At 62.7% G+C, this 112234-nt stretch carries 113 protein-coding genes, 1 pseudogene and 1 riboswitch (2 of these 115 cut by a window edge); of the genes and pseudogenes, 65 read left to right on the top strand and 49 right to left on the bottom strand.

Annotated elements, in window-relative coordinates; all coding sequences use genetic code 11:
- On the bottom strand, positions 1 to 270 hold the start of the coding sequence (locus tag C5J22_RS16785) for a GntR family transcriptional regulator (protein ID WP_105439128.1). 399 nt of this gene lie to the left of the window's left edge; only the first 270 of its 669 coding nucleotides appear in the window; the start codon lies at positions 268 to 270; its stop codon lies off the left edge, out of view.
- A gap of 147 nt (positions 271 to 417) precedes the next feature.
- On the opposite strand from C5J22_RS16785, the gene C5J22_RS16780 reads away from it, so the two are divergent.
- Positions 418 to 1107 (top strand): HAD family hydrolase, encoded by a 690-nt coding sequence (locus C5J22_RS16780; RefSeq protein ID WP_046664509.1) that lies wholly within the window; start codon positions 418 to 420, stop codon positions 1105 to 1107.
- 24 nt (positions 1108 to 1131) lie between these two features.
- Here C5J22_RS16780 and C5J22_RS16775 read toward each other — a convergent pair whose 3' ends face one another.
- Complete coding sequence (locus C5J22_RS16775; protein ID WP_105439207.1) at positions 1132 to 1701, bottom strand: PilZ domain-containing protein; 570 nt, start codon at positions 1699 to 1701, stop codon at positions 1132 to 1134.
- Between the two features lie 126 nt (positions 1702 to 1827).
- Between C5J22_RS16775 and thrC the strand changes: the two genes are divergently transcribed.
- From thrC to C5J22_RS16755, 4 genes are read left to right on the top strand one after another with little or no spacing between them, the layout of a single operon-like run.
- A complete protein-coding gene (thrC, locus tag C5J22_RS16770) occupies positions 1828 to 3231 on the top strand; it encodes a threonine synthase (RefSeq protein WP_205837192.1) in 1404 nt (467 codons plus the stop codon).
- A 33-nt stretch (positions 3232 to 3264) separates the two neighbouring features.
- Positions 3265 to 4563: a pitrilysin family protein gene (locus C5J22_RS16765; RefSeq protein WP_105439127.1), complete on the top strand. Its 1299-nt coding sequence runs from the start codon at positions 3265 to 3267 to the stop codon at positions 4561 to 4563.
- A gap of 30 nt (positions 4564 to 4593) precedes the next feature.
- Positions 4594 to 5205 carry a GNAT family N-acetyltransferase gene (locus C5J22_RS16760; RefSeq protein WP_046607106.1) on the top strand — a complete coding sequence of 204 codons (612 nt, stop codon included), beginning with the start codon at positions 4594 to 4596 and terminating at the stop codon, positions 5203 to 5205.
- Complete coding sequence (locus C5J22_RS16755; protein ID WP_105439126.1) at positions 5202 to 8114, top strand: EAL domain-containing protein; 2913 nt, start codon at positions 5202 to 5204, stop codon at positions 8112 to 8114. Before C5J22_RS16760 ends, C5J22_RS16755 begins: the two co-directional genes overlap by 4 nt.
- Positions 8115 to 8120: 6 nt before the next feature.
- Here C5J22_RS16755 and C5J22_RS16750 read toward each other — a convergent pair whose 3' ends face one another.
- Positions 8121 to 8825, bottom strand: coding sequence for a helix-turn-helix domain-containing protein (locus tag C5J22_RS16750; RefSeq protein ID WP_105439125.1), 705 nt, complete (start codon positions 8823 to 8825; stop codon positions 8121 to 8123).
- A 293-nt stretch (positions 8826 to 9118) separates the two neighbouring features.
- Between C5J22_RS16750 and C5J22_RS16745 the strand changes: the two genes are divergently transcribed.
- The 6 genes from C5J22_RS16745 (at position 9119) to C5J22_RS16720 (ending at position 12472) form a co-directional block, all read left to right on the top strand.
- The gene (locus tag C5J22_RS16745) at positions 9119 to 9442 is read left to right on the top strand and encodes a helix-turn-helix transcriptional regulator (protein WP_046631613.1); all 324 of its coding nucleotides are present in this window, start codon (positions 9119 to 9121) and stop codon (positions 9440 to 9442) included.
- Complete coding sequence (locus C5J22_RS16740; protein ID WP_105439124.1) at positions 9439 to 9870, top strand: SRPBCC domain-containing protein; 432 nt, start codon at positions 9439 to 9441, stop codon at positions 9868 to 9870. Before C5J22_RS16745 ends, C5J22_RS16740 begins: the two co-directional genes overlap by 4 nt.
- Positions 9871 to 9945: 75 nt before the next feature.
- Positions 9946 to 10161 (top strand): hypothetical protein, encoded by a 216-nt coding sequence (locus C5J22_RS16735; protein WP_105439123.1) that lies wholly within the window; start codon positions 9946 to 9948, stop codon positions 10159 to 10161.
- A gap of 11 nt (positions 10162 to 10172) precedes the next feature.
- Positions 10173 to 10640, top strand: coding sequence for a DUF1801 domain-containing protein (locus tag C5J22_RS16730; protein ID WP_105439122.1), 468 nt, complete (start codon positions 10173 to 10175; stop codon positions 10638 to 10640).
- 21 nt (positions 10641 to 10661) lie between these two features.
- Complete coding sequence (locus tag C5J22_RS16725) at positions 10662 to 11114, top strand: DUF1801 domain-containing protein (protein WP_105439121.1); 453 nt, start codon at positions 10662 to 10664, stop codon at positions 11112 to 11114.
- Positions 11115 to 11317: 203 nt separating this feature from the next.
- Positions 11318 to 12472, top strand: coding sequence for an acyl-CoA dehydrogenase family protein (locus C5J22_RS16720; protein ID WP_105439120.1), 1155 nt, complete (start codon positions 11318 to 11320; stop codon positions 12470 to 12472).
- 242 nt (positions 12473 to 12714) lie between these two features.
- Here C5J22_RS16720 and C5J22_RS16715 read toward each other — a convergent pair whose 3' ends face one another.
- The 3 genes from C5J22_RS16715 to C5J22_RS16705 all read right to left on the bottom strand — a co-directional run bounded on the left by C5J22_RS16715 (position 12715) and on the right by C5J22_RS16705 (position 14765).
- On the bottom strand, positions 12715 to 13782 hold the full coding sequence (locus C5J22_RS16715; protein ID WP_105439119.1) for a putative zinc-binding metallopeptidase: 1068 nt from the start codon (positions 13780 to 13782) through the stop codon (positions 12715 to 12717).
- 92 nt (positions 13783 to 13874) lie between these two features.
- The gene (locus C5J22_RS16710) at positions 13875 to 14066 is read right to left on the bottom strand and encodes a CsbD family protein (RefSeq protein ID WP_046631166.1); all 192 of its coding nucleotides are present in this window, start codon (positions 14064 to 14066) and stop codon (positions 13875 to 13877) included.
- 93 nt (positions 14067 to 14159) lie between these two features.
- Entirely contained in the window at positions 14160 to 14765 is a 606-nt protein-coding gene (locus C5J22_RS16705; RefSeq protein ID WP_105439118.1) for a YqgE/AlgH family protein, read from the bottom strand.
- A gap of 162 nt (positions 14766 to 14927) precedes the next feature.
- Between C5J22_RS16705 and C5J22_RS16700 the strand changes: the two genes are divergently transcribed.
- From C5J22_RS16700 to C5J22_RS16680, 6 genes are all read left to right on the top strand, one after another.
- Positions 14928 to 15785 (top strand): protein-disulfide reductase DsbD domain-containing protein, encoded by an 858-nt coding sequence (locus C5J22_RS16700; RefSeq protein WP_245440411.1) that lies wholly within the window; start codon positions 14928 to 14930, stop codon positions 15783 to 15785.
- Between the two features lie 138 nt (positions 15786 to 15923).
- Entirely contained in the window at positions 15924 to 16409 is a 486-nt protein-coding gene (locus tag C5J22_RS16695; protein ID WP_046631163.1) for a peroxiredoxin, read from the top strand.
- 208 nt (positions 16410 to 16617) lie between these two features.
- Positions 16618 to 16740 (top strand): hypothetical protein, encoded by a 123-nt coding sequence (locus tag C5J22_RS31925; protein WP_256386135.1) that lies wholly within the window; start codon positions 16618 to 16620, stop codon positions 16738 to 16740.
- Positions 16737 to 17504, top strand: coding sequence for a metal ABC transporter ATP-binding protein (locus tag C5J22_RS16690; protein ID WP_105439116.1), 768 nt, complete (start codon positions 16737 to 16739; stop codon positions 17502 to 17504). Before C5J22_RS31925 ends, C5J22_RS16690 begins: the two co-directional genes overlap by 4 nt.
- Positions 17501 to 18373: a metal ABC transporter permease gene (locus C5J22_RS16685; RefSeq protein WP_105439115.1), complete on the top strand. Its 873-nt coding sequence runs from the start codon at positions 17501 to 17503 to the stop codon at positions 18371 to 18373. Before C5J22_RS16690 ends, C5J22_RS16685 begins: the two co-directional genes overlap by 4 nt.
- A 29-nt stretch (positions 18374 to 18402) precedes the next feature.
- Positions 18403 to 19302 (top strand): metal ABC transporter substrate-binding protein, encoded by a 900-nt coding sequence (locus tag C5J22_RS16680; protein ID WP_105439114.1) that lies wholly within the window; start codon positions 18403 to 18405, stop codon positions 19300 to 19302.
- Between the two features lie 42 nt (positions 19303 to 19344).
- Here the strand turns inward: C5J22_RS16680 and C5J22_RS16675 are convergent, their stop codons facing one another.
- The 9 genes from C5J22_RS16675 to C5J22_RS16635 all read right to left on the bottom strand — a co-directional run bounded on the left by C5J22_RS16675 (position 19345) and on the right by C5J22_RS16635 (position 25190).
- Positions 19345 to 19653 (bottom strand): Dabb family protein, encoded by a 309-nt coding sequence (locus tag C5J22_RS16675; protein WP_046631154.1) that lies wholly within the window; start codon positions 19651 to 19653, stop codon positions 19345 to 19347.
- A gap of 63 nt (positions 19654 to 19716) precedes the next feature.
- A complete protein-coding gene (locus C5J22_RS16670) occupies positions 19717 to 20526 on the bottom strand; it encodes an endonuclease/exonuclease/phosphatase family protein (RefSeq protein WP_205837190.1) in 810 nt (269 codons plus the stop codon).
- 3 nt (positions 20527 to 20529) lie between these two features.
- The gene (locus C5J22_RS16665; protein WP_105439113.1) at positions 20530 to 21258 is read right to left on the bottom strand and encodes a bifunctional 2-polyprenyl-6-hydroxyphenol methylase/3-demethylubiquinol 3-O-methyltransferase UbiG; all 729 of its coding nucleotides are present in this window, start codon (positions 21256 to 21258) and stop codon (positions 20530 to 20532) included.
- Between the two features lie 24 nt (positions 21259 to 21282).
- Entirely contained in the window at positions 21283 to 21723 is a 441-nt protein-coding gene (gene rnhA, locus C5J22_RS16660) for a ribonuclease HI (RefSeq protein WP_046664522.1), read from the bottom strand.
- Positions 21720 to 22703: a homoserine kinase gene (locus tag C5J22_RS16655; protein WP_105439112.1), complete on the bottom strand. Its 984-nt coding sequence runs from the start codon at positions 22701 to 22703 to the stop codon at positions 21720 to 21722. Before C5J22_RS16655 ends, rnhA begins: the two co-directional genes overlap by 4 nt.
- Before the next feature lie 142 nt (positions 22704 to 22845).
- Positions 22846 to 23853 carry a 4-hydroxy-3-methylbut-2-enyl diphosphate reductase gene (ispH, locus tag C5J22_RS16650; protein ID WP_105439204.1) on the bottom strand — a complete coding sequence of 336 codons (1008 nt, stop codon included), beginning with the start codon at positions 23851 to 23853 and terminating at the stop codon, positions 22846 to 22848.
- Positions 23854 to 23857: 4 nt separating this feature from the next.
- Positions 23858 to 24049, bottom strand: a complete 192-nt coding sequence (locus tag C5J22_RS31920) for a DUF1304 family protein (RefSeq protein ID WP_256386134.1) — start codon at positions 24047 to 24049, stop codon at positions 23858 to 23860.
- Between the two features lie 44 nt (positions 24050 to 24093).
- Positions 24094 to 24744 (bottom strand): invasion associated locus B family protein, encoded by a 651-nt coding sequence (locus C5J22_RS16640; protein ID WP_105439111.1) that lies wholly within the window; start codon positions 24742 to 24744, stop codon positions 24094 to 24096.
- 134 nt (positions 24745 to 24878) lie between these two features.
- Positions 24879 to 25190, bottom strand: coding sequence for a hypothetical protein (locus C5J22_RS16635; protein ID WP_172746655.1), 312 nt, complete (start codon positions 25188 to 25190; stop codon positions 24879 to 24881).
- Here C5J22_RS16635 and coxB point away from each other — a divergent pair.
- The 9 genes from coxB to maiA all read left to right on the top strand — a co-directional run bounded on the left by coxB (position 25156) and on the right by maiA (position 33496).
- Positions 25156 to 26040: a cytochrome c oxidase subunit II gene (gene coxB / locus C5J22_RS16630; protein ID WP_105439109.1), complete on the top strand. Its 885-nt coding sequence runs from the start codon at positions 25156 to 25158 to the stop codon at positions 26038 to 26040. The two genes, C5J22_RS16635 and coxB, sit on opposite strands and share 35 nt — an antisense overlap.
- Before the next feature lie 18 nt (positions 26041 to 26058).
- Entirely contained in the window at positions 26059 to 27762 is a 1704-nt protein-coding gene (gene ctaD / locus C5J22_RS16625; RefSeq protein WP_105439108.1) for a cytochrome c oxidase subunit I, read from the top strand.
- A gap of 67 nt (positions 27763 to 27829) precedes the next feature.
- Positions 27830 to 28786 (top strand): heme o synthase, encoded by a 957-nt coding sequence (locus tag C5J22_RS16620; RefSeq protein WP_105439107.1) that lies wholly within the window; start codon positions 27830 to 27832, stop codon positions 28784 to 28786.
- Positions 28786 to 28923, top strand: coding sequence for a hypothetical protein (locus C5J22_RS16615; protein WP_105439106.1), 138 nt, complete (start codon positions 28786 to 28788; stop codon positions 28921 to 28923). The genes C5J22_RS16620 and C5J22_RS16615 overlap by 1 nt, the downstream gene beginning before the upstream one ends.
- A 9-nt stretch (positions 28924 to 28932) precedes the next feature.
- Positions 28933 to 29568, top strand: coding sequence for a cytochrome c oxidase assembly protein (locus C5J22_RS16610; protein ID WP_105439105.1), 636 nt, complete (start codon positions 28933 to 28935; stop codon positions 29566 to 29568).
- Positions 29569 to 29619: 51 nt separating this feature from the next.
- Entirely contained in the window at positions 29620 to 30495 is an 876-nt protein-coding gene (locus tag C5J22_RS16605) for a cytochrome c oxidase subunit 3 (protein ID WP_105439104.1), read from the top strand.
- Between the two features lie 67 nt (positions 30496 to 30562).
- Positions 30563 to 31333, top strand: coding sequence for an SURF1 family protein (locus tag C5J22_RS16600; protein WP_205837189.1), 771 nt, complete (start codon positions 30563 to 30565; stop codon positions 31331 to 31333).
- Between the two features lie 93 nt (positions 31334 to 31426).
- Positions 31427 to 32842, top strand: coding sequence for a metalloprotease TldD (gene tldD, locus C5J22_RS16595; RefSeq protein ID WP_046664532.1), 1416 nt, complete (start codon positions 31427 to 31429; stop codon positions 32840 to 32842).
- An 18-nt stretch (positions 32843 to 32860) separates the two neighbouring features.
- The gene (gene maiA, locus C5J22_RS16590; protein WP_105439102.1) at positions 32861 to 33496 is read left to right on the top strand and encodes a maleylacetoacetate isomerase; all 636 of its coding nucleotides are present in this window, start codon (positions 32861 to 32863) and stop codon (positions 33494 to 33496) included.
- A 2-nt stretch (positions 33497 to 33498) separates the two neighbouring features.
- On the opposite strand, the gene C5J22_RS16585 is transcribed toward maiA, so the two are convergent.
- Positions 33499 to 33807, bottom strand: coding sequence for a pyrophosphatase (locus tag C5J22_RS16585; protein WP_105439101.1), 309 nt, complete (start codon positions 33805 to 33807; stop codon positions 33499 to 33501).
- A gap of 128 nt (positions 33808 to 33935) precedes the next feature.
- On the opposite strand from C5J22_RS16585, the gene C5J22_RS16580 reads away from it, so the two are divergent.
- From C5J22_RS16580 to C5J22_RS16570, 3 genes are all read left to right on the top strand, one after another.
- A complete protein-coding gene (locus C5J22_RS16580) occupies positions 33936 to 34727 on the top strand; it encodes a sulfite exporter TauE/SafE family protein (RefSeq protein ID WP_105439100.1) in 792 nt (263 codons plus the stop codon).
- Positions 34728 to 34892: 165 nt separating this feature from the next.
- Positions 34893 to 35876: a polysaccharide deacetylase family protein gene (locus C5J22_RS16575; RefSeq protein WP_105439203.1), complete on the top strand. Its 984-nt coding sequence runs from the start codon at positions 34893 to 34895 to the stop codon at positions 35874 to 35876.
- A 3-nt stretch (positions 35877 to 35879) separates the two neighbouring features.
- Positions 35880 to 36221 carry a type II toxin-antitoxin system RelE/ParE family toxin gene (locus C5J22_RS16570; RefSeq protein ID WP_105439099.1) on the top strand — a complete coding sequence of 114 codons (342 nt, stop codon included), beginning with the start codon at positions 35880 to 35882 and terminating at the stop codon, positions 36219 to 36221.
- Position 36222: 1 nt separating this feature from the next.
- Here the strand turns inward: C5J22_RS16570 and C5J22_RS16565 are convergent, their stop codons facing one another.
- The gene (locus C5J22_RS16565; RefSeq protein WP_105439098.1) at positions 36223 to 36534 is read right to left on the bottom strand and encodes a helix-turn-helix domain-containing protein; all 312 of its coding nucleotides are present in this window, start codon (positions 36532 to 36534) and stop codon (positions 36223 to 36225) included.
- Positions 36535 to 36599: 65 nt separating this feature from the next.
- A complete protein-coding gene (gene pdxH, locus C5J22_RS16560; protein WP_105439097.1) occupies positions 36600 to 37220 on the bottom strand; it encodes a pyridoxamine 5'-phosphate oxidase in 621 nt (206 codons plus the stop codon).
- A 64-nt stretch (positions 37221 to 37284) separates the two neighbouring features.
- On the opposite strand from pdxH, the gene C5J22_RS16555 reads away from it, so the two are divergent.
- From C5J22_RS16555 to C5J22_RS16540, 4 genes are all read left to right on the top strand, one after another.
- Positions 37285 to 37743 carry an RT0821/Lpp0805 family surface protein gene (locus C5J22_RS16555; RefSeq protein WP_046664537.1) on the top strand — a complete coding sequence of 153 codons (459 nt, stop codon included), beginning with the start codon at positions 37285 to 37287 and terminating at the stop codon, positions 37741 to 37743.
- A 271-nt stretch (positions 37744 to 38014) separates the two neighbouring features.
- A complete protein-coding gene (locus C5J22_RS16550; RefSeq protein ID WP_105439096.1) occupies positions 38015 to 39163 on the top strand; it encodes a DnaJ C-terminal domain-containing protein in 1149 nt (382 codons plus the stop codon).
- A 150-nt stretch (positions 39164 to 39313) separates the two neighbouring features.
- Positions 39314 to 40132 carry an enoyl-ACP reductase FabI gene (fabI, locus tag C5J22_RS16545; RefSeq protein ID WP_046631120.1) on the top strand — a complete coding sequence of 273 codons (819 nt, stop codon included), beginning with the start codon at positions 39314 to 39316 and terminating at the stop codon, positions 40130 to 40132.
- A gap of 22 nt (positions 40133 to 40154) precedes the next feature.
- Positions 40155 to 40742: a histidine phosphatase family protein gene (locus C5J22_RS16540; RefSeq protein ID WP_105439095.1), complete on the top strand. Its 588-nt coding sequence runs from the start codon at positions 40155 to 40157 to the stop codon at positions 40740 to 40742.
- A 57-nt stretch (positions 40743 to 40799) separates the two neighbouring features.
- Here the strand turns inward: C5J22_RS16540 and C5J22_RS16535 are convergent, their stop codons facing one another.
- Positions 40800 to 41060 carry a DUF1344 domain-containing protein gene (locus C5J22_RS16535; protein ID WP_037084286.1) on the bottom strand — a complete coding sequence of 87 codons (261 nt, stop codon included), beginning with the start codon at positions 41058 to 41060 and terminating at the stop codon, positions 40800 to 40802.
- A 298-nt stretch (positions 41061 to 41358) separates the two neighbouring features.
- Here C5J22_RS16535 and C5J22_RS16530 point away from each other — a divergent pair, with 298 nt between their 5' ends.
- The 5 genes from C5J22_RS16530 to C5J22_RS16510 all read left to right on the top strand — a co-directional run bounded on the left by C5J22_RS16530 (position 41359) and on the right by C5J22_RS16510 (position 47517).
- Positions 41359 to 44520 (top strand): EAL domain-containing protein, encoded by a 3162-nt coding sequence (locus tag C5J22_RS16530; protein ID WP_245440410.1) that lies wholly within the window; start codon positions 41359 to 41361, stop codon positions 44518 to 44520.
- A gap of 134 nt (positions 44521 to 44654) precedes the next feature.
- Complete coding sequence (aroC, locus tag C5J22_RS16525) at positions 44655 to 45752, top strand: chorismate synthase (RefSeq protein WP_046664542.1); 1098 nt, start codon at positions 44655 to 44657, stop codon at positions 45750 to 45752.
- A 12-nt stretch (positions 45753 to 45764) separates the two neighbouring features.
- Positions 45765 to 46865, top strand: coding sequence for a 3,4-dihydroxy-2-butanone-4-phosphate synthase (ribB, locus tag C5J22_RS16520; RefSeq protein WP_105439093.1), 1101 nt, complete (start codon positions 45765 to 45767; stop codon positions 46863 to 46865).
- An 89-nt stretch (positions 46866 to 46954) separates the two neighbouring features.
- Positions 46955 to 47203, top strand: coding sequence for a BrnT family toxin (locus tag C5J22_RS16515; protein WP_105439092.1), 249 nt, complete (start codon positions 46955 to 46957; stop codon positions 47201 to 47203).
- Positions 47200 to 47517, top strand: a complete 318-nt coding sequence (locus C5J22_RS16510) for a BrnA antitoxin family protein (protein WP_105401988.1) — start codon at positions 47200 to 47202, stop codon at positions 47515 to 47517. The genes C5J22_RS16515 and C5J22_RS16510 overlap by 4 nt, the downstream gene beginning before the upstream one ends.
- A 6-nt stretch (positions 47518 to 47523) precedes the next feature.
- Here the strand turns inward: C5J22_RS16510 and C5J22_RS16505 are convergent, their stop codons facing one another.
- The 11 genes and pseudogenes from C5J22_RS16505 to C5J22_RS16455 form a co-directional block, all read right to left on the bottom strand.
- Positions 47524 to 48525, bottom strand: coding sequence for a Gfo/Idh/MocA family protein (locus C5J22_RS16505; protein ID WP_105439091.1), 1002 nt, complete (start codon positions 48523 to 48525; stop codon positions 47524 to 47526).
- A gap of 206 nt (positions 48526 to 48731) precedes the next feature.
- Positions 48732 to 49904 (bottom strand): annotated as a pseudogene (gene uxuA, locus C5J22_RS16500) (mannonate dehydratase); the annotation flags it as partial.
- Between the two features lie 24 nt (positions 49905 to 49928).
- On the bottom strand, positions 49929 to 50996 hold the full coding sequence (locus C5J22_RS16495; RefSeq protein WP_105439090.1) for an ABC transporter ATP-binding protein: 1068 nt from the start codon (positions 50994 to 50996) through the stop codon (positions 49929 to 49931).
- Positions 50997 to 51000: 4 nt separating this feature from the next.
- Positions 51001 to 52230 (bottom strand): hypothetical protein, encoded by a 1230-nt coding sequence (locus C5J22_RS16490; RefSeq protein WP_245440406.1) that lies wholly within the window; start codon positions 52228 to 52230, stop codon positions 51001 to 51003.
- A 2-nt stretch (positions 52231 to 52232) separates the two neighbouring features.
- Positions 52233 to 53126, bottom strand: a complete 894-nt coding sequence (locus tag C5J22_RS16485) for a carbohydrate ABC transporter permease (protein ID WP_205837032.1) — start codon at positions 53124 to 53126, stop codon at positions 52233 to 52235.
- Positions 53123 to 54010: a carbohydrate ABC transporter permease gene (locus C5J22_RS16480; RefSeq protein WP_105439089.1), complete on the bottom strand. Its 888-nt coding sequence runs from the start codon at positions 54008 to 54010 to the stop codon at positions 53123 to 53125. The genes C5J22_RS16485 and C5J22_RS16480 overlap by 4 nt, the downstream gene beginning before the upstream one ends.
- Positions 54011 to 54128: 118 nt before the next feature.
- The gene (locus C5J22_RS16475) at positions 54129 to 55436 is read right to left on the bottom strand and encodes an ABC transporter substrate-binding protein (RefSeq protein ID WP_105439088.1); all 1308 of its coding nucleotides are present in this window, start codon (positions 55434 to 55436) and stop codon (positions 54129 to 54131) included.
- Between the two features lie 88 nt (positions 55437 to 55524).
- Positions 55525 to 56796 carry a neutral/alkaline non-lysosomal ceramidase N-terminal domain-containing protein gene (locus C5J22_RS16470; protein ID WP_105439087.1) on the bottom strand — a complete coding sequence of 424 codons (1272 nt, stop codon included), beginning with the start codon at positions 56794 to 56796 and terminating at the stop codon, positions 55525 to 55527.
- Positions 56793 to 57932: an N-acetylglucosamine-6-phosphate deacetylase gene (locus tag C5J22_RS16465; protein ID WP_105439086.1), complete on the bottom strand. Its 1140-nt coding sequence runs from the start codon at positions 57930 to 57932 to the stop codon at positions 56793 to 56795. Before C5J22_RS16465 ends, C5J22_RS16470 begins: the two co-directional genes overlap by 4 nt.
- A 2-nt stretch (positions 57933 to 57934) precedes the next feature.
- The gene (locus tag C5J22_RS16460; protein WP_105401995.1) at positions 57935 to 58714 is read right to left on the bottom strand and encodes a sugar isomerase domain-containing protein; all 780 of its coding nucleotides are present in this window, start codon (positions 58712 to 58714) and stop codon (positions 57935 to 57937) included.
- Positions 58707 to 59495: a 6-phosphogluconolactonase gene (locus tag C5J22_RS16455; RefSeq protein ID WP_245440405.1), complete on the bottom strand. Its 789-nt coding sequence runs from the start codon at positions 59493 to 59495 to the stop codon at positions 58707 to 58709. The genes C5J22_RS16460 and C5J22_RS16455 overlap by 8 nt, the downstream gene beginning before the upstream one ends.
- 230 nt (positions 59496 to 59725) lie before the next feature.
- On the opposite strand from C5J22_RS16455, the gene C5J22_RS16450 reads away from it, so the two are divergent.
- From C5J22_RS16450 to glgB, 7 genes are all read left to right on the top strand, one after another.
- Positions 59726 to 60718, top strand: coding sequence for a LacI family DNA-binding transcriptional regulator (locus tag C5J22_RS16450; protein ID WP_105439084.1), 993 nt, complete (start codon positions 59726 to 59728; stop codon positions 60716 to 60718).
- A gap of 64 nt (positions 60719 to 60782) precedes the next feature.
- Positions 60783 to 61076, top strand: coding sequence for a DUF3175 domain-containing protein (locus C5J22_RS16445; protein WP_105439083.1), 294 nt, complete (start codon positions 60783 to 60785; stop codon positions 61074 to 61076).
- Positions 61077 to 61101: 25 nt separating this feature from the next.
- Positions 61102 to 61620, top strand: a complete 519-nt coding sequence (locus C5J22_RS16440) for a cupin (RefSeq protein WP_172746666.1) — start codon at positions 61102 to 61104, stop codon at positions 61618 to 61620.
- Between the two features lie 332 nt (positions 61621 to 61952).
- Positions 61953 to 62933: a tripartite tricarboxylate transporter substrate binding protein gene (locus C5J22_RS16435; protein ID WP_105439081.1), complete on the top strand. Its 981-nt coding sequence runs from the start codon at positions 61953 to 61955 to the stop codon at positions 62931 to 62933.
- 258 nt (positions 62934 to 63191) lie between these two features.
- Positions 63192 to 66446: a maltotransferase domain-containing protein gene (locus tag C5J22_RS16430; RefSeq protein WP_105439080.1), complete on the top strand. Its 3255-nt coding sequence runs from the start codon at positions 63192 to 63194 to the stop codon at positions 66444 to 66446.
- 20 nt (positions 66447 to 66466) lie between these two features.
- A complete protein-coding gene (gene treS / locus C5J22_RS16425) occupies positions 66467 to 69772 on the top strand; it encodes a maltose alpha-D-glucosyltransferase (RefSeq protein WP_371412628.1) in 3306 nt (1101 codons plus the stop codon).
- Positions 69769 to 71976 carry a 1,4-alpha-glucan branching protein GlgB gene (glgB, locus tag C5J22_RS16420; protein ID WP_105439079.1) on the top strand — a complete coding sequence of 736 codons (2208 nt, stop codon included), beginning with the start codon at positions 69769 to 69771 and terminating at the stop codon, positions 71974 to 71976. Before treS ends, glgB begins: the two co-directional genes overlap by 4 nt.
- Positions 71977 to 72227: 251 nt before the next feature.
- Here the strand turns inward: glgB and C5J22_RS16410 are convergent, their stop codons facing one another.
- Entirely contained in the window at positions 72228 to 73421 is a 1194-nt protein-coding gene (locus C5J22_RS16410; protein WP_105439078.1) for a winged helix-turn-helix domain-containing protein, read from the bottom strand.
- Between the two features lie 108 nt (positions 73422 to 73529).
- Between C5J22_RS16410 and C5J22_RS16405 the strand changes: the two genes are divergently transcribed.
- Genes C5J22_RS16405 through C5J22_RS16395 form a run of 3 tightly spaced genes read left to right on the top strand, consistent with a single transcriptional unit; the run spans position 73530 to position 75403 of the window.
- Positions 73530 to 74207 carry an energy-coupling factor ABC transporter ATP-binding protein gene (locus C5J22_RS16405; RefSeq protein ID WP_105439077.1) on the top strand — a complete coding sequence of 226 codons (678 nt, stop codon included), beginning with the start codon at positions 73530 to 73532 and terminating at the stop codon, positions 74205 to 74207.
- On the top strand, positions 74204 to 74809 hold the full coding sequence (locus tag C5J22_RS16400; RefSeq protein ID WP_105418733.1) for an energy-coupling factor transporter transmembrane protein EcfT: 606 nt from the start codon (positions 74204 to 74206) through the stop codon (positions 74807 to 74809). The genes C5J22_RS16405 and C5J22_RS16400 overlap by 4 nt, the downstream gene beginning before the upstream one ends.
- Positions 74810 to 74839: 30 nt before the next feature.
- On the top strand, positions 74840 to 75403 hold the full coding sequence (locus C5J22_RS16395) for a biotin transporter BioY (protein WP_105429403.1): 564 nt from the start codon (positions 74840 to 74842) through the stop codon (positions 75401 to 75403).
- Between the two features lie 15 nt (positions 75404 to 75418).
- Here the strand turns inward: C5J22_RS16395 and C5J22_RS31235 are convergent, their stop codons facing one another.
- Entirely contained in the window at positions 75419 to 75817 is a 399-nt protein-coding gene (locus tag C5J22_RS31235) for a thioesterase family protein (RefSeq protein ID WP_172724245.1), read from the bottom strand.
- A 147-nt stretch (positions 75818 to 75964) separates the two neighbouring features.
- Here C5J22_RS31235 and C5J22_RS16385 point away from each other — a divergent pair, with 147 nt between their 5' ends.
- The 9 genes from C5J22_RS16385 (at position 75965) to dxs (ending at position 84589) form a co-directional block, all read left to right on the top strand.
- Positions 75965 to 76897: a histone deacetylase family protein gene (locus tag C5J22_RS16385; RefSeq protein ID WP_105439075.1), complete on the top strand. Its 933-nt coding sequence runs from the start codon at positions 75965 to 75967 to the stop codon at positions 76895 to 76897.
- 3 nt (positions 76898 to 76900) lie between these two features.
- Positions 76901 to 77155, top strand: coding sequence for an exodeoxyribonuclease VII small subunit (locus C5J22_RS16380; RefSeq protein WP_105439074.1), 255 nt, complete (start codon positions 76901 to 76903; stop codon positions 77153 to 77155).
- 161 nt (positions 77156 to 77316) lie between these two features.
- Positions 77317 to 78252: a TAXI family TRAP transporter solute-binding subunit gene (locus tag C5J22_RS16375; protein WP_245440429.1), complete on the top strand. Its 936-nt coding sequence runs from the start codon at positions 77317 to 77319 to the stop codon at positions 78250 to 78252.
- 195 nt (positions 78253 to 78447) lie between these two features.
- Positions 78448 to 80556, top strand: a complete 2109-nt coding sequence (locus tag C5J22_RS16370) for a TRAP transporter permease (RefSeq protein WP_105439072.1) — start codon at positions 78448 to 78450, stop codon at positions 80554 to 80556.
- 10 nt (positions 80557 to 80566) lie between these two features.
- Positions 80567 to 80926 (top strand): DUF1850 domain-containing protein, encoded by a 360-nt coding sequence (locus C5J22_RS16365; RefSeq protein WP_105439071.1) that lies wholly within the window; start codon positions 80567 to 80569, stop codon positions 80924 to 80926.
- 40 nt (positions 80927 to 80966) lie between these two features.
- Positions 80967 to 81278, top strand: a complete 312-nt coding sequence (locus C5J22_RS16360) for a nucleotidyltransferase family protein (protein ID WP_105439070.1) — start codon at positions 80967 to 80969, stop codon at positions 81276 to 81278.
- A 16-nt stretch (positions 81279 to 81294) separates the two neighbouring features.
- The gene (locus C5J22_RS16355; protein WP_105439069.1) at positions 81295 to 81630 is read left to right on the top strand and encodes a DUF86 domain-containing protein; all 336 of its coding nucleotides are present in this window, start codon (positions 81295 to 81297) and stop codon (positions 81628 to 81630) included.
- A 14-nt stretch (positions 81631 to 81644) separates the two neighbouring features.
- Positions 81645 to 82568: a pirin family protein gene (locus tag C5J22_RS16350; protein WP_105439068.1), complete on the top strand. Its 924-nt coding sequence runs from the start codon at positions 81645 to 81647 to the stop codon at positions 82566 to 82568.
- A 101-nt stretch (positions 82569 to 82669) separates the two neighbouring features.
- Complete coding sequence (dxs, locus tag C5J22_RS16345; RefSeq protein WP_105439067.1) at positions 82670 to 84589, top strand: 1-deoxy-D-xylulose-5-phosphate synthase; 1920 nt, start codon at positions 82670 to 82672, stop codon at positions 84587 to 84589.
- Positions 84590 to 84613: 24 nt separating this feature from the next.
- Here the strand turns inward: dxs and C5J22_RS16340 are convergent, their stop codons facing one another.
- The 5 genes from C5J22_RS16340 to C5J22_RS16320 form a co-directional block, all read right to left on the bottom strand.
- The gene (locus tag C5J22_RS16340; protein WP_105439066.1) at positions 84614 to 85453 is read right to left on the bottom strand and encodes a 2OG-Fe(II) oxygenase; all 840 of its coding nucleotides are present in this window, start codon (positions 85451 to 85453) and stop codon (positions 84614 to 84616) included.
- 256 nt (positions 85454 to 85709) lie between these two features.
- Positions 85710 to 86297: a YceI family protein gene (locus C5J22_RS16335; protein WP_105439065.1), complete on the bottom strand. Its 588-nt coding sequence runs from the start codon at positions 86295 to 86297 to the stop codon at positions 85710 to 85712.
- Positions 86294 to 86887: a cytochrome b gene (locus C5J22_RS16330; RefSeq protein WP_105439064.1), complete on the bottom strand. Its 594-nt coding sequence runs from the start codon at positions 86885 to 86887 to the stop codon at positions 86294 to 86296. The genes C5J22_RS16335 and C5J22_RS16330 overlap by 4 nt, the downstream gene beginning before the upstream one ends.
- 125 nt (positions 86888 to 87012) lie before the next feature.
- Complete coding sequence (locus C5J22_RS16325) at positions 87013 to 88005, bottom strand: DUF4424 domain-containing protein (protein ID WP_371412623.1); 993 nt, start codon at positions 88003 to 88005, stop codon at positions 87013 to 87015.
- Between the two features lie 122 nt (positions 88006 to 88127).
- Positions 88128 to 90068, bottom strand: a complete 1941-nt coding sequence (locus tag C5J22_RS16320) for a methyl-accepting chemotaxis protein (RefSeq protein ID WP_105439062.1) — start codon at positions 90066 to 90068, stop codon at positions 88128 to 88130.
- Positions 90069 to 90221: 153 nt separating this feature from the next.
- Here C5J22_RS16320 and C5J22_RS16315 point away from each other — a divergent pair, with 153 nt between their 5' ends.
- A complete protein-coding gene (locus C5J22_RS16315) occupies positions 90222 to 90986 on the top strand; it encodes a TlyA family RNA methyltransferase (RefSeq protein WP_105439061.1) in 765 nt (254 codons plus the stop codon).
- Positions 90983 to 92227 (top strand): class I SAM-dependent RNA methyltransferase, encoded by a 1245-nt coding sequence (locus C5J22_RS16310; protein WP_105439060.1) that lies wholly within the window; start codon positions 90983 to 90985, stop codon positions 92225 to 92227. Before C5J22_RS16315 ends, C5J22_RS16310 begins: the two co-directional genes overlap by 4 nt.
- A gap of 26 nt (positions 92228 to 92253) precedes the next feature.
- On the opposite strand, the gene C5J22_RS16305 is transcribed toward C5J22_RS16310, so the two are convergent.
- The 4 genes from C5J22_RS16305 to C5J22_RS31230 all read right to left on the bottom strand — a co-directional run bounded on the left by C5J22_RS16305 (position 92254) and on the right by C5J22_RS31230 (position 95535).
- Positions 92254 to 92628: a hypothetical protein gene (locus C5J22_RS16305; protein WP_105426119.1), complete on the bottom strand. Its 375-nt coding sequence runs from the start codon at positions 92626 to 92628 to the stop codon at positions 92254 to 92256.
- An 83-nt stretch (positions 92629 to 92711) separates the two neighbouring features.
- Positions 92712 to 93470 (bottom strand): crotonase/enoyl-CoA hydratase family protein, encoded by a 759-nt coding sequence (locus C5J22_RS16300; protein ID WP_105439059.1) that lies wholly within the window; start codon positions 93468 to 93470, stop codon positions 92712 to 92714.
- 11 nt (positions 93471 to 93481) lie between these two features.
- Positions 93482 to 95275: an acyl-CoA dehydrogenase gene (locus C5J22_RS16295; protein WP_105439058.1), complete on the bottom strand. Its 1794-nt coding sequence runs from the start codon at positions 95273 to 95275 to the stop codon at positions 93482 to 93484.
- A gap of 101 nt (positions 95276 to 95376) precedes the next feature.
- A complete protein-coding gene (locus tag C5J22_RS31230; protein WP_172746653.1) occupies positions 95377 to 95535 on the bottom strand; it encodes a hypothetical protein in 159 nt (52 codons plus the stop codon).
- Between the two features lie 148 nt (positions 95536 to 95683).
- Between C5J22_RS31230 and C5J22_RS16290 the strand changes: the two genes are divergently transcribed.
- On the top strand, positions 95684 to 96679 hold the full coding sequence (locus tag C5J22_RS16290) for a transporter (protein ID WP_105439200.1): 996 nt from the start codon (positions 95684 to 95686) through the stop codon (positions 96677 to 96679).
- Positions 96680 to 96746: 67 nt separating this feature from the next.
- Here the strand turns inward: C5J22_RS16290 and C5J22_RS16285 are convergent, their stop codons facing one another.
- From C5J22_RS16285 to C5J22_RS16275, 3 genes are all read right to left on the bottom strand, one after another.
- On the bottom strand, positions 96747 to 97199 hold the full coding sequence (locus tag C5J22_RS16285) for a BA14K family protein (RefSeq protein WP_105439057.1): 453 nt from the start codon (positions 97197 to 97199) through the stop codon (positions 96747 to 96749).
- A 193-nt stretch (positions 97200 to 97392) separates the two neighbouring features.
- Positions 97393 to 97815 (bottom strand): BA14K family protein, encoded by a 423-nt coding sequence (locus tag C5J22_RS16280; protein WP_105402027.1) that lies wholly within the window; start codon positions 97813 to 97815, stop codon positions 97393 to 97395.
- A 108-nt stretch (positions 97816 to 97923) separates the two neighbouring features.
- Positions 97924 to 99168, bottom strand: a complete 1245-nt coding sequence (locus C5J22_RS16275) for an aromatic ring-hydroxylating dioxygenase subunit alpha (RefSeq protein WP_105439056.1) — start codon at positions 99166 to 99168, stop codon at positions 97924 to 97926.
- Between the two features lie 99 nt (positions 99169 to 99267).
- A riboswitch (cobalamin riboswitch) is annotated at positions 99268 to 99502 on the bottom strand.
- 165 nt (positions 99503 to 99667) lie between these two features.
- On the opposite strand from C5J22_RS16275, the gene C5J22_RS16270 reads away from it, so the two are divergent.
- The 4 genes from C5J22_RS16270 to C5J22_RS16255 are packed head-to-tail and all read left to right on the top strand — an operon-like array spanning position 99668 to position 103137.
- Entirely contained in the window at positions 99668 to 100276 is a 609-nt protein-coding gene (locus C5J22_RS16270) for a DUF6656 family protein (protein WP_105439199.1), read from the top strand.
- 33 nt (positions 100277 to 100309) lie between these two features.
- Positions 100310 to 101287 (top strand): L-threonylcarbamoyladenylate synthase, encoded by a 978-nt coding sequence (locus C5J22_RS16265; protein ID WP_105439055.1) that lies wholly within the window; start codon positions 100310 to 100312, stop codon positions 101285 to 101287.
- A 27-nt stretch (positions 101288 to 101314) separates the two neighbouring features.
- On the top strand, positions 101315 to 102760 hold the full coding sequence (locus C5J22_RS16260) for an FAD-binding oxidoreductase (protein WP_105439054.1): 1446 nt from the start codon (positions 101315 to 101317) through the stop codon (positions 102758 to 102760).
- Entirely contained in the window at positions 102757 to 103137 is a 381-nt protein-coding gene (locus C5J22_RS16255) for a winged helix-turn-helix domain-containing protein (RefSeq protein ID WP_105439053.1), read from the top strand. Before C5J22_RS16260 ends, C5J22_RS16255 begins: the two co-directional genes overlap by 4 nt.
- Before the next feature lie 16 nt (positions 103138 to 103153).
- Here C5J22_RS16255 and C5J22_RS16250 read toward each other — a convergent pair whose 3' ends face one another.
- Entirely contained in the window at positions 103154 to 105745 is a 2592-nt protein-coding gene (locus C5J22_RS16250; RefSeq protein WP_172746652.1) for a DUF1217 domain-containing protein, read from the bottom strand.
- Between the two features lie 304 nt (positions 105746 to 106049).
- Between C5J22_RS16250 and C5J22_RS16245 the strand changes: the two genes are divergently transcribed.
- Positions 106050 to 106616: a DUF6101 family protein gene (locus C5J22_RS16245; RefSeq protein WP_037084360.1), complete on the top strand. Its 567-nt coding sequence runs from the start codon at positions 106050 to 106052 to the stop codon at positions 106614 to 106616.
- 80 nt (positions 106617 to 106696) lie between these two features.
- On the opposite strand, the gene ubiA is transcribed toward C5J22_RS16245, so the two are convergent.
- From ubiA to C5J22_RS16225, 4 genes are all read right to left on the bottom strand, one after another.
- The gene (ubiA, locus tag C5J22_RS16240; protein WP_105439051.1) at positions 106697 to 107647 is read right to left on the bottom strand and encodes a 4-hydroxybenzoate octaprenyltransferase; all 951 of its coding nucleotides are present in this window, start codon (positions 107645 to 107647) and stop codon (positions 106697 to 106699) included.
- 121 nt (positions 107648 to 107768) lie between these two features.
- On the bottom strand, positions 107769 to 108578 hold the full coding sequence (locus C5J22_RS16235; protein WP_105439050.1) for a MipA/OmpV family protein: 810 nt from the start codon (positions 108576 to 108578) through the stop codon (positions 107769 to 107771).
- Between the two features lie 100 nt (positions 108579 to 108678).
- Complete coding sequence (locus C5J22_RS16230; protein WP_105439049.1) at positions 108679 to 109935, bottom strand: cyclopropane-fatty-acyl-phospholipid synthase family protein; 1257 nt, start codon at positions 109933 to 109935, stop codon at positions 108679 to 108681.
- A gap of 170 nt (positions 109936 to 110105) precedes the next feature.
- On the bottom strand, positions 110106 to 112234 hold the 3' portion of the coding sequence (locus C5J22_RS16225; protein WP_105439048.1) for a Tex family protein. The gene runs 169 nt beyond the window's last position; the window shows 2129 of its 2298 coding nt (coding positions 170-2298); its start codon lies beyond the right edge, outside the window; the stop codon is at positions 110106 to 110108.

The following is a 112234-nucleotide window of genomic DNA, read 5'->3' as shown; positions in this document are numbered from 1 at the left end:
TTCCAGCACGGCACGCATTTCCGCCACTTCGCGGACTTCGGCGAGATCGAAGGAGGCGACGCGCACGCCGCGCCGCGGCTCGCTGATCGCCAGTCCCTGCGCTTCCAGCCGGCGGAATGCCTCGCGCACCGGCACGTGGCTGGTCTCGAATTCCTCGGCGATGTGATCCTGGCGGAGACGGGCACCGGGGGCGAGCTCGCCACGCACAATGCGGTCGGCAAGCACGCGGCTGATGCGGCTGGCGATGGTGTCTTCCGGTTCCTTGCCCATCAGCGTTCCTTAGTGCGCCGTTTTCCGCTTGTCGAGAGCCGCCCGCTACGCTTGTCCCAGCCATGCGCGGCGGTTGGTTGAGGTTTGTCCTGCCATCGTATAAAAGGCCGCCTCACCTTATATCAGGCCCATGGAAGGCATTTCCTCATGAGCAGCTTCGACCTCATCATCTTCGATTGCGACGGCGTTCTCGTCGATTCAGAAATCATCGCGGCGCAGGTGGAATCCAGGCTGCTCACCGAAGCGGGTTATCCGATCAGCGTCGAGGAAATGGGCGAGCGCTTCGCCGGCATGACCTGGAAGAACATCCTGCTGACCGTGGAAAAGGAAGCCGATATTCCGCTGTCCGCCTCGCTGCTCGACAAGTCCGAGACAATCCTTGACGCACGGCTTGCCCGCGACGTGAAGATCATCGACGGCGTGAAGTTCGCGCTGGCAAGGCTGACGACGCAGCGCTGCATCTGCTCCAATTCGAGCACCCACCGGCTCGACGTGATGCTCGAAAAGGTCGGCCTGAAACCCTATTTCGCGCCGCATATCTATTCGGCCAAGGATCTTGGGCCGGATCGGGTCAAGCCGAAGCCGGATATCTTCCTGCATGCCGCCGAGCAGTTCAAAGTTTCGCCGGAGAAGTGCCTGGTGATCGAGGATTCCACCCATGGTGTCCACGGCGCCAAGGCGGCCGGCATGCGCGTCGTCGGTTTTACCGGCGCATCGCACACCTATCCGAGCCATGCCGACCGGCTGACGGACGCCGGTGCCGAAACCGTAATTTCGCGGATGATGGACTTGCCGGCCGTTATTGCTGCGCTCGGCGAATGGGCCGGGGCGCTCTGAGCGCCCCGATCGGTTGGTTCTCTATCAGCTCCGACGGGCCGGCTTCTTTGCCGGGCCGGTGTCGTAGCCGAGGCGGACGCGGGTGAAGCGCGAGGCGCCGCCTTGCGCGTTCGGGATCTGCACATCCGCCTTGTTGAAGATGAACTGGGTGCCGCCGGCCGGCATGTCGACCGGGAAAGCCACCTTCTGCGAATAGATGACGCTGTCGCCGTCGACCACTTCGATGAGGATCGGCAGGGTGACCTTGCCGGGGACGCCGACCGGGCCCTGGACGAGACGTCCTTGCGCGACGACGTTGATGGTCAGCGTCGTCTCATTGGCGGTGCACTGGCGTGTCGCGTCGGCGAGCGAGGCTTGGTAGAGCAGTTTTTCCGGTGTGTTCTCGCCACCGCGCGCATAGGCGCGGTGAATGGCGGTCTGTTCGAGCATGACGACCGGCGGGCAGAATGCCTGCACCACGGGAGTTGCTGCCTCAGCGGCGGGGGCGGCGGTTGCGGTCGGGGTCAGCCCCTCTGTCGGCGCCGAGGAATTGCAGCTTGCGAGAACCGCCACGAGCGACACCGCCAGAAGACCACGCGAAATCTTTGCAAACACCGTACTCAACCCTCTTCCATCCCAATATCTGGGCCATTTACCTGGCGAACCGGAGCGTCACTTTCCGGTCTTTCACCGCCCATTTTCCTGGTCTATATCAGCGGCGCGAATAAAAATCGATTGGGGTTGATGGTCGTGGACTATATTTCTACCCGGGGCGAAGCCGCTCCGCTCGGATTCCGGGATGCGCTGATGGCGGGCCTTGCCCGCGACGGCGGCCTTTACGTGCCACGCCAATGGCCTTCGCTCTCCAAAAAGGAGATCCGCGCCCTGCGCGGCAAGACCTATCAGGAGGTTGCCTTCGAGATTCTCAAGCACTTCGTCGGCGACGAAATTCCCGCCGACAAGCTGAAGGGCATGATTGACGAGGCCTATGCCACGTTCCGGCATCCGGCCGTCGTGCCGCTGGTGCAGACCGGGCCGAACGATTTCGTGCTCGAGCTCTTCCACGGCACGACGCTCGCTTTCAAGGACGTGGCGATGCAGCTGCTCGCCCGGCTGATGGACTATGTGCTGGCCGAGCGCGGCGAGCGCGCAACGATCGTCGGCGCGACGTCGGGGGATACCGGCGGGGCGGCCATCGACGCATTCGCGGGCCGCGAGCGCACCGACATCTTCATCCTTTTCCCGCATGGCAAGGTCTCGTCCGTGCAGCAGCGGCAGATGACGACCTCCAGTGCCGCCAACGTGCATGCGCTGGCGCTGAAGGGCAATTTCGACGACTGCCAGAACATCGTCAAGGAGATGTTCAACGACGTCGCCTTCCGCGACCGGGTGAGGCTCTCGGGCGTCAACTCGATCAACTGGGCGCGCATCATGGCGCAGGTGGTCTATTATTTTACGGCCGCCGTTTCGCTTGGGGGACCGGACCGGAAAATCTCCTTCACGGTGCCGACCGGCAATTTCGGCGATATCTTCGCGGGTTATGTGGCCAAGAAGATGGGCCTGCCGATCGACCGGCTGGTGATCGCCACCAACGACAACGACATCCTCGCCCGGACGCTGAAGACCGGCCGCTACGAGATGCGCGACGTCAAGGCGACCACCTCGCCGTCAATGGACATCCAGATCTCGTCCAATTTCGAGCGGCTACTGTTCGAAGCCTATGGCCGCGACGCCGCTTCGGTGCGCGCCGCGATGGCCGGGCTGAAGCAGTCCGGCAGCTTTGAGATCAAGCCGGAGGCGCTGAAAGCCGTCCGCCGCGAGTTCCGTGCCGGGCGGGCGACGGAGCGACAGGTTGCCGCAACCATCCGCGAAACGCTTTCCGAGACCGGGTACCTCCTCGATCCCCATACTGCGACCGGTGTTTTCGTCGCAGGCAAGAACGCAAAACCGGCAAGCCCGATGGTCACTCTGGCCACCGCGCACCCGGCCAAATTTCCGGCCTCGGTAAAATCCGCTTGCGGAATTGATCCGGCGCTTCCATCATGGCTTGCTGATCTTATGCAAAGGGAGGAGCGCTTCGATATCTTGGAGCCTGAGCTTAAGGCCGTCGAAACATTCATCGGCCAGCATGCCCGCGCTAAGTAACAGAGGTATCGGCGGCGCCGGAAAGACGTAAACATGAATGTAGAAATCACCCGGCTCGCCTCCGGGTTGACGGTCGTCACCGAAACCATGCCGCATCTGGAGAGCGTCGCGCTGGGTGTCTGGATCAAATCCGGATCGCGTAACGAGACCGAGGACGAACATGGGATCGCCCACCTCCTCGAGCACATGGCCTTCAAGGGCACCGCCCGCCGCAGCGCCCGTGACATCGCCGAAGAGATCGAGAATGTCGGCGGCGAACTCAATGCCGCAACATCCACCGAAACCACCTCCTATTACGCCCGCGTGCTCAGGGACCATGTCCCGCTGGCGGTCGATATCCTTGCCGACATCCTGACGGAATCAGCCTTCGACGAGGAAGAACTGCGTCGCGAAAAGCACGTCATCCTCCAGGAGATCGGTGCTGCCAACGACACGCCCGACGATGTCGTTTTCGACAAGTTTTCCGAGGTCGCCTATCGCGGCCAGACGATCGGCCGGCCGATCCTCGGCACGCCGGATACAGTCAAGGGGTTCACCCCGGGGCAGATCCGCAACTATCTTTCGCGCAATTACACGACGGACCGGATGTTCGTGGTCGCCGCTGGCGCCGTCGATCATGCGACGTTCACCAAGCAGGTGGAAGAGCGCTTCGCCAGCCTGCCGATGACCCCGAGTTCGCCGCCCGTGCTGGAAGTCGCCCGCTACATCGGCGGCGACGTGCGTGAAACCCGCGACCTGATGGACGCGCAGGTCCTGCTCGGATTCGAGGGCAAGGCCTATCACATGCGCGATTTCTACTGCTCGCAGATCCTCGCCAACATCCTCGGCGGCGGCATGTCCTCGCGCCTGTTCCAGGAAGTGCGCGAACGTCGCGGCCTGTGTTATTCGGTCTATGCCTTCCACTGGGGCTTTTCCGATACCGGCATCTTCGGCATCCATGCGGCAACCGGCGGCAGCGAGTTGCCGACGCTGGTGCCTGTGATCATCGACGAGCTGCGCAAGTCCTCGGAAACCATTCATCAACAGGAAATCGACCGTGCCCGCGCCCAGATCCGCGCCCAGCTTCTGATGGGCCAGGAAAGCCCGGCCGCCCGCGCCGGCCAGATCGCCCGCCAGATGATGCTTTATGGTCGCCCCATCCCCAACCCGGAAATGATGGAACGGCTGGAAGGCATCACCACGGAGCGGCTCACCGATCTTGCCGGACGGCTGTTTTTCGATACAGTTCCCACCTTGTCGGCGGTCGGCCCGATCGAACAGCTCGCGCCATTGACCGACATCTCCACGGCGCTTTCCACGCCGGGGATCCAGACGAAGAAGGCTGCCGGTTAAACCGGCCGCCCTGCCCGGAGCAGCGTTAGCATGACCAAATCGGTGTTTCGGTTCCTGTCGCGACAGCCGGACACACCAGAGCTTTATGGCGAAAACCACCTGCTCCGGCTTCCCCGTTATTCCGACTACAAACAGTGGCAGCGGCTGCGCTCGGAAAGCCGGCCGTTCCTGCAGCCCTGGGAGCCGATCTGGCGGCCGGACGAGCTGACCGAGGGGGCGTTCCGCCTGCGCGTCGTCAGAAGCGGCCAGGAATATGCCTCCGGCCTTGCCGTGCCGCTGCTGCTCTTCCGCCGCGACGACCAGGTGCTGCTCGGCGGCCTGACCATCGGCTATATCCGCCGCGGTGCGGCGCAGAGCTGCATGGTCGGCTACTGGATGGGCGAGAAACATTCCGGCCAAGGCCACATGTTGGCCGCATTGAAGGTGGCTATCCCGTACATCTACGGCGGACTTCAGTTGCACCGGATCGAGGCAGCCTGTATTCCGGAGAACTGGAAAAGTGTCCGGCTTTTGGAAAAGGCCGGTTTCGAGCAGGAAGGTCTTTTGCGCAAGTATCTCAAAATCAATGGCGAATGGCGCGACCACCTGATGTTTTCCCGCCTGCCGGAAGACGGCGAGTTCGGGAAGATGCTGAAGCCATGAACGCCTCAGCCTTGCGTCTTGCGTCATTGATCCGCTTTTTTCCGGCAATCATCGCCCTCCTCGCTGCCGCCGTGGTCCTGACGACGGCGCCAGGTGTGCGCGCCGCGGAGCCGGTCAAGATCTCGCGAGACGACACGGCGCTCGACCTCACCAGAACCACCGATATCTACGTCAACCAGGGCGAGGCCTTTCAGGTTTCGACCGCCGCCGCTGCGGATGGCATCCGCCGCCGCATCGAGGTGCGTGCAAGCTCTCCCGGCCACCAGGGTGACTGGGCGGTCTTTGCACTCTCCAACGTTTCGGAAGAACAGCTCGAACGGGTGATCGTCGCGCCGCATTTCCGGCTCGCCAACTCGAAAATGTTCTGGCCGGACCTCGGCTCGCAGCGCATCATCTCGATCACGCCTTCGGAAGGTTTTGCGCTCGACCGTATACCGAGCCCGGATGCCGACGTTTTCCGGATCACGCTGAACCCCGGTTCGACCATCACCTTCGTGGCCGAGCTCGCGACGCCGTCGCTGCCGCAGATCTATCTCTGGCAGCCGGACTCCTACAAGGACACGGTCAATTCGTTCACGCTCTATCGCGGCATCGTGCTCGGCATTGCCGGCCTGCTGGCGGTGTTCCTGACCATTCTCTTCGTCGTCAAGGGCACCTCGATGCTGCCGGCGGCGGCAGCGCTTGCCTGGGCGGTACTCGCCTATATCTGCGTCGACTTCGGTTTCCTCGACAAGCTGATCACCGTCACGTCGGGCGACCAGCGCATATGGCGCGCGGCGGCGGAGGTGGCGCTCGCGTCTTCGCTCGTCATCTTCCTGTTCACCTATCTCAACCTCAACCGCTGGCACGTGCATCTCGGTTACGCGACGCTTGCCTGGGTGGTCGGCCTGGTGCTGCTCGGCGGCGTGGCGATCTACGATCCCTCGGTCGCGGCGGGCATCGCCCGCCTTTCGTTCGCACTGACCGGTACCGTCGGCATCCTGCTGATCATCTATCTCGGCTTCAACCGCTACGATCGCGCGATCCTGCTGGTGCCGACCTGGGCGCTGATCCTGGTCTGGCTTTTCGCCGGCTGGCTGACGGTGACCGGCAAGCTCGACAACGACATCATCCAGCCGGCGCTTGGCGGCGGTCTGGTTCTGATCGTGCTGCTGATCGGCTTCACGGTCATGCAGCACGCCTTTGCCGGCGGCGCCTACCAGCAGGGCCTGTTCTCCGATCTCGAACGGCAATCGCTGGCGCTCACCGGCAGCGGCGACACCGTCTGGGATTGGGACGTGGCCCGCGACCGCGTCGTCACCACGCCGGACATCTCGACCCGCCTCGGGCTCGATGTCGGCGCCATGCACGGGCCGGTGCGCAACTGGGTGCCGCGGCTGCACCCCGACGACCGCGACCGCTTTCGAGCGACGCTGGACGTGCTGCTCGAACACCGCCGCGGCCGCCTGAACCACGAATTTCGCATCCGCGCCGAGGACGGGCATTTCCACTGGCTGCAGATTCGCGCCCGGCCGGTGCTCGGCTCGAACGGCGAAATCATCCGCTGCGTCGGCACGATCATCGATGTGACCGAGCAGAAAAATTCCGTCGAGCGGCTGCTGCAGGACGCATTGCACGACAACCTGACCGGCCTGCCGAACCGCCAGGTCTTCCTCGACCGGCTGCAATCGGTGCTGACGCTGGCGCCGGCCGGCGACACCGTGCGGCCGACCGTCATGGCGATCGACATCGACCGCTATAAACAGGTCAATGACTCACTCGGCATCGCGGCCGGCGACAATATCCTGATCGCGCTGACCCGCCGTCTGCGCCGGCTGCTGAAGCCGCAGGACACGCTGGCGCGGCTTGCCGGCGACCAGTTCGGACTGATCCTCGTCTCCGAGCGCGACCCGGCCAAGGTGGCGGATTTTGCCGATGCGGTCTCCAAGGCGATCATGGTGCCGATCAACTTCGCCAACCGCGAAATCATCCTGACTGCCTCGATCGGCCTCTCCTCGTGGGTCGACCAGCAGGAAAGCGCCTCCGGCATGCTGGCCGACGCCGAACTTGCCATGTACCGGGCGAAACGCTCCGGCGGCAACCGCGTCGAGCCTTTCCGCCCCGCCTTCCGGGCCGCGGGCGCCGACAAGCTGCAGATCGAGACCGATCTTCGCCGCGCGATCGAACGCAAGGAACTGTTCCTCGCCTACCAGCCGATCATCAGCCTGAAGGATGGCGAGATAGCCGGTTTCGAGGCGCTGATGCGCTGGGATCATCCCAAGCGCGGCAGTATCCCGCCATCGGAGTTCATTCCGATTGCCGAAATGTCGGACCTGATCGGCCCGCTCGGCCTGTTCGCCCTCGACCGGGCCGCCTCGGACCTGATGGTCTGGCAGGGCCAGACCGGCGACCTGCCGGTGTTCGTGTCGGTCAACCTGTCCAGCGCCCAGCTTCTCAACGCCGATCTCTACAACGACGTGCGCGCGCTATTGCAGAAGACCCAGGTCAATCCGGGCCAGCTGAAGCTCGAACTCACCGAGTCGCTGATGATGGAGAACCCGGAACAGGCGCGGCTGGTGCTTGGCAAACTCAAGGAGACGGGCCTCAGCCTCGCGCTCGACGATTTCGGCACCGGCTATTCGTCGCTCGCCTACCTTACGCAGTTCCCGTTCGACACGATCAAGCTCGACAAGGCGCTGGTTCGCAACGCAACGGAAAAGCGGGCAGTCCTTTTGCGTTCCGTGATTGCCATGGCCCGTGCGCTGGAAATGACCGTGGTGGCGGAGGGCGTCGAGACCGACGAGGATGCGGCGGAACTTGCTAAGATGGGCTGCCATTTCGGCCAGAGTTATCTGTTCGGCCCGCCTGCCCCGGCAGATGCCGTGCTCCGTCTTCTGAAAGAGCGCTTCCCGCTGACCAAGCGGGCGTAGGCTTTCTCAAGCGGCCTTGCCCGCTCTCGAACGCTCGCGGGCGAAGGGGCTGAGGCCCAGCCATTGCTGCATCGAGCTCGCCATTTCCGGATCGCCGTCCAGCTCCAGCCTTCCCTGCGCCATTTCGGCCCGCACCGTCGCAATGCCCATCCAGATGGCGGTCATCGTCCGGAGCGAACTGGTCACGTAGAGGTCGATCTCGAAGCCGGGATCGGTCGAGCAGACATCGACATCGCGGCCGTCGACGACCAGCCAGTATCGCTGCTGGCCCGCCGGCCGCTCGGGAAAGAGAAAGAGGACCGTGCAACGCCGCGGAGGCATCGGGGTCGGATCGAGGTGGCGGCGCATGTCCCACATCAGCAGCGACGGATCGAGTTTCTGAAGCGAATGCTGGGTCTCGACCCAATGCTGGCCCCAGAAGCCGAGGGTCATGACCACCTCGCGCAGATCCTCGCCGGCCGGCGTCAGGTGATATTCCATCACCCCGTCGGCCGCCTTGCGGTTTTCGACGATGCCCGCCTGGACCAGTTCCTTCAGCCGTTTCGAAAGCAGGGTCGGCGACATGCGTGGCACGCCGCGCCGGAGGTCGTTGAAACGGCAGCTGCCGCACAGAAGTTCGCGGAGTACGAGCGGCGTCCAGCGGGTGCAGAATATCTCCGCCGCCATCGCCACCGGACAGAACTGGCCGTAGCTCGCGGTCACTTCCAACATCGCCATCTCCTCGCATGCCCCGGGGCAGAGTAATCCCGTTCCGGAAACCGACCAAGTCCGCTTTATGTACTATTGGCCTGACAACGGGGCGGCTCCGGATGACGGATATCAAACACCTCGTCCATCCCGGCGCGTGCCGAACGCTCGGACACGATACATAGCTGCCAAGGCATGACGAATCTAAACGCTATCATTACAGAGCAATCGGCATAGCATTGCCGCCTCATCCCCACTTGACTCATTCATAGCTCTAGAGCTATACGTCAATCCATAGCCAACGAGGTATGAATTCAGTGTCGAACGCTCACGATGTGCTCTTTCGAACGCTTGCCGACCCGACGCGGCGAGCCATATTCGAGCGGCTGTGCCGCGAAGGCGAGAGGACGGTCGGGGTCCTGACGGCGCAGGCCGGGGTTTCTCAGCCGGTCGTCTCTAAACATCTCGGGGTGCTGAAGCGGGCGGGGCTGGTGCGCGACCGCCATGAGGGCCGCCAGACGCATTACAGTGCCCAGCTCGGCGCGCTCGCCCCGCTGGTCGACTGGACGAGCCAGATGGCCGGGTTCTGGCAAAACCGCTTCGACCGCCTCGAAGACCTGCTCAAAAGGATGGACCAATGAACGATACTTCGACCCAAACACGCACCGTCGTCGTCGAGCGGGAGATTGCCCACCCGGCGGAAAAGGTTTGGCGGGCGCTGACACAACAGCACCTGATCGAGGAATGGCTGATGAAGAACGATTTCCAGCCGGTCGTGGGTCACCGTTTCAAGCTTCGCGGCGAGTGGGGCGGCGTCCTGGACTGCGAAGTGCTGGCCGTGGAGCTTCACAGGAAGCTCTCCTACACCTGGGACCATGCGCATGAGGATGCGGCCTACGATCTGAGAAGCGTTGTGACCCTGACGCTTACCCCGACCAGCACAGGAACCCATCTGCGCATGGAGCAGTCGGGCTTCCGGCCGGATCAGACGCTCGCCTATAACGGCGCCCGCCACGGATGGCAGGGATTCGTCGGCGCGCTGGAGACCGTTCTGGCGAGGATCGACTGACGCCTTGCAAGAGGCCTGGGCCTGGACTTTTTTACAGGACGGCAGTGCCGTTCGTTTTTCGAGGAGGTATTATCGTTGAACTGGAACACGTCAATTCGGCAGGTCCACCGCTGGCTGTCGATCGTCTTTACGGCGACGGTCATTGCGAACTTCGTCGCCATGGGCATCGGAGAGCCGCCCTTGTGGGTCGTCTACTCTCCCCTCATCCCCCTGTTCCTGCTAATGTTGAGCGGTCTTTATCTGTTCGCGTTGCCCTACGCCCGTCGTAGCGGGCAACACACCAGCGGATAGGAGTGAACAGAATGGCTGAAAAGACGTCCAGGAAATCCGGGGCTGCCAAGCCGGCACCCGCCAGCCGCGTCGCTGCGGAGCCGGCTCTCCTTTCAGGCGGCAACCCGCAGATCGCCAAGGGTTACGGCGACGCACCCGTGCAGGCCTATATCGCGGCCATGCCGGGCTGGAAAAGCGATGTCGGGCGGCGCCTCGACGCACTCGTCACCAGAACCGTCCCCAACGTCTACAAGGCGGTCAAATGGAACTCGCCGCTCTACGGCATCGAGGGCGACGGCTGGTTCCTCAGCGTCCATTGCTTCACGAACTACATCAAGCTGGCATTCTTCCGCGGCACCTCGCTCAATCCCGTCCCCCCCGGCACGTCCAAAACCCCGCAGACGCGCTACTTCCATATCCATGAGGGAGAGGAACTCGACGAAACACAGCTCGCCGATTGGGTGAAGCAGGCCAGCCAATTGCCCGGCGAACGGATGTAGCGACGGGCGAACGGCGACAGCATGAAGAAAGCGACGGCAACCATGGAAACCATGAACAGCATTCCGGCGGACAAAGACCCCTCTCCGGCGCAGTTGATCGATGCGAGGATCCGCGAGCTTGGCGACTGGCGGGGCGAGACGCTCGCCCGGGTCCGGTTCCTGATCAAGCAGGCCGAGCCCGACGTGGTCGAGGAATGGAAGTGGCGAGGGGTCCCGGTCTGGGAGCGCGACGGGATCATCTGCACCGGCGAGACCTATAAGGCCGCCGTGAAACTGACCTTCGCCAAAGGGGCTTCGCTGGAGGATCCTTCAGGCCTCTTCAACTCCAGCCTCGACGGAAATACCAGGCGTGCGATCGATTTTCACGAGGGCGACAAGATCGATGAGGAGGCGCTGAAGGCACTCATTTGCGCCGCCGTGACGCTGAATTCCGCCCGCCCCGCCCGCTCCCCGAAGAAGCCGAAGAGCGCCTGAAAACCATCGCGAAACGGCACGGATCGATCCGCTTTCCGGATGCCCTGACAAGGGCTCCGAGTTACCGGATTTGCCCCGATCATCCTCGGCGCCGCGGTGTCGGCGATCTGTGTCCGGCAGGGTCTAGTCCATTTCCTGTACTTGCGGCGGCTCGCCGAGCGGCCAACACTCCGCCCATTCTCGACACATGGGAGGAGAAAAAAATGACAACGGCAACCGAACTCAAACCCGCCCACACGGTCCATTCGAATGCGGTCGGCATTGCCAGATCGCTCTGGCCGGTCTTTGCCGCACGCGCCGCGGAGGCCGATGACGGCGATGCCTTCGTCGCCGACAATTATCGCGACCTGCGCCATTCCGGCCTGGTCGAGGCCGGCGTCCCCGCCGATCTCGGCGGCGGCGGCGCTGAGGTTCGCGAACTCTGCGACATGATCCGGGAGCTCGCCCACCACTGCGGCTCGACGGCGCTCGCCTTTTCGATGCACACGCATCAGGTGGCGATCCCCGCCTGGCGCTGGACACGTCAGAAGGCGGCACCGGTGATGCCGCTTCTCAAACGCGTGGCGGCGGAGCGGGTCATCCTGCTCTCGAGCGGCGGCTCGGACTGGATCGAAGGATCGGGCAAGGCCCAGAAGGTCGATGGCGGCTACCGGATCACCGCGCGCAAGATCTTCACCTCCGGCTCGCCGATCGGCGATATCCTGATGACCGGCGCGGTGCTCGACGAACCGGATGGACCGAAGGTCCTGCATTTCGGCCTGCCGATGAAATCGCCGCATGTCAAAATTCTCGACACCTGGAAGGTGATGGGGATGCGCGGCACAGGCTCGAACGACGTGATGATCGAGGGCCATGTGGTGCCTGAAGAGGCGGTGGCGCTGAAGCGCAACCAGGGCGAATGGCACATGCTGTTCCACATCATCTCGATGGTCGCCTTCCCGCTGATCTACGCGGCCTATCTCGGCGTTGCGGAAAGCGCGCGCGATATCGCGGTCGAGATGGCGAAGCGGAAGGAGCCGGACGCCCATGTGATCGAGCTTGCCGGGCGGATGGAGACCGAGCTCAGGGCCGCGCAATACGCCCATGCCGCCATGATTGCCACGGCCGAGCGCGGCGAACCTTCGCCGGCCACGACCAACGAGATCATGATCGGCCGCTCGCTGGTCGCCCGCCACGCAATCGCCGCGACGGAACTCGCCATGGAGACGGCAGGCGGCGCAGCCTTCTACCGGGACAAGGGCCTCGAACGCCGGTTCCGCGACATTCAGGGCGCCCGTTATCACCCCATGAGGGCAGGACCGCAGCAGGAATTTTCCGGCCGCATCGCCCTCGGTCTCGATACGCTCAGGACCTTTTGAAAAACAAAAGCTTGAGGTGGCGACGTCCAAAAACCAGCATAGGCTGTATTCCTGCTTCGGAATGCATCATCAGGAGAGCAAGTTCAACGCAAAGTAGCGTCTCAAAAATATGATAATGCATGTTTTGGAGTTGACGAAATCGTGATCTTGCCCCCTAATTCCCAGGGGTCTCTGAATGCGCCCCATAAACTACTTCCCGCCTTTCGATCCACCGAAAGGCGGGTTTTCTTTTTGGGGCGGGGCTATCCCCTCTGCGCCTGGATAAGCCGGTGAATATATTCCAGCTTGACCATGACGGCCTGCGAGAGAACGAAGGGATAGAGATCCGGCTGGCCCATCGAGCGGTGGATGCTGTTGAGCGCCATGCTGAACGGCACCCAGGCTGAGACGAGCTGTTCCGCATCACGTGCCGCATAAGGATTGAAAGCCACTTCCGCCGCCATTTCCGCATGGCCACGCGGCTCGATCACCATGCCATAGGCACGGGCTGTCTCCAGCGTATCGACGATATGCAGGTAATGGGCGAAGCACTCGGCGAAATCTTCCCAAGGATGGGTGCTGGCATAGGTGCTGATGTAGAAATCCTGCCAGCCGGGCGGCGGGCCCAGCTCGTAATTTCTCTGCAGCGCCGCGCCGTAATCGATCGTCTCGTCGCCGAAGATGGCGCGGAACTCCTCCAGCCTGCCGCCGTCGCGCACCAGCTTGTCCCAGATGTAATGACCTGTTTCATGGCGAAAATGCCCGAGCATGGTGCGGTAAGGCTCGTTCATCGAGACGCGCACCTGCTCGCGGGTCGCATCGTCGGCCTCGGCGGCGCGGATCGCGATCAGGCCGTCCTCGTGGCCGGTCATGGCCGGTACGATGGTGCCGTCCGGCTGAACCTCGTCAATCAGGAAATCGAAAACGAGACCGCCCTGCGGATCCTCGTCGCGATTGGTGTGCGGCAGGTTCCAGCGCATCAGCGAGTAGAAGAGATGCCGCTGCGCCTGGCTGATGCGCCGCCACTGGCTGAGGCCGACTTCGGTCGAGGCATCCGGAACCAGGCGGTTATGCCGGCAGGCAGGGCAGAAGGGATGCGGATCGTCGGCGCTGACGGTCCAGTTGCAGATATCCATCGCGGCATTGGCGCAGTGGCGCACCTTGTAGTCCGGCCGGGCGACGAGATGCCATGCCCCCTCCTCTTCATCCTGCGCAAGCGCATGCATGGCCAGATGCTCCGGGACGAAGGCCAGCCGGTGGCCGCAGTTCACACAGGAGCGATTGTCGAAATGGATGGTCTGGCCGCAATGATCGCAGTCGTAGAGGCGCATGGAACGTCCGTCGGTTTCAAATGGGCGGATACAGAAAACCTGCTCCGGCCGGAGCCGGAACAGGTTCGCATTCTAAGCTTGTAGAGTAACCGTTACATGCGGTCGACAACACCCTTCGCCGCATCCTTGACCTTGCCCTTGGCCTGCTGCGCATGGCCCTTGGCTTCCTGGCCCGCACCCTTTGCCTTGAGCTTCGGATTGTCGGTCATGTCGCCGGCTGCCTGCTTGACCTTGCCGGTCATTTCGTTGGCCTTGCCGGCCATCTTGTCACTGGTGCTGCCCATCGTGCTTCTCCTCGGTGAGGACGCCCATCGTCCTGCTGGGAAAAGAACTCCGGGCTGCAGGCTTCGTTCCGGAAATCTTTCGAAATTGAGCGATCAGGCGTGGCCAGCTTCGCTGGAGAGCATTTCCGGACTGACGCCGAGGAGCGCCAGGGCGCGTTCGTACTTGCCTCCCAGCGCGCGGTCGAAGATCAGCGCGTCGCTGGCAGGACAGTTCAGCCAGCCGTTGTTGGCGATCTCGATTTCCAGCTGGCCGGCACCCCAGCCGGCATAACCGAGCAGCATCGTGGCACGCGCCGGTCCCCGCCCGTCGCAGATGGCGCGGATGATATCGAGCGTTGCGGTCAGCGAGATGTCGTCACTCACCGGAATTGAGGATTCGCTGACGAAATCGTCCGAATGCAGCACGAAACCGCGGCCGGTCTCGACCGGACCGCCCGAAAGGATCGGCAGATCCCGGGTCTGCACCGGCAGCATGATCGCATCGGCCTGATCCATAATCTTCAAGTGAAGGAGAACGTCCGTGAACGAAATCTGCTGTGCGCGGTTGATGATGAAGCCCATCGCGCCAGCCGGCGAATGGGCACAGACATAAACGACGGCGCGCGTGAAATTGCTGTCCTGCATGCCCGGCATGGCAATCAGGAACTGTCCATCCAGGAAGCCCCGTTCGCTCTTGTCCTCGAGGGTCGAGAAAGACATGATGCCTCCAGCCTGCCTTCCGGCCCGGCCAAACGGGCAGGAGAGCGTCAATTGCAATTCCATCAAGATGGGGCAGTCTCCCCGATCAATCAACCGAAAATGATCAGTTTGCATAGGCTCGTGACTGGTTCGGGCAAGGCCAATCGGTTAAACGCTTGGTCGATGAAGAGAATTTTGCCGAGCAGCATTCCGTCCCGGGCGCCCGCAGCGCTCGCCGCCTGCATCACTGCAGGCGCAGTCCTGGGCATTGCCACGATGAGCTGCGCCGAGACCACGCCTTGGGCGAGCAACGAGGGCGGCCGGATGCGGGTGGTGGCGATGCCGCCCGAGCCCGATGGCACGGTGCGCGGCGCGCTGCAGATCGAACCGAAGGCCGGCTGGATCACCTACTGGAAGGAGCCGGGCGATGCCGGCATTCCGCCGCAGATGATGTTTTCCAAGGCAAGCGGCGTGACGCTGAACAGCATGAGTTATCCCGTGCCGAAGCGGATCGACAACGGCAAGCTGCGCGATATCGGCTACGATCATGCGGTCACCCTGCCCTTCGAGCTGAAGATGGAGGATCCCGGCAAGCCGCTGAACCTCGGCGCTTCCGCCTTCGTCGGCCTATGCCGCAATATCTGCATTCCGTTCCAGGCGGAATTCTCGCTGCAGCTCGGAGCCACCAAGGGCACGCCCGTCGAGGAAGCAATGATCCTCAACGCCGCGGCCTCGAAACTCCCGGAACCGCCCTCGGACGATTTCGCGGTTACCTACTACGCGATGACGCAGGGGCGCGACAAGCTGGCCCTGAAGCTGAAACTGCCGCCCGAGGCCTCGGCACCGCCGCAGGTGATCGTCACCGGTCCGCAGGGCCACGTGCTCTTCGACGGCGTCAACGGCCGGCGCGACGGCGACGCCTACGCGCTCGACATGCCGGTCGGCAAATTGCCGAAGAATTACGACATCAAGGGCAAGCGCTGGGGCATTCTGGTGATCGCCGGCAACCGTGCCATGGAAACCTCGCTCGCCTTCGAGTGACGTCACGTCCTGTTGATCGGACCTGCCTCCGGCGGCCTGTTGCATTGCGGCCTTTCCCTTGTCTTGGCGAAAGTGCGCTCTATAGTGCGCCGCGAATGGCGGGCCTGAACAGGCGCTCGCCCAACCGAGGAGAGCCCCATGACGATTGCCATCGGCGACAAACTTCCCCCAGCCAAGTTCAAGGAAAAGACCGCGGACGGTCCGGTGGAGATCACCACCGAACAGCTGTTCGACGGCAAGAAGGTGGTTGTCTTCGCCGTGCCCGGCGCCTTTACGCCCACCTGCACGCTGAACCACCTACCCGGCTATCTCGAGAACCGCGACGCGATCCTCTCCAAGGGGGTCGACGACATTGCCGTCCTCGCCGTCAACGACTGGCACGTGATGGGCGCCTGGGCGACCCAGACCGGCGGCCTCGGCAAGATCCACTTCCTGGCCGACTGGGACGGCGCCTTCACCAAGGCGCTCGGCCTCGACGCCGACCTTTCGGCCGGCGGCCTCGGCGTGCGCTCGAAGCGTTATTCGATGCTGGTCGAAAACGGCGTCGTCAAGTCGCTCAACGTCGAGGAAAGCCCCGGCCAGGCCACCGTCTCCGGCGCCGCCGCGATGCTGGAACAGCTCTGAGCCATCGTTAATTTTGCTTCCAAAGGACGCCTGCGGGCGTCCTTTTTGTTTGCGAAAGGGAGAGGATGGGGCCAGCGTCATCCTCATTCTTGCGCTTGTCACAGGAACCCGGCAGCGCCATGTCCGCGGGACACACTTTCTCCCCGCCCTCTTTCCGCCATATTTGTTATAACATAACCGTAATGTTATTACATAAATGGCGACAGCGATGGCACGACTCTCTCAATCCTCCAGCCTGATCGGCAGTTCGGCCCTTGGCCGCCTCGTCTACGTCGCGCTGCTCCTTGGCCTTCTCTGGTTGGCGATCGCCTGGGCGGCGATGCTTCCGTGAACGCCCTCCTCACGCTCGATAACCTGACGGTCACCTACGACCGGCATCCTGCCGTCCATCATGTATCGGGTTTCTTCCGGGCCGGCAGCCTGACCGCGATTGCCGGGCCGAACGGTGCCGGCAAGTCGACGCTGATGAAGGCGATCATGGGCGAATTGCGGCCGGCGGAAGGGCGGCTGCAACATCAGCTCGTTCGCAGCGATTTCGGCTATCTGCCGCAGGCGGCGGACATCAACCGGCGTTTCCCGATCTCGGTCCTCGATACGGTGCTGCTCGGCGCGTGGCGGCATACGGGAGCCTTCAGGGCGAACGGACCGAAGGAACATGCCCAGGCGGCCGGCACGCTCGCCGCCGTCGGCCTCGGCGGGTTCGAACGGCGGCCGATCGGCTCGCTTTCGGCCGGCCAGTTCCAGCGGGTGCTGTTTGCACGCCTCCTGCTTCAGGATGCGAAGGTCATCCTGCTCGACGAGCCCTTTACTGCCATCGACGCGCGCACGACACAGGACCTGCTCGACATCGTCGCACACTGGCATGGCGAGGGCCGCACCGTGATCGCCGTGCTGCACGACCTCGAACAGGTGCGGACACATTTTCCGGAAACTTTGCTTCTGGCCCGCGAATGCATCGCCTGGGGGCCGACGGCGGAGGTGATGTCGGCCGGCAATCTGCTCAAGGCGCGGATGATGGCGGAGCGATGGGACGACGGCGCAGGGATTTGCGAGAGCCCAAGCGGAAAGGCCCCGAGCAACGGGGTCGTCGCATGAGCGCCTATGACCTGCTGATCGCGCCGTTTGCCGATTACGGCTTCATGCGCCGGGCGCTGGTTGCCTGCCTGTGCCTGGCGCTCGGCTCCGGACCGATCGGCGTCTTCCTGATGCTGCGGCGCATGAGCCTGATGGGTGATGCCATGAGCCATGCGGTGTTGCCGGGTGCGGCGATCGGCTATCTCGTCGCCGGCTCGCTGTCGCTGACGGCGATGGGGATCGGCGGGCTCGTGGCGGGTCTTTCAGTGGCGCTGCTCTCCGGCATCGTCAGCCGGGCCACCGTGCTGCAGGAAGATGCGAGCTTTGCGAGCTTCTACTTGACCTCGCTGGCCCTGGGCGTGCTGATCGTCTCGCTGCGCGGATCCAATATCGACCTGCTGCACGTGCTGTTCGGCACCATTCTCGCGATCGACGGCCCCGCACTCGCTCTCATCGGCTCGATCACATCGGTGACACTCGTTGCCCTTGCCCTGGTCTACCGGCCGCTGGTGGCGGAGTGTTTCGATCCGGGCTTCCTGCGCACCGTCGGCGGCCGCGGGCCGGTCTATCACGCGCTGTTCCTGCTGCTCGTGGTGCTGAACATGGTCGCGAGCTTCCAGGCTCTCGGCACGCTGATGGCGGTCGGGCTGATGATGCTGCCGGCCGCGGTAGCGCAGCTCTGGGGCCGCAGCCTGACCGCGATGATAGCTCTTGCCGCCGGCACGGCGGCCGTCTCCGGCTATGTCGGGCTGGTCGCCTCCTATCACCTCGAACTCGCCTCCGGCCCGACGATCATCATGACGGCTGCGGTGATCTACGGCCTTTCCATTCTCTTCTCACCGTCAGGTTTTGCCCGGCGGCTGTTTCCCAGCCCACATCTGAAGGGCTGATACCACCGGTCAATCTCAAGGAGACCTCGATGATATCCCGCAGACTGCTTCTCTCCGCCGCCATTCCCGCCCTCATGGCCTTTTCCGCCGTGCCGGCCTTTGCCGACACGCTCAAGGTGGTCGCCTCCTTCACGGTGCTCGGCGATGTCGTCTCCCAGGTGGGCGGCAAACACGTGAAGGTGACGAACCTTGTCGGCCCGAACGGCGATCCCCATGAATTCGAGCCGTCGCCGACGGACGCCCGGAACCTCAAGGCGGCGCAGGTGGCCTTCGTCAGCGGCGAAGGCCTGGAAGGCTGGATGGACCGGCTGATCACCGCCTCGGGCTACAAGGGCAAGCCGGTCGTGGTGTCTGAAGGGGTGAACACCCGCACCATGGACGAAGACGGCAAGACGGTGACCGATCCGCATGTCTGGAACAGCCCGGTCAACGTCAAGGTCTGGGTCGCCAATATCGAAAAGGCGCTTTCGGAGGCGGATCCGGCCGATGCGGGCGCCTTCAAGGCGAATGCCGAAGCCTATCTCCAGAGGCTCGACGCGATGAATGCCTATGCGCATTCCAAGTTCGACGCGGTGCCGGCCGATCGCCGCAAGGTTCTGACCAGCCACGATGCCTTCGGATATTTCGGCCGCGAATACAATGTCAGCTTCCTGGCGCCGCTCGGCCTCTCGACCGAGACCGAAGCCTCGGCCGCCGACGTCGCCAAGCTGATCCGGCAGATCAAGGCCGAGGGCGTAAAAACCTATTTCCTCGAAAATTCCAACGATCCGCGGCTTGTGAAGCAGATCGCCAAGGCGACCGCTGCCCAGCCGGGCGGCGAGCTTTATGTCGAATCGCTCTCGGATGCCAAGGGGCCGGCGCCGACCTATGAAAAGATGTTCCGCTATAATGTCGACCAGATCGCTGCGGCGATGGCGAAGTCGAGCTGATCACGCAAGAGTAGGCTGCGGGCAAACGCCCGCGGCCTTTCCTCAGACCGCCATATCGAAAACCAGAAGCCCCGACAGCCCGCCGTCCGCAGAGCCGATGATCCGGTCGCCGACAGCTATGTGGTCCGGATGGACGAGATAGGCGTCGCGCGCCTCGGGGTTCTCGAAGGTCACGATGAAACCGTCGAGAAAGCCGCCGTTCAGGCCTTCCGGTGAGACGTTCTGGCCGAATTTCACGTCGAGGATGCCGGGCGTGACATCCTTCAGCGCGGCGACCGCATCGTAGATCGACTGCTTGTCGGCCTGCTGGATGGCCGCCTTGAACCGAACGAATACGCAATGCAGGATCATGAGCGGACCTCCCCGGGTTGTTGGCGGCAGAATAGTGACTGATGCTTGGAGCGCAACAGCGGCTCAGGCGATTTCCAGAAGAAGGGCACGATGGTCGGAAACCTCCGGCTCGGCGACCACGTCGAAACTCTCGACCTTCACATCCGGCGTCACCAACAGGTAGTCCGCATAACGGCCGTCCTTCGGGTACCAGGACGTGCGGGTGTCGGTGAAGCCGCGGGTGGTGACAAGATCGGTGAGGCCAAGTTTTCCGAGAATGGCGAAGGTCTCGCTGCCGGGCAGCAGATTGAAATCACCGCAGACGACCAATGGCTCACCGGGCTGCCAGACCTTTTCGATCAGCGCGACGAGAGCATGGGCCTGGGCCAGCCGGGCCGGCGTATCGCCCTTGCCGGCAAGATCCCGCAGCCCGTGCATCTGCACGATGGTCACCGCCGAGCCTATCCCGTAGCGGTGGATGCGGACGGCGTGGGCGTTGCGCGAGCGCGGATGCTCGCCCCAGCCGCCGGCCGAAAACTCTCCATGCACGAAACCGAGCTGCTGGCCGATGATGGGCAAAGAACCGCGCACGAACGTGGCGAGGCCGAATTCGGAGCCGACCTCCCGCTCACCGTCGAACAGCGTGCCACGGGCGACCGGAGCGTACATCGCCTCATGGCCGGGCAGAACCGCCTTCACATCCGCATAGAGACTGGCGCGCTGCGGCAGTTCGAAGGCGCCGTCGCGGTAGGCCAGCCAGTCGGCGGCCGCATTCGGCGTGCGGGTGACTTCCTGCAGGCAGAGCACGTCCGGATCAGCCGCCTTGAGATACCGCATCAGCGGCGCATGGACTCGGCCGCCCCAGGCGTTGAGGGAGATCAGGCGCAAGGTCATCGCTCAGCGCTCCGCGGAAACCATGAGGATCATCGGACGGTCCATCTCCTCGGCAAATGCCGGATTGGCGGCAAGCTGATCCGGCGAGGGACGCCATTCGATGACACGGCGGATGGCAAAACCGCCATCGATCAGCGTGTTCAGCGTCGTGCCGATGGTGCGGTGATATTTGACGACGCCCTTGGCGAGCCAGTCGGTCGTGCGCGGGCCCTCGACCGAATAACCATCCACCGGCCAGAATCTCTGGCCTGCGTCATCCGTCCGCCAGCCGGGATTTTGGGAAGCCATGTAGATCGGGTGCTCGATGGTGAAAACGAACTTCCCGCCCGGCGCCAGGGCGGAATGAACCTCCTCCACCAGCCGGCCAAAATCCTCCAGGTAATGGAAGGCGAGCGAGCTGTAGGCGAGGTCGAAGGCTGCCGCGGGCAGTTCGACCCGCTCCAGATCGGCGATCTCGTAAACGATGGCCGGGTGGGCGTTTTCCGCCCGCGCCCTGGCGATCATGTTTTCCGAGAGATCGAGGCCGAGCACGGAGGCAGCGCCCTCCGCCGCCGCAAAACGGGAAAACCAGCCGAAACCGCAACCAAGATCGAGGATGCGCAATCCGTTCAGCGCGGGCAGCAATGTGCGGATCGTCGGCCATTCGGCGGCACCGGCCAGCCCATGGACCGAGCGGCCGAGCTGGCTATAGCCTTCGAAAAATTCCGGCGTGTCGTAGACGTTCTGGGCCATCGATCCTCTCCCAGGCTTGGCCGGTTATCTCTTCTTGAACGGCGCCATGCCGAGGCGTGCGAGCTCGTCGGCGCGCTCGTTTTCCGGATGGCCGGCATGGCCCTTCACCCAGTGGAGCGTCACCTTGTGCTTGTTGCGCGCTTCCTCAAGCTGCTGCCAGAGCTCGGCATTCTTCACCGGTTTCTTGTCGGCGGTCTTCCAGCCGTTCTTCTTCCAGCCAAAGATCCATTTGGAAATGCCGTCCATCACATATTTGCTGTCGGTGTGAAGGTTGACTTCGCACGGGGTTTTCAGCGCGTTCAGCGCGGAGATCGCCGCCATCAGCTCCATGCGGTTATTGGTCGTCTCGGCCTCGCCGCCGAACATTTCCTTTTCCGTGTCGCCATAACGCAGGATGGCGCCCCAGCCGCCCGGACCGGGATTGCCGGAACAGGCGCCGTCGGTGAAAATCTCTACCTGCTTCATGATGCGGACAGTCTTTCTTCAGTCAGCCCGTATTCGGTGGCCGATGCAATTTGGCGGTGGAAGCGCAGCTTGCGCAGATATTCGAGCGGGTCCTTCTTGACGACCAGCGCTCCGGCCGGCGTCGTCAGCCAGTCGTAAAGCCTTGTCAGGAAGAAACGCAGCGCCGAACCGCGGGCGAGGATCGGCAGGGCCTCGATCTCAGATCTCTCAAGGGGGCGGACGCTCTGGTAGCCTTCGAGCAGCGCCTGGCCCTTGGTGAGGTTGTAGGCGCCGTCCTTTTCGAAACACCAGGCATTCAGGCAGATCGAGACGTCATAGGCGAGCAGGTCGTTGCAGGCGAAATAGAAGTCGATCAGGCCGGACAGCTCGTCGCCCAGGAAGAAGACATTGTCCTGGAAGAGATCCGCATGGATGACGCCGGCGGCCAAACCTTTCGGCCAGTTCCGGTCCAGGTGATCAAGTTCGGAGGAAATCTCGTCCTGCAGGCCGGTTTCGACCTCGTCGGCGCGCGCGGCGGACTTTTCCCAAAGCGTCTTCCAGCCTTCGACGGAAAGCGAGTTCGGGCGCGTCAGCTCGAAATCCTGGCCGGAAAGGTGCATCCGGGCGAGCGCCTTGCCGACCTCGCGGCAATGTTTCGCCTCCGGCTTCCTCAGCCACATGCCTTCGAGGAAGGAGATGAGCGCGGCGGGCCGGCCGGACAGGGTACCGTAGAGATTTCCGTCGTTGCGCGGCAGGGGCAGCGGGCAGGACAGGCCACCGGCCGCCAGGTGCTGCATCAGGCCGAGGAAAAACGGCAGGTCGCGCTCGTCCGTCCGCTTTTCGTAAAGCGTCAGGATCAGCGGATCGCGGGTCGTATGCAGCAGGAAGTTCGAATTCTCGACGCCCTCGGCAATTCCTTTGTAGGAGGTCAGTTCCCCGACATCGTATTCGGTCAGGAACTGCTTCAGGTCGTCTTCGGTGATATCGGTGTAAACGGCCAAGGTGTCATCCCGCTTGATTCTGCCGCGCAGATAGGTGATGGGGCTTTCCTAGCGGCTCGACCGGCCCTTCGCTAGAGGCCGGGGCGTCCGAAGCTGAAATCGGACCACTCTATCGATTTTTCAGGCTTCGCCGGATGGCTCCTCACCCGTTCACCCATGCCATGTCCTCAACCGTCAAAGGCACGCCGCGCAGCTCGCGGTTGACGAGGAAGTTTTCGGTTTCCTCCGCGGTGATCGCCAGCTCGATCTCGGCGTCGAAACGCTCCTTGAAGGCGGCGATGATCTCGTCGACGATGACTTCCGGGGCGGAGGCGCCGGCGGAAAGGCCGAGCGTGCCGATTTGGCCGATCTCGTCCCAGTTCAATTCGGAGGCGCGCTGCACCAGGAGGGAGCGCTTGGCCCCTGCCCTCAGCGCCACTTCGACCAGCCGCTTGGAATTCGACGAATTCGGAGCGCCGACGACGATGAAGAGGTCGCAGCCGGGAGCTGCTTCCTTGACCGCTTCCTGACGGTTGGTGGTGGCGTAGCAGATGCTGTCGGCGGAAGGTGCCGTGAGGTTCGGGAACCGCTCCTGCAGCTTGGCGATGACGCCTGCCGTATCGTCCACCGAGAGCGTCGTCTGGGTGACGTAGCCGAGATTGTCCGGATCTTCAGGGACATAGGCTTCCGCGTCGGCGATCGTGTCGATGAGCGACACCGTGCCTGGCGGCAGCTGGCCCATCGTGCCGATCACTTCCGGATGGCCGGCATGGCCGATCAGCACCACATGGCGGCCGAGGCGCTGGTGGCGCATCGCCTGCTTGTGGACTTTCGAAACCAGCGGGCACGTCGCGTCGAGATAGAAGAGATTGCGGGCCTCGGCATCCTCGGGCACGGATTTCGGTACGCCATGGGCGGAGAAGACAACCGGCTGCTCGCGGTGTTCGGCCGGGATCTCGTCCAGTTCCTCGACGAAAACGGCGCCCTTCGCTTCGAGACCCTCGACCACGTAGCGGTTGTGGACGATCTCGTGGCGGACATAGACCGGCGCGCCATAGGCTTTCAGCGCCAGCACGACGATCTGGATCGCCCTGTCGACGCCGGCGCAGAAACCGCGAGGGCCGCAGAGACGGACCTTGAGTGGGCTTTTTTCAGGTATGGATGATGCCATCAAATCAGGACGCCAGGACTGTCAGCACGAGAGCGAAAATGGCCGGACCGCCCTGGATGAGCAGGATGCGCGGCTTGACCGACCACGCGCCATATATAGCGGCAATGGTCACGCACACAAGAAAGAAGAGCTTCAATTGGACGGCGAAGGCGGAATCGCGTAGCGCGCCGCGTCGCCGAAACGCACGGGAAATCACGACTGCCTACAGGCCCATAAAGCTCCGATCGCCTTCTTATGACGTCACGGAAGCGCGTCGTAGCCTGGGCCGAAGCCGGTGAGCTCGATCGGAATGCCGACCCGGTCCTGATCGGCGGATTCGCGCAGGGCAAAGACGGCAGCCTTGCCGGCGCGCAGGATGCGCATCAGTTCCTCGTCGATCTCCACTTCCACATAACAACCCTCGGAGAAGCAGCGGGTGAAATAGGCGCGGCCGATATTGTTGTTGTCGACATAGAGTTCCATGCCGTCCTTCAGGAGCACGCCGAGCGGCGCGAGGATGCGCAGGATGCGCGCCTTGCGGTCGGCGGTCTTCAGCACCACCACCGACAGGCCGACTTCCGGCCGGTCCTCGGCGATGACGTTCTGCATCAGCGCGCACTGGTCGGCGGAAGCGCCGGCCGGCCGGTCGCAGATGATCGACCATGCGCCATGGTTCTCGCGCACGTTGCCCGGGGGCTGCGCCTGCTGCCCCGGAGGCTGCTGGGCCTGCCCGCCGTTCGGCGCCGGCCGGGGCGCTTGCGGTCCCGGCTTGGCGCCCTGTGCCGGAACGGGAGCCGGCTGGGGTGCCGCGGGCCGCGGGCTGGGCTGCGGCTGCTGCGCCAACGCGGGAAGCGAAACGGCGGCTGCAAGCATCACGGCAAGACCGGCGCAGATCAGGGAGGGACGACCCATGGAAACCTCTGGAAGACGAATCAGTGCGGCTATTCTTGTCGTTCACTAGACGAAATGAAAAGCCCTGACCTCTTTCCAGTGGAGTACGGCGAAAGTGGGACCCGCCAGGCCGCGTGGCCCAGCCATCACTTTTATCAGGAAAAAGCCGGATTTTGGCCGTCGTGCGGTCTATAATGACGCAGCCGGAGGTGTTGAAGGCCTTTGAAATAAGACCTCGGCCCGGTCGAAAAAGCAGGCTGCCGCCCCTGATTCTCACGGGATTCCGGCCTTATCCCATAGGCGCAAAAATGCCGCACGGGCTTTTCCCGCCAGATATTGCGGCGGCAGGCAAACTGTGATTGAAGCAGACCATATAGCTTGGATTCTGCGTTCGGTTTGATCGAGATCAGACGCATGGGGAGATATGTAGTGATGAACAGGGCTTTTGCAGTGATGACGGCGCTCATCTGTCTGCTCTTTGCTTCCGCAGGTTTTGCGGACCAGCCGCATCCGTGGCAGATTGATTTCCAGGCGGCAGCAACGCCGATCATGCACCAGATCCGCTGGTTCAACCACTATACGCTGTGGTTCATCGTGCCGACCACGCTTTTGGTTCTGGTCCTGCTGGTCGTCGTCGTCGTGAAATTCCGCGCCAGCGCCAATCCGGTACCGTCGCGGACCAGCCACAATACGGCGATCGAGATCATCTGGACGCTTGGCCCGGTTCTCATCCTCTTCTTCCTCGCCATTCCCTCCTTCAACCTCTTGAATGCCCAGCTCGAAATTCCGGACTCGGATATGACGGTCAAGGCCACAGCCACCCAGTGGCAGTGGAATTACGAATACGAAGGCATGCAGACCCCGGTCGCTTTCGATAGCTTCCTGCTGAAGGATCCGGATCGCGCCGCAGCTGGCAAGACCGACCTCGCCGTCTATCCAAAGCTGCTCGCAGTCGACAACGAACTGATCATCCCGGTCAACAAGACGGTCCGCATGCTGGTAACGGCCGCTCCGTCCGACGTTATCCATGCCTTCGCCATGCCGGCTTTCGGCATCAAGATCGACGCCGTGCCGGGCCGCCTGAACGAAACCTGGTTCAAGGCCGAGAACGAAGGCCTCTATTACGGCCAGTGCTCCGAGCTTTGCGGCAAGGACCACGCCTTCATGCCGATCGCCATCCGCGTCGTGTCTGAAGACAAGTACAAGGCCTGGCTCGCTGCTGCTGCGACCGACCTGCCGGGTGCCTACAAGGCTCTCGTGGCTGCGGTCGACAAGCCTGCCGGCAATTTTGCCGTCGCGGCAAATGAATCCAAGTAATACAGAGGAGTGAGGACAATGGCTGGACATTCCGCTCACGACGATCACGCTCAGGCTCGCACCTCTCACGATGCGCATGCTCACGACGATCATCATGATCATTCGCACACGCCGACCTTTGCTCAGCGTTGGCTGTTTTCGACCAACCACAAGGACATCGGCACGCTCTACCTGATCTTCGCGATCATCGCAGGCATCATCGGTGGCCTTCTCTCCGTTGCGATGCGCATGGAGCTGCAGGAGCCGGGCATCCAGATCTTCCACGGCCTGGCCGCGATGGTCTACGGCTTCGAGGGCGACGCCGCCATCGACGGCGGCAAGCAGATGTTCAACATGTTCACCACCGCTCACGCGCTGATCATGATCTTCTTCATGGTCATGCCGGCGATGATCGGTGGTTTTGCCAACTGGATGGTGCCGATCATGATCGGCGCGCCGGACATGGCCTTCCCGCGCCTGAACAACATCTCCTTCTGGCTGCTCGTGCCGGCCTTCCTGCTGCTGCTGCTGTCGATGTTCGTCGAAGGCCCGGCAGGCGCCTATGGCGTCGGTGGCGGCTGGACGCTCTATCCGCCCCTGTCGAGCACGGGGTCTCCGGGACCGGCGGTCGACCTTGCGATCTTCGCGCTGCACGTTGCCGGTGCATCCTCGATCCTCGGTGCGATCAACTTCATCACCACCATCCTCAACATGCGCGCCCCGGGCATGACGCTGCACAAGATGCCGCTATTTGCCTGGGCCGTTCTGGTCACCGCGTTCCTGCTGCTGCTGTCGCTGCCGGTTCTGGCGGGCGCCATCACCATGCTTCTGACCGACCGCAACTTCGGCACCACCTTCTTCTCTCCGGAAGGCGGCGGTGACCCGATCCTGTTCCAGCACCTGTTCTGGTTCTTCGGTCATCCGGAAGTCTACATCCTGATCCTGCCCGGCTTCGGCATCGTCAGCCACATTGTCTCGACCTTCTCCAAGAAGCCGGTCTTCGGTTATCTCGGCATGGCCTATGCCATGGTCGCGATCGGCGCTGTCGGCTTCATCGTCTGGGCCCATCACATGTACACGGTCGGCATGTCGCTCGATGCGCAGCGTTACTTCGTCTTCGCGACGATGGTCATCGCGGTTCCGACCGGCATCAAGATCTTCTCCTGGATCGCGACGATGTGGGGCGGGTCGCTGACCTTCTCGACGCCGATGATCTGGGCGATCGGCTTCATCTTCCTGTTCACCGTCGGCGGCGTCACGGGCGTCCAGCTCGCCAATGCCGGCCTCGACCGTTCGCTGCATGACACCTATTACGTCGTGGCCCACTTCCACTACGTTCTGTCGCTCGGCGCGGTCTTCGCCATCTTCGCGGCCTGGTACTACTGGTTCCCGAAAATGTTCGGCTACATGTACAGCCAGCGGATCGGCAACCTGCATTTCTGGGTCATGTTCATCGGCGTCAACCTGGTGTTCTTCCCGCAGCACTTCCTGGGTCTCGCCGGCATGCCGCGCCGTTACATCGACTATCCGGATGCGTTCGCCGGCTGGAACTATGTTTCCTCCATCGGCTCCTACATCTCTTTCGTCGGTGTGCTGATCTTCCTCTTCGGCGTCTGGGAAGCCTTCTCCAAGAAGCGCGTCGCCGGCGACAATCCGTGGGGCGAAGGTGCGACCACGCTGGAATGGCAGCTTTCTTCGCCGCCGCCGTACCACCAGTGGGAACAGCTGCCGCGCATCAAGTAAGCGCTAAATCTTTGGAAAAGGGCATCGCGGCAGCGCGATGCCTTGAAATACCAAACAGGACGGTTCAATGACGGTTATGGACAATCACGACGCTCTCGGCACCGATGGAGGCTCACGCCTCTCGGAAGCGAGCGCGCGCGATTTCTTCGAACTCCTGAAGCCGCGGGTGATGTCGCTCGTGGTGTTCACCGCATTCGCCGGTCTCATTCTCGCGCCGGGTCAGATCAACCCAGTCCTCGGCGTGATTTCCATTCTCTGCATCGCCGTCGGCGCCGGCGCCTCCGGGGCGCTGAACATGTGGTACGACGCCGATATCGACGCGATCATGACCCGCACCGCCAAGCGCCCGATCCCTGCCGGTCGCATCCTGCCCCAGGAAGCGCTTGCCTTCGGCCTGACGCTCTCGGTCTTTTCGGTCGTCATCCTCGGCCTTGCGGTCAACTGGTTCTCGGCCGGCCTGCTGGCCTTCACGATCTTCTTTTATGTCGTCGTCTACACGATGTGGCTGAAGCGCTCGACGCCGCAGAACATCGTCATCGGCGGCGCCTCCGGCGCCTTCCCGCCGATGATCGGCTGGGCCTGCGTCACCGGCGGTGTATCGCTCGACAGCATTCTCCTGTTCCTGATCATCTTCCTGTGGACTCCGGCGCATTTCTGGGCGCTCGCGCTCTTCAAGATGCGCGACTACGGCTCGGTCGGCGTGCCGATGATGCCGAATGTCGCAGGCGAAGCCTCGACCAAGAACCAGATCATCGTCTACGCGGTGCTGACCGCGGTGATCGCGGTCGCCCCCACCCTCACCGGGCTTGCGGGCCTCGGTTACGGCATCTTCGCGGCCGTGCTCGGCGCGATCTTCGTCATCTGTTCCATCGCCGTCCGGCGCATGCCCGACGGCGATGAGAAGATGATGCCGGCGAAGAAGATGTTCGCCTATTCGATCGTCTATCTCTTTGCGATCTTCTCGGGCCTGCTGGCCGACCGGCTGCTCTCGGGATTGCCGCACCTCGTAGGAGGTTTGCTGTGATGGAAACCGTCAAGCTCAGCGAGGCGCAGAAGAAGTCGCGCCGCAACCGCAATATCGCGCTCGGCATCGTTCTCGCCGGGCTCGTGGTCCTCTTCTACATCATGACGCTGGTGAAAGTCGGCGGGCTTGGGAATTAGGGTGGAGCGATGACGGACGTCAATCAGAACGGTCAGGCAAGGCGGGTCAGCAACAGCGCGATCTTCGCCGGCTGCGCCGTTTTCGTGGCCGGCATGGTCGGTGCCGCCTATGCTTCCGTGCCGCTCTACCGGCTGTTCTGCCAGGTCACCGGCTATAACGGCACGACCCAGCGCGTCGAGCAGTATTCCGACAAGATCCTGAACAAGCCGATCCAGGTGACGTTCGACGCCAACATCTCGCCGGGCCTGAACTGGGAGTTCAAGCCCGCCAAGTCGGTCAGTCCGAAGATCGGCGAGACCGTGCAGATCGAATATACCGCGACCAACCGGTCGTCGAAGCCGACGACGGGCAGTGCCGTGTTCAACGTGACGCCGATGGAAGCGGGCGCCTATTTCAACAAGGTCGAGTGCTTCTGCTTTACCGAGCAGACGCTGCAGCCCGGCCAGTCGGTCCAGATGCCGGTGGTGTTCTTCGTTGACCCGGAGTTCGCCACGGCCCAAGAGACCAAGAACATCAAGACGATCACCCTGTCCTACACCTTCTATCCGAGCGAGCCGGGCAAACCGGTCGCGGCTCTGCCGGAAGGCCCGAAGGCAGGCGCCCCGAAGACGGGCGCCCAGAACGCAGGCGTGGGGAAACTTTAAGAGGGTTCGCCGGTTTTCCGGCGAAGCAGGCATTCATCCGGGGATTCTGACATGGCCGACGCGCATCAGAAAAATCACGACTACCACATCATCGATCCGAGCCCGTGGCCGATCCTGGCCTCGATCGGCGCCTTCGTCATGACCTTCGGCGGCGTCGCCTACATGCGCTATCTGAAGGGCGGCGAGTTCCATCTTTTCGGCCTTAACTGGGCAAGCCCATGGTGGTTCTACGGCGGCCTGGCGATCATCATCTACACGATGATCGGTTGGTGGACGGACACGATCAAGGAAGGCAATTCGGGCGCCCATACCCGCGTCGTCTCGCTGCATCTGCGCTACGGCATGATCATGTTCATCGCTTCGGAAGTGATGTTCTTCGTCGCCTGGTTCTGGGCCTTTTTCGATGCCAGCCTCTACGCAAACGAGGCGATCCAGGCGACCCGCGTCGAGTTCCTCGGCGGTCAGTGGCCGCCGAAGGGCGTCGAGGTGCTCGATCCGTGGCACCTGCCGATCTACAACACGGTGATCCTGCTTTTGTCCGGCACCTGCGTCACCTGGGCTCACCATGCGCTGCTGCACGGCGACCGCAAGGGCCTGATCACCGGCCTCGCACTCACCGTAGCACTCGGCATCCTGTTCTCGAGCGTCCAGGCCTACGAGTATATCCATGCCCCGTTCGCCTTCTCGAACTCGATCTACGGCGCGACCTTCTTCATGGCGACCGGCTTCCACGGTTTCCACGTCCTGGTCGGCACGATCTTCCTGGCTGTCTGCCTGCTGCGCGCCATCAACGGCGGCTTCACGCCCACCCAGCATTTCGGCTTCGAAGCCGCTGCCTGGTACTGGCACTTCGTCGACGTGGTGTGGCTGTTCCTGTTCTTCGCCATCTACATCTGGGGTGGCTGGGGCGCACCGCTCGCCCATTGAGCCAGGGGACATGAATTCCGGGAGGGCGGCGACAAGCCGCCCTTCTGCTTTTTAAGGACTGGAACGAATGGCAACCAAGGCTCCCTCGCAAACCGCATCGGATAAGACGCCCGCCCCTGGCCGTGGCCGGGTGATCGCGACCGCCGTCGTGGTGCTGGCGGCGCTCGCCATCCTGCTGTCGCTCGGCACCTGGCAGGTGGAGCGGCTGCATTGGAAGGAAGGCCTGCTCGCCGATATCGCCCAGCGGCGGGCGGCAGCACCCGTCGTGCTTTCCGATATCGAGACGATCCGGAAATCCGGCGGCGATATCGAATACCGCCGGGTATCGGTCACCGGCACCTTCGACCACGCCAGCGAGCGGCATTTCTTCGCGACCTTCGGCGGCCAGACCGGCTTTTACGTCTACACCCCGATGACGCTTGCCGACGGCCGCATCCTGTTCGTCAACCGCGGTTTCGTGCCCTATGAGATGAAGGACCCGAAGACCCGTACCGCCGGGGAAGTTGCCGGCCAGCAAACCGTCACGGGTTATGCGCGGGTGCGGCTTGGCGAAAAACCGTCCTCCATCGTTCCGGACAACGATCTCGCCAAGAACATCTTCTACTGGAAGGATCTCGACGCCATGGCCTCGACCACCGGTATCGATGCGTCGAAGGTCGTGCAGTTCTTCGTGGATGCCGATGGCTCGATCGTCAATCCGGGCGGCTGGCCCAAAGGCGGCGTCACCCAGTTCGATCTTCCCAACAGCCATCTGCAATATGCCGTGACCTGGTACGGCCTTGCCGCGGCCCTCGTTGCCGTCGTCATCGGCATGATCTTCCGCCGCAAACACGCCTGAGCCCGCAGGATAGGCTTGCTTCGGCCCCTCCCCGGACCTACATCGGTTGGAAGAGAGCGCGCGTCTTCATAGGGCAGCGCCGAAGGAGCACCCATGAACACCGACCTTCTCAACCTTTTCGACTGCGACGAGACCAAGCTGCGCTCGATCCTCTCCGAGGCGCTTACCGGCGCCGACGACGGCGAGCTTTTCGTGGAACATGCCCAGGCGGAATCGCTGACCTTCGACAACGGCCGCCTGAAGGGCGGTTCGTTCAACACCGACCAGGGGTTCGGGCTGCGCTCGGTCGCCGGCGAAGCGGTCGGTTATGCCCATGCAGGCGAGCTTTCGGCGGCGGCACTGTCCCGCGCCTCGGATGCGGTGCGGGCCGTGACCGCCGGTTATTCCGGTTCCTACGCGGCCGCTCCGCAGCGCACCAACAAGAAATATTACGGCGACGAGAATCCGATCGGATCGCCGAGCTTCGAGGAGAAGGTCAAGCTGCTCACCGATATCGACGCTTATTTGCGCTCCAAGGACGACAAGGTGCGGCAGGTGACGGCAACGGTGTCCGCAAGCTGGCAGGTGGTCGACATCCTGCGCGCCGATGGCCACCGCGTGCAGGACATCCGCCCGATGACGCGCATCAACATTTCCGTTGTCGTCGGCGACGGCGACCGGCAGGAGAGCGGTTCGTTCGGCACCGGCGGCCGCATCGGCTTCGGCGATTTCGTGACCGAAGGTAATTGGCAGACCGGCGCCGACGAGGCGCTGCGCCAGGCGCTTGTTAACCTGACCGCCATCGACGCGCCGGCGGGCACGATGGACGTCGTGCTCGGCTCCGGCTGGCCGGGCGTGATGCTCCACGAGGCGGTCGGCCACGGGCTGGAAGGCGATTTCAACCGCAAGAAGACCTCGGCCTTCGCCGGACTTCTCGGCGAGATGGTCGCAGCCCCCGGCGTCACGGTCGTCGACGACGGCACGATCGACAATCGCCGCGGCTCTCTCACCATCGACGACGAAGGCACGCCATCGGCCTACAACGTGCTGATCGAGAACGGCAAGCTGGTCGGCTACATGCAGGATCGCCAGAACGCCCGGCTGATGGGCGTCCAGCCCACGGGCAACGGCCGCCGGCAGGGTTACGCCTATACGCCGATGCCGCGGATGACCAATACCTACATGCTCGGCGGCGACAAATCGCCCGAAGAAATCATCGCCTCGGTCAAGAAGGGCATCTACGCCGTCTCCTTCGGTGGCGGCCAGGTGGACATCACCTCGGGCAAGTTCGTGTTCGGCTGCACCGAGGCCTACATGATCGAGAACGGCAAAATCGGCCCCGCCATCAAGGGCGCCATGCTGATCGGCAACGGCCCAGATGCGATGCGCCGCGTCTCGATGGTCGGCAACGACATGAAGCTCGACACCGGCATCGGCAATTGCGGCAAGGGCGGCCAGTGGGTCCCCGTCGGCGTCGGCCAGCCGCATCTGCGGATGGACCAGGTGACGGTGGGCGGTACGAAGGCGTAAGGGGCTTCGGGAGATGTTATGCGCCTTTTATCGCGGTGGCAGAATTCAGCCGGCGAACGGGTGCGCATAGCGCTCAATCTCAAGGCCATTCCCTATACCTACCTGCCTGTGGGATCGTTAGCGCCCGGGGAATACCTGCGCCTCAACCCACAGGGATTGCTGCCCGCCCTTGACATCGGCGGGCAGATCATTCCCCAATCGTCGGCGATCCTCGACTATCTCGAGGAAAGCCATCCTCTGCCCGCGCTTCTGCCTAAAGACCCGCTGCTTCGCGCGCAGGCGCGGGGTTTTGCTGGGCTCATCGCATCCGAAATGCATTCGATCACCGTGCAGCGGGTGCGCCGGTTCCTCCAAACCGATCTGGAACTCAATTCAGAGAAGGTGCAGCAATGGGTTTTGCACTGGCTGACGTCCGGACTGAAGGCGTTGGAAGAGACGCTGCGCGATCGGCATGAACACTTCGCCTTCTGTTTCAGCGACGAACCGGGATGGGCGGACCTGCATCTTATTCCGCAGTTGAGCAACGCGCGCAGACTCGGTTGTGATCTCTCGGCCTACCCGGAACTCCTGGCCGTCGAAGCGAAATGCGTCGAGCTTCCTGCCTTCCGTTTGGCACGCCCGGAAGCACAGCCGGATTTCCCCAGCGCGATCTGATCCTATTCCCCATCCGGCCTGAACAGCCATTTGCGCTCGATCGCCGACGCCAGGTCGATCCGGTTGTTGCGGGCAAACAGCAGGACGTGGCCGAGAAGATCGGCCGTCTCGTCGCCGAGGTCGCGGGCGAGATCCTCGTCGCTCCTGCCCTTCTTCCGTCCGCGGCCGGTGGCGCGGTTCCAGGCCTGGGTCAGCTCGCCCATCTCCTCCTGCAGCTTCAGGAGAAACCAGTCGGCATCGCGGACCATCCCATGGGTTTCGGCGTAATCCGCGGATGCGGCCTCGAGTTGTGCGGTAAGTTTGCCCAGCATGGTGTTCTCCTTTTGTATCCACAGGAGAATGCCGATTCCCGCGCCGTGTCCAGAGGGTTTGCTTGACACCGTCATCCAAATCCCGGCAGGTGCGGGCCACTCGATCCCATCTGCATACGGCATTTTCCATGGATTCCGCCAACCCGATTTCCGCTTTGCTGGATGCATGGATTCCGGGCCATGGGCCGGCACAGCTCGTCTTTCTGTTCATCTCGGCGCTGATCGCCGGGCTGGCGCGCGGGTTTTCCGGGTTTGGCGGAGCGCTGATCTTCGTTCCGCTCGCCGGTGCCGCCGTCGGGCCGAAGATCGCCCCTGCCCTGCTGCTGGTCATCGACGGGGTGACGACGCTCGGCATGGTGCCGGACGGCTGGAAGCGCGCCAACCGCCGCGAGGTGGGCACGATGCTGATCGGGACGCTGATCGGCGTGCCGGCCGGCACGACGCTGCTGGCGGTGATCGATCCGACGGCGCTGCGCTGGCTGATCTCGGTCGTTGTGCTCTTTCTGCTGGTCTTCCTGATTTCCGGCTGGCGTTATCATGGCAAACCGAAGACACCGCTGACGATCGGCGTCGGCGCGCTTGCCGGCCTGTTCGGCGGTGCCGCACAACTCTCCGGGCCGCCAGTCGTCGCCTACTGGCTCGGCGGCGCCATCCCGCCGCTCACCGTGCGCGCCAATCTCATCCTCTATTTCGCGCTTGCGACGGTGATCTCCGCCACCGCCTATATCGTCGGTCACCTTTTGACCCTCGACGTTCTTGCACTCGCACTGATCGCCGGGCCGGGTTACGGCCTCGGTGTGCTCGCCGGTTCGAAACTGTTCGGCTTTGCCTCCGAAGGCACCTTTCGGCGCATCTGCTTCACGCTGATCGCCATGGCGGCGATCGTCAGCCTGCCGCTTTTCGACGCGCTGCGGCCCTGACCAAAATCAAGCCCCTCTTTGTTCAGCAAGGCTTAACCCGTCCGGCAGTAGGGTCGCGCACTACGAAGTAACGTGGGCGTGATCGCGGTGGGGAATACCAGGGAGAGGTTTCAGGCGCTTTGGCGCCGGGATGTCAAACGCCGGCTTGTCGCCGGTGGCCTCGACATGGCTGCTGCACTTGCGCGTGCCGGAATGATGCCCAATGCCCGCGGCCACGGCGCCATATTCACGCTCCACCATGTGCGGCCGAAACAGAGCCGGTCGCTGCAGCCGAGCGGCCATCTGGAAGTGACGCCGGATTTCCTCGGCGAAGCGATCGAGCGGCTTTCGGCCGAAGGATACGAATTCATCCCCTTGAGCGACGTGCCGGCACGGCTTGCCGCGCCGACCAAACAGCCGTTCGCGACCTTCACGCTCGATGACGGCTACCGCAACAATGCCGAATACGCGCTGCCCGTGTTTGCCCGCCACGGCGTGCCCTTCACCATTTTCGTCACCCGGGGATTTGCCGAGCGGACCCATTCGCTCTGGTGGGAGACGGTCGCCGAACTGCTCGGACGCGAGCGGGAAGTGTCCTTCGATTTCGGCGGCGGGCCTGAAATCCTCGACCTCACCTCGGAGGCCCGCAAGTTCGACGCCTTCGACCGGTTTTCCAGCTATGTCCTCGAAGTCGAGGAATCCACCGCCGTCTCGCGGATCGATGCGCTTGCGAGAAAACACGGCGTCGATCCGCTGAAGATCACCGCCGACCTCACCATGAACGCCGAGGAACTCCGCTCGGTCGCCACCCATCCGCTGGCTTCGCTCGGTGCCCATACGACGAGCCACCGGGCCGTCGCACGGCTTTCGGCGGAAGACGCCCGCGCGGAAATGAAGCAGTCCGGCGACTGGATCGAGGCTTTGACCGGCGAACGGCCGGACACGATCGCCTATCCCTATGGCAGCCGCGCCGCGGTCTCCGAGCGCGACTGCGCGATTGCCAAGGAACTCGGCTTTTCGGTCGCGGTGACGACGCAGCCCGGCACGCTCTGCGCCAGATCCATGAACCGGCTCACCGGCCTGCCGCGCATCTCGCTCAACGGCTACTACCAGCAGCCGCGCTATGTCTCGGCCCTCGCCTCAGGCATCCCGTTCGCGATCGGGCGGTGAAACATGGCGAAGTCCTTTGAATTCGTGAATTCTTCCGCGAAAAAGGCCTTCCAGGAACTTCCAAAAGATATCCAGATCCAATTCGCCAACGATCTCCAGCGCGTCCAGGAAGGGCTCCAGCCCCTTTCGGACTTCAAGCATCTGAAGGGCATCGGCAACGGCGTCATAGAGCTGATCGAGAACGGGAGCCCGGCCTATCGCGCCGTCTATTGCGCCAAATATCTCGATACGGTTTTCATTCTCCACGCCTTCACCAAGACGACGAATGGCGTCGACCGCAAGGCAATGGATACCGTCCAGGATCGCCACAAGACGATGTTGCAAATCGTCAAAAGTCGCAAATAGATCAGGCCGCCTCGACCACCTCGCAGATCACCCTGTGCTCGGCGCTGAAGGACGGCTTCAGGCGCACGCCGAGCTTCGCAAGATAACCGATCAGCTTGTCTGCCGAGAACAGATGTATCTTCCCGCGCATCAATTCGCTGACGCGCGGTTGAGGAATGTCGAGCGCCCCGGCGACATCCGCCTGCTTCCATTTCCTGTCTTCAAAGATGGCGATCAGGGTCGTCAACAGATCCGAGCGAAACCGCAGGTCGGCGGCCTCGATCGGATCCTCCGTGACGGCGTCAAAGATATTTTCAAAGACCAGGCGTTCCATCTTCGACCTCGATATACGCATTTCCGTATAATCTAGATGCTAACACATGCCTGGTCAATGACAGATCACGGATACATCCGCACCTTTTCCCACGGACCGTCGGCAACGGCGCGGCGGAATTCGATGCGGTCGTGCAGGCGGAACGGGCGGTCGTGCCAGAACTCGATCGACAGCGGCTTGATGCGGAACCCGGACCAGTAGGGCGGGCGCGGAATGTCGCCGATCGCGTAGCGCGCGGTGTACTCGGCTACCGATTTTTCGAGCGCGAAGCGGGTTTCGAGCGGGCGGGACTGTTTCGACGCCCAGGCGCCGATGCGGCTGCCGCGGGGGCGCGAGGCGTAATAGGCGTCCGCCTCGGCATCGCTCACCACCTCCACCTCGCCGCGCAGGCGAACCTGGCGACGCAGCGATTTCCAGTGGAAGCACATCGCCGCCTTTTTCTGGCCGAGGATCTCGCGACCCTTCTGGCTTTCGAAATTGGTATAGAAGACGAAACCGTTTTCGTCATACCCCTTCAACAAGACCATGCGAACGTTCGGCATGCCGTTTTCGTCGACGGTCGCAACCGCAACAGCATTCGGATCGTTGGGTTCGGAGCTCTCGGCATCCTTCAGCCAGGAACCGAAAAGCGCGAAAGGTTCGTTCTCGGCGGTGAAGTCACCAGTTATTAACCCGCTCTCAGACATATTGAATAAAATACTCCCAATCTCATGAAAAATGCCCGAATTTTTCAGTCGGACAGGACGCACGGTGGTAGTGATAGCAAAGTCGAAGAGCCGCACAAAGAGGTCGTTTCTCCTCGGCAGACGGGCAGCAGCCCTCTGCCTTGCAGGGCTTTCGCTTGCCGGTTGTACCAGCAGCCTCGATCTCTTCGGCAGCGCGCCCAAAGTCGACCGCTCGATCGCGACCGGCACCGTGCCTAGCGCGTCTCAGCCTACCGGTGCGACGCTTTCCGACGAGGCGACGGTGCGTAACGCCGTCTCCTCGGCCGATCTTGCCAAGGTCGGAGCGGCCTCGGTTCCGTGGGCGAATACCACGACCGGCAGCGCCGGCGTCGTCTCGCAAATCCGCGAGGCCCGCAACGGCGAGCAGATCTGCCGCGCCTTCACCACCACGCGGCATTCCTACGAGGGTATCGCCATGTTCTCCGGCCAGACCTGCCTGACCGGCAGCGGCGACTGGATGCTGACGGCCTTCGACCGCCAGTAGTCGCGGTCGTCCCTCCCCAAAAACCGACCCTGCCAAATCCGTTTCGGGCGTTTTCGTGAAATCGCGCCGGAAACCATTCGTTTACCTTAATGACCACGACTGGAGGCCGCGTAACCACTGATTCACAGGTCCTAACATAGGCTCGCCTGATGTAAGCAGTAATCTGCCCGGAACATGAGGAACCGGCCGATGGCTGTCGGAGTTGTGACGAGTATCGGGGGTCCAAGGATCAAGCGGGGGCCCGCCGTTTCAAGTAACCGGTGGTCCCACAATGCGTGATCCCTATTCTCTTCTCGGCGTGAAGCGCAATGCCGAGCCCGACGAAATCAAGGCAGCCTGGCGCGCCAAGGCCAAGACCGTTCATCCCGACCAGAACCAGGACGATCCGTCTGCGACGAGCCGTTTCGCAGAGATCGGCCAGGCCTACGAGGTCCTGAAGGATCCCGAGCGCCGCAAGCGATACGACAGGGCCGCCGAGATGCACCAGACCATCATGCAGCAGCGCAATGCCGCCCGCGAAGCCGCCGAGCGCGCCAAGGCCGCAAAGGCCAATGCCGAAAAGGTCATGGAAGAACTCGCCAAGACCAATGCGCAAAACGCCAAACCCCAGGGACAGGCACAGGCTCGCGGCCAATCGCAAGCCCAGTCTCAGGCCCAGTCTCAGGCTCATCCCCAGAACCAGTCCGGCCCGGCAGGCGAGACGCCGGAGGACATGATCGAGCGTATCTTCGGCGCCGCGGCGGCCGACCAGGCAAAATCTCACACCGGCGGTTCAGCGCCGGCGAACGGCGATTCGGCGGAAACAGCCAAGGCAGATGCATCGGGGAGCGAAAGACCGCCCCTGCCGGCGCTTGCCATCGACCTGATCGCCTCCATCGTGCGCCGCTTCCGCGGCACGACGCCTGCTCCCGAAAAGGCTCCGGATATTTCCGTCGAGGCAACGGTGACCTTGGAGGACCTCCTGAAACTCAACGCGGTCACGCTGAAGATGGCCGACGACCGCGAAGTCCGCCTTGTGCTGGAAAAAGGCATGACGGAAGGCCATGTGGCGCGGCTGAAGGGCCAGGGCCTCAAGCTCGCCGGCATGAAATCCGGCGATCTTCTCGCCTCGATCAAAGTTTCCCGCGATAGCCGTTTCCGCGTCGAAGGTTTCGATCTTCACACGACCTTGTCGATTTCGCTCGAAGACGCGGTGCTTGGCGGCGACGCGTCGGTCGAGACGCCGGAAGGCAACCGCAACATCAGCATTCCGGCATGGTCCGGTTCCGACCAGACGGTCCGGCTGAACGGCCTTGGCCTTCATGACGATGCCGGAGGCCGCGGCGATCTCGTCGTCGAACTGCGCGTCGTCCTGTGGGAAAAACCCAACGAAAAGGTCACCGACCTGATGCGGCACATGCGTCACGGACTGTATGTCTGAAGCCTTCGCCTAGTATGACAGTTTTGCGTCGGTATTCACCGCTAAGCACCCTTTGTTACGGCTACTAACACGAGATGATCCAAGTCTGCTTGAACCCTTGAGCTGCCTATGTCATAGGCAGCGTTCATCTAAGGTATCAGGGGACTATGAATGGTTCAGGCTTCCGGCCTCATGGCAGGCAAACGCGGTCTCATCATGGGCGTTGCCAATAATCGTTCGATCGCGTGGGGCATTGCCAAAGCCATCCACCAGCATGGGGGGGAAGTCGCCTTCACCTACCAGGGCGATGCACTCAAGAAACGCGTTGAGCCGCTCGCCGCCGAGTTGGGCGCCTACATGGCCGGCCATTGCGACGTCGGCGACGAATCGACCATCGACGAGGTTTTCGACAACCTCGAAAAACACTGGGGCAAGATCGACTTCCTGGTGCATGCGATCGGCTTTTCCGACAAGGACGAGCTGACCGGCCGCTATGTCGACACCTCGGCGGACAATTTCGCCAAGACGATGCAGATCTCGGTCTATTCCTTCACGTCGGTCGCAAGGCGGGCGGAAAAGCTGATGACCGACGGCGGCTCGATGCTGACCCTCACCTATTATGGTGCCGAAAAGGTCATGCCGAACTACAACGTCATGGGCGTTGCCAAGGCGGCACTCGAAGCCAGCGTCAAATATCTCGCCGTCGATCTGGGTCCGAAGAACATCCGTGTCAACGCGATCTCGGCCGGGCCGATCAAGACGCTTGCCGCTTCCGGCATCGGCGACTTCCGCTACATCCTCAAATGGAACGAATACAATGCGCCGTTGCGCCGTACCGTCACCATCGAGGAAGTGGGTGATGTCGGCCTCTACATGCTGTCCGACCTGTCGCGCTCCGTCACCGGCGAAACCCATCATGCCGATAGCGGTTACCATGTCGTCGGCATGAAGGCTGTCGATGCGCCGGACATTTCGGTCATCAAGGACTGATGCTGCTCCAGGGACGTCTGCCGTGCTCATCTACATGATCCGCCACGGGCAGACGGACTGGAATGCCGAAGGCCGGCTCCAGGGCCAGCAGGACATTCCGCTCAATGCTCTCGGCCGTTCTCAGGCAACGCGGAACGGCGAGCGGCTGCGCGAGATGATCGGCGCGGCGGACGGGTTCCGCTTCATCGCCAGCCCCCTGTCGCGTACCCGCGAAACCATGGAACGGCTGCGCACCGCCATGGGCCTCGATCCCCTCGCCTACGGAACCGACGAACGGCTGATCGAAGTCTCCTTCGGCGACTGGGAGGGCCATACGCTCGAGGAAATCAGCCATGTTTCTCCGGAGCGATTGAGCGCGCGCGCCGAGCAGAAATGGAGTTTCATCCCGCCGGGGGCGTCTGCGGAGAGCTATGAGATCCTCTGCTGGCGGATCGGCGCCTGGCTGCAATCCCTCGACGGTCCGACCGTCTGCGTCAGCCATGGCGGGGTGATCCGCTCGCTCTTCCGGCTGATCGGCAACCTCGACGAAGACGAGGCCGCCACCGTTCCGACCCCGCAGGATCGCATCCTCGAGGTCGATACTAGCTACAACCGGATACAATGGCTCTGATCTGCGCCAACCCTGCGCATCGGATATTCTAAATTATACTTAGCTAAATCTTCAGCCTTACTGGACGATCTGGAGGTCGTCGACGACGCGGTTGCCGTCGACAACCGTGTAGAAGACCAGCACTTTGACGCCGGCCTTCAAGCCTTCGAAATTGAATTCCTCGGGCACCTTGTAGGTCTTTCCGTCATCCAGCGTGAAGTTGAGCGCCTTCGCGTCCACGGCCTTGATCGTGGCTTCGACATCGGCACTTTGCGCCCAGCTGTTGAGGGGCGAAAAGACGCTGGCCGTGGCAAGCAGAGCAGCAATCAGGATGCGCATGGTCGGAAGCCTTGATGAGGTCGATGATGTCTCGTTTCGACGCACAGATAGCCTGCCGATTGTGGCGAAAATCGCCCGGCAGCATGACATTTTCCGTATAAGTAATGAGCTGATAGTTAACGCTTTTCGAGAACCGAATGCCGCCTTGCGGCAGAGCCAGTCACGCCCGCGAAATTATTCAAAGTATTCGTACAATAAATCGCGCCAAAGTTTGTAGGGTGGGATGAAAGCGTAAATTAACCCCCTCCCCATAGGCTGTTCCGTCATGCCACAGGGGTTAATAAGAAGGTTCGCGCGCGTGAGATTCTGGCCGTCGTCCGGTTCCAAGTCACTGCGCCTGGGGCGCAGCACCAAGACGCCGACGGCAATCGCGTTCGTTATCGCCCTTACGGTGATCTCGACCGGCGTGATCGTCGACCAGCGTTATACCGAGGGTTTTCGCAGCGACCTACGAGCGACGACGGAAAACGTTGCCGGCCTGCTGGCGCGGCGCCTCATTGCACGCGTGGAAACGGACACCACCGCGGCACGCCATCTGGCTCACGCCCTGAGGGAGGACGCCGAGGGCTCGGTTGATGGGTTCAAGCATTACGTCGACAAGGAACTTGGCGAGGCGACGCATTTTGCCGGTGTCGCGGTCGCGCCCAATTTCGAGTTTGCCCGGGTCATCACGCGCGACGGCATTGCCGGCGGTACGCCACGCAAGATCGGCAGGATCGATGTGCCGCGCCTTGCAGACGACCTGAAATCCGTCAGCGGCCGGAACCGTGTATCACTGCTGAGCGGCAGCCAGGAGGGACACCTGACCCTGGTCGTGCCGGTGCCGAAGGAAGAGGACGGCACCGACCTGTGGGGCGCCATCGCCGTGCTGATCGACAAGCAGGGCCTGATGGAAGCTTCCGGCGTCACCTTCTCCCCCGCCACCGCAACGAAACCGAACCTGATCAATCTCGAATGGCTGAATGTCGTCCTGCGGGACGTGGACAGGCCGGAATATTTCGCCTTCTTCGGCAATGATTCCATCGAGGACCAGTCTCCGATGAAATGGACGGTGCCGATCAGCGGTGCCAACTGGACGCTTCTCGCCGCTCCTCGTTCCGGCTGGGACATCGTGCCGCCCAATCAGCTCGGGATCCGCCTCGCCCTGGTGATTGCCGCACTCGCGGTGATCGTGCCGATCTTCATCGCCACCTCGCTGATCTCGGAGCGCAACCGCAATATCGACGCGCTGAAGGCACGTGAACTCAATCTGATCGAGCTGTCGCAACGCTTCAACCTTGCCATGGAAGCCTCCAATATCGGCATCTGGGAGGTGACCGGCAACGGCGACAGTCTCTTCTGGGACAACCGAGCCGCCGGGTTGCACGACAAGCCAGCAGCCAGCGAAGGCAATCGTCTCTACGACTGGCTCGGATCGATCTATCCGCCCGATCGGACCGCCGCGGAGACACATTTCCTCGACTGCGCCTCCAGCAAGATGCCTTGCAGCGAGACCTATCGGGTGCAGTTGCCGGACGGCACACTGCGATACCTGAGGTCGGCGGGTGCGAACTATCGCAATGCCGACGGTACGCTGCGCACCACCGGGATTGTCTGGGACGTCACCGGCGACGTGGTATTGACCCAGACGCTGCGCAACGCCAAGGAAAATACCGACATCAAGAACGCCGAACTGGAGCTGGCGCTCGATGAACTGTCGAACCGCGAGCAGGACCTGGAAGAGCTGTCGACCAAGCTGGACCTCGCGCTCGACTCCTATAACTGCGGCATATGGGAATCGAACCCGGCAACCCGGGTCGATACCTGGGATGCCCGCATGTGCCAGCTGCACGGCATCCCCTTCACCAACGGCTTCGTCCGGGTCGATGACTGGATCGAGCTTATCCATCCTGACGACCGGGAGCTTGCCAAACTCAGCTCCTATCATTTCACGGAGAACTTCCGGCCGGATCCGCTGGTCGTGCGGGTGCCCCAGCCGGACGGCTCGATCCGCTACATCCGCTCCATCGGCAAGATGCACAAGACGCGCGACGGATCCAAAAAGGTGGTGGGCATCGCCTTCGACGTCACCCAGGATGCCATCCTGACCAGGGAACTCAAGGCTGCCAAGGACGAGGCAGACGCGAAGAACGCAGAACTCGAACTCGCCAAAAGCCGGATAGAGCACAATTCCCTGCATGACCCGCTGACACTGCTGGCCAACCGTCGCAAGCTCGACATCGAACTCGACCGGCTGTCGCGCTCCAGCCATACCGAGCGCCAGAAATTCTCGATCCTGCATCTCGATCTCGACCGCTTCAAGCAGATCAACGACACGCTCGGCCATGCGGCGGGCGACGCGATGCTGGTGCACGCCTCGCGCATCCTGTCGCGCAACGTTCGCGGCAGCGATATCGTCGCGCGTATCGGCGGCGACGAATTCGTGATCCTCGCCACCGGCAATTCCAGCACCGAAGAGATAGGCCAGCTCGCCCAGCGCATCATCGCGGAATTTCACCAGCCGATCGATTTCGAAGGTTTCGCCTGCCGCTGCGGCGTATCCATCGGCATCGCCCAGGCAAGCGGCATGAATGTCGATGCGCGCCGCACTCTCGTCAATGCCGATATCGCGCTCTACCGGGCGAAGGGCATGGGCCGCAACCGGTACGAATTCTTCACGCAGAACCTGCAGGCCGAGATCGTCAGCCACAAGCGTACCGCCGACGAGGTGCTGGCCGGCATCGACAACGACGAATTCATTGCGTTCTACCAGCCGCAGTTCGATGCCCGCACCAACCAGCTTACCGGTGTCGAGGCGCTGATCCGCTGGGACCATCCGCATCACGGGATTCTTGCGCCCGACCGGTTCCTGAAGATTGCCGAAGACCTCAATGTGTCCGCCGCGCTCGACCATATCGTGCTCCAGACGGTCTTGAAGGACAAGATGCGCTGGGCAGCGCTCGGCATCCGGATACCGAAGGTTTCCGTCAACGTCTCTTCGAAGCGGCTGCATGACGAGGCGCTGATCGACACGCTGCAGACGCTGGCGATCGTGCCCGGCGAGATCTCATTCGAGCTGGTGGAATCGATCTTCCTCGATGAGAGCGAAGCATCGGCGGCCGGCAATCTCCAGCGGATCAAGGAACTCGGCATCGATATCGAGATCGACGATTTCGGCACCGGCCATACCTCGATCGTCAGCCTTCTGAAGCTGAAGCCGAAGCGGCTGAAGATCGACCGGCAGCTCGTCATGCCGATCCTGACCTCGCCGCAGGAACGCGCGCTGGTGCGCTCGATCATCGACATTGCCCGTTCGCTCGGCGTCGAAACGGTCGCGGAAGGCGTCGAAACCATGCAGCATGCGAGCCTTCTGCGCGAACTCGGCTGCGACCTGCTCCAGGGTTATGCCTTCGCCCGGCCGCTTTCGTTCGACGATTTCACCGCAGCCGCGCATGCGGGCTGGCGCAAGGCCGCAGCCTAGAGCCACCATTGTTCACCAATCGCGCCGCGACTGTTCTGCCAAGAAACACTTGTCGCCCGGCAACCTTTTCCATATGACAACCGCGTCAGAAGTTGGCGGAAGGCCAGCTCCGCCACAGCTGGTCCTGTAACGCCATGTCGCACAACACTTTCGGTCACCTTTTCCGCGTCACCACCTGGGGTGAAAGTCATGGTCCGGCACTCGGCTGCGTGGTCGACGGCTGCCCGCCCGGCATCCGCTTCACGCTTGCGGAGATCCAGGCCTGGATGGACAAGCGCAAGCCCGGCCAGTCGCGGTTCGTGACGCAGCGGCGCGAGGACGACATCGTCAAGGTGCTCTCCGGCGTGATGATGGACGCCGATGGCGAGACGATGATCTCGACCGGCACGCCGATCTCGATGCTGATCGAGAATACCGACCAGCGTTCCAAGGACTACGGCGAGATCGCCCGCCGCTACCGTCCCGGCCATGCGGACTATACCTATGACGTGAAATACGGCATCCGCGACTATCGCGGCGGCGGCCGTTCTTCGGCCCGCGAGACGGCAGCCCGTGTTGCCGCCGGGGCGCTCGCCCGCAGGATCGTGCCCGGCGTGCAAGTCCGCGCCGCGCTGATCCAGATCGGCAAGCACAGGATAGATCGCGCCAACTGGGACTGGGATCAGGTCGGCCAGAACCCGTTCTTCTGCCCGGATGCAGCCATGGTGCCCGTCTGGGAAGACTATCTCGACGGCATCCGCAAGGCCGGTTCCTCGATTGGCGCCGTGGTGGAGGTGATCGCCGAAGGCGTGCCCGCCGGTCTCGGCGCGCCGGTCTATGGCAAGCTCGATCAGGATATCGCCAGCCTTCTGATGTCGATCAACGCCGTCAAGGGCGTCGAGATCGGCGACGGTTTCGGTGTCGCAGAACTTTCCGGCGAGGAAGACGCCGACGAGATGCGCATGGGCAATGACGGCAAGCCGATCTTCCTCTCCAACCATGCAGGCGGCATTCTCGGCGGCATCTCGACCGGCGAGGCGGTGGTCGCCCGCTTCGCGATCAAGCCGACCTCCTCCATTCTCACCGAGCAGCGCTCGATCGACGTCGACGGCAACAATGTCGAAGTCCGTACCAAGGGCCGCCACGACCCCTGCGTCGGCATCCGCGCCGTGCCGATCGGCGAGGCGATGGTTGCATGCGCGATTGCCGATCACTATCTCCGCGACCGGGCCCAGACGGGGCGAAATCTCTAGGAAACAACACCCATGGCCTATGATCAGAAGCGCGTCGTCGACGCCCTCCGCGCATTCGAAGCCGGCGAAATCGTCGTCGTCACCGATGACGACGACCGCGAGAACGAAGGCGATCTGATCGTCGCCGCGGTCCACTGCACGCCTGACAAGATGGCCTTCATCGTGCGCCACACGTCCGGCATCGTCTGCGCGCCGATGCCGCGCGAGGAGGCCAAGCGGCTCAACCTCAATGCCATGGTGGCGGAAAACGACAGCGCCCATACGACCGCCTTCACCGTCACCGTCGATTTCAAGCACGGCACGACGACCGGCATTTCCGCCGAGGACCGGACACTCACCGTCCGCAATCTCGCCAATCCGAATGTCGGCGCGAGCGATTTCGTGCGGCCCGGCCATATCTTCCCGCTGATCGCCCGCGAAGGCGGCGTGCTGATGCGCTCCGGCCATACGGAAGCGGCTGTCGACCTCTGCAGGCTCGCCGGCCTTCCGCCGATCGGTGTCATCTGCGAACTCGTCAATGACGACGGCACCGTAACGCGCGGCCAGCAGGTTACCGACTTTGCCGCCAAGCACGGATTGAAGCAGGTTTCCGTCGCCGACCTGATCGCCTATCGTCAGCGCAAGGAAACGCTGATCGAACTGCAGACGGCGTTTGACGTCGAGACGCCGCACGGCAAGGCGAAGGCGCATGCCTATTCGCTGCCCTGGGACCCGATGCAGCACGTGGCGGTGATCTTCGGAGACATCCGTGACGGTGTCGATATTCCGGTCCGCCTGCATCTCGAAAACGTCACCCGCGACGTGTTCGGCACGCAGCGCTCGGTCGATCGTTACATGGCGAAAATCGAGGAAGAAGGCCGCGGCGTGATCATCTACCTGCGCGAAGGTTCGGTCGGCGTCGGCCAGAAGGACCATGGCCGCAAGCTGCGCCAGGACCAGGAGGGCCATGCCGAAGCCCAGGCCCGCGAGAGCGAATGGCTGGAAATCGGCCTTGGCGCACAGATCCTCAAGGATCTCGGCGTCACCTCGATCAAGCTGCTGACCCGCAGCGAGCGCCACTATGTCGGCCTCGAAGGTTTCGGCATCAAGATCGCCGAAACGGTGATCTGCTGACCGCCCTCAATCCTTAGGGTTGTAAAAGGTTTCGTACCGTTCCATCGTCGCTCGTTGTCGGGCGGCGATTTTTCGTGTACGGATAATAGTTGAAAATCATTTGGGACGAGACGAAACGGCTGGCGAATGTCGAGAAGCACAATCTCGATTTCGCCGATCTTTATTTCGATTTCTTTCTGACTTCGGCCATCGTGCCAGCACGAAATGGCCGGATGAAAGCCATTGGTCGCCTGAAAGGCGGCGTAGTCGCAGCGATCTTCGTGAAACTCGGTTCGGAAGCGCTGTCGGTCATTTCGATGCGTCCCGCCCGAAAGGATGAAAGGAGCCTGATCGAATGAACATCAAGGCCCAGAAACAGAAAGAATTCCAACCCGGTCGTGGTTACACCAAGGAAGACTGGGATGAAGTCTCCGACAATCCTCCCTGGACGGAGGAGGAGTTGAAGAGCGCCCGGCCCTTCAGGGAAGTGTTTCCCGAGATCGCCGCAAAAATGGAACAGGCGATCGCCGCTCGCGGCCGACCGAAGGTCGAGGCGCCGAAGGTGGCCGTCACGCTCAGGCTCGATCCGGACGTGCTCGAAAAATTCAAGGCGTCCGGCAAGGACTGGCGCGCCAAAATGGCGGAGGAACTGCGCAAGGCAGCCGGCCTCTGAGACGGTCTACCGGCCAGCAGCCAGAATCTGCTCGATGAAGCGGTGCGCCTTGAGCGCATCCTCGCCGGTGACCCGCAGAGGCGCGCCGGTTCGAACCGCATCGATGAAATTCCCGATCAGAGCCCGGTGCATCTCGTGGCCGAAGGCCATCGGGTTGGCCCCTGCCCCGCTGCCGGAATTCTGGCCGCCCTCGGTGACGCTGGTGCCGTCCATGAAGGCGGCCTTCAGCGTATCGCCGGTCAGGACTGCCGTACCGTGGGTGCCGAGCAGCTCGATGCGCTCCGGCAGGCCGGGATAGGCGCAGGTGGTGGCGTTCAGCGTGCCGATCGCCCCGTTTTCGAATGCGAAGGTCGCCGTTACCAGGTCTTCGGTCTCCATCGAATGAATCGGGCTGGTGCGGACGAAGGACGAGACGTCTTTCGGGGTACCAGCATAGCTCAGCAGCAGGTCGATCGTGTGGATGCCCTGGGTCAGCAGCACGCCGCCGCCGTCGCGTGCCATCGTGCCGCGGCCTTCGACGTCATAATAACTCTGCGGGCGCCAGTTACGGATCGCAACGGACGCCTCGATCAACTGCCCCAACCGCTCGGACTTGACGATCTCGTCGAGTTTCAGCGCCGCCGCACGAAAACGGTTCTGCAGCACCATGGACAGCAGCACGCCCGCTTGCCTCGCGGCACGGACGATCGCCTCGGAGCGCTCGAACGAGATATCGAGCGGCTTTTCCAGCAGGATATGCTTTTTCGCCGCCGCGCAACGTTCAATCAATTCAAGATGGCTGCTCGGCGGGGTGAGGATCAGCACCGCCTCGATCGTCTTGTCCGCGAAGATCACATCGAGATCGCCAGTCGTCGGGATCGGGTATTGGGCGGCAAACGCTTCACGCCGGGCTGCCGTCTGGCTGAAAGCCGCGACGCATTCGATCCTGTCGGACCAATCGAGCAGGGCGCGAGCATGGTGCCCTGCCGCCATGCCGAGCCCGATCATCGCCACTTTCAGTTTGGTCATATTAACCTCCCGGTACACATAAAATATCGTTTGCGGCGAGCCGCCCCCTCATCCGCCTGCCGGCACCTTCTCCCCGCTGGGGAGAAGAGACATGCCGAGCCGTCACTCCGCCGCCGCCTCCTCCTCTCCCCAACGGGGAGAGGGTGGCCGAGCGGAGCGGAGGCCGGGTGAGGGGGCCGCTTGTTCCGGCGTCCGCCAAGCAAGCCTTAACCCAAAACCTCAAGCGTGCGCATGATGCCGCGCAGTTCCGCCAGACCTTTCAGTCGGCCGATGCAAGAATAGCCGGGATTGACGCGTCTGCCTATGTCATCGACGATCGCGTGGCCGTGGTCGGGTCGCATCGGGATCTGCCAATCCACCCTGCCCTCGGCCTTGCGGCGCTTTTCTTCGGCCATCAGTGCCATCACGACACGCACCATGTCCGTATCCCCGTCCAGGTGCTCGGCCTCGTGGAAGGAACCGTCGCCTTCCTTGGTGACGTTGCGCAGGTGGGCGAAATGAACGTCGCTCGCGAATTCCTTGGCCATGGCGACGAGATCGTTCTCGGGATTGGCGCCGTAGGAGCCGGTGCAGAGCGTGATGCCGTTCGACTGTGACTTGACCGCGGCGAGCAGAGCGCGGGCATCGGAAGCCTTGCAGACGACGCGCGGCAGGCCGAACAGCGCGAACGGCGGATCGTCCGGATGGATCGCCATTTTCACGCCCGCCTCTTCGGCAACCGGGATGATCTCATCTAAGAACGTGAAGAGGTTTTCGCGGAAACCGGTCTCCGAAAGTTCCTTGTAGATGTCCAGCATACGGTTGAGGCTCTGCCGGTCATAGACGAATTCGCGGGCCGGCACCCATTCGATCAGGTTCCGTTCCAGCCGGGCGAGATCGCTCTCGCTTGCGGTCTTCAGCCAGGCTTGAGCCTTGGCGACGCGGTCGGCGGGATGATCGGCCTCGGCACTTGGGCGTTTCAGGATGAAGACGTCGTAGGCGCAGAATTCGACGATATCGAACCGCAGCGCCGTGCCGCCATGCGGCATCTCGTATTCCAGATCCGTGCGCGTCCAGTCGGTGATCGCCATGAAATTATAGCAGACCGTCTTGATGCCGGCCTTGGCGACGGCGCGGATCGAGGCCTTGTAGTTGTCGATCAGCTCGCGGTAACGGCCGGTGCGGGTCTTGATATCCTCGTGGACGATAATGCTTTCCACTACCGACCAGGTGAGCCCCGCCTCCTCGATGATCGCCTTGCGCCTGGCGATCTCGCCGTCGGGCCAGATGCGGCCGTCGTTGAGGTGATGCAGCGCGCTGACGATGCCCGTCGCGCCGGCCTGTTTCACATGCGAAAGCTTGACCGTGTCGTCCGGCCCGAACCAGCGCCAAGTCTGTTCCGTTGTCGTCCTGCCTTATGCTTGTCAGCCGAGCCGCATACCGGTGGCGGCATCGAAGATGTGGCTGTTGGTGGGCGCGAGCGCCAGATTGAGCACCTCGCCGGTCTTGATGAAAAGCCGCTCGCGCAGCTGCGCCGAGAATTTCTGGCCGTCGACGGTGCCCTGCACGAAGGTCTCCGAACCGGTCGGCTCGATATTCATCACGGTCATCGGAATGCCCTCGTTCCCGGAGGCGATGGCGAGATGTTCGGGGCGGATGCCGTAGGTGACAGCGGTTGCAGGGAGAGCGGAAGCCTCCGGTCCAAGCGGCAGGCGAACGCCGTTTTCAGTCAGCACGGACTTACGGTCATCAGCCACCTTGCCGGACAGGAAATTCATCGAGGGTGAGCCGATGAAGCTGGCAACGAAGGTATTGACCGGCTTGTCGTAGAGCTCCAGCGGCGCGCCGACCTGCTCGACGATGCCGTCCCTCATGACCACGATCCGGTCGGCCATGGTCATCGCCTCGATCTGGTCGTGGGTGACGTAGACGGTGGTGGTCTTGATGCGGGCGTGGATGTCCTTGAGTTCTGCACGCATCTGCACGCGCAGCTTGGCGTCGAGGTTGGAGAGCGGCTCGTCGAACAAGAAGACCTTGGGGTTACGGACGATGGCGCGGCCCATGGCGACGCGCTGGCGCTGACCGCCTGAGAGTTGCTTCGGGTAACGCTTGAGGTAATCGGTAAGTCCGAGGATACGCGCGGCATCGTTGACCCGCTCGGCGATCTCCTCCTTGGATTTCTTCGCCAGCCGCAGCGAGAAGCCCATGTTCTCGGCAATCGTCATATGCGGGTAGAGCGCATAGTTCTGAAAAACCATGGCGATATCGCGGTTCTTCGGCTCGACCTCGTTGATGACGCGACCGTCGATGCGGATCGTGCCGCCCGAGATGTCTTCGAGCCCGGCGATCATCCGCAACAGCGTGGACTTGCCGCAGCCGGAGGGGCCGACAAGGACGACGAAGGCGCCATCCGGCACATCGACCGACACGCCCTTGATGGTCTCGAAGTCGCCATAGGCCTTGCGGACGTTCTGGATTTCAACGGAAGCCATGTACTTATCCTGAAACTGTTCGGGTTCGGGGCTTCAGCCGATCTGCGGCGCGGATGGCTGCGAGCAGGCTGAGGCCGGTGTGGTAGCCCGGATCGAGGTCCGGCGTGGCGGGCACGAAATCGACGGGGCCGTCCTTGGTCATCGTCTGGTAGGCGATCGGCGGGGTGCCGCGCCAATAGCGCTCGAAGAACGCGGCGTGGGCGGCCTTCCAGACATCAAGGCTCTCGGCACTGCCGGTGCGTTCATGAACGAGGGCGGCGGAACGGATGGTTTCCGGCAGCGACCACCAGGGACAATAGGGGCTTTGCGCCTCGCCGGTCTTAATGGACACCGTGAGCGTGATGCCCGGCCCCACGAAGTCCTTGCGGAAGGACGAGACGAGGATGCGTTCCAGCGTCTCGATCAGCGCCGGATCGGCGGTGTCGTCGAGATAGTCGAGCGCGAAGCCGACGAACTCGATTCCGTGGCCGACATTGCATAGATCCTCGCCCGGCACGTTGCGCAACAAGCCGGTCGCGGCATCGTAATGCCTGTCGATGACGTGGGCGATGAAACGGTCGGCAAAGGCGAGATGCGCCGTGTGGCCGGCACGCTTCAGCATACCGGCAGCACCGAGCAGGATCATCCGCGGGCCGAAATCATCGGGCTGGACGGCAAGGCTGTGGAGCGAGAGCGGCCGGCGTTCGTCCATCTGGAAGCGGCCGGTTTCAACGGCGGTGATCACACGGTCGAAATAAGCGAGGTGACCGGCGATATCCGGCAGGCCATATCGGCTTGCGGCTGCCACCAGCCCCTTGGCCACGAAGGCGTCCGAATAGGTGTAGATCAGCGCCGGTTTTTCCTGAGCGTGGAGCACGTCGGACTGATCCGCATAGACGGCCTGCAGGTCGCGATCGTAGCAGAAATAGGCGTGACCATCCGGCTTGCGCAGGGCAGCCAGAAGCTCGTAGAGGCGGCGGCCGGCGGTATCGAGCTTTTTCGCGAGCGGCGGCAACTCATCGTCAAAGAACTCCGCATGTCCGACCAAGGCTTCCAGCCCTCGCCCCTGGATCCAGCCGTAGGTGTAATCCGGGCCACGGATGCCATCCTCCGAACTGTAATCCTTCAGCGTCAGGCTGTTCTGCTTGGTGTTCAGAAATCCGCCGAGCATCGGCCGCTGCAGCATCCAGTAGAGCGTGCCGGCATTAGCCGCGGCATAGGTGATGCGGGTCTCCTCGAAGAAATCCATCGTCATCGTCACTCCTTGAGCCCGGTGCTGGCAACGCCCTGCACGAAGTTGCGGCGCAGAATGACGAAGAGCAGGATCGATGGAATGAGGACCGTGGCGGAGGCGGCGCTGAGGCGGCCGAGATCGACCGTGAACCCGGTCTGGAACAGCGCCAGCCCGACCTCGATCGTATAGCTGGTGCGGGTCGTGGTGACGATCATCGGCCAGGCGAAGGCGGTCCAGGCCTGGAAGAAGGCGAGCACCGCGAGTGCGCCGAGCGCACCGCGCAAAAGCGGCAGCACGATATGCAGGAAAATCCAGAATTCGCCGGCGCCGTCGATGCGGGCTGCTTCCAGCAGTTCGTCGGGGATCGAGTGGATGACGTTCTGGCGGATCAGGAAGATGCCGAAGCTCATCACCAGATAACCGAGCAGCAGGCCCCAGACGGAGTTGAGGATGCCGAGGCTTTTCGCCTGAAAATAGAGCGGGATCATGTAGACCTCGAACGGCACGATGGCGGTTGCGAGGAACAGCGCGAAGAGGATGTTCAGCGTCCGGAAGCGGAATTTTCCGAAGATGTAGCCGGCGATCGCCGAGGTGGCGACGATGGCGATCGTCGACATCACCGCAAAGGCGATGCTGTTGGCGATCCAGCGCAAGAGCGGCGTTTCGCCGAGCACGGCGGAGAAATTGGCGATGGTCGGGTCGCGCGGGATGATGGTCGGCGGCCAGCTGAGCATTTCGGCCGGCGTCTTGAAGGCGTTGGCGACCAGGAACACCAGCGGCAGCAGCATCAGGATCGAGACGACGATCAGGAAGACGTCGATCGCGAAGTTCATCACCCGCTTCTTGCGGCGCAGACGCACACCCTCGGACAGTTCTTCGGTGGTGGGCTCGATATAGTTCACGGGATTGGTGGTCATGCCTTGCCCCTTTCCCGCAGCGTCGAGAACTGGATGAGCGTCAGCCCCAGCACGATGACCAGAAGCACGACGGCTTCGGATGCCGCGTAACCGACGCGGTAATTGCGAAAGCTGTTTTCCAGCATGTCGAGAACCAGCACCCGCACCTGCCGTCCGGGCGCCCCTTGCGCATCGGACGCGAGCACGAAGGCCTGGGCGTAGACGTTGAAACCGGAAACCAGCGTCACGACCGAGACATAGAGCGTGATCGGTTTCAGCATCGGGATCGACAGGTACCAGAAGCTCTGCGGGCCGGAGGCGCCGTCGAGCTTCGCCGCTTCATAAAGCGAGACCGGCAGGTTCTTGAAGCCGACAATATAGATCAGCACCGCATATCCCAGCGCCTGCCAGGAGCAGAGCACGATGATGCAGATGACCGACAGGACCGGATCGAACAGCCAGGATTGCGCCGGGATGCCGAAGAAGGTCAAAAGCGCGTTGAGCGGACCGAGGCGGGCATCAAAAATCCATTTCCAGGCCACGGCGGCGGGAACCAGCGACACGACATGCGGAATGAAGATCGCGGTCTCGTAAAAACCGGCCATCCGCGAGCGGGTGCGGTGGAAGATCAGCGCGGCGATGACCAGCGCCATCGGAATGGTCAGGATCAAGACGCCGAAGGCGATGATCGTGGTATTGACCAGCGCATCGATGAACAGGTGGTCGCCCATCAGCTCGCGGAAATTCGCGAGGCCGACGAAGGGCTTGTTCTTCGACAGGATGTCCCATTTGAAAAGGCTGAGCCTCAGCGTATCGGCGATCGGATAAAGCCGGACATAGGCGAAGATCGCCAGGGTCGGCAAAATTGCAAGGATCGCAAAAATCCATCTTTTGCGCTTCAGCATATGAATGGCCTGTAGACAGCAGGGTTCGGCCGCGGCGCGGGTCGGACCCAAGATCCCCGTTTAAGTGCCCGGAGCAATGATGCCCCGGGCCCATGCGATTGGCGAGTGGTGCCGGCGATTATTTCGCGCCCAAGCCTTCGCGGGTGAGGATGGTGTTCACTTCGTCGCTGGCCTTCTTGAGGAAGGCGTCGATCTTGGCATCGTCGCCGGCCATGGACGCGTCGCCGAAGGCGACGACGAGCTGCGCGGCAACGCGGGTCAGGATCTCCTCGATCGGGCCGATCGACGGCAGCGTGAAGAACTCGTAGCCCTTCGGATAATCGACGAAGGCGGCGAACGCCGGCTGCTTGGAGGTGACGGCCGAATAGTCGACGCCCGAACGATTCGGCAGCCAGCCGACGTTCTGGAGCAGCCAGACGAGGTTTTCCGGCGAGTTGGCCGCCTTGGCGAATTCCCAGCCGGCCTTGGCATCGGCACCCTTGCCGGCGACGTAGAGGTTGGTGGGCAGCGCGATCGAACCCTTCGGCAGCGGCGCGGTGGCGTATTTCAGATCCGGCGCTTTCTTGGCGATATCGCCGATCACCCAGGATTCGCGGATGAACATCGCGGTCTGGCCGCGCTCGAAGGCATCGGCGTCAGCCGGCATCTCTGGGGAGACCGTCTTGGTGGTGAAGATGTTGGTGAGATATTGCTTCAGCGCCTTGCGGCCCGCTTCATTGGCGAAATTGGGCTTCCACTTGCCGTCGCCGGCGGGGACGAGGATCGCGCCGCCATATTGATGCATGTTGATCCAGAATTTCTCGGCAATGCCCTGGCCGCCGCCCGAGAGGCGCATGCTCCAGCCGGAGACGGTGGCCTTGCCGGATGCGTCGCGCTTGGTCAGCTTCTCGGCATAGGCGGAATAGTCCTCCATGGTCTTCGGCGGAGCGGTCAGGCCGGCCGCCTTGAACATGTCGGTGTTGTAGTAGAGGGCACCCTGGCCGCGGAAGAGCGGCACGCCGTAAATCTTGCCGCCCTTGCCTGCCGTATCGCTAAAGAACTTGTCGAAGTTCTTCGGATCCTTCACGAAGGTCGAGATATCGGCCGGGGCTTCCGGAAGAAGATCGTTTTCAAGGTAGCGGGTAGCGGTCGAACCGGAGAGCTCGATGACCGTCGTGCCGTCCTGGCCGCCGGTGAGGCCAAGCGCGACGCGCTTTTCATGCTCGCGAAGGGCGATCGCCTCGACCTTCACCTCGAGTTTCGGATAGGCGGCCTTCATGCTCTGCGCGACATGTTCGTAGAACGGCGCCATTTCCGGATAACCGCTCCAGACCGTCAGCGTTTCGGCCGAAACGGCGGACGCGCCCGAGAGAAGGGCTGCGCCGAATGCCGCGCTCATAAGCAGCGCGCGGGTCGAAATCCTCGTCTTTGCTGATCTGTTTTTCATGTCCCTGTTCCCTTGTTGTTGTTAACAAAAAGCTCTCATGCAACCGGTTGCGTGTCAAGCGTCGGATCGTTCCCGGCGGTCCCTTGGCTCATGCGGCCCCGCTTCCGCTGGAGGTCTCGTTGGCGAGCCGGATGGCGCAAGCCGCAAGCGTTTCCGCCGAGCCCGGCGCGAAGGTCGCCGCAAGGCCGTAGTAGCGATGCGCCTCGTCGACCTCGTAGCCGCCGAACCGGAACTCGCCGGCCGGCGGGATGTAGCCCGGATTGTCGTCGGCAAAGCCGATGACGAAGGCTGGCTTGTCCAGACCAAGTGCAGCCCGGATTGTCAGCGCCGTCTCCGCAAAGATCTCACCCGGCAGCGCGACGATCGGCACGCCGCCCCAATCGAGCACGGTCACCCGCGCGGCAAGCGGCTCGGGTTGGGTGGGCGCTATGTCGCGCGCCCAATCCGCCCAATAGCCGAGCAGGCTTTTGCGGGCGGGTTCGGCGTTCAGGGCCTCGTCCCGCCAGCGTTTTTCGAGGGTTTCCGGCGGTTCGGTCTCGCGGCGCTCGAAAGCGAGGCTGACGATCGCGTTGCGGGCGCCGACGGCGTCCGAAACCGGCTGTTCCGCAGCGCCAAGCGCCGCCTCGGCAATCTTGCGGCCGATCCGTTCGGCGGCAGCAAAGCTGCGATCCGGGTTCGCGGCAAGCGAGATCGAGGCATGCGCCGAGTGGCCGGTATTGGCGTCGCCGACGCAGCCGGTCATGAACAGGGCGACCGCGCCGGGATGAGCTTCTTCCAGCGCATGGCGAACGAAATGGGGATAATCGGCCGTCCAGAGGAGATTGTCGGCCGCCAGCACGACCGGATGGCACGCATAGGCGGTGACGACGGCGATCATGTTGCCATCCGCAGCGCGGATGCGAAGATGTGGCAGGGAAGTGTCCACGGGTCCGCCGGGATGGCGCCGATTGCGCGCAATCCCCGGATCACTTCCCTGCCCCACAGTGATGGTTGCCGGCCGGCGCGCCGTGGCGGCCTTGTCGATGGCGGCGATACAGGCATCTTCCAATCGCTCCAGATAGGCCGGATCAGCGGCGATGCTGAGCCGTCCGGCCATGGAAACCGGACCACCGTGATTGTGGAGTGCTGCGACCACGACGTTTTCTGCCGGCAGGACGCAGCGCCTGCGGATCCGGGCGCTCGTCGCGGCATCGATGCCGATGACATCGGCGACAACGATGGCGGTATCGCCGACCACCACGGCACGCGCCGTCAGGGCGTCATGGGCGCCCCTGGCCGACAGCGTGCGGGCCGCAAAGCCGGACATCGCAAGGCCGGGCGGCGGGGTGATATCGACGATGGCAACTCCGGCCCGGATCATGCGCAGGACGCCTTTTCGCCGTGGACCCAGGTTTCGCGGATAGACAACTCTCGCTCGCCTTCCGACCATTCGAAACGAATGAGATCGGCCCGCGCGCCGACTTCCAGCCGCCCCCGTCCACCGACGAAACGGCCCGGATTTACGGTCGCGAGGAGAAGCGTATCGGCAAGTGGAAGGCCTGCCATCTGCGACGCGATCGCGACATTGGCCGACAGCGGCAGGCTGGCGCCGGCGAGATAGGGCGTGCCGGCGACGCTGATGCGGCCTTCGGCAGACACTTCGACACGGCCGCCAACCGGCTGGTCGTAGATGCCCGGGGGCATGCCGGCGAGCGCCACCATGTCGGACACGAGGATCGCCCGATCCAGGCCCTTGGCGCGCAGCATCGCCTTGAACGTGTCGGCCGGCAGGTGCCAGCCGTCGGCGATGAAGCTCGCCGTCAGCCGGTCGTCGGCAAGTTGCGCCCAAATGAAATTCGGATGGCGCGGCAACATGGCGGCGGCGCCGTTGCCGAGATGGGTGGAGAGGACAGCACCCGCCTCCACCGCCGCATGGATCTGCTCCGGCGTCGCGGCTGTGTGGCCGAGCGCCACGTGGACGCCTCTGGCCGTAAGAGCGCGGACGTAATCGACGCTGCCCTCATGTTCCGGCGCAAGCGTCACCATTGAGACCAGATTGCCGGACGCCTGCTGCCAACGGTCGAACTCTTCGATCGACGGCGGGCGGACATGCGCCAGCGGATGCGCGCCGCGCGGGCCGTCCTCGTCCGAAATCGACGGGCCTTCGACATGGATGCCCGGGACCATTTCGGCGATCAGCCGGTGGCCGGCGCGGATTTTTGCGATATCGGCGAGGGCCTGAAGGAGGGACGTCTCGGGCGCCGTGATAAGGGTCGGCAGCCAGGTTGTGACGCCGTCGCTTAGCAATTCCTCGCAGAGCGAGAGGAGGATGTTGGGAGTGACTTCGCCACTGTTCAGATCGAAGCCGCAATAACCGTTGACCTGCAGGTCGATCAGCCCGGCGGAGAGGTAACGCGGGCTGGTATTTTCCGCCGGGCGGATGGCGGCAATCCTGCCGTCGGCGACTTCGATCGCAAAACCTTTGCCGGTGCGGGGATCGATACCGTCGACGACCATGGTCAGAGCGCCCTCACCCGGCCTTGGAAATTGGCGATGAAGCGGCCGTTCGCCTCGTCGCCTCCCGGCGCATTGCCGCTGCGCCAGACCGGCGGCTCTATCCCCCGTTCGACAAGCTTCGCCACCGTGCGGATCACCAGGCAGTTCAGGGTGAATGCGTTGGCGAAGGTGGAAATCGCAGCGATATTTTCGCCCATGCCGGGGACCTTCACCACCGCATCGCCGATCGGCACCTTGCAGTCGATGGCGATATCAACGATGTCGTGGAGGTTTTGTTTGGTCGGATGGCGGGCCGGATGGTCCGGCGAGGTTTTCGACGCGTGCTCGCGGGAACTGACGCCGATCAGGAAGGCGCCGCGGCGTTTGGCCTCCAAAGCCGCATCGATCAGCGCGGCATTGATGCCGTAGGCGTTGACGAGGATCAGCAGGTCGGCATCTCCCAGCCGCTGGTTTGATATCACCACCTTGCCGTAGCCGGGCGTGCGCTCGATCGCCATGGAGCGGAGCGCACCGTTCGAGAGCAGCGTGCCCTCGTCGAGGATGGCGCTGATATGCATCAGCCCGCCGGCGCGGAAAAAGACCTCCTGCGAGGCGAGATTGGAATGGCCGCCGGGGCCGTAGATATGCACCAGCCGATCGGCGGCGATCTGATCGGCGAGTTTTGCCGCCGCCTGGTCGAGAGGGGCCTTTTCCTCCTCCAGAACCCGGCGCATCAGGGCATGGGTCGAGGCAAGATAACCTTCGCAGAGCGCGTCCGCATCGATGACGGGATGATCAGGCATCGGGGTCGGAGTCCTTGTCGATATAGAGAGTGCAGGCAGCGTGGAAACGCAGGACGCTTGCCGGGCATTCGGTGGTCAGCGGGCCGTAGAGCGTCTTCGAAACGGCATCGCGCTTGACGGCGCCCGGCACGACGCAGAACATCCGGTCGGCCCTGAGCAGGCGCGGCACGGTCAGCGTGATCGCTTCGTTCGGCACCGAAGCAAGATCGGAAAAGCAGTCGTCATCGACCTGCTGCTGGCGGCAGATATCGTCCAGTTCGACGATCTTGACGTCCAGCGGGTCGTTGAAATCGGCGACCGGCGGGTCGTTGAAGGCGATATGGCCGTTGACGCCGATGCCGAGGCAGACGAAATCGATCGGCCCTTCGTTCAGCAGGCCGGAATAACGGCGCACTTCGGCACCCGCATCCGGCTCGGGGGTGATGCGGTGCACGGCGGCGAACGGCAACTTGCCAAAGACATGTTCGTCCAGCCAGTTGACGAAACGCGCCGGAGAGGACGGCGACAGGCCGATATATTCGTCCATGTGGAAGGCCGTGACTCGGCCCCAGTCGATGCCCGGCGCGGCACAGAGCGCCTTCAGCATGTCGGCCTGGCTGGGGGCGGCGGCAAAGATCATCCGGACTTCGGCCTGGCCTGCGAGGCGCTCGGCCAAGGCGGCGGCAATGTCGGCGGCGGCAGCGGCACCCATCTCGGCCCGTGTTGCAAAGCTTTCGACCGAGAGGCGGTCGAAGGTCCGCCGCGTTTCCGGCGAAGGACGATGGGCGGTGGCGATGGTCAACGCAGTCTCCATGTTCATGCCATGGGAAGCCGGCGGCGCGCAGCCCTATAGAATGGCCGCATCCGTTGCAGTTCCCCTTGTTCTTATTGACTGAAGACTTCCATGCAACCGGTTGCATGTCAAGTGGAGGAATGTCAGTGTTCGGGCCAGAATTGATAGCGCCTCGGACTTCATGCTAAGTGCGAGGGGCAGACGGGCGAGTTCTCAATTTCCACGATCAAGCGGGACCGATGATCAAGCGGACCAAAGGCGTCACCATCAGCCAGGTCGCGGATGCGGCAGGCGTTGCGCGTTCCAGCGTCTCGCGCGCCTTTACGCGGCCGGACATGCTCTCCCCGGAAACCGTGACGCGGATCATGAAGGCGGCGGAAGCGCTCGGCTACGTGCCGAACCACACGGCGCGGGCGCTCAGCACCGGGCGGCACGGCAATGTCGGCCTGATCGTACCCGATATCGCCAACCCGTTCTTTCCACCGCTGATCCAGGCGGCCCAGCTCGAAGCTGACAGGTCCGATTTCTGCATCTTTCTCGGCAATACCGAAGAGAACCCGAAGCAGGAAGACAAGCTGGTCGGCCGGTTCGCCGGCCAGGTGGAAGGCCTGGTGCTCGCCTCCTCACGCCTTTCGGACGAGCGTATCCGCGCCCATGCCGGCCAGTTGCCGCTGGTGCTGATCAACCGCGATATCGACGGCATCCCGCGGGTGCTGATCGACAGCGGCTCGGGTGTTCGCGAAGCCGTCGAACATCTCGCCAAGCTTGGGCACCGCCGGATCGTCTATGTCAGTGGCCCCTCGAATTCCTGGTCGAACAAGCAGCGCCGCACCGCCATCAAGGCCGCGGCATCCAAGCTTGATATCGCGGTCGAAACCGTGCCGGCGGTGCTCGCAAGCTACAATTCCGGCCGCAACGCCGTCAGCGCTATCCTCGCCACCGGCGCCACGGCGGCCGTCGCCTTCGATGACCTGACGGCGCAGGGCGTGCTGGCCGGCCTTTCCGAAAAGCGGGTCTCTGTGCCCGGCGATTTCAGCCTGATCGGCTGCGACGACGTGCTCGGGGCCGTCACCTATCCCGCGCTGACATCTGTCTCCAACCGATCGACGGAGGCCGGCCGGGTCGCCGTCTCGCTGCTCCTCGACATGCTGCAGTCGCGCGCCATCCGCGATGTTCGCTACGTGCTGGAAACGCATCTCGTGGTGCGCAATACGACGACCGCGGCGCGATAGACGCGGGAACCTTGCCGGCAGCGGCCGGTTCGGGAGGATATGCAATCTTCCACGGGAGGTTCCCATGCCGAAGAAGAACAAGAAGAAATGGTCGAAGAACGTGGCCGAACACAGCGACGCCATGGACCTCAAGGATGGCGTGTTCAAATCGCGCAGCCCGAAAAAGATCGCCGATTCCCTCAAGCACTCCGCCGAAACAAGCGACAGGCGCAAGTCGAGCCCGTTCCAGTCGGCCATGTCGATGCTGAATTTCTACATCAACCGCGCTGGCGAGCAGCTATCGAAATCGCGCCGCTCCACCCTGGAAAAGGCCAAGGATGAGCTTCGCAAGGATTTCGGTCGTGAATCGAAGCATTAAGATCACGCCGCCGAGCCTCGATGCCATGACCTCAACCGCCGACTTCACCTTCGAACCCATTTTCTTCGAGCCCAGCGACTGGGTGCCGAACAATCCCGGTCTGCCGGTGCTGGTCTGTCGCCGCGCCATCGCCGCCGAAGGCGAGATGGCGCCGAAGTTCGAAAGCCGGTTTAGCGAAAATGGCTGGGAGGGGATTTGGCGCAACGGCGTCTTCGACTATCAGCATTATCACACCGGCGCCCATGAAGTGCTGGGCATCGCCGGCGGCCGGGCGCGGCTGCTGATCGGCGGACCTGACGGCACGGAACTCAGCGTCCATGCCGGAGACTGCCTGATCCTGCCCGCCGGCACCGGCCACATGCGGATCGATGCCGGCCGGGATTTCCTGGTGATCGGCGCCTACCCGCCCGGACAGGAGGCGGATATCCAGACAGGGCCGGCGAGCGAAGCGCAGCTTGCCCGGATCGCCAGCCTGCCGCTTCCAAAGACCGATCCTCTGGGAGGTGCCGACGGCGCCCTTCTTCGCGCCTGGTCGCGGCGCTGATCTTTCAGTTTACCCGCATGTAGCCAGCACGTCGGCGCATGCCCCCAAGAATGACGAGCCTCCTATCTTGGTCCGGCTTTCCGAGTGGCGGAATATTGCAGTTTCGTGCTGGAAATCGCCCACAAAACAAGCATTGCAACGTTGCAGCATAAGCGCGGCCCTTAGAGCCATTAGATTTCGGCTTGAAGGCGCTTTCACGCCGGCAGAGCGTTTGACGGCCTTCAAAATGTATGGCCTCCTTATATCACGACGCGAGCGGGAGGAGACTGTTCGCGTCATCACATTCCGGCCTCGCCCGCGATGTTCCGGACTGACTCTAGGAGGAGAGTGCAGTGAAGAAATTTTTAGCAGGCGCCCTGGCGCTGGTGTTTTCCGCATGCGTTCCGGGAGGTATAGCCACCGCCGCCGACGACAATTACCCGAGCCGGCAGATCACGCTGATCGCCGGTTTCCCGGCCGGCAGCGGCGCGGACGTCTATGCCCGCTTCTTCGCCAAGAAGCTGGAAGAGCAGCTCAAGCAGACCGTCATCGTCGACAACAAGCCGGGCGGCCTCGGAAGCCTTTCGGTCGTGGCGCTCAAGAACGCCAAGCCGGACGGCTACACGATGCTGATCGGCTCGGCCGACCAGTTCACCGCCGCGCCCTACGTGTTCAACGCGCCGCCCTATGATCCGCTCAAGGATTTCGATTATGTCGCGCCGGTGTTCAGCCAGGCATTCATGATGCTGGTCAACGCCAAGTCGCCCTACCAGAAGATTTCCGACCTGACCAAGGCGATGAAGGAAAAGGGTGCCAAGGGCTCCTACGCCACGTCGAACTTCCCGTCTGTCATCCTGGCCGAAATGTACAAGGCCAATACCGGCGTGCCGGACACGCTTCAGGTGCGTTACAAGACCAGCGCGGACTCGCTCAACGACTTTGCAAGCGGCGCCATCGACTACATGGTCGGCGACCCGGTCTTCGGCCTTGCCCGCTCGCGTGACGGAACGCTGCGCGTGCTGGCCGTCAGCACGGCAAAGCGCATTTCCTCTGTCCCGGACATCCCGACCTTCGCCGAAGAAGGTGTGCCGAATGTCGACGTCCGCATCTGGTGGGTTCTCGCCGCGCCGAAGGGCACGCCGAAGGCCATCCTCGACAAGATGCACAAGGTTATGACGCAGGTCACCACCAGCGATGACGCCCGCAAGTTCGTCGGTACCAATGGCGGCGAGCCGATGACGCTCGACAGCCCGCAGGCGACCCTCGACTATGCGACGATGGACACCAAACGCTGGGAAGGGTGGGCCAAGATCGGCAAGATCGAAAAGCAGTAGGCTTCCGGAAGCATGACCGCACCATCAAGGCCGGAGCGATCTCCGGCCTTTTCCGATTGAGCCTGACGGGAAGTAAGGCCTATGAGGCGCTCTTGGGGACAACTGCGGATTGATCATCTGCTTCAATGACTTCCGTCAAGATGCATGTCCGGAGAGCGTGAAAACCGGCTGGCCTCAGGACTTTTATCGGAACAAGCGCCGCCGCCCGACAGTTAGACCGCAAATTCGACGGCTCTAATCTGCGGCGAGGAAAATCCGATGAACACGCACCCCCAATTCATCGCCGGGACATCCCTCGCGCAACTCCCACCACAGATCTACTACGTTCATCCCCTGATGCTGAGGGGGCTCGATGCCTGGCGCGAGGTTTTCGCGCATGCCAGAGATCTCGGTTTCGATACGGTGCTGACCGCGCCGCTTTTCGAACGGGGCCGCAATGCCAGCGTCTTCGTGACGAAGAATTTCGATCGGCTCGACCCGGAGCTTCAGCTCGGCTCCTCCGTCGAGGACGGGATCAAGGCGCTGATCCAGGCGGCGGGCGAAAGCAAGATCAAGCTGATGCTCGACCTCGTGGTCGACCGGGTTGCGGTGGATGCGGAACATGCCGGGCCGATCCTTGCCGATCCGCGTGTCGCGCCGCGCGACAGCTGCAGCCGTGGCATCGATTTCATGAGCGAAGCCCGCCATATCGAGGACTGGCGCAACCGCATGGCGCGGCTTGCCGGCCTCGGGATTTCCGGTTTCCGCTGCCTCGGCATCGGCCGCCTGGCGCCGGAAGCCTGGTACGACCTGATCGTCTCGACCCGCAAGACCACGCCGGAAACCACCTTCCTGGCATGGACGCCCGGCACCTCTTTCGAGGATCGGAGGGCGCTCGAGGGCGCCGGTTTCGACGGCAGCTTCTCGTCGCTTGCCTGGTGGAACCTGGAGGAGCGCTGGATCCTCGACGAATACCAGATCCAGCGCCAGCTCGGTTATCAGGTCACGTTTCCGGAAGCGCCTTTCGGCAAGCGCATCGCCCATGGCACCGACAGTTGCGAAGTGCTGCAAAGGAAAGCGGTCCGGTCGCTGAAGCTCGCCTCGACGTTCGCAAGCGGGCTGATGATCCCGATGGGTTTCGAATTCGGTGCCTCCACGCCGCTCGACCCGCTGCATGGCGATGGAATGGGGCTCAGGGGCCTGCGCGAACAGGGCTCGTTCGATCTCTCGATCGATATACGCAGCGTCAATGCCGGTACCAACAAGACCGCTGCCGGCTTCGCCCGCCAGCCGCTCCGTCTCATCTCCACCAGCCAGACGCCCGCCGTGGCGCTGATGCAGACCGACCGGGAAGACGTGCGCTCGGCGCAGAAGGTGCGGGTCGTGGTCCTCAACCGCGATTTGCGCCGTGCCGTGGCTGCTCCCTTCAACGCGCTCCGCGAGGCGGCCTCGCCGTTCCTGCCGCTCGAAGCGCCGGAGGCGGATGGCGAAGCCTTTGCCGCACAGCTCAAGCTGAAACCCGGCGAGATCAGGATATTCGAAGGCCGGTCGTCGGTGCCGATCGTCGATGCCGCGCCGGTGCCCTCGGTCGACAAGGCGACCGCTTCGCCCCGGCTGGCGATCGAGAAGATCACGCCCTCCGTCGATGACGGCCGTTTCGTGGTCAAACGGGTGGTCGGCGAGACGGTGAAGGTCGAGGCGGACATTTTCGGCGATGGCCATGATCCGTTGGCGGCGGCGCTGTTGTGGCGTGCGGCCGACGAGACGGAATGGACCGAGGAGCGCATGCAGCTCGTGCTGAACGATCGCTGGAACGCGGAATTCACGCTGAAGCGGATGGGCCGCCATGAGTTCCTCATCGAAGCCTGGCGCAATCCGTTTGCGATCTTCCGTTATGAATTCGTCAAGAAACACGAGGCCCGGCTTGATCTGCGGCTCGAGATCCAGGAGGGCATCAACCTCGTTCTCGATGCGCTGGACAATTCGTCGGGCAGGATCAAGACCCGCCTTAAAAGCCTGTTCGACAAGCTGACCGAGGTGCAGGACCCGCAGCGCACGGAAATCCTTCTGGCGCCCGAGACCGCGGATCTGATGGCGGAGGCCGACCGCCGGCCGTTCAAGGTCCGCTCGCAGGCGATCCCGGTCGATGCGGAACGTATCGCTGCCGGTTTCGCCAGTTGGTACCAGATCTTTCCCCGCTCGCAGAGTGGCGATCCGAACCGGCACGGCACCTTCGACGACGTCATCAGGCGACTGCCCGCCATCCGCGACATGGGTTTCGACGTTCTCTATTTCCCGCCCATCCACCCGATCGGTAAGACCAACCGCAAGGGCAAGAACAATTCGCTGAGCCCCGCACCGGAGGATCCGGGCAGCCCCTATGCGATCGGCTCGGAGGAAGGTGGTCATGACGCGATCCATCCCGAGCTCGGCACGTTCGAGGATTTTCGCCGGCTGGTGGATGCCGCCAAGGACGAGGGCCTTGAAATCGCGATCGACCTCGCGATCCAGGCTTCGCCCGACCATCCGTGGCTGAAATCACATCCAGGCTGGTTCGACTGGCGGCCGGACGGGACGATCCGTTATGCAGAAAACCCGCCGAAGAAATACGAGGACATCGTCAACGTCGATTTCTACGCCCATGACGCGATCCCCTCGCTCTGGGTCGAACTCCGCGACGTCGTGCAGAAATGGGTCGACAACGGCGTAAAGCTGTTCCGCGTCGACAATCCGCACACCAAACCCTTCCCGTTCTGGGAGTGGCTGATCGCTGATATCCGCGCGCGGCATCCGGAGGTCGTCTTCCTGTCGGAGGCCTTCACCAAACCGAAGGTGATGTACCGGCTCGCTAAGGTCGGCTTCTCGCAGTCCTATACCTATTTCACCTGGCGCAATGCCAAGTGGGAGCTCGAGCAGTATATGCGCGAGATCACCACCGAGGAGCCGAAGGAGTTCTTCCGGCCGCATTTCTTCGTCAACACCCACGACATCAACCCGGACTTCCTGCAGAACGCGCCGCGTCCCGCCTATCTGATCCGCGCCGCACTTGCCGCGACGCTGTCCGGCCTCTGGGGCGTCTATAACGGCTTCGAACTCTGCGAGGGTCGGCCGGACGCCAAGCGCAAGGAATATGCGGATTCGGAAAAATACGAGATCCGCGCCTGGGACTACGACCGCCCGGGCAATATCAAGGGCGAGATCACGTTTCTCAACCGGCTGCGCCGGGAGAACCCGGCGCTGCATTCGCATCTCGGCCTGCAGCTTCTCACCGCCTGGAACGACAACATCATGTTCTTCGAGAAGGCGAGTGCCGGTCGCGAGAACGTGCTGCTGATCGCAATCAACCTCGATCCGTACAACGCCCACGAGGCGGATGTCGAAATTCCGCTCTGGTCATGGAACCTCCCGGACCATGGCGCACTTGACGTCGAAGACCTGATCACCGGCCACAAATTCACCTGGGCCGGGAAGGTGCAGAGGCTGCGTCTCGACCCCCATTGGGGCCTGCCTTTCGGGATCTGGCGCGTGCGATAGGGAGGAAAGCAAAAATGGATATGACGAGCGCGAACCGGGGCCAGGGGCAGAACCAGGCACAGATGAATGAGGGCGATCCGCTATGGTATAAGGACGCCATCATCTATCAGCTCCACATCAAATCGTTCTTCGATGCCAATGGCGACGGGATCGGCGACTTTCAGGGCCTTCACGAAAAGCTCGACCATATCGCCTCGCTCGGCGCCAATGCGATCTGGCTGCTGCCCTTCTTTCCCTCGCCGCGCCGCGACGACGGCTACGACATTGCCGACTATGGCAGCGTCAGCCCGGATTACGGCACGGTCGACGAGTTCAAGGCTTTCGTCGAAGCGGCACACCAGCGCGGCATCCGGGTCATTATCGAGCTCGTCATCAACCACACGTCCGACCAGCATCCCTGGTTCCAGCGTGCGCGCCATGCGCCGGCCGGCTCTCCGGAACGGGACTTCTACGTCTGGTCGGATACCGACCAGAAATTCCCGGAAACCCGAATCATCTTCCTCGACACGGAAAAATCCAACTGGACCTGGGATCCGGTCGCCGGTGCCTATTACTGGCACCGCTTCTATTCCCACCAGCCGGACCTCAACTTCGACAATCCGCAGGTGCTGGAGGAACTGCTCGGCGTGATGCGCTTCTGGGCGGATACCGGCATCGACGGGTTCCGGCTCGATGCGATCCCCTATCTCGTCGAGCGCGAGGGCACGAACAACGAAAACCTGCCCGAGACGCACGAGATTCTGAAGAAGATCCGCGCGTCGCTCGATTCCACGCACCCGGGCAAGATGCTGCTCGCCGAGGCCAATCAGTGGCCTGAGGATACGAGCGAATATTTCGGCGACGGCGACGAATGCAACATGGCATTCCACTTCCCGCTGATGCCGCGCATGTACATGGCGATCGCCAAGGAAGACCGCTTCCCGATCACCGACATCATGCGGCAGACGCCGGAAATCCCGGAAAACTGCCAATGGGCGATCTTTCTTCGCAATCACGACGAGCTGACGCTCGAAATGGTGACCGACGAGGAGCGCGACTACCTCTGGAACATCTATGCCGCCGACCGCCGCGCGCGCATCAACCTCGGCATCCGCCGTCGCCTTGCGCCGCTGATGGAGCGCGACCGCCGCCGCATCGAGCTGATGAACGCGCTGCTTCTCTCCATGCCCGGAACGCCGGTTCTCTATTACGGCGACGAGATCGGCATGGGCGACAACATCTATCTCGGCGACCGCGACGGGGTGCGCACCCCGATGCAGTGGTCGCCGGACCGAAATGGTGGGTTTTCCAAGGCCGACCCGGCCCGGCTGGTGCTGCCGCCGATAATGGATCCGCTCTACGGATATGAAGCGCTCAATGTCGAGGCGCAGGGGGCCGACGCCCATTCGCTGCTCAACTGGACGCGGCGGATGCTGGCCTTGCGCAACAAACATTCCGCATTCGGGCGCGGCGCGCTCAGATTCCTGGCGCCGGGCAACCGCAAGATTCTTGCCTATCTGCGTGAATATAACGGCGACACGATCCTCTGCGTCGCCAATCTCTCGCGCCTGCCGCAGGCGGTCGAACTCGACCTGGCCCAGTTCGCCGGGCGCGTGCCGATCGAGCTTTCCGGCATGTCGCCCTTCCCGCCGATCGGGCAGCTGACCTACCTGCTCACCCTGCAGCCCTACGGTTTCTTCTGGTTCCATCTGGTGGCGGAAGCCGACGGCCCTGTCTGGCGCAAGGAACCGCCGGAGCAGATGCAGGACATGGTGACCATGGTCACTCGCCGCGACCTGCAGGAACTGGTCGATCAGCCGAGGCTGTCGGCGACGCTGTCGAACGAGGTCCTGCCCGCCTATCTCGACAAGCGGCGCTGGTTCGGCGCGAAAGGCGAAGTCCTGAGCGGTGCTTCGCTGGTCGCGGCAACCCCGATCGCGTTTGCCAACAACATCCTGCTTGGCGAACTCGAAGCCGAGGTGGACGGCCGCAAGGATACATACCTGCTGCCGCTCGCCGTCTCCTGGGACGACGCCCAGCCGACGGCGCTCGCCCAGCAGCTGGCGCTCGCCCGCATCCGGCAGGGCCGCCGCGTCGGCTTCCTGACGGACGGGTTCGCGATGGAAGGACTGGCGCGCGGGGTGATCCGCGGCCTCTGCGAGCGGTCGGTGATCTCCGGTCGCGCCGGCACGCTGGAATTCATCGGCACCGACAAGCTCGACTGCCTGACCATCAACGACGAGATGGCCGTCCACTGGCTGTCCGCCGAGCAATCCAACAGTTCGCTTATTCTTGGCGACATGGCGATGGTGAAGCTCATCCGCCACGTCTTCCCCGGCATGCATCCCGAAGTCGAAATGACGAGGTACCTGACCAATGTTGGCTACCAGAACACCGCACAACTGCTCGGCGAGGTCGCCCGCACGGCGCCGGACGGCAACCGCTACACGCTGATCATCGTGCAGAGCGCGATCCGCAACCAGGGCGACGCCTGGAACTGGATGCTCAGCAACCTGCGCCGCGCCATCGACGAAATCGTGGTGACCGGCCTTGAGGGCGAGGTGGTGGACGAGCACTTCAAGCCGCTCGTGAATTTCGTGGCGGCCATCGGCAAACGGCTCGGGGAGCTGCATGTCGCCCTCGCCCAGGCGACCGAGGACCCGGACTTCCAACCGATCCGGGCAACTGCGGCGGATGCCGAAAAATGGCGCGAGGCTGTCACGGGTCAGATATCCCACAGCCTATCGATCCTCGAAAAGACGGTCGAAGGGATCGAATCGGACATCGCCCGCGAGGCAAAAACACTACTAGGCCGCCGTGACGACCTCCTCGGCCTCGCCATCCATCTCGCAAGCGAGGTGGAAGGCACGCTGATGACCCGCAATCACGGCGACTTCCATCTCGGCCAGATCCTGGTCTCGGAAGGCGATGCCTATATCATCGATTTCGAGGGCGAACCGACCCGCGACCTTTCCGAACGCCGCGCCAAGACCAATCCCTTGCGCGACGTCGCCGGTCTTCTGCGCTCGCTCAGCTATCTCGCAGCCTCTGCCGATCTCGACCGGGAAATGGTCAGCGAGGTGGAAGACGCGCGCCACAAGGCACTGGTCGGGCGTTTCATGGAGATGGCGGAGCCGGCCTTCCTCGAAGCCTATTTCGAAGCCACCGGGAACTCGCAGGAGTTGCGCATTGCGCCGGAGGCTCGCGGGCGCATTCTCGATCTCTTCCTGCTCGAAAAGGCTGCCTACGAGATCGCCTACGAAGTGCGCAGCCGTCCGCATTGGCTACCTCTCCCGCTTGCCGGCTTCTCGGCGATCGCATCCCGACTTCTGGAGAACGTTTCATGAGATACGAGCGCACCGATTTGATGATCGGCACCGTCCAGGGGGGTCTGCAGGCCCTGGTCGAAGGGCGGCACGGGGACCCATTCTCGATCCTCGGACGCCATCAATACGGCAACCTTACCGTGGTCCGGGCGCTGCTGCCGGGTGCGCTGTCGGTCGAAGTGGTGGAGGCCGATACCGGCAAGGTGCTGGCCGAACTCGAAATCATCCATGAGGGCGGGCTGTTTGCCGGGGTGACCGGCAGCACTGCGCCATATTTCTTCCGGATCCGCTGGCCGGACGCCATACAGGAGATGGAAGACCCCTACTCCTTCCCGCTGCTGCTCGGCGATCTCGACCTGCATCTGATCGGCCAGGGCACCCATTACGATCTTGGCCGCACGCTCGGCGCCATCCCGATGGAGGTCGAAGGGGTCGAGGGCGTGCGCTTTGCCGTCTGGGCGCCGAATGCCCGGCGCGTCTCGGTCGTCGGCGACTTCAATTCCTGGGATGGGCGACGTTATCCGATGCGGCTGCGTCCGCAGGCGGGCGCTTGGGAGCTGTTCATCCCACGCCTGACCCACGGGGAGCGCTACAAGTTCGAAATCCTCGACGGCAACGGCAACTTGCTGGCGCAGAAGGCCGATCCGGTCGCCCGCTCCAGCGAGGCAGCGCCGTCGACGGCGTCGATCGTCGCCTCGTCAAAACCCTTCCGCTGGAACGACGAGGACTGGATGCGCAGGCAGCGCGCCGACCGTGCCCGCGAAGGGGCGATGTCGATCTACGAGGTGCATCTCGGCTCGTGGCTCCGGATCGCCGAGGAAGGCAACCGGATGCTCGACTGGGTCGAACTCAGCCAGCGGCTGATCCCCTATGTGCAGAACCTCGGCTTCACCCATATCGAGATGCTGCCGATCATGGAGCATCCGTTCGGCGGCTCCTGGGGTTACCAGCCGCTAGGGCTGTTCGCGCCGACCGGACGCCACGGCACGCCGGAAGACTTCGCCTATTTCATCGATCGCTGCCATCAGGCGGGTATCGGCGTCATCCTCGACTGGGTGCCGGCGCATTTCCCGACCGACGTCTGGGGGCTTGCCAAGTTCGACGGGACGCCGCTCTACGAGCATGCCGATCCGCGCGAAGGGTTCCACGGGGACTGGAACACGCTGATCTACAATCTCGGCCGCAACGAGGTGAAAGGGTTCTTGATCGCCTCGGCACTCGAATGGCTGGAGCATTACCATGTCGACGCTTTGCGCGTCGATGCTGTCGCCTCGATGCTCTACCGGGACTACAGCCGCAACGAAGGCGAATGGATTCCGAACAAATACGGCGGGCGCGAAAACCTTGAGGCGGTCGAGTTCTTCAAGCACCTGAACAGCATCGTCCACAACCGCTGCCCGCATGCCTTCACGGCGGCGGAGGAGTCGACGGCCTGGCCGGGCGTCACCAGGAAGATCGACGAAGGCGGCCTCGGCTTCGATTTCAAATGGAACATGGGCTGGATGCACGACACGCTGCATTACATGCAGGACGATCCGGTCTACCGGAAATACCACCATGGAGCCATGAGCTTCGGGATGATCTATGCCTATTCCGAGCGCTTCATCCTGCCGCTCTCCCATGACGAAGTGGTGCACGGCAAGGGCTCGCTGATGGCCAAGATGCCCGGCGACCGTTGGCAGAAACTTGCAAACCTTCGCGCCTATTACGGCTTCATGTGGGGCCATCCCGGCAAGAAGCTGTTGTTCATGGGCGGCGAACTGGCTCAGGAGAGCGAATGGAACCACGACGGCTCGGTCGTCTGGGACCTGCTCGACAGCCCGGACCACGCGGGCGTCCAGCGGCTCGTCCGCGACCTGAACACCCTCTATGCCCGGGAGCCGGCGCTGCAGTTCGGCGACCTGCATCACGAGGGATTCGAGTGGGCCGTGGCCGACGACGCGGCGAATTCCGTCTACGGCATGCTGAGAAGCAGCCAGGATCGATCATCGCACGTGCTTGTCGTCTCGAACCTGACGCCGATGCCGCGGCACGGTTATCGCATCGGAGTCCCGGCGGAGGGACGCTGGGAGGTGGTGCTGAATACCGACGCGGCGCTTTACGGCGGGTCCAATCTCGGACAGACGGAGGCTTGGACGGAGCGACAGGCGGCGCATGGTAAGGAATTTTCGATCTCCGCGGTGCTGCCGCCGCTTGCGACGGTGTTTCTGCGGTGGCGGGGGTAGAACCTGACGTGAGGTACCCCCCTCTGCCCTGCCGGGCATCTCCCCCTCAAGGGGGGAGACCGACAAGAGCCGGGCTCATCGCCTCCCATTGAAGGGCGAAGTTTCAGCGGCAATGAAAGATATTTAGTTTCATCTCCACGATCATGATCGAGCCGAGAGGGCAACTCCATCCGATCTCCCCCCTTGAGGGGGAGATGCCCGGCAGGGCAGAGGGGGGTGCCACGGCAAACAGTGCTTCACCTGCTCTGTTTTTATACCTCCCGCCAGCCGGCCTGATAGGTAATCTTATCCACACCTGCAAACCGTCCGACGCGGAGCAGTTCCGCGTCCAGCTTCTCCAACCTGCCCGCCGAAGCCCGCACGCCCTTTTCCAGCCATAACCGCTTCACATCCAGGGTGCCGGACTTGCGGTCCGCCTTCATGTCGATGCGGCCGATCATGCGGTCGCCTTCGAGCAGCGGGAAGACGTAGTAGCCATATTGGCGCTTCGGCTCCGGCACGAAAACCTCAATGCGGTAGAAGAAGTTGAACAGCCGCTCGGCCCGGTCGCGGTTGCGCAGGAGCGGATCGAAGGGGCTGAGCACGCGCACGCGGGCCGGTGGTTCGGGGATGTCCCCAAGGTTTTCGGGAAAGCCGAGGAAGGCGAAGGACGGGCGGGGCTTGCTGCCGTCGGCGGTCTCGATCAGCACCTCGGTCAGTTCGTCGCGATGGGCCTTCACCCATTCCTTTGCCTCGTCCGGCGTGACCAGATCGAAAAAGGCGGCAAGTTCTCCGGAGGTCGCAAAACCGAGGCGGGTCATGGCGCCGCGGCAGGCCCAGTCGATGAATTCCTCGTGGCTCACTTCCGGCTCGTGATGTTGCCGCGGGATCACCCGTTCCATCAGGTCATAGATCTTCTGGAAGTTGACCCGGCCGGCGATCGCCAGCTTGCCGATGTGCCAGTAATATTCGAGCGCCGTCTTGTTCGGATGCCAGTTCCACCAGCCACCGGACTTGTGATCATCAGCCTTCATGTCGCGGGACATGATCGCGCCGTTTTCGGCGATGTGCTGGAAGGTCTCCTCGAAGGCGGCGTCGAACCCTTCGCCATGCCATTTCCTCCAGCGTTCGGCGAGGATCGGCTCGCGGCGGCGAAAACGGTGTTTCCAGTAGCGGAAGAAGCTCGCCGGGATAATCGAGGCGTCATGCGTCCAGTGCTCGAACAGCTCGCCGTCCTTTTCCAGAAGCGCGGTCAGGTGCTCGCGGCGATAGGTCTGGTTGCGCGAAAACAGGATCATGTGGTGGGCGCGCTCGACGGTGGCGATACTGTCCACCTGGACGAACCCGAGATCGTCGATGAGCTGCAGCAGGCCGGCTTTGGTCAACGCGCGGCCGGGCGGTTCGCAGAGCCGCTGCCGTTCGAGGAAGATCTTGCGGGCCTGATCGTTCGGAATGAGAATCGCCATGGCATCTAGACTAGGATACCGCCGCGCCGGATTCAATGTTCACGTTCGGTTCCGCATTCCCCTTCCCCATCTTCCGGTCTATAGACCGCTGAACATCGAGGGACAGGCTTGGATATCCGTTTCGAACAGGCAGAAGCTCGTTTCGAGGGGCGCACCGTCGTGCATCCGCTGACGCTTCGCTTGAGCGAGCGGCGGATCGGCGTGATCGGCCTGAACGGCTCCGGCAAGACGACATTCGCGCGGATGATCAACGGGCTGGTGCTGCCTGCCGCAGGCCAGGTGACCGTCAACGGGTTCGATACGGTCAAGGACGGCGACAAGGTCCGCGGCCAGGCCGGCTTCATCTTCCAGAACCCGCAGAACCAGATCATCCTGCCGATCCTCAAGGAAGACATCGCGCTGGGGCTGAAATCGAGAAAACTCTCGAAGGCGGATACGGAGGCGGCGGTCGAGGCGGTACTTGCCCGTTTCGGCATCGCCCCTCTGGCCGACCGGCGTGTGCATGAACTTTCGGGCGGAGAACTGCAGCTGGCAGCACTCGCCTCGGTTCTGGTGACCCGACCGGATATCCTGATCATGGACGAACCGACCAACCAGCTGGATCTCAGGAATCGCGATCTCGTGGAGAGAACGATCCAGGGGCTCGACGAAAATGTCGTCGTCATCAGCCATGACCTCGGCCTGATCGCCGATTTCGACCGGGTTCTGCTCTTCCATGAGGGCCACCTCGCCAATGACGGCGCGCCGGCCGAGGTCATCGCCCGCTACCGCGAGCTTGCGGCATGAAGACGCTTTACGTGGAAGGCGATACGTTTCTGCACCGGCTTTCGCCGCGGGCGAAGCTTCTCGGCCTTGCGGCACTCAGCCTCCTGCTTTTCGTCATCCATTCCCCGGCTGTTCTTGTCGTCGCGGCCATTCTCGGCGGCATCGTCTACTCGTCGCTCCGGCTCGGATGGCGCCAATCCTGGCTGCGGCTGCGGCCGATCCTGCTGACCATCGCCATCGTCGCGATCTTCACGCTTGTCCTCAACGGCCGAGACGATGCACTGGTCGTCGTCACGCGGCTGACGGCCCTTACCCTCTTCGCCGCGGCGGTGACGGCGACCACCAGCACCGGCGATTTCATCGACGAGATCACCCGCCTTGCCATGCCGCTGGAGCGGCTGGGGCTCGTCAGGGCGGCGGATATCGGGCTTTCGATCGGTCTCGTCATCCGTTTCGTGCCGGAAATTCTCGGCCGGTACCAGGCAATCCGCGACGCGCACCGCGCCCGCGGATTGAAGGTCCGGCCGCTGACGCTGGCGGTGCCACTGATCATCCTGACCCTCAAAAACGCCGACGAGATCGCCGCCGCCATTGACGCACGTGGCATCCGGGCGCAGAAATGACCCCATATGACAACCAGGGATTCGCATAGCATGACCACCCGTGATCTCGTTCTGGCCGCCCTTTTCGCCGCCATTATCGTGGCGCTCGGTCTCGTGCCGCCGATCATGCTCGGTTTCATTCCCGTGCCGATCACCGCGCAGTCGCTGGGCGTCATGCTGGCGGGCGTCATCCTCGGTGCCAGGCGCGGCGGTTTCGCGGTGCTTCTGGTCCTGCTGCTGGTCGCGATCGGCCTGCCGGTTCTATCGGGCGGACGCGGCGGCCTTGCCACCTTCGCCTCTCCGACCGCCGGTTATCTCGTCGGCTGGTTCTTCGCGGCCGTCATCACCGGTTATTGCTCCGAGCGCTTCGTCGATCGTTCGCAGAGCGGCATCGTACAGATCACCGGCTTTTTCCTCGCAGCGCTGCTCGGCGGCGTGGTTGTGGACCATGCGCTCGGCATCTTCTATCTCGCCTATGTCACGGGCACCGGGCTTCTGACCGCCTTCATCGGTGACCTGTCCTTCGTTCCGGGCGATGTGCTGAAAGCGATGATCGCAGCACTTGCAGGCCGCGCCGTGATGGTCGGTTATCCGCTACTGCCGCAACGAGCCTGATCGGCCGCGTCCCCATCAATCCAGGAACTGATAGAGCCAGTCGCGCAAGTCTTCGGGGAGCGGCACCGGTTCCTTGCTTTCGGGATCGCAGGCCATCCAGACGATCTCGGCTTCCGCGACGGCCTCGTTGCCCCGCAGCATATGCACGAGGAAACCTGCCGACTTTCCGCCGATCTTGCTGACGCCGATATGCGTGTGGACGACGTCGCCCAGCTTCAAGGCCGAATGAAACGTGCAGGTGATCTTGCCGATCCTGAAGAACGGATCGTCCTTCTGCGGCTTGCGGCGGTGCCAGAATTCCGTGACGGCTTCTTCCGCCCGCACGACGTAGGACGATCGGAACATCTCCCCGTGCATGTCGACATCGCGGAAAGGAACCCGGAATTCCTGAGACTTGACTGACTCTTTGGCCACGATACCCTCTGGGTTGCACCCCACTATGTAAGACCATTCTTTCAAGCTAAACAAGCGCAAGAGCAAGGGGTTGCGGCTTGAAAAAGTCAGCTTTCTGCGCCATGTCGGAAAGGTCCAGACCGGACTGACCCCTGACGAGGCCGCCGCATGACCACGCGCCTTTACGAACACAAGATCTTCCTCGAACACAGCACGCCCGAAGGACATCCCGAACGGGCGGACCGGCTGCGCTCGCTGGCGATCGCGCTGGAGCATCCGAATTTCGCCAGGCTCGACCGCAGGCAAGCTCCCCAGGCGAACGAGGACGCGGTCCTGCTCGCGCATCCTGAGGAACACCTTCGCACCGTCATGCGGGAAATCCCCGAGGAGGATACGATCCGCCAGATCGAGGCGGACACCTATGTAGGGCCGAAGAGCTTTCAGGCCGCACTGACCGGGATCGGCGGCGCAATGGCGGCCGTCGACGACGTGGCGACCGGCAAGGTCGACAACGCCTTCGTCGCGGCAAGGCCCCCCGGCCATCACGCGGAAAAAGACAAGGCGATGGGTTTTTGCCTGTTCAACAACGCCGCGATCGCCGCCCGCCATGCCCAACGAAAATACGGCATCGAGCGCGTCGCGATCGTCGACTGGGACGTGCATCACGGCAACGGCACGCAGGACATCTTCTGGGACGACCCGTCGGTGCTGTTCTGCTCGACGCACCAGATGCCGCTTTATCCCGGCACCGGCGCCAAGGACGAGACCGGCACCAAGAACAACGTCGTCAACGCCCCGCTTTCGCCCGATACCGGTAGCGAATATTTTCGCGAGGCCTTCAAATCGCGCGTGCTGCCGGCGCTCGACAATTTCCGGCCGGATTTCATCATCATCTCGGCGGGATTTGACGCGCATCATCGCGATCCACTGGCGCAGATCAATCTCGTCGGCGACGATTTCGACTGGGCGACCGGCCGGCTGATGGAGATCGCCGGCAAATATGCCGGCAACCGTATCGTCAGCCTGCTCGAGGGCGGATATGATCTGGAAGGGCTCGCCGAATCGGCGGGCATGCATATCTGCAGACTGATGAAGGGATAGACGATGACCGATAACACCGAGAGCCTCGATGTGAGCGGCTATTCCTTCGAGAAGGCCGTTGCCGAACTCGAAAGCATCGTGGCGCGGCTGGAACGCGGGGACGTGGCGCTCGACGAATCGATCGCCATCTACGAGCGCGGCGAAACGCTGAAGAAACATTGCGAAAAGCTGCTGACGGCCGCTGAAAACCGCATCGAAAAGATCCGCCTCGATCGCGCCGGCAAGCCGCAGGGCGTCGAACCGCTCGACGGCGAGTGACCGCCGCAGCCTAAAACCAAAGTCTTACGACCTTCGCAAGCATTGCGTCACAAACCGATTGACGCACCGGGACCGCCTCCCCATGATAGCCACCATCTAAGTGGGTACTTTGGGAGGAGACCATCATGAATTTCGGCGTGAAGCCCAGTAAAATCAATCTCATGTTCGTGGCGACGCTTGCCGTCTCGACGGCATTTTCCGCCGCCGGCGCGAAGGCTGCGGAATTCATCAACGTACTGACCGGCGGCACCTCGGGCGTGTATTATCCGCTCGGCGTGGCGCTTGCGGAAATCTACGGACAGGGGATCAAGGACGCGCGCACCCAGGTGCAGGCGACCAAGGCTTCCGTTGAGAACCTCAACCTGCTGCAGGCAGGGCGCGGCGAGATCGCCTTTTCGCTCGGCGATTCCGTCCAGGAAGCCTGGAAGGGCAACAAGGAAGCGGGCTTTCCCGCCAAGCTCGATAAGCTGCGCGGCATCGCCGCCATCTATCCGAACTATATCCAGGTGGTCGCCAGCGCCGAATCCGGCGTGAAGACGCTTGCCGATCTCAAGGGCAAGAGCCTCTCGGTCGGGGCGCCGGCTTCCGGCACGGAACTCAATGCCCGCGCCATCTTCACGGCCGCCGGCATGTCCTACAAGGACCTCGGCAAGACCGAATACCTGCCGTTCGCCGAATCCGTCGAACTGATCAAGAACCGCCAGCTCGATGCGACGCTTCAGTCGGCAGGTCTCGGCGTCGCCTCGATCCGCGATCTTGCGACATCGCTGAAGATCAACGTGGTGGCGATCCCTGCTGCCGAAGTCGCCAAGATCGGCGCGCCTTATGTCTCGGTGAAAATCCCGGCCGGCACCTATGAGGGCCAGACCGCCGATGTCGAGACCGCCGCCGTCGGCAACTTCCTGATCACCCATTCGGGCGTATCCGACGAGACCGTCTACCAGATGACCAAGCTGCTTTTCTCCAACCTGCCGAAACTTTCCGCAGCCCACGCCGCCGCAAAGGCGATCGACCCGAAAAAGGCGCTCGAAGGCATGCCGGTACCGCTGCATCCGGGCGCGGAGCGGTATTACAAGGAAGCCGGCTTGATGAAGTAAAGCGATAGGCAGACCGTGCCTATTGCAAGTCCCCTCCCCAACCCCTCCCCACACGGGGGAGGGGCTTAACCTGCCGCACCGCCGACGCCCACTTGGTCGGGAGAGAGCCGCAGGTCTTCTCCCCCCTTGTGGGGGAGATGGCCGGCAGGCCAGAGGGGGTTTCCCGACAGACCAGAGAGCTTGCCGAGAGAACCAATGTCAGAAACCCCAACGCAAAACTCGATCGCCTCACATTCGGCCGAAGAGCCGATCGAGGGCCTGCCGGCCGGCTTCGGCGAAGGGATCACCGGGCGAATTGCCTTCTGGATCGCCTTCGCCTTTACCCTTTTCCAGCTCTGGACAGCCGCCTACGGCACGCTTGCGAGCCAGATCGTCCGCGCCATGCATGTGGGCTTCCTGCTGCTGCTCGGTTTCGTGCTGATCGGCAATCTCGTCGCCAAGACGAAAGCCGGCAAGATCTGGTTCTGGGCGCTCGGCATCGTCGGCTTTCTCACCGGCATCTACAATTGGGTGTTCTACACAGACCTCATCCAGCGCAGCGGCTTCCTGACGACACCGGACCTCGTCATCGGAGCCGTGCTCATCGTGCTCGTCTTCGAAGCGGCGCGGCGGCTGATGGGGCTGCCGCTGACGATCATCGCCGCCATATTCCTCGCCTACTGCTTTTTCGGGCAATACGCTCCCGGACCGTTCATCCATCGCGGTTATGATTTCGAGCAGATCATCGAGAATTTCGCCTACGGCACCGAAGGCATCTACGGCACGCCGATCTACGTCTCGGCGGCCTATATCTTCATCTTCGTGGTCTTTGCCGCATTTCTGGAACGCGCCGGCATGCTGGCGCTGTTCAACGATTTCGCGCTCGGCCTCGTCGGCACCTGGCGCGGCGGGCCGGCGCAGGTCTGCGTCATGTCGTCGGCGTTGATGGGCACGATTTCCGGCTCGGGCGTCGCCAATGTCGTCGCCTCCGGCCAGTTCACCATTCCGCTGATGAAGCGCTTCGGTTTCCGCTCCGCCTTCGCGGGCGGCGTCGAGGCGACCTCGTCGATGGGCGGGCAGATCATGCCGCCGGTGATGGGCGCCGTCGCCTTCATCATGGCCGAGACGCTCAACGTCTCCTATGCGGAGATCGTCAAGGCGGCAATCATCCCCGCCGTGCTCTATTTCGGCGTCTGCTTCTGGATGGTGTTCCTTGAGGCAGGCAAGGCCGGCCTCAAGGGCATGAACAAGGCCGACCTGCCGAACCCCTGGGCGGCCGTCAGGGAGCACTGGCCGCTGATCCTGCCGCTCGCCGCCCTCGTCTACCTGCTGTTTGCCGGCTACACGCCGATCTTCGCCGGCACGATGGGGCTGGCGCTGGTCATCGTGCTGATCCTCGGCATGCCGCTTGCCGCAAGCATCGGCCCGCTTGCCTTCCGCCTCGTCTTCTGGGTCGTGCTCGGCATCGCCGCCGCCTCATTCCTGCGTTACGGGGTGAACTTCCTGGCGATCGTCATCCTCGCCCTGATCGCTGGCTGCATCTTCGTCAAGGGCGGGCGCGAGACGCTGGCGATCTGCCGTGACGCGATGGCGGAGGGTGCCAAGAACGCGCTGCCGGTCGGTATCGCCTGTGCCATCGTCGGCATCGTCATCGGCACGCTGACACTGACCGGGATCGCCTCGACCTTTGTTGGCGCAATCATCCGGGTCGGTGAGCACAACCTGTTCCTGTCGCTGGTCCTGACGATGATCACCTGCCTGATCCTCGGAATGGGGATCCCGACGATCCCGAACTACATCATCACCTCGTCGCTTGCCGGGCCGGCACTGCTCGAACTCGGCGTGCCGCTGATCGTCAGCCACATGTTCGTCTTCTATTTCGGCATCATGGCGGATCTGACCCCGCCGGTAGCACTCGCAGCCTTCGCGGCGGCACCGATGGCCAAGACCTCGGGGCTCAAGATCGGCGTGGAGGCGACCAAGCTCGCGACCGCCGGCTTCGTCGTGCCGTTCATGGCCGTCTACACGCCGGCTCTGATGCTGCAGGACCCGGGTGCGATTGCTGCGGCATGGGGTTACCCGGTCGAAGTCGCCTATGTCTTCCTCAAGGCATGCTTCGGCATCGCGCTCTGGGGCACCGCGGTCGTCGGCTTCCTGTTCGCCCGCATGGCACCGTGGGAGCGGCTACTGGCCGTCGTCGCCGGTGCAAGCCTGGTTGTTGCGCTTCCCTGGACCGACGAACTTGGCTGGACCCTAGGCGTCGTCTTTGTCGCCCAACACTGGTGGCGCAACCGCAATGCGCCTACCGCACCGGCACTGACATGAGCGCCGGGCAATGAGCCTCTGCATCCTGGCGGGCGGCAAGGTGACGGCGCTCGCTCTCTCGATATTCACGCTCTCCTGGACCCATTCGGTGCAGAAGACGGAATGGCGCGAGACGTGGGCCGTGACGCCGGCCGGGCTGGAGCTTCGGCAAGCCGAGGTCAAAGGTTCCGGCGCGGGCATGGAGCCCGGAGCGGACGCGGTGCTGAAGGACGGCTGGTGGGTTTGGCACCCGACGCTGCCGCCGCAGGAACGTATTTCGCTGGCAGCTTCGGGCATGACGCCGAGTGGGTGGAGGCTGTGTCATGCGGGTGGATGTATGGAGCTTGGGGCGACGGCTGGGGATGAGGTCGCTTTGAGCGGGTGTCGCTAACGCTCTCGACCAAATCCGAGGGCTCCACTATATTGTCCATATGGACAAGGATCTGGTCATCGCCAAGCTGAGAGAGCACGAAGACGAGTTGCGCGCCGCGGGTGCGGAGCATGTGTCGATCTTTGGCTCTGTCGCCAGAGGCGAAGCGACCGTAGAATCCGATCTTGATGTTCTCGTCAAATTTGCTGAACCCGTGATCCAGTCGGGTTTCGGCTACTTTAGCACCCTTGAAGATCTACGCGTATTGATCTCAAGCATTACTGGTGCCAGCAGTGTGGATATCATTGCAGAACCGCTGCAAAAGGAACGGCTCCGGCGGAATGTGGAACGGGATCGCGCCATTGCCTACTAAGCGCCCTCTTATCCGCATGCGTGATATTATCGAAAATGGGCAAGCCGTTCTTGAATACACCCTTGGCATGGATTTCACGATTTATTCCAAGAACCGGCTGACAAAGGATGCGTCTGAGCGATGCCTCGCGCGACTTTCGGAGGCAGCCGTTAAACTTGGCCCGCTTGCTGAAGAGCTGTTTCCGCAGCATGATTGGCGCGGCATACGAAACCTCGGCAATATCCTGCGGCATGACTATCCCGACGTACTCGATGCGGTGATTTGGGCGGCGATCACGCATCGTCTGCCACCGTTGCTCGCCGATCTAGAAGCCTTTCTCGCCCGATATCCCGAAGACCAGGAAACGCTTTAGGAAGCTACCCCCTCATGTCCTTCTTCCCCGGAAACGACCCGGTCGCGGGTAACGCCTTTGCCTGTGATGCGATCGAGAACCTGATCATTCCGCGCACCAGCGATATCGGCGGGTTTTCCGTGCGGCGCGCCTTGCCGAGCCGGCAGAGAAGACTGGTGGGACCTTTCATCTTCTTCGACCGGATGGGACCGGCGCTGCTGCGGGCCGACGAGGCGCTGGACGTCAAGCCGCATCCGCATATCGGGCTTTCCACCGTCACCTACCTGTTCGACGGCGAGATCAAGCATCGCGACAGCCTCGGCACCGAGCTTGTCATCCGGCCGGGCGACATCAACCTGATGACCGCCGGCCGCGGCATCGTGCATTCGGAACGCACGCCTGAAAACCTGCGCGGCCATCCGATGTCGGTCTCCGGGTTGCAGACGTGGCTGGCACTGCCGGACGACAAGGAGGAGATCGATCCGACCTTCTCGCACACGGACAAGGAAAAAATGCCGGTCATCGACGCGGACGGCGCGAGCGGCCGGGTGGTCATCGGCGCTTTCGAAGGCCTCGGATCGCCGGTCTCGACCTTCACCGACACGCTCTATGTCGATCTCCGCCTCGAGGCTGGCAAGCGTTTCCCGTTTGCAGCGGCGCATGAGGAACGGGCGATCTACATTCTTTCCGGCGAACTCGTCGTTTCGGGTGACCGGTTCGCAGCCGACCAGCTTCTGGTCTTCCGGCCGGGCGACAATATCACGCTCGAAGCCGGCACGACTGGCTGTCACCTGATGCTGTTCGGCGGCGCCGCGCTGAACTCCAGGCGCTACATCTGGTGGAACTTCGTTTCCTCCTCCAAGGAGCGCATCGAAAAGGCGAAAGATGAGTGGCGTACCGGCCGTTTCGACATCGTACCCGGGGACGAGGAGGAGTTTGTCCCCTTGCCCGTAGCCTGAAATCGGTTAGAACCGCGGGTCATGCAACTTGAAAAAGCCTGCTTTCTTCTCATCTTGGGGAGGAACGCGCTTCCGGAAAAGAGCAGAAAAGGCCACTATTCGTGACATCAACTCCCGCCACGCCATTGCTCGACAAGGTCATGCTTCCTGCCGATCTTCGCGAGATCGAAGACCGCGACCTGACGCAGCTTGCCCGCGAATTGCGCGACGAGATGATCGATGCCGTGTCGCGGACCGGCGGCCATCTCGGCGCCGGCCTCGGCGTCGTGGAACTGACGATCGCCATCCACAAGGTATTCAACACGCCGGACGACCGGCTGATCTTCGACGTCGGCCACCAGTGTTATCCGCACAAGATCCTGACCGGCCGGCGTGACCGCATTCGCACGCTGCGCCAGGAGGACGGGCTTTCCGGCTTCACCCGCCGGGCCGAGAGCGAATACGATCCGTTCGGCGCTGCCCATTCCTCCACCTCGATTTCGGCCGGCCTCGGCATGGCGGTCGCAGCCGACCTTTCCGGCTCGAAGCGCAATGTCATCGCGGTCATCGGCGACGGCGCGATGTCGGCCGGCATGGCTTATGAGGCGCTCAACAATGCCGGCGCGCTGGATGCGCGGCTGATCGTCATCTTGAACGACAACGACATGTCGATCGCCCCGCCGACCGGCGCGATGAGCGCCTATCTGGCGCGTCTCGCCTCCGGCCGCACCTATATGGGCTTTCGCGATCTCGGCAAGAAACTGACCGCCTACCTCGGCAAGAATGTCGACCGGGCAATCACCCGTGCCGTCGAACATGCGCGCGGGTACGTCACCGGCGGCACCATGTTCGAGGAGATGGGTTTCTACCATATCGGTCCGATCGACGGTCATTCCTTCGACCATCTCCTGCCGGTACTGCGCAATGTGCGCGACAACGCCCGCGGTCCGGTGCTGATCCATGTGGTGACGCAGAAGGGTAAGGGTTATGCGCCGGCGGAAGCCGCCGCGGACAAATACCACGGCGTCAACAAGTTCGACGTCATCACCGGCGCGCAGGCGAAATCGAAACCGAACGCACCGAGCTACACCAGCGTGTTCGGTGAGGCGCTGGTTCAGGAAGCAGGGTTCGACGAGAAGATCGTCGGCGTCACCGCCGCAATGCCGAACGGCACGGGCATCGACAAGCTGGCGGACGTCTTCCCAGCCCGCACCTTTGACGTCGGCATTGCCGAGCAGCATGCGGTGACGTTTGCAGCGGGGCTTGCGGCGGAGGGCTACAAGCCGTTCTGCGCGCTTTATTCGACCTTCCTGCAGCGGGGTTACGACCAGGTCGTCCACGACGTGGCGATCCAGGGACTGCCGGTCCGCTTCCCGATCGACCGCGCGGGCCTTGTCGGGGCCGACGGGCCGACCCATGCGGGATCGTTCGATACGACCTTCCTCGCCACCCTGCCGGGCATGGTGGTGATGGCTGCCGCCGACGAGGCAGAGCTGAAGCACATGGTGCGCACGGCTGCTGCCTATGACGACGGCCCGATCTCCTTCCGGTATCCGCGCGGCGAAGGCGTCGGCATCGAACTGCCGGAACGCGGTCAGATTCTGCAAATCGGCAAGGGCCGGGTGGTGAAGCAGGGTGCCAAGGTCGCCTTGCTCTCCTTCGGCACGCGCCTCAAGGAATGTGTGCTTGCAGCCGAGGATCTCGATGCTGCCGGGCTTTCGACGACGGTTGCGGATGCGCGTTTCGCCAAGCCGCTGGACCAGGATCTGATCCGCCAGCTCGCCCGCCATCACGAAGTGCTGATCACCATCGAGGAAGGTGCGGTCGGCGGCTTCGGCAGCCACGTGCTGCAGTTCCTCGCGACCGAGGGCCTGCTCGACAACGGCCTGAAAATCCGCTCGCTGGTGCTGCCGGACATCTGGATGCAGCAGGCGAGCCCGGATGCGATGTATGCCAAAGCCGGCCTCGACCGCGCCGGCATCGTTTCGACCGTCTTCAGGACGCTCGGCCAGCCGCAGATCGGCGTCGGCTTTGCCGGCTGAGCCTGACCGCCGGGTTGTCCCGGGCTAGAAACCGAGGCGGCTCAAGGGCCCGATGATCTTGCGATAGAGCATCGGCGGGGTGAACTCCCGCAGCACGTCACGGCGGATTTCGGCATAGTCCTTCTTATCCGCCGAATTCGGCCGCGGCTTGAAGAGCGTCGAATGCGACTTGCGGGATTCGTCCCAGGTCGCCGTGTAATAATAGAGGGCGATCGAGTCCCTCGTCTTGTCTTCCGGATGGTTCACGACGCTGGGGTTGCCGTGGAAGGAGTCCGACGTGGTCGAGAAGGTAACCATGCGGTTGAACAGCGGGGTGAAACTGTGCACCTTGCCCTTCATCTCCTTGTCCCAGATTTCGAACGAACCACCCCATTCCTCCCGCCAGCCCTTGTTGAGATAGATCAGCGTGTTGAGACGGCGCTCGACCTTCATCTTGGAATGAAGATTGAAATCCGCGTGGATATCGAGATGCCCGCCGTTGGCGGTCTCATGGACGCCGGCGCCGAAAAAGAACGGGTCCGGGATCAATCCCTCGATGCCGGTCATCTCCTCCAGGAACAGGATGAAGGGCCGCGAATTCAGCGCATAGAACAGGTTCTTGGTGTAGGCCGGAAGCCGCTCCGGCACATAGGAGACCTTCTTGTTCTCCTGCGCCCTCGCAAAAGTCGTCTCCTTTTCCGGGCGGTTCCTGAGGTCGGCCAGGACGTTTTCCAGAACCTGCTCGGGCAGGAAATTGTCGATGCAGATATGCGGATAGGGCGATGCCGATTGGTAAGCCTCAGCATAATTCCTGGCCATCGAGCGAGCAGCATCAACATCTGCCAGAAGAGTATCCGGATCAATGGGATATACTAACTGCGCCATTACACTCCCCCAAATTATGCTTCGGTCAGAGTGTCATGTTTTTGGGATGGCGCAAGCATGCCAAAAGCCCATACTTCAAAAGCGTTAGTTGTTAGAGGGATTCCAAATCAAGCCGCTACTTTTGAAATCCTGCAGTAGAATCAATAGTGTCAGTCGACGGCGCCTCGTACCCCGACGCCCCTTTTCCAAGGCAAGGCTCCGAAGCAGTATGCTTCTACGTCGAATGAAGTAATGGGGCCAACCGAGGGCGCTGTCTCTAGCTCCGCTCGCCCTCGATCACCATGTCGAACTGCACGACGTTGGAATAGATCGGCGTGCCGACGTCCATGGCGTAGCGCGAACGGTAAATCTTGCCGCTGACGTTGAAGCCTATCTTTCGGCCATTCCAGGAGGTCAGCTTCACATCGAAGATTTCGGCCGAGCTATGCCCCTTGGCGGTCAGCGTGCCGGTGATGCGGGCACTGTCCGGGCCGGTCTGCTCGATCCGCTCCGACCGGAACGAGATCGTCTCGAACCGAGAGGAATCGAAGACGGCGCCGGAGCGCAGGAAAGCATCGATACGATCCTGGCCGGTGCTGACGCTTTCCGGCTTCAGGTCGAAATTCACCATGGAATGCGCGAGATCGCCGGCTTTCAGGTTGAACGTGCCCGAAAACTTACCGAATTTGCCCTTGATGCCGCCGCCGCCGACCTGATCCACGGCAAAGGCGATGCGGGAACCGGGTGTGATGGCATAACGCCCGGCCGCCTCCGTGAGGCTCGGGACGTCGACGGCGGAGAAGCTGGCCTGCGGAAGCGACATGGTGAGCAGCATTGCTGCGATGATGGCTGTCTTGCGGGTCATGGTCCCGGCTCCTCGATTGACGTTTTGACGGTGCGGTGCCGGCTGCCGAGCATGCGGGTGAGCACGTCGTCGTGCCTGACATAGTGGTGGTAGAGTGCGGCGGCGGAATGCAGGAAGACGAGCGCCAGCGTGGAATAGGCGAGAACCGCATGGACGGTCGTCCACCACGCCTCGGCCGCTTCCGACTTCGGCACCGGAAGATGCGGAATGACGACGAGGTTGAACGCAAAGGTCGGAATTTCGAGCGGCGATACGGAGGCGATCATCCAGCCTGCCACCGGCACAGCCACCGCCAGGGTCAGCAGGAGGTAATGCATCGCATGTGCCGAGCGACGCTCCAGGATACCCAGACCTTCCGCGGACTTCACCCGCGCGACGGTCAGCGAACGGACGAGCCTCACGGCGGCCAGAAGAAGAGCCAGCATGCCAAAGGATTTGTGCCACTGGAAGAGCGAGAACTGCAGGGCGGGATCGATCGATCGGCGGGTCATGACAAAGCCGAGGACCAGCAGGCCGAGGATCAGCACCGCGATCAGCCAGTGCAGAGCAATCGCGACAAGGTCATAGCCATCGGCGGAGCGACGCGGCATGGGATGTTTCCGGAATTCTTCGGCAAGTCACAGGGTGGAAACATCGTCCTTTCCAAGCCGAGCGGCAAGCGCCGTCGCGATCACGCTCATTCAATATTATTGAATAGGGATTTGTGCCGCCGTTACTAATCGGCGGCCGTCAGGAACAGGATATTCAAATCCTTTTCCGGGGAGAAATCGTCGGCAGTCATCTCGAAGGTCGTGGGGCCGACCTTCTTGATGCCATTGCCGCAGAAGCTGACGTAGTCCTGCGCCCTGCCCTTGTCGATCGTCAGCTTGAACTTGCCGATCGAGCCGCCCCAGTTGGCGCCGGTGGTGAGGATGTACGACACCCATTGCTCGGTGTAGTTCGGACCGCTTTTACCAGCCGCGGCTTCGAGCTTTGCGGCCGTCTTCAGGAAGGCAGCGTCGATGCAATAGCGATCAGCATAGTCGTTATAGTTCGTCGCCGGCTTGCCCTGATCGATGAAGGTCATGGCGACAGTGCCGCCGACGCTCGGCTTGTAGCGATGGCTGACGCGGATGGGCTTGCCTGCCGGGAATTTCGTCTTCCACCAATAAACCGATCGCAGCGTCCAGGCAGGCGTCAGTTCCTCCTGCCACCCCTTGCCGGCATCGTAACGGTTGACGAACGCCAGCCCTTCGGCGATCCAGGCGGCCTTCACGTCTTCGGGCAGGGCCTTGAGCGCGGCAAGCGTCCTGTCGCTATAGGGCAGAAGCGGAATGTTGCGCGCAACGAGTTCGTCGGTGCGGTCGACGCCGGCCGCCAGCACCCGCTGTTGCAGTTCCGGCTTCATCTGCCGGCTGTCCTGCACGACGGAGAAGCCGAGGAAATTGTCGGCGTCGGTCTCGTCGAGCGCGATGTTGCTGTCCATACTGCCGGTAATATCCGGCATCGGGAAGGCGATGACGCTTTCGACGTCCTTGTCGCTGGTGTTCTTGAAGACGTAATCGACCAGCACTTCCTCACGGGAAATGTAGAGCTGCTCCTCGGCCATGGTGACGTCGGAGGTCTGGACGTAGATCAGCCCGCCCGTCTTCAGCTCCGCCATGGTATCGTTGGCGAGTGCCGGGTTTGAGACAAGCAAAAGCCCGCCGATCAGCAAGGTCCACCGCATTTCCATCCCTCCGGTTCGCTGCCGGCTTTCCGGCCGCCGGAAGATAGACGCAAATGCTGAAACAGAGAAGGCAGGCCGGAGGGTCTTCCGGCCTGCCTTAGAGATCGAGCCATATGGGCGGATCAGAATTCCGACCACTCTTCCTTCACGGCCGCGGCGCTCGCCGCCTTGCCGGAAAAGGCGCGGGCGACGGTGGAACGCAGGGCATTTGCCGGCGATGCCACCGGACGGGCTGCAGACGGGGCCGCAACCGGACGAGAGGTCCGGGCCGCCGGTGTGCCCCCGAAGTTGAACTGCCTCAGCAGGGCATCGAGCGCCTGGGCTTCCTGGGCAAGCTTGTGGCTTGCCGCGTTCTGCTCCTCGACCATGGCGGCGTTCTGCTGCGTGCCCTGGTCCATTGCGTTGACGGAGGTGTTGATCTCCTGGAGGCCGGTCGACTGCTCGCGGGTGGAGATGACGATGGCGGAGAGGTGCTGGTTGATCTGCTGCACTTCGCCGACGATCGCTTCCAGCGCCTGGCCGGTCTCGCCGACCAGCGCGACGCCCGCATCCACCTGCTGGCTGGAGGTGGTGATCAACGCCTTGATCTCCTTTGCCGCATTGGCGGAACGCTGAGCGAGCTCGCGGACTTCCTGTGCGACGACCGCGAAACCCTTGCCCGCCTCGCCGGCGCGAGCCGCCTCGACGCCTGCATTGAGCGCGAGCAGGTTGGTCTGGAAGGCGATATCGTCGATGACCGAGATGATATTGCTGATCTCGCCGGACGACTTCGAGATCTGCTCCATGGCGGAGACCGCCCGGCGGACCACCTCGCCCGATTTCTCGGCGCCGATGCGGGTACGCTCGACGCGCTGACCGACGTCTTCTGCACGGCGGGCCGATTCCTTCACCGTCGTCGTCACCTGTTCGAGTGCTGCGGCTGTCTCTTCGACGGCTGCGGCCTGCTGTTCGGTGCGACGACCGAGATCGTCGGCCGCGGAGCGGATTTCGCCCGCGCCGGAGCTGATCGCAGAGGCGTTCTCGCCGACCGCCTGGAGGGCCGACTGCAGCCGGCCGAGCGCCTGGTTGAAGTCCGTGCGCAGCCGGTCGAGATTGCCGGAGAACGGCTTTTCGATGCGGTAGGCGACATCGCCATCGGCAAGGCTTGCAAGCCCGGTGGCAAGCGCGTCGATCGCAAATTCGAGATTGGCGGCTTCGCGGGCCTTGTGGGTGTCGTTGTCGAGGCGCTCGCGCTCGCTGGTGTCGCGCAGGATATCCGCATCGCGGGCCAGGCGTTGCTTTTCGATGGCCGCATCCTTGAAGACCGTGACGGCCTTGGCCATCCGGCCGACTTCGTCGCCGCGTTCGAGAGCCGGAACCTGGATGTCGTGATTGCCGCCTGCAAGGCTGGTCATGGCATCCGTCATGCCGACGATCGGCTTGACGATGACGCGCGACAGGGCCAGCACGAGGGCAACCGCGATCAGGCCGGCGATGCCGCCGCCGATCAGAAGCGTCAGCAACAGGTCGGTGTGGGCGCGGGTCTGGGCATTGACCATGGCGGTGGACAGGTCGAAAGCCTGCTTCTTGATCTTGGCGGCAGCCTCGCGGAAGACGTCGAGCTGGCCCTTGGACTGGTTGCGGCCGATCTCGATGACTTCGTCGATCGGCTTGGTGGTGTTCTTGCGCGCATCGAGCTGCGGAACGGTGAGCTGGGTGTGGAAGACATCGGCTGCGGCCCGCATCGCATCGAGCGAAGTCAGCATGTCCAGCCTGCCGGCGGCGGCCTTCTTGGCGGCGTCGATCGCCGCGATCATCTTCTCGCGGTTGTTGAAGACGTCCGCATAGGTGCTGTCGCTCTTGAAGAGCAGGAAGCCGCGCTGATTGACGGCCTGTTCCAGCATGGCTTCGAGCGCTGCGTCCACATGCATCAGGATGGTCTGGGAGACGACCTGCTGCGCGGAAGAACGGCTCGATTTCAATGCCTGCCAATAAACGCCGGCGGAGGCCAGCAGACAGACCGACATCAACGCCGCGAAGGTGATGATCAGCTTCTTGTTCAGGGATAGGTTTTTAAGCGACATCAGTGGCTTCCGCTCTCAGTTGAAACAGCAATGGATATCTCCTCCAGCCTGGAGAGAATCCGAACATGATTAAAATTTGATTGAACGCGGCCGCGAGTTTTCATGGATCAAGCCCCTTGCAAGCCAGGCGATAGGCAGGCATTGACTGCACCCATGTCCTCAACTCCCGAAAACCAACGCCTCGACCAGCTTCTCGTCTCGCTCAATCTCGTCGCGAGCCGGGCCCGTGCGCGCGACGCGATCGCCCGCGGCACCGTTACCGTCAACGGCCGTGTCGTCACCAAACCGAGCCTCACCTTTCCGCTCGACGCGCAACTCACCATTGACGACCCGGCGCAGGATTACGTATCCCGCGCGGCGCTGAAGCTTGTCGCGGCGCTCGATCACTTCAAGCTCGACCCGGCAGGCCATGACTGTCTCGATATCGGCGCCTCGACCGGCGGCTTTACCGAAGTGCTGGTCATGCGCGGCGCCGAACATGTCACCTCGATCGACGTCGGCCACGGGCAGATGCATCCGCGGCTGCTCGCCGAGCCGCGCGTCACCAATATCGAAGGCCTCAACGCCCGCTATCTGACCGCCGAGGATTACGACGACCGCGAGATCACCTTCATCGTCTCGGACGTTTCGTTCATTTCGCTGAAGCTGGCGCTGGCGCCGGCCCTGGATCTTGCCGAGCCCGGCGCGCATTGCGTGCTGCTGGTCAAGCCGCAATTCGAGGCGGGACGTGATGCGATCAGCAAGGCCGGGCTGTTGAAGGAGCCGGAGACGGCACCCCAGGTCGCAGCCGAACTCGAACGCTGGCTCGTCGAAGATATGGGCTGGGCGAGCCTCGGGCTGATCCCCTCCCCGATCGTCGGCGGCGACGGCAACCAGGAATACCTGCTCGCAGGCGTGAAGCCCGGTGAACCGTCATGAGCACGGTCACCGTCACGATCAACCGGCTCGGCGCCCAGGGCCACGGCATCGCCAATGGCGAAGACGGCCCGGTCTATGTGCCCTACGCTCTTCCGGGCGAAACGCTGGCGATCGCCCGCAACGGCGATCACGGCACGGTCATGTCGACTTCCAACCCGTCACCGGACAGAGTCACGCCGCCCTGCCGCCACTTCGGGCCTGACAGCGACGCCTGCGGCGGCTGTTCGTTGCAGCACCTGGCCGACGCGCCCTACCACGCCTTCAAGCGCAACCTGGTCGTCGAGGCGCTGAAATCCAAGGGCCTGACGCCTGAAGTGAGCGAACTGGTCATCGCCCATCCCGGCGAGCGTCGTCGGGTGGTATTTTCCGCCCGCAGGACCGAGAAGGAATTGCTGCTCGGCTTCAACCGCGCCGAGACCAACCATATCGTCTCGATCGTCGAATGTCCGATCGCCTCGCCCGGCATCGTTGCCCGGCTCGAGGCGATCCGCGCGGTGGGCAAGGCGCTGGCGACCGGCTCCGATACGTTCCGCATCGGGGTTCTGGAAACGCTTGCCGGCCTCGACCTTGCCGCGGACGGGTTGAAGCCGCTCGACGACAAGCAGCGACGCCTGGTCACCGAGACGGTGCTGGCGCTGAAAAACATTGCTCGGGTTTCTGCCAACGGCGAGATCGTCATCGAATTACAGAAGCCGCTGGTGGATTTCGGCGGCGTCAAGGTCTCGCCGCCGCCCGGCGCCTTTACCCAGGCGACCAAACCGGCGGAAGACGCGATGGCAGAACTGGTGCTGTCGCATGTCGGCAAGGCCAAGCGGATTATCGACCTGTTTGCCGGCTCTGGCACATTTTCCCTCCGGCTCGCCCGCATCGCCAAGGTGCATGCGGTCGAAGGTGACGAGAAGTCGGTCAAGGCACTCGATCACGCCGCCCGCAACACGCAGGGGCTGAAGCCGGTATCGGTGGAGAAGCGCGACCTCTTCCGCCGGCCGATGATGGTGTCCGAACTGAAGAACTACGACGCCGTCGTCTTCGATCCGCCGCGCGCCGGTGCCGAAGTCCAGATGAAGGAGCTTGTCCGGTCTGGCGTGAAGACGGTCGTTGCGGTCAGCTGCAACCCGCTGACGCTCGCCCGCGACCTCAGAATTCTTGTCGACGGCGGATACCAGATCAAGGCCGTCACCCCGATCGACCAGTTCCTCTGGTCGCCGCACGTGGAGGCGGTAGTACTGCTGCAGAAGTAAGCTCGGGCAGAAGACTGCCGGGTCTCTTACCGAGCCAGATCAAGCGTGCCGCTGCCGACGACGCCGGAGCAGCGGCAACGGCCGCCGACGCGGCCCGGTTCGGCGTTGCAGACATAGGGACGACGGCGATCCATGCTCGGCGGCGGGGAGACGACGCAGACATAACGCTGCGGGCGGGGGCGATCTCTATCGCGGTCACGGTCGCGATCCCGGTCCCCGTCACGATAACGGTCACGATCATCGTCACGGCGGATGATGACGCCGTTCGGGCCGATGGTGACGGAGGGGCTCTGGGCGAGTTGCAGCGGCTGGCTCTGCAATGGGAAAGCCAGCGTCTCGGCCTGCGCCGGCGCTATTCCCAGAAGCAATACGAACAAGCACGACCAGAAACGATAGGACATTCTTTCCTCCCAGATTGTGGAGGCAATCTAGCGCCGAAGCTGCGCCAAAAGAAGACGGGAGCGGAGTTTCCCGCGGGACACCGTTAACGTCGCATGAAGGCCTCGAAGGCGGCGCGCGCCTCTGTACTTTTGAGCTGGGCGGAGAAATGCACCAGTTCCTCATCCATGCGTGCGAGCACCGCGTCGCGCGGTCCGCGCACCAGGTCGCGGGCGATCTTCAGGGCCTGGGGCGGTTTCGCCGCAAGGCTTGCGGCAAGCGCCAGCGTCTCGGCTTCGACCGCCTGCGGCTCCACGATCTTCCAGATCAGCCCGGCATCCAGCGCCGCCTGCGCGGAAAATCCCTCACCCGCCACCAGCATGGCAAACGCGCGCTGATGGCCGATGACTTTCGGCGCCAGCAGGCTGGAAGCGGCTTCCGGCACCAGCGCCAGGTCGACGAAGGGCGTCTTGAAGAGGCTGCGGGCGGACGCGACCGTCAGGTCGCAATGCATGTTCAAGGTGGTGCCGATGCCGATCGCGAGGCCGTCGACACCGGATACCAGCGGCTTTTCGGCGAGCGCCAAGGCCTTGATGAAAACGGCGGCGGCAGGCGCCTCTTTCGATCCGGACATGGCATAGGCGAGGAAATCGCCCATGTCGTTGCCGGCGGAAAAGCAGCCTTCGGTGCCCAGGAAGGCGACGGCACGTACGGCGTCGTCGCGGTTCGCGTCCTCGAGGGCGGCGGTCATGCGGTTGTACATGGCCGAAGTGATGGCGTTCTTCTTTTCCGGGCGGTTGAAACGGATCACCATGACGCCCGGCTGGGCCTCGGGGCGCTCGACGAGGATATGGGTGTCGCTCACGGATGTCTCCTTCAGGCCAGGATCGCGCGGGCGGCTTGCAAGCTCTCGGCGCCTGAAATCACGCGGTCCTTCAGCGCCGAGGTTTCGGCGAGCAGGTTTTCGGCCATGAAGCGGCAGAGCGCGACGCGCTTTTCCGGGCCGCCGTTATCGGCTGCAACAATCGCACCCTTGGCAAGATAACAGCCGGTCAGCACCAGGCCGAACAGGCGCTGATAGGGCGTCGCACCGGCAAGCGCATCGGCGGTCCTGCCGGCGCCTTGAGTTTCCAGGAGCCAGCCGGTGGCGGTTTCGAGCGCGGCGATGGCGGCGCGCAGACGGTCGCCCGTCTCGCCAAATGCCATATCGTTGGAGGCCGAGACCTTGTCGGCGATCTCCTTCAACTCCCCTATGAAGCCACGCACCTGGTCTCCCGAAGAGAGCGGCAGCTTGCGGATCACGAGGTCGATCGCCTGGATGCCGTTGGTGCCCTCGTAGATCGGCGCGATGCGGGCGTCGCGCAGGTAACGGGCAGCGCCCGTCTCCTCGATGAATCCCATGCCGCCATGTACCTGGATGCCAAGCGATGCGACGTCGACGCCGGCATCGGTCGCGAAGGATTTGGCGATGGGCGTCAGAAGTGCTGCCCGTTCGGTCCAGTGGCGGGCCTCGTCGCCTTCGGTATGGTGCGACATGTCGGTCGCGTGGGCGCAGGCGTAGCAGATGGCGCGAGCGCCTTGGGTCAGGGCCTTCATGGTGATCAGCGTGCGGGCAATATCCGGATGGTCGATGATCGGGCTCATGCCCTCCCCCGACCAGCCGGGCGCCTTGCCCTGGGTGCGTTCCTTGGCAAACGCGACCGCCTTCTGGGTTGCGGCTTCGGCGATCGCCACGCCCTGCATGCCGACCGCCAGGCGCGCATTGTTCATCATCGTGAACATGCAGGCGAGGCCCTTGTTCTCCTCGCCGATCAGCCAGCCGATCGCGCCCTTGTCCTCCTCGTTGCCCGGAGAATATTTGCCGTCGCCATAGATCATCGTGCAGGTCGGCGAGCCGTGGATGCCGAGCTTGTGTTCGATCGAATGGCAGAAGACGTCGTTGCGCGCCTCCAGCGATCCGTCGTCGCCCACCAGGAATTTCGGGACCAGGAAAAGCGAGATGCCGCGGGTGCCGGCAGGCGCATCGGGAAGCCGCGCCAGCACCAGATGGATGATGTTGTCGGCGGCGTCGTGCTCGCCCCAGGTGATAAAGATCTTCTGGCCAAAAATGCGGTAGCTGCCGTCGTCGCCGCGCTCGGCGCGGGTCTTCAGGACACCGAGATCGGAGCCGGCATGCGGCTCGGTCAGGTTCATGGTGCCGGTCCATTCGCCGGAGACCATCTTCGCGAGGTATTTTTCCTTCTGCGCCTCGCTGCCGTGCGCGACCAGCGCATCGATGGCGCCCATGGTCAGCGTCGGCGCCAGCGCGAAGGCCATGGAGGCGGAATTCCACATTTCGAGCGCTGCGACGTTCAGCATATGCGGCAGGTTCTGGCCGCCATAGGCTTCCGGCGCGGTCAGGCCGTTCCAGCCGCCTTCCCGCCAATGACGATAGAGTTCCGGCCAGCCGTCCGGCGTCGTCACCTTGCCGTCGGTGAGGCGAGCGCCCTGTCTGTCACCGATCTCGCCGAGCGGCGCCATCTCGTTGCCGGCGAACCGCCCCGCCTCCTCCAGGATCGCCTCGACCAGATCGGCGCTCAAGTCGCCGAACCTGCCGATCTCCAGGGCGTCCGAAAGGCCCGCCACATGGTTCAGGGTGAAGGCGATCTCCTCGACCGGTGCCTTGTACATGATGCTCCTCCTCCTAGGCGCAGCTGTGACTGCCGTATTCTAGCCGATTCTGCTCCGTCGGCATTCCTCATATGCTTTTTACGTAAACGTAAATGCGGTTGTCAATGTTCGTTCGTCAGGGCTGCGACGACGAGGTCTTCGCCTTCGTCCGCCAAATAGTCGGCAAGCGCGGCGTCCAGCCATGCCAAAAGATCCGGATCGTTTCGGTCGGCGGCCGCGACAGCTTCGGATTGCTTGCGGTATTCATCTTCGGGCGGCATATGAAGTTCCAGTCGAGTTGAGCCGCCAGCGGCGGCGCTGGCCGAATAACAAGCCTAAGCTACTTCTTCTGCTTTAGAGAATCTTGTTGAAACGAGCGTTACACAAGGGGTCTATGGAGTGACGCCTATGCTTCCGGATTCCTCGCCCATGTCCCTCATGAACCCCGCTGTCCCAGGCCTCGTCTGGGCCTATCGCTTCCATCCGGGATCGGCGCCCTGCACCCGGTTGCCGCTCGATGCGGCGCGCAGCGATCTCGATGTCGGCGATGGCTTCCTGTGGCTGCATCTCAACCTCGCCGACAGCCGGGTCAACGCCTTCCTGGAGAGCTTTCCAAGCCTGACACCGCCGGCTCTCGCCGCACTCACCACCCATGACACGCACGCCGCCGTGACGCTCGACGAGCAGCTCGTCTACGGCACGCTGGTCGATTTCCAGCGGGAGTTCGACAGCGAGACACGCAATATCGGCTGGCTGCATTTCTTCGTCTCGGACAGGATCATCATCACCACGCGCCTGCAGCCCCTGCGCTCGATCGACCGGGTGCGGGCGGCGATAGAAAAGAACGCTTCGCGCTATAAAAAGCCGATCGACGTGTTCGAGACGCTGGTCGCCGAATTCCAGCGTACGCTGATCGTGCTGGTGATGGAGCTCACCGAAGAAATGAACATCATCGAGGATTTCGTTTACGACAACACGCCGCGCGATGAACGCCGCCGCCTCGCGCCGATCAGGCGGACGGTGGTCAGGCTGCACCGGCACCTGAGAACAGTGCTGACACTGCTGCGGCGTGCAGCGGCGACCGACGACGACGAGATGCCGCCCGGTTTCGACGACGCCGCCTCGCGGCTGATCGGCCGGCTGGAGGCGGCGGACCACGACGTCTACGCGCTGCAGGAGCGGGCGCGACTGCTGCACGAGGAAATCGATTCTAAGCTCTCCTCAGAGACCAACCGCCACCTCTATATCCTGTCGCTGATGACCGCCTTCCTGCTGCCGCCGACTTTGGTCACCGGCTTTTTCGGAATGAACACCTCGTCGCTACCCTTCGAGGGAGGCTCCGGCGGAACGGCCTATGCCTTCGGCCTGATCGGCATTTCGGTACTTGCCGCCTGGTGGCTGTTGAAGCGCACCGGCATTCTCTAACCGCTGGACAAACGAAACCCGCCCGGGTTCCATACCGGACGGGTGGGATAGTGTCTGCCGGGCGCCCTTAGAAATAAGGCGAATAGCAGGTCTGGCGCCGACCGTAGTTCGGCTGGAACGAGTTCGAATAGGCGTCGTAGGAACGGTAGCGATCTGCACACCATTCGTAGTGGCGCGGATTGATGTCGTCGCCGCCGCCATAGGCCGGAGCTGGCTCGGCGTAACGCGGCTGGGAGGCAATGGCGCCGCCGATCAGGGCGCCGGCACCGAATGCCGCCAACGGGAACCAGTAGCCGTTATGGCGGCGATAACCTGGACGGTAGTCGCGATAACCGCGATGCCCGCCATACCAGCCGCCGCCATGGCGACGGTACTGGACGAGGGTCACGTCGGTGTCGGCGCTGGTTTCGATCCCGGCGGCCGGAGCGGACGGCAGCGGCATCGCCTGAGCCGGCATCAGAGAGCCGGCGAGAACGGCAGCGGAGATTCCCGCAACCGCGATCTTCTTCAAAAGAGTCATGTTAAGTCCCCAGATCCCTTGTCTATGTTTCAATTTTTGACAGCCAATTATTTCAGTATGCAGTGGATTTCAATTTTGCCGCAACCTTAGGAAGTTCATCCTGAATGCGCAATTAACGTGCGCCGCGACGAAGCAAGCCCGGCCGCTGGCATATGCCGCGACCGGGCTTGGCGTAGAGGTGGCCAACGCTTGCTTATCTGTAAGGCGAGATGCAGCGTGCCCGAACGCCAGCGCGCGGCGCATAGGTATCGTCCCAGGCCCGATAGCTGCGATAACGGCTTTCACACCAGGCGACGTGACGGCTCGAATAGCCGCCCCGGTCGGCCTGTATGGCGCCACCGATAATGGCGCCGGCGCCGAAGGCGGCGAGCGGGAACCAGAACCCGTTGTAATAACGGTAGCCGGGCCGGCGATCGCGATAACCGCGGTGGCCGCGATACCAGCCATAGCGGTCACGCCGGAAGTCGCGACGGTACTGGACATTGGTGACATCGCCGGCGGCCGAAATGCCGGACGGGGGAGCCGGCATCTGAATGGCCTGCGCTGGCACAAGCCCGGCAAAGGTGGTCGCGATGGCAACCGCCGCCGCAGTCAGACGTAGACGAAAGGCGTTCATGCGGTGTGTTTCCTCATTCTGATTTTTAATCAGCAAACAACGCCAGACGCAGGTTTCGGTTCCTGAAGACGTGCCCGGCACCGATTAACGCCGATCACGAATTGGCGATCAGGCGACGATCGAAAGTTGCGCCTGGTCGCCCTGCAGCCGGTTGACCATGAAGTTCGAGTACCATTCGACGAACTGCATGACGCCGCCTTCGTGCAGTGGCGAATAGGGACCCGGCTCATAAGCGGGCGAGCGGATGCCGAAGGCGTTTTCCTCGACGATCCGGCGGTCCTGGTCGTTGGTCATGTTCCAGACGTGGGTCAGTTCCTCGAGATTGTAGTCGACGCCCTCGACCGCATCCTTGTGGACCAGCCATTTTGTGGTGACCGCCGTTTCCTCCGGCCCGAGCGGGGTGACGCGGAACGAGATCGCGTGGTCGCCGAGAATGTGGTTCCAGCTGCTCGGATAGTGGAAGAGCAGCATGGTGCCGATCGAGTTGATCGTTACGTCCTCGGAGAGTTTACGCTGCACGGCGTTGCGGCCGCTCATCGTATAACTCTCGGCATCTTCGATCAGCGGCATGCGCGCGACGCGGAACTGGCCGGTCTCGTCCATCCGGAATTCGCTCGGCAACCCGGCCTCCTCGCAACGCTGCCAATGGGCGGCGATGACCGGATCGTCCTTGGCACCCTGGACGCCCGTCGCGGTCGGCGATTCCGGATAGGTGCGGCAGAGCTCCGGGTGGTTGGCGGCGCAGTGGTAGCACTCGCGGTTGTTTTCCCAGACGAGCTTCCAATTGCCCTTCTCGATGATCGTCGACTGGTGCGCGACCTTGGCCTCCGAGAGGCGGTGCGGGGCCATATAGGGCTCGATCGCCGCGCGAACCGGCGCGAAATCCGGCGCCTCGTTGGCAAGGCAGATGAAGATAAAGCCCGCCACGCTTTCGCAATGGACCTTCTTCATGCTGAACTGGGTCTTGTCGAAGTCCTGGCCCATCTGGCGGCCGACCAGAAGCGAGCCGTCCAGTTCGTAGGTCCATTGATGGTAGGGACAGACGAGCCGGACCGCCGAGCCATGCTCCTTGGTGCAGACGCGGCTGCCGCGATGGCGGCAGGTATTGTGCAGCGCACGGATCCGGTTGTCGCGGCCGCGCACGACGACGACCGGATAATCGCCGATCTGCAAGGTGAAATAGGCTCCGGCCTTGGGCAGCTCGCAATCATGCCCGACGAACAGCCAGTCGCGATACCAGATCATTTCCAGATCGAGCTTGAAATAGGCGGGATCGGTATAGAAGGGCTGTTCGAGGCTGAAGCCTTCACGGCGGTTCTTAAGCTGCCGCAGGGCCTGATTGCGAATTTCCATATTATCTTCCTCGTCAATGTGGACAGCGGAAGGACATGGAAATGCCGGCCGGCCTCAAGCCCGCCCCAAACCCTGTCCCGAACGCCCGCCGCGTCCGGTCGTCATTTTTGATCCCAAGGCTGGTTTCCGGGCTCAGGAGCTTGTCCCGTTCAGGGGACCGGCTCGGCGCCTTCCCGGGCGGCCCTTGCGGCTCTTTCCCAGTGGCTCATGCCGTGCCTTATTGCTCCACCACCGTTGCGGGGGCAGCGCCGGATTAGGGTTTCTAAAGACCCCTGCCGGCTTCCCAATTCTCCGCCTTCCCTAGTCAGGCGGCACCTCAAGATCGAGGCGGATATAATCATCGGGCGGGCGTGTCGCATAGGCGACATTGCGACATCGGCAACCGCGTTGGCGACAGCGGCGAAACGGCCCAAAATGCGACACTCCAGCCCCGCGAAAGCGAAACCTGTCATTAAGGGATAAGCCATAAAATCCCGGCGTGAATGGGAGCGATGCCACCGTGCAGGCCAAGGGAAAGATCCGTTATTACAAAGCCCCTCCACCACCGGCGCCGGTGGTGGTGAAGAGCGCTTCCCATTCCGAATTCCTCCGGACGGGGCGCAGCTCCCGCTACCATCCGGTCTGGCTGCCGGAAGAGCGCCGCTATCTCACCCATAACGAAGTCGCCGAGCGCACGGGCAAAAGGCTCGAGGCAGCCGGGGAAACGAGCCACAACCGGATCAACTCCTTCCATCGCTCGATCAAGTTTCCGAAGATCATCTTCCACCACACGCTCGATGAACGCCCGCATCTCGGCTATTGCCATGTCACGGCGGCAAGGACGTTTCTTCCGCGCGGCGTCCCCGTGAGCTGGTCGTTCTATATCGCCAACTTCTTCTCCAAGATCGGCGAGGAAGAAACCTTTTTCGAACATATCAGCCCGGCCAATTCGCGCATGTATTTTGCCGTTGCGGTCGAACGCGAGGCGGGTCAGCCGCTGCAGATCAACCGCACGATCCGCAAGAACGGCCTTCTGTTCCAGACCAATGATCCGATGGAAGCCATCAAGAACGTCCTGATGCTCGGCACTTCCAACGAAATGCTCCGCGAGATCATCAAAAAGCTTTGAAGACGCCCGGGTCCGCGTTATTGACGGGCGGATATGACGGCTCAAATCATCGACATCACCCGGGATCATGACGGCGCGCTTCGTCAATCCTGCACCGTCCTTGCGGACGGCCTTCCCGTGGCGATCCCGACCGAGACGGTCTACGGACTTGCGGCCGACGCCACCAATCCCGCCGCCATCACCCGCATCTACGAGACCAAGGGCCGGCCGCGCTTCAACCCGCTGATCTGCCACATGTCGGATCTCGACATGGCCGAGCGTTATGCCGACTTCGATCCGATCTCGCGCAGGCTTGCCGAAGCCTTCTGGCCGGGGCCCCTCACCCTGATCCTTCCCCTGAAGCCCGAAAGCGGCATTCATGCGCTGGCGACGGCCGGGCTCGATACGGTCGGCATCCGGCTTCCCAAGGGCTTCGCTTCCGAGCTCATCCGCGCCTTCGGCAAGCCGCTCGCGGCCCCCAGCGCCAACACGTCCGGCAAGGTGAGCCCGACCAGCGCGCGCCACGTGGCCGACGACCTGGGCGAGAAGCTGGCGTTGATCATCGACGGCGGTGCGGCTCCTGTCGGTGTCGAATCGACCATCGTCCGCGTCGAGAACGGTGTGATCCGGCTGCTGAGGCCGGGCGGGGTAGCCGCCGAAGAGATCGAGACGGCAACCGGACTTGCAGTGATCCGGCCTGAGGGACCGGCGGCGATCATCGAGGCCCCCGGCATGCTGGCCTCTCATTATGCGCCGGGTGCAGCGGTGAGGCTCAATGCCGACCATGTCGAGGCCGGCGAGGCGTTGATCCGGCTGGGTTCCGCTCCGGTGAAGGGAATGGAACTCGCCGCGGCGGTTTTTGACCTGAGCCCGTCCGGCGACCTTGCGCAGGCGGCGGCAAATCTGTTCGATTACCTGAAGCGCGCCGACGCCACCGGCGCCGCCAGCATCGCCGTCACGCCCATTCCCGACCATGGGCTCGGCGAGGCGATCAACGACCGGCTGGCGAGGGCGGCCGCCCCGCGGGAATGAGCCGGGGCTAAAGAGGAGGAGACGCCGATGGACATTTCAGGGCCGAACCCGGAGCTTCTCGACCGCTTCGCGGCGATCGTCGGCGAGAACCACGTCCTGCGCGACGCGAACGATCTTGCGCCGCATCTCGTCGAGGGCCGCGGGCTCTACAAGGGTTCTTCGCCTATGCTCCTGAAGCCGGGTTCGGTCGAGGAAGTGTCGGCGATCCTGAAGCTTGCAAGCGAGACCGGTACGCCGATCGTGCCGCAAACCGGCAATACCGGCCTCGTCGGGGGACAGACCCCGCGCACCGGCGGCAGCGACCTGATCGTCTCGCTCGAACGGATGAACCGCATCCGCGACGTCGATCCGGTCGCCAACGTGCTGGTCGCCGACGGCGGCGCCATCCTTGCCGACGTGCAGAAGGCGGCGGAAGCCGTCGACCGGCTGTTTCCGCTGTCGCTCGGTTCGGAAGGCTCCTGCCGCATCGGCGGCAATCTTTCCACCAATGCCGGCGGCACCGCCGTGCTCGCCTATGGCAATACCCGGCAACTCTGCCTCGGGCTCGAAGTGGTGCTGCCGACCGGCGAGATCTGGGACGGCCTGCGGCGGCTCAAGAAGGACAATACCGGCTACGACCTGCGCGACCTCTTCATCGGCGCGGAAGGGACGCTCGGCATCATCACCGGGGCGGTGCTGAAACTCTTCCCGCAACCGGTCGGGCACCAGGTGGCATTTGCCGGCCTCAATTCGCCGGCAGACGCGTTAAAACTCTTCGAGCGAGCCTCGAACCTCTGCGGCACGGCGCTGACCGGTTTCGAGCTGATGCCGCGCATCGGCATCGAATTCGTGGTCCGGCATATAGAGGGCGTGCGCGATCCGCTTTCCGAGCCGCATCCGTGGTATGCGCTGATCGACATCTCGACTTCGGATTCCGCCGAGACGGCCAGTTCCATGGTGCAGTCGCTGCTCGAACAGGGTTTTGAAGCGGGCCTCATCCGCAACGCCGTGATCGCCTCCTCCGTCGCCCAGCAGAAGGCGCTCTGGCACATGCGCGAAAGCATGTCCGACGCCCAGAAGCCGGAGGGCGGCTCGATCAAGCACGACGTCTCGGTACCCGTCTCGAAAATCCCGAGCTTCATGGCAGAGGCCGAGCAGGCGGTGTTGGCAGCCATGCCGGGCGCCCGGGTCTGCGCCTTCGGCCATCTCGGCGACGGCAACATCCACTACAACATCTCGCAGCCGATCACCGCCGACATGGCGGGCGACAAGGCAGCCTTCATCGGCCGCTGGCGGGAAATCAACGCGATCGTCCACGGCATCGTGCTCGCCGCCGGCGGGTCGATTTCGGCCGAACACGGCATCGGCCAGTTGAAGCGCGACGAGCTCGCCCATATCCGCTCGCCGATCGAGATGGACCTGATGCGGCGCATCAAGCAGGCGTTCGATCCGGCCGGCATCATGAACCCCGGCAAGGTCGTGGCCATTCCATGAGCCAGCCGTCGAAGACCACGATCCGGATCGACCTCGACAATGGCGTGCGGCTCGGTCCGGGCAAAGCGCAGCTTCTGGAACTGATCGCCGAACACGGCTCGATCCGCGCGGCTGGCGCCTCGATCGGCATGTCCTACCGGCGGGCATGGCTGCTCGGAGACGAAATCAACCGGATGTTCAAGGAGCCGGCGATCTTTACCCGCCATGGGGGGAAAAGCGGCGGGGGTGCGGGCCTGACCGAATTCGGCCAGGAACTGCTGTCCCGCTACCGGCGGATGGAAAAGGCGAGCCGCGACGCCATGCGCGCAGACCTCGACTGGCTCGAATCGAACGCCGATCCGCGCTTTGAGACGACCGGCAAGAGCGACGACACCTGAGAAGACCGGTTCGCTCTCAGCTCAGCCTGATCTGGGACAATGCCCACAGCGTATCCGAACTGATGCCGGCCGAGCCGCCGCTGCCACTCAGGATGCTCACCGCCGATGCGGTGTTCACGCTGTTCTCCAGATCGTACATGATCGTGAAGCGCTGCACCAATTTCCTGACCTTTTCCGGATCGGCCAGGTCCTCGAGATCGAGCTTTTTCTCCACTATCTTGGCCTGCTGATCGACATCCATATTGCCGATTTCCGGGGGCAGGCTGAAGGTGACGCGGAAGAACTCCATCAGCGCCTCGTCGCCAAGGATCACGTAAGGATCGGTGATGCTGTCGGACATGCGCTCGAAATAAAGCGCGAGGCGGACACCCGGATTTTCCTCGCCCTGCTGGGTTTCGAGCATCTGGCGGACGTAAAGGTCCTGGGTCGCGACGACTTCGCCGCCGTTCTGGGCCTCGCCAGCGGAACTGCGGTCGATCTCGCCCTTGGCGTCGAAATTGAAGGTGCCGACAATCTGCGCAAACCGCTTGTCCGTCTGGGTATTCACGAAGCTCTTGGGATCGGCAGGATCCGAGTTGAAAGCCTCCTTCAAGAAGTCGTTGGTGACCGTGGAAGGATCTATCCCCTTGGAGATCAGCAGAATGTCGAGCGTCTTGCGGTCGGCGAGCAGCTCGTCGCGGCTACCGATACGCTGCATCGCGTCGGTATAATATTTCGCCTCGGTCTGGGCCTTCGCCCTGGCCGCCGTGAGTTCATCGCCTTCCATGAACCGGCTTTTGCGCAGGATATAGTCCTTGGCGACGTTGGTGATCGCCGCGTTGGACTGGAGCAGCACCTGCCGGGTGACGCCCCCCTTACTGTCGAAATTGAAAAGCTTCGCAAGCGAGATGAAACGTTCGTCCTTCAGCTTGTAGATGTAGCTGTTCGGATCGGAAAGGTCGCTTTTCAGGGCGCTTTTGATCGTCAGCTTCGAAACGGTCGTCGGATCGAGGCCAACCGCCTCCAGAGCGAACTTGTAAGAGTCGTTGGCATCCGCGCTCAGGAAGTCGTCGAGCGTCTTCACGGCCGTGAGGTCGAGCTTGTAGAACTTGATGGCCTTTTCGAGATCCGCTTCCTGCTTGTCGTCCCAACGGCTCATGTAGTTGCTGCGGGTGGAGCTGGTCTGCAATTCGTCCTGAGCCTGGCCGGCGGCGACGGTACCGTCGGTATTGAAATTGAAGGCCTTCGCCAGCTCCAGATATTCCGGATTGGTCGCGCCGAACCGATTAGCGTAGCTGTCCGGATCGGAGAGGTCGCTCGTCAGGATCTGCTCGATTGTCGATTTCACGACCGTGGCCTTGTCGAGATTGAAGGCGACCCTGATATATTTGAGAAGTCGCGGGTCGTCGATGAAGTCGCTGACATTGTCCGCCGTCTTGAGCTCCTGCTCGAAGAGCTCCTGGTTGAACATCGCCTCGGCATGGGTGATACGGGTCTGCTTGTTGAAGAAGCCGCCGACGATCTCCAGCAGCTTTTCGGGAGTGACCGCGCCGCCTGCCGGCACCGAGCCGTCCGCATTGAAGTTGAAATCCTCGGCAAGCGATTTCATCAAGCCGAGATAGGGCGCATCGGACGCCCCGGCCGCGATGAGCTTTGCAAGTTCGGCGCGCCGCTCGGCCGTCTGGGCGATCGGCACCAGCCTGCCATCCAGCTCGGTATAGCGCGTCTGCGATGTGGCAAGAGTGTCCTGGTCCCTCTGGATCGCCTCCACCGTGTTGGTCAGTTCCACCTGCATGGCGTCGATCTGGGGCTGTATGACCGCCGGGTCACCGCCATTGTTCAGCTCATCCTGCTTGGTGGCAATCTGGGTTTCGAGATCGGTTTTCTTCTGCTGGCCAAGCGCGAGCGAGTCCTGCAGAGCGGGAATGCCGGTGCTGAGGCTCAGCCGCTCGGCAAGCTCGCTGTCCTCGGTTTTCATTGCATTATGCTGGTCGAGAGTGTTGCCGTAGGCGGTGTTGTAGAAGCTGGTCGGGTCGGCCGGATCGCTAACCAGCACGCCGCGGATCGCATTGTAATTGTAGTATTTCGTATCGATGCCATAGGCGGTGAACAGGTAATCGCGGAGCCTCGGATTGGCCAGCAGCTGGTCGACATTGGTGATATTGCCGGCCTCGCCCAGCATCGCCTTGAAATAACGGGTGTCGTCCTCGAACACATCGTTCTGGGCGGCGATCGTCTGGTCATAGGTATCGAAGAGCTCCTCCATCTGCCCATTGGACTGGGCAGCGGCCCCTTCTCCGTTGGAAACGCCGAAATTGAAGGCTGCGGCGATATTCTGATATCGATCGTCGGTCAGGCGGTTCGCAAAGCTGTTGTCGTCGCTGAGATCGCTTTCCAGCACCTGCTTCATGAACGCCTTGGCGTAGATCATGTCATCCAGGCCATGGGCCTGCATCGCATAGGAATAGAGACGATAGTTATCGAGGAACTCGTCGACCGTTTTAATCTTGCCGATATTTTCCTGGTAGTATTTCGTGTCGCTGACGACCATCGTCTGCCCAGCAATCGTCTTTAGGCTTTTCTGCATGTCGCGATTGACAAGATCGAAGGTGAGATAGGTCGATACCACGGAAAGGCCCCACGAGTCGGAATGATGCTGCCGCAATCATCGCGACCTAGCCTTGCCCGGGGCTTTTCTGGGCGTTCCGGCGTCACGCCGGGATTGTCCCAGGCCTGCACAGGAATGCCGCGATTCACCTTCCGGAAACCCAAAAGCGTGCCCTTTCGCTAACCATCCAGGCAGGCAAGGCTTCTTTAACCGCTATTTTTAAGCAGTCTCGAACATGGCCCGCCCTATGCTTTGGCTATCAGAGGACAAAAGTCCCGTAGAGAAACCGGCAACGGCTCTCAGGTAAAACAAGGGTAGCATATCGATGACCAACACTGTTCTGAAGCCCGTTTGGGCAGGGTCGACATTCAGGCTCGATCCGTCTCGTTTCCCGCAGCAGGTTACCTATGCGCTGCGCGAGACATCAGGAGATGTCTCCATCACCATCGACGAACGCGGCGCTGTGCTGCGTAAGATCCTTCCCGCAAGCGGCCTGCCGCTCTCCTTCGCATTGCCTGCCCGTGCCTTCAAAGGGGTTGCGGCCCGCGCCATAGACCACGGCGACGGCGAAGTGACGGTCACGCTCGAACTGCATCACGACGATCCGGATCTGTGCATTCCGCTGCTCGTCGCCCACGACCTCTGCGACATCGCCGCCGACTGGCGGAGCTGGTCGGACGCCTATCGCATTCCAATGCTGATGGTGGAAGCCGACGGCATCGCCCGGCCGCTGGAAAACCACATCGGCGACGTGCGCACCAATGCCGTCAGGCAGCGCCGCCGTCATTCCTATTTCGCGGCCCGCCGTCCGCGCTTCCTGGTCCGCCGCACCACCGGCAGCCTCGGCGTGACGATGAAGATCGAAGGCAAGGAGATTATCGCGCGTCGGTAGGGCTTTGCTTGTCCCTTTGTCCACCACCCGCGCGATAAGGTGGGAGAGAGCCCGATCCTCAAGCGGTCGGGCTTTTTCCATTAAAGGGCGAGCGACAGGAGGAGGCCGGCAAACAGGATCGCGCCGACCCGGTTGTTCGACTTGAAAAGCTTCAGGCACTGGTCGGCATTGTCGATATCGAGGACCAGAACCTGCCAGCCGAACATCAGCGCCGCGACGAAAAGGCCGAGATAGGCCAGGAAACCGACGCCGGCCGATCCGAAAGCGAGCAGCAGGAAGACAAGCGTCAGGCCGTAAAGGCCGACCAGCCAGGGCTTGGTATTGTCGCCGAACAGACGCGCGGTCGAGCGCACCCCGATCAGCTCGTCATCCTCCTTGTCCTGATGGGCATAGATCGTGTCGTATCCGATCGTCCAGGTGATGGCGGCGAGATATAGCCAGATGGCCGCAAGCGAGAGACTGCCGAACGTTGCGGCCCAGCCCATCAGCGCACCCCAGGAAAAGGCGAGGCCTAGGAAAAATTGCGGCCAGTCGGTAAACCGCTTGGCGAACGGATAGATCGCCACCACTGCCAGGGACAGGATGCCGAGCAGGATGGTGAAAGCGTTGAACTGGACAAGGACGAGCAGACCGACCAACGCCTGCACGGCGATGAAGACCTTGGCCTCGAAGCGCGAGACGCGGCCGGAGGGTAGCGGCCGCGAGCGGGTGCGCGCCACTTCCATGTCGATGTCATGGTCGACCAGATCGTTATAGGTACAGCCGGCGCCGCGCATGGCGACCGAGCCCAAGAAGAACAGCACGAGGTGGAAAAGCAGGAGGCCGAGGGAAAACGCCCCCTCCTCTTGGGCAGCGTTTGCCGCCAGTGCCGCGGACCAGAAACACGGCCACATCAGAAGCTGCCAGCCGATCGGCCGGTCCCACCTTGCAAGCTGCGCATAGGGCCAGGCCGGCCGCGGCAGAACGCGGTAGACCCAGTTGTCGGATGGAGCGTCGGCCACGCGGCCGCTGAAATTGTCGGCGTTCGTCATGTCCGGTTCTAGCGCCGGCCGAACGTTACGGTCAAGCCGGCGCTTTGTCGCCTCACAGCGCGGAAGAGCCACGTCTTCTGGCGCGGAAGAGCCGCCCTTCCGTCGTGAGCACGCTCACGACTTAGGGAAGCGAGAAGCCGAATTTGTAGCTCGCCGAAACGCCGAACATCAGCTGGTTCTTGGAACCCCGCTCGCGCACCAGGCTGCTGTCGGCAACATCGCCGGTCAGCCGCTTGTATTCGGCAAACGAGGTGAGTTCGAGTTTCTCGGTCGCCTTCCAGGTCAGCGCCGCGCCGACGCCGACCGAATGCAGGCCGCCGCCCGGATCGTAGGCGGAGAGACCCGATGCTGCCGACTGGCTCGGGGTCACCTTGTAATAGGCGTCGTTGTAGCCATTGCTTGCCCAGGTCGCGCGCGGACCGCCGGAAAGCCTGAGATCCGGCTGGAGATCGGTGAAGGCGTCGACGGAGACATCGGCGACGACGCCGTCATGGCTGCGGATGCCCTGGCGGATTTCGGCCCGGGCGCGGATCCAGTCGGTCGGATAGATATCGACAAAGCCGCCGAGTTCGCCGCCGAGCTTGACCTTCTTCAGGCCCTTCAGGTCGTCGGACGTATCGCCGTCGCGCGGCATGATCAGCTTGGCCGCCACGCCGGCGCGGATCGAACCCTGGTCGATCAGCGCGAAGGAGATGCTGTCGTTGCGGGATGAGAAACGTGCCTGTTTGCTGTTCTGGCGGCCGAGCGAGATGATCGGCGAGAACTGCAGGCTGCGGCCGTTGTCGCCCTCGAATTTCGGTGCGACGAAACCGGCGCCGCCGAGCGTCAGGTACCAGTCGCCGGACCAGAAACCTTCCTGGGCCCCGGCGCTGCCGGGAGAAACGATCGAAAAGACGGAAATGAAAAGGGCAGCCCGAAGAGGAAGGGACATGGCAATGGATCCTGAAAACGCAAAACAGAACAGAGACCCCACTGGGGATTTCTGTTCTATTATCGCATTTCCATTGCCAGCTTGTTAACCAAGCGGAAGATCACACCGCGACCTTGTCAAGCGGGATGCGGCTTTCTTCGAAGGCCTTGAGCTCCGCCTCGCGCTCGTAGATGTAGTCGCGATTGTCCGGAACGGCCGTGCGTTTCTTGACGATCTGCATCTGAAAGATGAAGAAGCTCTCGTGGGTGAAGGCCATTTCTGAACCGGCCAGATAGAACTCCCACATCCGCACGAAACGATCGTCGTAAAGCGCCGCCGCCTTGTCCTTGTTGGCTATGAACCGCTCGCGCCAGTGGCGCAGCGTATGGGCATAGTGCATCGGCAGGATTTCGATGTCGGAGACGAGCAGGCCGGCCTTCTCGACCGCCGGTATCACTTCCGAGATCGCCGGGATGTAACCGCCCGGGAAGATATATTTCTCGATCCAGGGATTGTTGATCAGCGCCGGATAGGGCTGGCCGATCGAATGCAGCACCATGACGCCGTCATCGGCGAGCACGTCGTTCACCTTGTCGAAGAACTTTTGATAGTTCAGCCGGCCCACATGCTCGAACATGCCGACGGAAACGATGCGGTCGTAACGCTTGTCCGGGGCTAAGTAATAATAGTCCTGCAGCTCGAAGCGGACACTGTTGGCAAGGCCGCGCTTGGCGGCGCGTTGGTTCGAAATCTTGAGCTGCGCGGTCGAGAGCGTGATGCCGGTCACATCGACGCCGGAGGATTCCGACAGATACATGGCCATGCCGCCCCAGCCGGAGCCAATCTCCAGCGCCTTCTGGCCCGGCTCGGCAAGGAGCTTGGCAACGATGTGGCGTTTCTTGGCGATCTGCGCCTCGTCGAGCGAAATGCCCGGCGGATTGAAATAGGCGCAGGAATATTGCCAGTCCTCATCGAGGAAGAGCGAAAACAGTTTTTCGTTGAGATCGTAATGATGGGCGACGTTGCGCCGATTGTGGTTGATCGGCACGCGATTGCGGAACTGGGAAACCAGCACGCGGGCGATGCCGCGCCAGATCATCCCGAAGGTCAGGCCTTCGCTGAGGGTGTTGTCCTTGATAAGCGCCAGGAACTCGTAGATGTCGCCGTCATCGATGACGAGACGGCCGTCCATGTAAAGCTCGCCGAGCTTCAAGGGAGGATCCGCCACCAGTTCGCGTTCGGCGGCCTCGTCGGTAAACCGTATCGAAACGGACCGCCCACCGCCGCCGCCATAACGCTGCTCGCCGGCCGAAGCGCGTACGATCAAAGTTCCAGTCTTGATGATTTTGCTGAGAAGATTGTGAAGGGACGAGGCCACGGACCCACCTCCAATAATACTAAGGATGCCTTACTAATCCAAAATCTAGTCGCTTCTGTGCGACTTTCAAGCACATTGCGACCATGAAAATGACATAAAAAAACAGGCCGTCAAACCCTTGGCTGACGGCCCGCACGTTGTGATTGAGATTTTCCGGAAGCTGGTAAAATTTACTTGCGTTTTAAAGCTTCTGCGAGTGCTGCACCGAAGGCGCCCTGAGATGAAGGCTTTTCAGTTTTCATCATTTTCGGGTTAACCGGCCGGACGTCGCGGTCTCCGCGCGGAGCGGGTGCCGCCTCGCCGCCGTCCTTGCGCATGGTCAGCGCTATCCTCTTGCGCTTCACATCGACCTCGACGACGCGGACTTTGACCACGTCGCCTGCCTTTACCACTTCATGCGGATCCTTGATGAAGCGGTCGGCGAGCTGCGAGACATGGACCAGCCCGTCCTGGTGCACGCCGATATCGACGAAAGCGCCGAAGGCGGCGACATTGGTGACGGTGCCTTCGAGCATCATGCCCGGCTTCAGGTCGGTGATCTCGTCCACGCCCTCGGCAAAAGTGGCGGTCTTGAAGCTCGGGCGCGGATCGCGGCCGGGCTTTTCCAGTTCGGCGATGATATCCTTGACGGTCGGCAAACCGAAGGTCTCGTCGATGAACCGCTTCGGGTCGAGCGCCTTGAGCGCCGCGCTGTCGCCCATCAGCGAGCGCAGGTCACGGCCGCAGGCGGCGACGATCTTCTTGGCGACGCCATAGGCTTCCGGATGGACGGCGGACGAATCCAGCGGCTCCTTGCCGTTCGGAATGCGCAGGAAGCCTGCCGCCTGCTCGAAGGTGCGGTTTCCGAGACGGGCGACCTTCAGCAGGTCCTTGCGGCTCGAAAAAGCGCCGTTCTGGTCGCGATGGGCGACGATCGCTTCGGCAATCGACCGGCTGAGGCCGGAGACGCGGGCGAGCAGCGGCGCGGACGCCATGTTGAGATCGACGCCGACCGCGTTCACCGCGTCTTCGACCACCGCATCCAGCGAGCGGGACAGTTTTCCCTGGTCGACATCGTGCTGGTACTGGCCGACGCCGATCGATTTCGGTTCGATCTTGACCAGTTCCGCCAGCGGATCCTGAAGGCGGCGGGCGATGGAAACGGCGCCGCGCAGCGACACGTCGAGGCCGGGGAATTCGAGAGCGGCGGTTTCCGACGCCGAATAGACCGAAGCGCCGGCCTCCGAGACGATGACCTTGGTCGGCTTCTGCCCAGGCAGGTTCAACAGCATGTCGGCGACCAGCTTTTCCGTCTCGCGGCTGCCGGTGCCGTTGCCGATGGCGATCAGCTCGACATTGTGTTTGCGGACCAGCGAGGCGAGCTCCGCCTGGGTGCCGCGGATGTCGTTCTTCGGCGGGAACGGGTAGACGGTCGTCGTTTCCAGCAGCTTGCCGGTGGCATCGACGATCGCGACCTTGACGCCGGTGCGGATGCCCGGATCGAGGCCCATCGTGGTGCGCGAGCCGGCGGGTGCGGCGAGCAGCAGGTCCTTGAGGTTGCGGGCGAACACGTGGATCGCCTCCTCCTCGGCGCGCTCGCGCAGTTCGCGCATCAGGTCGAGCGACAGCGAGACCGAGAGCTTGACGCGCCAGGTCCAACCGGCGGCTTCCATCAGCCAGCGGTCGGCGGCACCCCGGTCGCGGATATCGAAGGCGAGCGCGATGATGCGCTGGGCGGGTTTGACCGGCGACGGATCGTCCTGGTCGACTTCGATCGTCAGCGTCAGGAACTCCTCGTTCCAGCCGCGCAGCATGGCAAGCGCGCGGTGGCCGGGAGCGGTCGCCCAGCGCTCTGAATGATCGAAATAATCGGAGAACTTGGCGCCGGCCTCCTGCTTGCCGTCGACCACCCTGGCCTTCAGTGTCGCGCCGGCCCGCATATGCTGGCGCAGCCGGCCGAGCAGGTCGGCATTTTCGGAGATCGTCTCGGCGACGATATCGCGGGCGCCTTCGAGCGCACCCTTCACGTCAGCGACCTCGTCCTTGACATAGGCTTCGGCAAGCTTTGCCGGATCGGCGCTGCGGTCGGCCCAGATCGCTTCGGCCAAGGGTCCGAGGCCGCGCTCGCGAGCAATCTCGGCGCGGGTGCGGCGCTTCGGCTTGTAGGGGAGATAAAGGTCTTCGAGCTCGGCCTTGGTCGTTGCCTTGCCGATCTTTGCGGCAAGCTCGTCGGTCATCTTGCCCTGCGAATTGACCGAATCGACGATGGTGGAACGGCGTGCTTCGAGCTCGCGCAGATAGACCAGGCGTTCAGACAGGT

This window comes from Neorhizobium sp. T25_13 (assembly GCF_002968675.1).
GTDB classification, from domain to species: Bacteria; Pseudomonadota; Alphaproteobacteria; order Rhizobiales; family Rhizobiaceae; genus Neorhizobium; species Neorhizobium tomejilense.
The sequence above is the reverse complement of the archived record's forward strand: the minus strand, read 5'-3'. Positions and strand labels throughout refer to the sequence as shown.

Coding starts and splice junctions, on each gene's coding strand:
- coxB (WP_105439109.1), top strand. CDS start 25,156: ATGAACAGGGCTTTTGCAGTGATGACGGCGCTCATCTGTCTGCTCTTT.
- C5J22_RS16575 (WP_105439203.1), top strand. CDS start 34,893: ATGGCTGCTGCACTTGCGCGTGCCGGAATGATGCCCAATGCCCGCGGC.
- C5J22_RS16565 (WP_105439098.1), bottom strand. CDS start 36,534: ATGGAACGCCTGGTCTTTGAAAATATCTTTGACGCCGTCACGGAGGAT.
- tldD (WP_046664532.1), top strand. CDS start 31,427: ATGAACACCGACCTTCTCAACCTTTTCGACTGCGACGAGACCAAGCTG.
- C5J22_RS31230 (WP_172746653.1), bottom strand. CDS start 95,535: ATGCCGCCCGAAGATGAATACCGCAAGCAATCCGAAGCTGTCGCGGCC.
- maiA (WP_105439102.1), top strand. CDS start 32,861: ATGCGCCTTTTATCGCGGTGGCAGAATTCAGCCGGCGAACGGGTGCGC.
- fabI (WP_046631120.1), top strand. CDS start 39,314: ATGGTTCAGGCTTCCGGCCTCATGGCAGGCAAACGCGGTCTCATCATG.
- C5J22_RS16640 (WP_105439111.1), bottom strand. CDS start 24,744: ATGGGTCGTCCCTCCCTGATCTGCGCCGGTCTTGCCGTGATGCTTGCA.
- C5J22_RS16445 (WP_105439083.1), top strand. CDS start 60,783: ATGCCGAAGAAGAACAAGAAGAAATGGTCGAAGAACGTGGCCGAACAC.
- C5J22_RS16490 (WP_245440406.1), bottom strand. CDS start 52,230: ATGACGATGGATTTCTTCGAGGAGACCCGCATCACCTATGCCGCGGCT.
- C5J22_RS16255 (WP_105439053.1), top strand. CDS start 102,757: ATGAGCCAGCCGTCGAAGACCACGATCCGGATCGACCTCGACAATGGC.
- C5J22_RS16550 (WP_105439096.1), top strand. CDS start 38,015: ATGCGTGATCCCTATTCTCTTCTCGGCGTGAAGCGCAATGCCGAGCCC.
- C5J22_RS16365 (WP_105439071.1), top strand. CDS start 80,567: ATGAGCCTCTGCATCCTGGCGGGCGGCAAGGTGACGGCGCTCGCTCTC.
- C5J22_RS16235 (WP_105439050.1), bottom strand. CDS start 108,578: ATGTCCCTTCCTCTTCGGGCTGCCCTTTTCATTTCCGTCTTTTCGATC.
- C5J22_RS16535 (WP_037084286.1), bottom strand. CDS start 41,060: ATGCGCATCCTGATTGCTGCTCTGCTTGCCACGGCCAGCGTCTTTTCG.
- C5J22_RS16765 (WP_105439127.1), top strand. CDS start 3,265: ATGAATGTAGAAATCACCCGGCTCGCCTCCGGGTTGACGGTCGTCACC.
- C5J22_RS16615 (WP_105439106.1), top strand. CDS start 28,786: ATGGAAACCGTCAAGCTCAGCGAGGCGCAGAAGAAGTCGCGCCGCAAC.
- C5J22_RS16315 (WP_105439061.1), top strand. CDS start 90,222: ATGTCCTCAACTCCCGAAAACCAACGCCTCGACCAGCTTCTCGTCTCG.
- C5J22_RS16385 (WP_105439075.1), top strand. CDS start 75,965: ATGACCACGCGCCTTTACGAACACAAGATCTTCCTCGAACACAGCACG.
- C5J22_RS16335 (WP_105439065.1), bottom strand. CDS start 86,297: ATGACCCGCAAGACAGCCATCATCGCAGCAATGCTGCTCACCATGTCG.
- rnhA (WP_046664522.1), bottom strand. CDS start 21,723: ATGAAGCAGGTAGAGATTTTCACCGACGGCGCCTGTTCCGGCAATCCC.
- C5J22_RS16485 (WP_205837032.1), bottom strand. CDS start 53,126: ATGACCACCAATCCCGTGAACTATATCGAGCCCACCACCGAAGAACTG.
- C5J22_RS16585 (WP_105439101.1), bottom strand. CDS start 33,807: ATGCTGGGCAAACTTACCGCACAACTCGAGGCCGCATCCGCGGATTAC.
- C5J22_RS16680 (WP_105439114.1), top strand. CDS start 18,403: ATGATATCCCGCAGACTGCTTCTCTCCGCCGCCATTCCCGCCCTCATG.
- C5J22_RS16755 (WP_105439126.1), top strand. CDS start 5,202: ATGAACGCCTCAGCCTTGCGTCTTGCGTCATTGATCCGCTTTTTTCCG.
- C5J22_RS16705 (WP_105439118.1), bottom strand. CDS start 14,765: ATGTCTTTCTCGACCCTCGAGGACAAGAGCGAACGGGGCTTCCTGGAT.
- C5J22_RS16290 (WP_105439200.1), top strand. CDS start 95,684: ATGTCCCTCATGAACCCCGCTGTCCCAGGCCTCGTCTGGGCCTATCGC.
- C5J22_RS31925 (WP_256386135.1), top strand. CDS start 16,618: ATGGCACGACTCTCTCAATCCTCCAGCCTGATCGGCAGTTCGGCCCTT.
- C5J22_RS16395 (WP_105429403.1), top strand. CDS start 74,840: ATGACCACCCGTGATCTCGTTCTGGCCGCCCTTTTCGCCGCCATTATC.
- C5J22_RS16450 (WP_105439084.1), top strand. CDS start 59,726: ATGATCAAGCGGACCAAAGGCGTCACCATCAGCCAGGTCGCGGATGCG.
- C5J22_RS16400 (WP_105418733.1), top strand. CDS start 74,204: ATGAAGACGCTTTACGTGGAAGGCGATACGTTTCTGCACCGGCTTTCG.
- C5J22_RS16620 (WP_105439107.1), top strand. CDS start 27,830: ATGACGGTTATGGACAATCACGACGCTCTCGGCACCGATGGAGGCTCA.
- C5J22_RS16325 (WP_371412623.1), bottom strand. CDS start 88,005: ATGCGGTGGACCTTGCTGATCGGCGGGCTTTTGCTTGTCTCAAACCCG.
- glgB (WP_105439079.1), top strand. CDS start 69,769: ATGAGATACGAGCGCACCGATTTGATGATCGGCACCGTCCAGGGGGGT.
- C5J22_RS16695 (WP_046631163.1), top strand. CDS start 15,924: ATGACGATTGCCATCGGCGACAAACTTCCCCCAGCCAAGTTCAAGGAA.
- C5J22_RS16580 (WP_105439100.1), top strand. CDS start 33,936: ATGGATTCCGCCAACCCGATTTCCGCTTTGCTGGATGCATGGATTCCG.
- C5J22_RS16665 (WP_105439113.1), bottom strand. CDS start 21,258: ATGGCCCAGAACGTCTACGACACGCCGGAATTTTTCGAAGGCTATAGC.
- ispH (WP_105439204.1), bottom strand. CDS start 23,853: ATGGCATCATCCATACCTGAAAAAAGCCCACTCAAGGTCCGTCTCTGC.
- C5J22_RS16245 (WP_037084360.1), top strand. CDS start 106,050: ATGACCAACACTGTTCTGAAGCCCGTTTGGGCAGGGTCGACATTCAGG.
- C5J22_RS16265 (WP_105439055.1), top strand. CDS start 100,310: ATGACGGCTCAAATCATCGACATCACCCGGGATCATGACGGCGCGCTT.
- treS (WP_371412628.1), top strand. CDS start 66,467: ATGACGAGCGCGAACCGGGGCCAGGGGCAGAACCAGGCACAGATGAAT.
- C5J22_RS16720 (WP_105439120.1), top strand. CDS start 11,318: ATGACAACGGCAACCGAACTCAAACCCGCCCACACGGTCCATTCGAAT.
- C5J22_RS16605 (WP_105439104.1), top strand. CDS start 29,620: ATGGCCGACGCGCATCAGAAAAATCACGACTACCACATCATCGATCCG.
- ribB (WP_105439093.1), top strand. CDS start 45,765: ATGGCCTATGATCAGAAGCGCGTCGTCGACGCCCTCCGCGCATTCGAA.
- C5J22_RS16275 (WP_105439056.1), bottom strand. CDS start 99,168: ATGGAAATTCGCAATCAGGCCCTGCGGCAGCTTAAGAACCGCCGTGAA.
- C5J22_RS16740 (WP_105439124.1), top strand. CDS start 9,439: ATGAACGATACTTCGACCCAAACACGCACCGTCGTCGTCGAGCGGGAG.
- C5J22_RS16355 (WP_105439069.1), top strand. CDS start 81,295: ATGCGTGATATTATCGAAAATGGGCAAGCCGTTCTTGAATACACCCTT.
- C5J22_RS16375 (WP_245440429.1), top strand. CDS start 77,317: ATGTTCGTGGCGACGCTTGCCGTCTCGACGGCATTTTCCGCCGCCGGC.
- C5J22_RS16430 (WP_105439080.1), top strand. CDS start 63,192: ATGAACACGCACCCCCAATTCATCGCCGGGACATCCCTCGCGCAACTC.
- C5J22_RS16360 (WP_105439070.1), top strand. CDS start 80,967: ATGGACAAGGATCTGGTCATCGCCAAGCTGAGAGAGCACGAAGACGAG.
- C5J22_RS16260 (WP_105439054.1), top strand. CDS start 101,315: ATGGACATTTCAGGGCCGAACCCGGAGCTTCTCGACCGCTTCGCGGCG.
- C5J22_RS16340 (WP_105439066.1), bottom strand. CDS start 85,453: ATGGCGCAGTTAGTATATCCCATTGATCCGGATACTCTTCTGGCAGAT.
- C5J22_RS16570 (WP_105439099.1), top strand. CDS start 35,880: ATGGCGAAGTCCTTTGAATTCGTGAATTCTTCCGCGAAAAAGGCCTTC.
- pdxH (WP_105439097.1), bottom strand. CDS start 37,220: ATGTCTGAGAGCGGGTTAATAACTGGTGACTTCACCGCCGAGAACGAA.
- C5J22_RS16780 (WP_046664509.1), top strand. CDS start 418: ATGAGCAGCTTCGACCTCATCATCTTCGATTGCGACGGCGTTCTCGTC.
- C5J22_RS16710 (WP_046631166.1), bottom strand. CDS start 14,066: ATGGGCAGCACCAGTGACAAGATGGCCGGCAAGGCCAACGAAATGACC.
- C5J22_RS16510 (WP_105401988.1), top strand. CDS start 47,200: ATGAACATCAAGGCCCAGAAACAGAAAGAATTCCAACCCGGTCGTGGT.
- C5J22_RS16760 (WP_046607106.1), top strand. CDS start 4,594: ATGACCAAATCGGTGTTTCGGTTCCTGTCGCGACAGCCGGACACACCA.
- C5J22_RS16750 (WP_105439125.1), bottom strand. CDS start 8,825: ATGTTGGAAGTGACCGCGAGCTACGGCCAGTTCTGTCCGGTGGCGATG.
- C5J22_RS16310 (WP_105439060.1), top strand. CDS start 90,983: ATGAGCACGGTCACCGTCACGATCAACCGGCTCGGCGCCCAGGGCCAC.
- C5J22_RS16460 (WP_105401995.1), bottom strand. CDS start 58,714: ATGCCTGATCATCCCGTCATCGATGCGGACGCGCTCTGCGAAGGTTAT.
- C5J22_RS16700 (WP_245440411.1), top strand. CDS start 14,928: ATGAAGAGAATTTTGCCGAGCAGCATTCCGTCCCGGGCGCCCGCAGCG.
- C5J22_RS16505 (WP_105439091.1), bottom strand. CDS start 48,525: ATGACCAAACTGAAAGTGGCGATGATCGGGCTCGGCATGGCGGCAGGG.
- aroC (WP_046664542.1), top strand. CDS start 44,655: ATGTCGCACAACACTTTCGGTCACCTTTTCCGCGTCACCACCTGGGGT.
- C5J22_RS16465 (WP_105439086.1), bottom strand. CDS start 57,932: ATGGTCGTCGACGGTATCGATCCCCGCACCGGCAAAGGTTTTGCGATC.
- C5J22_RS16380 (WP_105439074.1), top strand. CDS start 76,901: ATGACCGATAACACCGAGAGCCTCGATGTGAGCGGCTATTCCTTCGAG.
- C5J22_RS16495 (WP_105439090.1), bottom strand. CDS start 50,996: ATGGCTTCCGTTGAAATCCAGAACGTCCGCAAGGCCTATGGCGACTTC.
- C5J22_RS16470 (WP_105439087.1), bottom strand. CDS start 56,796: ATGATCCGGGCCGGAGTTGCCATCGTCGATATCACCCCGCCGCCCGGC.
- C5J22_RS16610 (WP_105439105.1), top strand. CDS start 28,933: ATGACGGACGTCAATCAGAACGGTCAGGCAAGGCGGGTCAGCAACAGC.
- C5J22_RS16685 (WP_105439115.1), top strand. CDS start 17,501: ATGAGCGCCTATGACCTGCTGATCGCGCCGTTTGCCGATTACGGCTTC.
- C5J22_RS16725 (WP_105439121.1), top strand. CDS start 10,662: ATGAAGAAAGCGACGGCAACCATGGAAACCATGAACAGCATTCCGGCG.
- C5J22_RS16330 (WP_105439064.1), bottom strand. CDS start 86,887: ATGCCGCGTCGCTCCGCCGATGGCTATGACCTTGTCGCGATTGCTCTG.
- C5J22_RS16305 (WP_105426119.1), bottom strand. CDS start 92,628: ATGTCCTATCGTTTCTGGTCGTGCTTGTTCGTATTGCTTCTGGGAATA.
- C5J22_RS16295 (WP_105439058.1), bottom strand. CDS start 95,275: ATGTACAAGGCACCGGTCGAGGAGATCGCCTTCACCCTGAACCATGTG.
- C5J22_RS16370 (WP_105439072.1), top strand. CDS start 78,448: ATGTCAGAAACCCCAACGCAAAACTCGATCGCCTCACATTCGGCCGAA.
- C5J22_RS16320 (WP_105439062.1), bottom strand. CDS start 90,068: ATGTCGCTTAAAAACCTATCCCTGAACAAGAAGCTGATCATCACCTTC.
- C5J22_RS16670 (WP_205837190.1), bottom strand. CDS start 20,526: ATGACCTTGCGCCTGATCTCCCTCAACGCCTGGGGCGGCCGAGTCCAT.
- C5J22_RS16715 (WP_105439119.1), bottom strand. CDS start 13,782: ATGCGCCTCTACGACTGCGATCATTGCGGCCAGACCATCCATTTCGAC.
- C5J22_RS16635 (WP_172746655.1), bottom strand. CDS start 25,190: ATGAGCGCCGTCATCACTGCAAAAGCCCTGTTCATCACTACATATCTC.
- C5J22_RS16480 (WP_105439089.1), bottom strand. CDS start 54,010: ATGCTGAAGCGCAAAAGATGGATTTTTGCGATCCTTGCAATTTTGCCG.
- ubiA (WP_105439051.1), bottom strand. CDS start 107,647: ATGACGAACGCCGACAATTTCAGCGGCCGCGTGGCCGACGCTCCATCC.
- C5J22_RS16410 (WP_105439078.1), bottom strand. CDS start 73,421: ATGGCGATTCTCATTCCGAACGATCAGGCCCGCAAGATCTTCCTCGAA.
- C5J22_RS16440 (WP_172746666.1), top strand. CDS start 61,102: ATGACCTCAACCGCCGACTTCACCTTCGAACCCATTTTCTTCGAGCCC.
- C5J22_RS16475 (WP_105439088.1), bottom strand. CDS start 55,436: ATGAAAAACAGATCAGCAAAGACGAGGATTTCGACCCGCGCGCTGCTT.
- C5J22_RS16350 (WP_105439068.1), top strand. CDS start 81,645: ATGTCCTTCTTCCCCGGAAACGACCCGGTCGCGGGTAACGCCTTTGCC.
- C5J22_RS16280 (WP_105402027.1), bottom strand. CDS start 97,815: ATGAACGCCTTTCGTCTACGTCTGACTGCGGCGGCGGTTGCCATCGCG.
- C5J22_RS16600 (WP_205837189.1), top strand. CDS start 30,563: ATGGCAACCAAGGCTCCCTCGCAAACCGCATCGGATAAGACGCCCGCC.
- ctaD (WP_105439108.1), top strand. CDS start 26,059: ATGGCTGGACATTCCGCTCACGACGATCACGCTCAGGCTCGCACCTCT.
- C5J22_RS16285 (WP_105439057.1), bottom strand. CDS start 97,199: ATGACTCTTTTGAAGAAGATCGCGGTTGCGGGAATCTCCGCTGCCGTT.
- C5J22_RS16730 (WP_105439122.1), top strand. CDS start 10,173: ATGGCTGAAAAGACGTCCAGGAAATCCGGGGCTGCCAAGCCGGCACCC.
- C5J22_RS16675 (WP_046631154.1), bottom strand. CDS start 19,653: ATGATCCTGCATTGCGTATTCGTTCGGTTCAAGGCGGCCATCCAGCAG.